Origin of the sequence: Ectothiorhodospira magna, assembly GCF_900110965.1 — a bacterium.
In the GTDB taxonomy this organism is placed as follows: domain Bacteria; phylum Pseudomonadota; class Gammaproteobacteria; order Ectothiorhodospirales; family Ectothiorhodospiraceae; genus Ectothiorhodospira; species Ectothiorhodospira magna.
Window position 1 is genome coordinate 57,672 of sequence record NZ_FOFO01000001.1, and the last position, 115,343, is coordinate 173,014.

At 61.8% G+C, this 115,343-nt stretch carries 93 protein-coding genes, 2 tRNA genes and 1 CRISPR repeat array (2 of these 96 cut by a window edge); of the genes, 50 read left to right on the plus strand and 45 right to left on the minus strand.

The genetic code is table 11. From position 1 onward, the window contains the following. From BMX62_RS00255 to cas2e, 14 genes are all read left to right on the plus strand, one after another. On the plus strand, nucleotides 1-1,881 hold the 3' portion of the coding sequence (locus BMX62_RS00255; protein ID WP_090202287.1) for a transglutaminase TgpA family protein. 108 nt of this gene lie to the left of the window's left edge; only the last 1,881 of its 1,989 coding nucleotides appear in the window; its start codon lies off the left edge, out of view; its stop codon occupies nucleotides 1,879-1,881. Continuing rightward, a complete protein-coding gene (locus BMX62_RS00260) occupies nucleotides 1,881-2,336 on the plus strand; it encodes a fluoride efflux transporter FluC (protein WP_090202289.1) in 456 nt (151 codons plus the stop codon). The genes BMX62_RS00255 and BMX62_RS00260 overlap by 1 nt, the downstream gene beginning before the upstream one ends. Nucleotides 2,337-2,367: 31 nt before the next feature. Then, nucleotides 2,368-2,443 (plus strand) — tRNA-Gly (locus tag BMX62_RS00265). Nucleotides 2,444-2,582: 139 nt separating this feature from the next. After that, nucleotides 2,583-2,656, plus strand: a tRNA-Cys gene (locus BMX62_RS00270). 166 nt (nucleotides 2,657-2,822) lie between these two features. Continuing rightward, nucleotides 2,823-4,061 (plus strand): HD-GYP domain-containing protein, encoded by a 1,239-nt coding sequence (locus BMX62_RS00275; protein ID WP_202906162.1) that lies wholly within the window; start codon nucleotides 2,823-2,825, stop codon nucleotides 4,059-4,061. A gap of 99 nt (nucleotides 4,062-4,160) precedes the next feature. Beyond that, nucleotides 4,161-6,647: a sensor domain-containing protein gene (locus BMX62_RS00280; RefSeq protein ID WP_090202292.1), complete on the plus strand. Its 2,487-nt coding sequence runs from the start codon at nucleotides 4,161-4,163 to the stop codon at nucleotides 6,645-6,647. Between the two features lie 65 nt (nucleotides 6,648-6,712). Then, the gene (gene cas3, locus BMX62_RS00285) at nucleotides 6,713-9,289 is read left to right on the plus strand and encodes a CRISPR-associated helicase/endonuclease Cas3 (RefSeq protein ID WP_090202294.1); all 2,577 of its coding nucleotides are present in this window, start codon (nucleotides 6,713-6,715) and stop codon (nucleotides 9,287-9,289) included. Nucleotides 9,290-9,527: 238 nt separating this feature from the next. Then, entirely contained in the window at nucleotides 9,528-11,024 is a 1,497-nt protein-coding gene (casA, locus tag BMX62_RS00290) for a type I-E CRISPR-associated protein Cse1/CasA (protein WP_090202297.1), read from the plus strand. Continuing rightward, nucleotides 11,021-11,521, plus strand: coding sequence for a type I-E CRISPR-associated protein Cse2/CasB (gene casB / locus BMX62_RS00295; protein WP_090202299.1), 501 nt, complete (start codon nucleotides 11,021-11,023; stop codon nucleotides 11,519-11,521). Before casA ends, casB begins: the two co-directional genes overlap by 4 nt. Nucleotides 11,522-11,525: 4 nt before the next feature. Further along, nucleotides 11,526-12,635 carry a type I-E CRISPR-associated protein Cas7/Cse4/CasC gene (gene cas7e, locus BMX62_RS00300; RefSeq protein WP_238375778.1) on the plus strand — a complete coding sequence of 370 codons (1,110 nt, stop codon included), beginning with the start codon at nucleotides 11,526-11,528 and terminating at the stop codon, nucleotides 12,633-12,635. 2 nt (nucleotides 12,636-12,637) lie between these two features. Then, a complete protein-coding gene (gene cas5e / locus BMX62_RS00305; protein WP_090202303.1) occupies nucleotides 12,638-13,297 on the plus strand; it encodes a type I-E CRISPR-associated protein Cas5/CasD in 660 nt (219 codons plus the stop codon). Next, nucleotides 13,278-13,877, plus strand: coding sequence for a type I-E CRISPR-associated protein Cas6/Cse3/CasE (gene cas6e, locus BMX62_RS00310; RefSeq protein ID WP_202906163.1), 600 nt, complete (start codon nucleotides 13,278-13,280; stop codon nucleotides 13,875-13,877). Before cas5e ends, cas6e begins: the two co-directional genes overlap by 20 nt. A gap of 3 nt (nucleotides 13,878-13,880) precedes the next feature. Beyond that, nucleotides 13,881-14,792: a type I-E CRISPR-associated endonuclease Cas1e gene (cas1e, locus tag BMX62_RS00315; protein WP_090202307.1), complete on the plus strand. Its 912-nt coding sequence runs from the start codon at nucleotides 13,881-13,883 to the stop codon at nucleotides 14,790-14,792. Then, nucleotides 14,773-15,075, plus strand: a complete 303-nt coding sequence (cas2e, locus tag BMX62_RS00320; protein WP_090202309.1) for a type I-E CRISPR-associated endoribonuclease Cas2e — start codon at nucleotides 14,773-14,775, stop codon at nucleotides 15,073-15,075. Before cas1e ends, cas2e begins: the two co-directional genes overlap by 20 nt. A 162-nt stretch (nucleotides 15,076-15,237) precedes the next feature. Continuing rightward, a CRISPR array of direct repeats spans nucleotides 15,238-21,432; the repeat unit is 29 nt; unit sequence GCGTTCCCCGCAGGTGCGGGGATGAACCG. A gap of 214 nt (nucleotides 21,433-21,646) precedes the next feature. Here cas2e and BMX62_RS00325 read toward each other — a convergent pair. Continuing rightward, nucleotides 21,647-22,600, minus strand: a complete 954-nt coding sequence (locus BMX62_RS00325; protein ID WP_090202311.1) for a transposase — start codon at nucleotides 22,598-22,600, stop codon at nucleotides 21,647-21,649. Between the two features lie 116 nt (nucleotides 22,601-22,716). Between BMX62_RS00325 and BMX62_RS12535 the strand changes: the two genes are divergently transcribed. The 4 genes from BMX62_RS12535 (at nucleotide 22,717) to BMX62_RS00345 (ending at nucleotide 30,025) form a co-directional block, all read left to right on the plus strand. Further along, a complete protein-coding gene (locus BMX62_RS12535; protein WP_143339626.1) occupies nucleotides 22,717-23,220 on the plus strand; it encodes a DUF4351 domain-containing protein in 504 nt (167 codons plus the stop codon). Nucleotides 23,221-23,589: 369 nt separating this feature from the next. Beyond that, on the plus strand, nucleotides 23,590-25,104 hold the full coding sequence (locus tag BMX62_RS00335) for a response regulator (protein WP_090202313.1): 1,515 nt from the start codon (nucleotides 23,590-23,592) through the stop codon (nucleotides 25,102-25,104). Then, the gene (locus BMX62_RS00340) at nucleotides 25,101-28,622 is read left to right on the plus strand and encodes a transporter substrate-binding domain-containing protein (protein ID WP_143339627.1); all 3,522 of its coding nucleotides are present in this window, start codon (nucleotides 25,101-25,103) and stop codon (nucleotides 28,620-28,622) included. The genes BMX62_RS00335 and BMX62_RS00340 overlap by 4 nt, the downstream gene beginning before the upstream one ends. A 197-nt stretch (nucleotides 28,623-28,819) precedes the next feature. Continuing rightward, a complete protein-coding gene (locus BMX62_RS00345; protein ID WP_090202316.1) occupies nucleotides 28,820-30,025 on the plus strand; it encodes a TMEM43 family protein in 1,206 nt (401 codons plus the stop codon). 9 nt (nucleotides 30,026-30,034) lie between these two features. On the opposite strand, the gene BMX62_RS00350 is transcribed toward BMX62_RS00345, so the two are convergent. From BMX62_RS00350 to BMX62_RS00400, 11 genes are all read right to left on the minus strand, one after another. Further along, complete coding sequence (locus BMX62_RS00350) at nucleotides 30,035-31,672, minus strand: electron transfer flavoprotein-ubiquinone oxidoreductase (protein WP_090202318.1); 1,638 nt, start codon at nucleotides 31,670-31,672, stop codon at nucleotides 30,035-30,037. A 29-nt stretch (nucleotides 31,673-31,701) separates the two neighbouring features. Then, nucleotides 31,702-32,643, minus strand: a complete 942-nt coding sequence (locus tag BMX62_RS00355) for an electron transfer flavoprotein subunit alpha/FixB family protein (protein WP_090202319.1) — start codon at nucleotides 32,641-32,643, stop codon at nucleotides 31,702-31,704. A gap of 14 nt (nucleotides 32,644-32,657) precedes the next feature. Beyond that, a complete protein-coding gene (locus tag BMX62_RS00360) occupies nucleotides 32,658-33,410 on the minus strand; it encodes an electron transfer flavoprotein subunit beta/FixA family protein (RefSeq protein WP_090202321.1) in 753 nt (250 codons plus the stop codon). 12 nt (nucleotides 33,411-33,422) lie between these two features. Beyond that, the gene (locus tag BMX62_RS00365) at nucleotides 33,423-34,235 is read right to left on the minus strand and encodes a universal stress protein (protein WP_090202323.1); all 813 of its coding nucleotides are present in this window, start codon (nucleotides 34,233-34,235) and stop codon (nucleotides 33,423-33,425) included. A 32-nt stretch (nucleotides 34,236-34,267) separates the two neighbouring features. Further along, entirely contained in the window at nucleotides 34,268-35,104 is an 837-nt protein-coding gene (locus BMX62_RS00370) for an ABC transporter ATP-binding protein (protein ID WP_090202325.1), read from the minus strand. 77 nt (nucleotides 35,105-35,181) lie between these two features. After that, nucleotides 35,182-36,429 (minus strand): ABC transporter substrate-binding protein, encoded by a 1,248-nt coding sequence (locus BMX62_RS00375; protein WP_090202327.1) that lies wholly within the window; start codon nucleotides 36,427-36,429, stop codon nucleotides 35,182-35,184. A gap of 46 nt (nucleotides 36,430-36,475) precedes the next feature. Continuing rightward, nucleotides 36,476-37,549 (minus strand): branched-chain amino acid ABC transporter permease, encoded by a 1,074-nt coding sequence (locus BMX62_RS00380; protein ID WP_090202329.1) that lies wholly within the window; start codon nucleotides 37,547-37,549, stop codon nucleotides 36,476-36,478. Nucleotides 37,550-37,554: 5 nt separating this feature from the next. After that, nucleotides 37,555-38,442 carry a branched-chain amino acid ABC transporter permease gene (locus BMX62_RS00385; protein ID WP_090202332.1) on the minus strand — a complete coding sequence of 296 codons (888 nt, stop codon included), beginning with the start codon at nucleotides 38,440-38,442 and terminating at the stop codon, nucleotides 37,555-37,557. 3 nt (nucleotides 38,443-38,445) lie between these two features. Next, complete coding sequence (locus BMX62_RS00390) at nucleotides 38,446-40,425, minus strand: AMP-dependent synthetase/ligase (RefSeq protein ID WP_090202334.1); 1,980 nt, start codon at nucleotides 40,423-40,425, stop codon at nucleotides 38,446-38,448. Continuing rightward, on the minus strand, nucleotides 40,415-41,218 hold the full coding sequence (locus BMX62_RS00395; protein ID WP_238375779.1) for an ABC transporter ATP-binding protein: 804 nt from the start codon (nucleotides 41,216-41,218) through the stop codon (nucleotides 40,415-40,417). Before BMX62_RS00395 ends, BMX62_RS00390 begins: the two co-directional genes overlap by 11 nt. 169 nt (nucleotides 41,219-41,387) lie before the next feature. Continuing rightward, nucleotides 41,388-43,082, minus strand: a complete 1,695-nt coding sequence (locus tag BMX62_RS00400; RefSeq protein WP_090202337.1) for an AMP-binding protein — start codon at nucleotides 43,080-43,082, stop codon at nucleotides 41,388-41,390. A 283-nt stretch (nucleotides 43,083-43,365) separates the two neighbouring features. Between BMX62_RS00400 and BMX62_RS00405 the strand changes: the two genes are divergently transcribed. The 7 genes from BMX62_RS00405 to BMX62_RS00435 all read left to right on the plus strand — a co-directional run bounded on the left by BMX62_RS00405 (nucleotide 43,366) and on the right by BMX62_RS00435 (nucleotide 51,111). Beyond that, on the plus strand, nucleotides 43,366-43,872 hold the full coding sequence (locus tag BMX62_RS00405) for a MerR family transcriptional regulator (protein ID WP_090202339.1): 507 nt from the start codon (nucleotides 43,366-43,368) through the stop codon (nucleotides 43,870-43,872). Nucleotides 43,873-44,047: 175 nt separating this feature from the next. Next, entirely contained in the window at nucleotides 44,048-45,214 is a 1,167-nt protein-coding gene (locus BMX62_RS00410) for an isovaleryl-CoA dehydrogenase (RefSeq protein ID WP_090202340.1), read from the plus strand. A gap of 53 nt (nucleotides 45,215-45,267) precedes the next feature. Continuing rightward, entirely contained in the window at nucleotides 45,268-46,875 is a 1,608-nt protein-coding gene (locus tag BMX62_RS00415; protein ID WP_090202342.1) for a carboxyl transferase domain-containing protein, read from the plus strand. A gap of 17 nt (nucleotides 46,876-46,892) precedes the next feature. Next, nucleotides 46,893-47,696: an enoyl-CoA hydratase/isomerase family protein gene (locus tag BMX62_RS00420; RefSeq protein WP_090202344.1), complete on the plus strand. Its 804-nt coding sequence runs from the start codon at nucleotides 46,893-46,895 to the stop codon at nucleotides 47,694-47,696. 26 nt (nucleotides 47,697-47,722) lie between these two features. Continuing rightward, nucleotides 47,723-49,729 carry an acetyl/propionyl/methylcrotonyl-CoA carboxylase subunit alpha gene (locus BMX62_RS00425; RefSeq protein ID WP_090202581.1) on the plus strand — a complete coding sequence of 669 codons (2,007 nt, stop codon included), beginning with the start codon at nucleotides 47,723-47,725 and terminating at the stop codon, nucleotides 49,727-49,729. Between the two features lie 3 nt (nucleotides 49,730-49,732). Next, entirely contained in the window at nucleotides 49,733-50,206 is a 474-nt protein-coding gene (locus BMX62_RS00430; RefSeq protein WP_090202346.1) for a MaoC family dehydratase, read from the plus strand. After that, nucleotides 50,203-51,111 (plus strand): hydroxymethylglutaryl-CoA lyase, encoded by a 909-nt coding sequence (locus BMX62_RS00435; RefSeq protein ID WP_090202348.1) that lies wholly within the window; start codon nucleotides 50,203-50,205, stop codon nucleotides 51,109-51,111. The genes BMX62_RS00430 and BMX62_RS00435 overlap by 4 nt, the downstream gene beginning before the upstream one ends. Nucleotides 51,112-51,117: 6 nt before the next feature. On the opposite strand, the gene BMX62_RS00440 is transcribed toward BMX62_RS00435, so the two are convergent. Together BMX62_RS00440 and BMX62_RS00445 are read right to left on the minus strand one after the other, a co-directional pair. Next, on the minus strand, nucleotides 51,118-51,966 hold the full coding sequence (locus BMX62_RS00440; protein ID WP_090202349.1) for a class I SAM-dependent methyltransferase: 849 nt from the start codon (nucleotides 51,964-51,966) through the stop codon (nucleotides 51,118-51,120). A 70-nt stretch (nucleotides 51,967-52,036) separates the two neighbouring features. Continuing rightward, nucleotides 52,037-53,293: a hypothetical protein gene (locus tag BMX62_RS00445; RefSeq protein ID WP_090202351.1), complete on the minus strand. Its 1,257-nt coding sequence runs from the start codon at nucleotides 53,291-53,293 to the stop codon at nucleotides 52,037-52,039. Nucleotides 53,294-53,479: 186 nt separating this feature from the next. Between BMX62_RS00445 and BMX62_RS00450 the strand changes: the two genes are divergently transcribed. Together BMX62_RS00450 and BMX62_RS00455 are read left to right on the plus strand one after the other, a co-directional pair. Next, complete coding sequence (locus BMX62_RS00450) at nucleotides 53,480-55,462, plus strand: acetoacetate--CoA ligase (protein WP_090202353.1); 1,983 nt, start codon at nucleotides 53,480-53,482, stop codon at nucleotides 55,460-55,462. Between the two features lie 185 nt (nucleotides 55,463-55,647). Then, nucleotides 55,648-56,043, plus strand: coding sequence for a hypothetical protein (locus BMX62_RS00455; RefSeq protein WP_143339628.1), 396 nt, complete (start codon nucleotides 55,648-55,650; stop codon nucleotides 56,041-56,043). Between the two features lie 65 nt (nucleotides 56,044-56,108). Here BMX62_RS00455 and putA read toward each other — a convergent pair whose 3' ends face one another. Then, entirely contained in the window at nucleotides 56,109-59,309 is a 3,201-nt protein-coding gene (putA, locus tag BMX62_RS00460; protein ID WP_090202357.1) for a bifunctional proline dehydrogenase/L-glutamate gamma-semialdehyde dehydrogenase PutA, read from the minus strand. A 119-nt stretch (nucleotides 59,310-59,428) separates the two neighbouring features. Here putA and BMX62_RS00465 point away from each other — a divergent pair, with 119 nt between their 5' ends. Both BMX62_RS00465 and BMX62_RS00470 read left to right on the plus strand, forming a co-directional pair. Beyond that, nucleotides 59,429-61,003, plus strand: a complete 1,575-nt coding sequence (locus BMX62_RS00465; RefSeq protein ID WP_090202585.1) for an alpha/beta hydrolase family protein — start codon at nucleotides 59,429-59,431, stop codon at nucleotides 61,001-61,003. 30 nt (nucleotides 61,004-61,033) lie between these two features. Continuing rightward, on the plus strand, nucleotides 61,034-61,972 hold the full coding sequence (locus tag BMX62_RS00470) for a 1-phosphofructokinase family hexose kinase (RefSeq protein ID WP_090202358.1): 939 nt from the start codon (nucleotides 61,034-61,036) through the stop codon (nucleotides 61,970-61,972). 16 nt (nucleotides 61,973-61,988) lie between these two features. On the opposite strand, the gene BMX62_RS00475 is transcribed toward BMX62_RS00470, so the two are convergent. Next, nucleotides 61,989-62,822 (minus strand): HDOD domain-containing protein, encoded by an 834-nt coding sequence (locus tag BMX62_RS00475; protein WP_162273477.1) that lies wholly within the window; start codon nucleotides 62,820-62,822, stop codon nucleotides 61,989-61,991. A 232-nt stretch (nucleotides 62,823-63,054) separates the two neighbouring features. Between BMX62_RS00475 and BMX62_RS00480 the strand changes: the two genes are divergently transcribed. From BMX62_RS00480 to nspC, 3 genes are all read left to right on the plus strand, one after another. Continuing rightward, nucleotides 63,055-63,741 (plus strand): hypothetical protein, encoded by a 687-nt coding sequence (locus BMX62_RS00480; RefSeq protein ID WP_090202362.1) that lies wholly within the window; start codon nucleotides 63,055-63,057, stop codon nucleotides 63,739-63,741. 162 nt (nucleotides 63,742-63,903) lie between these two features. Then, nucleotides 63,904-65,103: a saccharopine dehydrogenase family protein gene (locus BMX62_RS00485; RefSeq protein ID WP_090202364.1), complete on the plus strand. Its 1,200-nt coding sequence runs from the start codon at nucleotides 63,904-63,906 to the stop codon at nucleotides 65,101-65,103. 6 nt (nucleotides 65,104-65,109) lie between these two features. After that, on the plus strand, nucleotides 65,110-66,270 hold the full coding sequence (gene nspC, locus BMX62_RS00490; RefSeq protein ID WP_090202366.1) for a carboxynorspermidine decarboxylase: 1,161 nt from the start codon (nucleotides 65,110-65,112) through the stop codon (nucleotides 66,268-66,270). Here the strand turns inward: nspC and BMX62_RS00495 are convergent. Both BMX62_RS00495 and hslO read right to left on the minus strand, forming a co-directional pair. After that, nucleotides 66,267-66,791: a retropepsin-like aspartic protease family protein gene (locus tag BMX62_RS00495; protein ID WP_090202368.1), complete on the minus strand. Its 525-nt coding sequence runs from the start codon at nucleotides 66,789-66,791 to the stop codon at nucleotides 66,267-66,269. The genes nspC and BMX62_RS00495 overlap by 4 nt on opposite strands. A gap of 5 nt (nucleotides 66,792-66,796) precedes the next feature. After that, complete coding sequence (hslO, locus tag BMX62_RS00500; protein ID WP_090202370.1) at nucleotides 66,797-67,654, minus strand: Hsp33 family molecular chaperone HslO; 858 nt, start codon at nucleotides 67,652-67,654, stop codon at nucleotides 66,797-66,799. 180 nt (nucleotides 67,655-67,834) lie between these two features. Here hslO and BMX62_RS00505 point away from each other — a divergent pair, with 180 nt between their 5' ends. The 4 genes from BMX62_RS00505 to ppk1 all read left to right on the plus strand — a co-directional run bounded on the left by BMX62_RS00505 (nucleotide 67,835) and on the right by ppk1 (nucleotide 72,812). After that, nucleotides 67,835-68,419: a superoxide dismutase gene (locus BMX62_RS00505; protein WP_090202372.1), complete on the plus strand. Its 585-nt coding sequence runs from the start codon at nucleotides 67,835-67,837 to the stop codon at nucleotides 68,417-68,419. Nucleotides 68,420-68,555: 136 nt separating this feature from the next. Then, nucleotides 68,556-69,734: an acetylornithine transaminase gene (locus BMX62_RS00510; RefSeq protein WP_090202375.1), complete on the plus strand. Its 1,179-nt coding sequence runs from the start codon at nucleotides 68,556-68,558 to the stop codon at nucleotides 69,732-69,734. An 11-nt stretch (nucleotides 69,735-69,745) separates the two neighbouring features. Further along, nucleotides 69,746-70,681 (plus strand): ornithine carbamoyltransferase, encoded by a 936-nt coding sequence (argF, locus tag BMX62_RS00515; RefSeq protein WP_090202378.1) that lies wholly within the window; start codon nucleotides 69,746-69,748, stop codon nucleotides 70,679-70,681. Nucleotides 70,682-70,739: 58 nt separating this feature from the next. Then, entirely contained in the window at nucleotides 70,740-72,812 is a 2,073-nt protein-coding gene (gene ppk1 / locus BMX62_RS00520) for a polyphosphate kinase 1 (RefSeq protein WP_090202381.1), read from the plus strand. A gap of 3 nt (nucleotides 72,813-72,815) precedes the next feature. Here the strand turns inward: ppk1 and ppx are convergent, their stop codons facing one another. The 6 genes from ppx to phoB all read right to left on the minus strand — a co-directional run bounded on the left by ppx (nucleotide 72,816) and on the right by phoB (nucleotide 79,093). Beyond that, nucleotides 72,816-74,315, minus strand: a complete 1,500-nt coding sequence (gene ppx / locus BMX62_RS00525; RefSeq protein WP_090202383.1) for an exopolyphosphatase — start codon at nucleotides 74,313-74,315, stop codon at nucleotides 72,816-72,818. A gap of 96 nt (nucleotides 74,316-74,411) precedes the next feature. Continuing rightward, nucleotides 74,412-74,942, minus strand: coding sequence for a SixA phosphatase family protein (locus BMX62_RS00530; RefSeq protein ID WP_143339629.1), 531 nt, complete (start codon nucleotides 74,940-74,942; stop codon nucleotides 74,412-74,414). Between the two features lie 34 nt (nucleotides 74,943-74,976). After that, entirely contained in the window at nucleotides 74,977-76,227 is a 1,251-nt protein-coding gene (locus tag BMX62_RS00535) for an inorganic phosphate transporter (RefSeq protein ID WP_090202390.1), read from the minus strand. A gap of 25 nt (nucleotides 76,228-76,252) precedes the next feature. Continuing rightward, nucleotides 76,253-76,933 (minus strand): TIGR00153 family protein, encoded by a 681-nt coding sequence (locus tag BMX62_RS00540; protein WP_090202393.1) that lies wholly within the window; start codon nucleotides 76,931-76,933, stop codon nucleotides 76,253-76,255. Between the two features lie 94 nt (nucleotides 76,934-77,027). Continuing rightward, nucleotides 77,028-78,395, minus strand: coding sequence for a phosphate regulon sensor histidine kinase PhoR (phoR, locus tag BMX62_RS00545; RefSeq protein WP_090202395.1), 1,368 nt, complete (start codon nucleotides 78,393-78,395; stop codon nucleotides 77,028-77,030). 5 nt (nucleotides 78,396-78,400) lie between these two features. Continuing rightward, on the minus strand, nucleotides 78,401-79,093 hold the full coding sequence (gene phoB, locus BMX62_RS00550; protein ID WP_090202398.1) for a phosphate regulon transcriptional regulator PhoB: 693 nt from the start codon (nucleotides 79,091-79,093) through the stop codon (nucleotides 78,401-78,403). A 194-nt stretch (nucleotides 79,094-79,287) separates the two neighbouring features. Here phoB and BMX62_RS00555 point away from each other — a divergent pair, with 194 nt between their 5' ends. Continuing rightward, a complete protein-coding gene (locus BMX62_RS00555; protein ID WP_090202401.1) occupies nucleotides 79,288-80,118 on the plus strand; it encodes a tetratricopeptide repeat protein in 831 nt (276 codons plus the stop codon). Between the two features lie 95 nt (nucleotides 80,119-80,213). Continuing rightward, entirely contained in the window at nucleotides 80,214-80,996 is a 783-nt protein-coding gene (locus tag BMX62_RS00560) for a ParA family protein (protein ID WP_090202404.1), read from the plus strand. A 13-nt stretch (nucleotides 80,997-81,009) separates the two neighbouring features. Here the strand turns inward: BMX62_RS00560 and BMX62_RS00565 are convergent, their stop codons facing one another. Together BMX62_RS00565 and BMX62_RS00570 are read right to left on the minus strand one after the other, a co-directional pair. Then, nucleotides 81,010-81,258 (minus strand): hypothetical protein, encoded by a 249-nt coding sequence (locus tag BMX62_RS00565; RefSeq protein ID WP_238375780.1) that lies wholly within the window; start codon nucleotides 81,256-81,258, stop codon nucleotides 81,010-81,012. A gap of 7 nt (nucleotides 81,259-81,265) precedes the next feature. Then, complete coding sequence (locus tag BMX62_RS00570; protein WP_090202413.1) at nucleotides 81,266-81,466, minus strand: tautomerase family protein; 201 nt, start codon at nucleotides 81,464-81,466, stop codon at nucleotides 81,266-81,268. 159 nt (nucleotides 81,467-81,625) lie between these two features. Here BMX62_RS00570 and BMX62_RS00575 point away from each other — a divergent pair, with 159 nt between their 5' ends. After that, complete coding sequence (locus tag BMX62_RS00575; RefSeq protein WP_090202415.1) at nucleotides 81,626-81,811, plus strand: PLDc N-terminal domain-containing protein; 186 nt, start codon at nucleotides 81,626-81,628, stop codon at nucleotides 81,809-81,811. Here BMX62_RS00575 and BMX62_RS00580 read toward each other — a convergent pair. Both BMX62_RS00580 and BMX62_RS00585 read right to left on the minus strand, forming a co-directional pair. After that, nucleotides 81,808-83,961, minus strand: coding sequence for a YgiQ family radical SAM protein (locus BMX62_RS00580; protein WP_090202418.1), 2,154 nt, complete (start codon nucleotides 83,959-83,961; stop codon nucleotides 81,808-81,810). The two genes, BMX62_RS00575 and BMX62_RS00580, sit on opposite strands and share 4 nt — an antisense overlap. 56 nt (nucleotides 83,962-84,017) lie before the next feature. Further along, nucleotides 84,018-86,333, minus strand: coding sequence for a Tex family protein (locus BMX62_RS00585; protein WP_090202422.1), 2,316 nt, complete (start codon nucleotides 86,331-86,333; stop codon nucleotides 84,018-84,020). Between the two features lie 483 nt (nucleotides 86,334-86,816). On the opposite strand from BMX62_RS00585, the gene BMX62_RS00590 reads away from it, so the two are divergent. Next, nucleotides 86,817-87,011, plus strand: a complete 195-nt coding sequence (locus tag BMX62_RS00590; protein ID WP_090202425.1) for a hypothetical protein — start codon at nucleotides 86,817-86,819, stop codon at nucleotides 87,009-87,011. A 46-nt stretch (nucleotides 87,012-87,057) separates the two neighbouring features. On the opposite strand, the gene BMX62_RS00595 is transcribed toward BMX62_RS00590, so the two are convergent. Then, a complete protein-coding gene (locus tag BMX62_RS00595; RefSeq protein WP_090202429.1) occupies nucleotides 87,058-88,005 on the minus strand; it encodes a hydrolase in 948 nt (315 codons plus the stop codon). Nucleotides 88,006-88,201: 196 nt separating this feature from the next. On the opposite strand from BMX62_RS00595, the gene BMX62_RS00600 reads away from it, so the two are divergent. Genes BMX62_RS00600 through BMX62_RS00620 form a run of 5 tightly spaced genes read left to right on the plus strand, consistent with a single transcriptional unit; the run spans nucleotide 88,202 to nucleotide 94,833 of the window. Next, nucleotides 88,202-88,891 (plus strand): class I SAM-dependent methyltransferase, encoded by a 690-nt coding sequence (locus tag BMX62_RS00600; protein ID WP_090202432.1) that lies wholly within the window; start codon nucleotides 88,202-88,204, stop codon nucleotides 88,889-88,891. Nucleotides 88,892-88,939: 48 nt separating this feature from the next. After that, entirely contained in the window at nucleotides 88,940-90,391 is a 1,452-nt protein-coding gene (locus BMX62_RS00605) for a circularly permuted type 2 ATP-grasp protein (protein WP_090202436.1), read from the plus strand. Between the two features lie 33 nt (nucleotides 90,392-90,424). Continuing rightward, nucleotides 90,425-91,375 carry an alpha-E domain-containing protein gene (locus BMX62_RS00610; protein WP_090202439.1) on the plus strand — a complete coding sequence of 317 codons (951 nt, stop codon included), beginning with the start codon at nucleotides 90,425-90,427 and terminating at the stop codon, nucleotides 91,373-91,375. A gap of 24 nt (nucleotides 91,376-91,399) precedes the next feature. Continuing rightward, nucleotides 91,400-93,958, plus strand: a complete 2,559-nt coding sequence (locus BMX62_RS00615) for a circularly permuted type 2 ATP-grasp protein (protein WP_090202443.1) — start codon at nucleotides 91,400-91,402, stop codon at nucleotides 93,956-93,958. Further along, nucleotides 93,958-94,833 carry a transglutaminase family protein gene (locus BMX62_RS00620; RefSeq protein ID WP_090202447.1) on the plus strand — a complete coding sequence of 292 codons (876 nt, stop codon included), beginning with the start codon at nucleotides 93,958-93,960 and terminating at the stop codon, nucleotides 94,831-94,833. The genes BMX62_RS00615 and BMX62_RS00620 overlap by 1 nt, the downstream gene beginning before the upstream one ends. A gap of 56 nt (nucleotides 94,834-94,889) precedes the next feature. Here the strand turns inward: BMX62_RS00620 and BMX62_RS00625 are convergent, their stop codons facing one another. The 9 genes from BMX62_RS00625 to BMX62_RS00665 form a co-directional block, all read right to left on the minus strand. Beyond that, on the minus strand, nucleotides 94,890-96,521 hold the full coding sequence (locus BMX62_RS00625) for a cation acetate symporter (protein WP_090202451.1): 1,632 nt from the start codon (nucleotides 96,519-96,521) through the stop codon (nucleotides 94,890-94,892). Beyond that, nucleotides 96,518-96,826, minus strand: a complete 309-nt coding sequence (locus tag BMX62_RS00630; RefSeq protein WP_090202455.1) for a DUF485 domain-containing protein — start codon at nucleotides 96,824-96,826, stop codon at nucleotides 96,518-96,520. The genes BMX62_RS00625 and BMX62_RS00630 overlap by 4 nt, the downstream gene beginning before the upstream one ends. Nucleotides 96,827-96,988: 162 nt before the next feature. Further along, nucleotides 96,989-97,795, minus strand: coding sequence for a proteasome-type protease (locus tag BMX62_RS00635; protein WP_090202458.1), 807 nt, complete (start codon nucleotides 97,793-97,795; stop codon nucleotides 96,989-96,991). 71 nt (nucleotides 97,796-97,866) lie between these two features. Continuing rightward, nucleotides 97,867-98,640 carry a secretin N-terminal domain-containing protein gene (locus BMX62_RS00640; RefSeq protein ID WP_090202461.1) on the minus strand — a complete coding sequence of 258 codons (774 nt, stop codon included), beginning with the start codon at nucleotides 98,638-98,640 and terminating at the stop codon, nucleotides 97,867-97,869. A 108-nt stretch (nucleotides 98,641-98,748) separates the two neighbouring features. Next, entirely contained in the window at nucleotides 98,749-99,069 is a 321-nt protein-coding gene (locus BMX62_RS00645) for a high-potential iron-sulfur protein (RefSeq protein WP_090202464.1), read from the minus strand. Between the two features lie 275 nt (nucleotides 99,070-99,344). Next, nucleotides 99,345-99,827: a DUF3833 domain-containing protein gene (locus tag BMX62_RS00650; protein WP_090202467.1), complete on the minus strand. Its 483-nt coding sequence runs from the start codon at nucleotides 99,825-99,827 to the stop codon at nucleotides 99,345-99,347. Next, complete coding sequence (locus BMX62_RS00655; RefSeq protein ID WP_090202470.1) at nucleotides 99,824-101,059, minus strand: SAM-dependent methyltransferase; 1,236 nt, start codon at nucleotides 101,057-101,059, stop codon at nucleotides 99,824-99,826. Before BMX62_RS00655 ends, BMX62_RS00650 begins: the two co-directional genes overlap by 4 nt. Nucleotides 101,060-101,075: 16 nt before the next feature. After that, complete coding sequence (locus BMX62_RS00660; protein WP_090202473.1) at nucleotides 101,076-101,825, minus strand: DUF1365 domain-containing protein; 750 nt, start codon at nucleotides 101,823-101,825, stop codon at nucleotides 101,076-101,078. Then, nucleotides 101,825-103,111: an NAD(P)/FAD-dependent oxidoreductase gene (locus tag BMX62_RS00665; protein ID WP_090202475.1), complete on the minus strand. Its 1,287-nt coding sequence runs from the start codon at nucleotides 103,109-103,111 to the stop codon at nucleotides 101,825-101,827. The genes BMX62_RS00660 and BMX62_RS00665 overlap by 1 nt, the downstream gene beginning before the upstream one ends. 215 nt (nucleotides 103,112-103,326) lie before the next feature. On the opposite strand from BMX62_RS00665, the gene folE reads away from it, so the two are divergent. Continuing rightward, on the plus strand, nucleotides 103,327-103,944 hold the full coding sequence (gene folE, locus BMX62_RS00670) for a GTP cyclohydrolase I FolE (protein WP_090202478.1): 618 nt from the start codon (nucleotides 103,327-103,329) through the stop codon (nucleotides 103,942-103,944). Here the strand turns inward: folE and BMX62_RS00675 are convergent. Beyond that, nucleotides 103,919-105,379 carry a cryptochrome/photolyase family protein gene (locus BMX62_RS00675; protein ID WP_090202481.1) on the minus strand — a complete coding sequence of 487 codons (1,461 nt, stop codon included), beginning with the start codon at nucleotides 105,377-105,379 and terminating at the stop codon, nucleotides 103,919-103,921. The genes folE and BMX62_RS00675 overlap by 26 nt on opposite strands. Before the next feature lie 75 nt (nucleotides 105,380-105,454). Between BMX62_RS00675 and BMX62_RS00680 the strand changes: the two genes are divergently transcribed. The 3 genes from BMX62_RS00680 to BMX62_RS00690 all read left to right on the plus strand — a co-directional run bounded on the left by BMX62_RS00680 (nucleotide 105,455) and on the right by BMX62_RS00690 (nucleotide 107,064). Beyond that, nucleotides 105,455-106,240 carry an SDR family NAD(P)-dependent oxidoreductase gene (locus BMX62_RS00680; protein WP_238375781.1) on the plus strand — a complete coding sequence of 262 codons (786 nt, stop codon included), beginning with the start codon at nucleotides 105,455-105,457 and terminating at the stop codon, nucleotides 106,238-106,240. Beyond that, nucleotides 106,233-106,673, plus strand: coding sequence for a nuclear transport factor 2 family protein (locus tag BMX62_RS00685; RefSeq protein ID WP_090202484.1), 441 nt, complete (start codon nucleotides 106,233-106,235; stop codon nucleotides 106,671-106,673). Before BMX62_RS00680 ends, BMX62_RS00685 begins: the two co-directional genes overlap by 8 nt. 79 nt (nucleotides 106,674-106,752) lie before the next feature. Next, nucleotides 106,753-107,064: a hypothetical protein gene (locus BMX62_RS00690; RefSeq protein ID WP_143339630.1), complete on the plus strand. Its 312-nt coding sequence runs from the start codon at nucleotides 106,753-106,755 to the stop codon at nucleotides 107,062-107,064. Nucleotides 107,065-107,091: 27 nt separating this feature from the next. Here the strand turns inward: BMX62_RS00690 and BMX62_RS00695 are convergent, their stop codons facing one another. Next, nucleotides 107,092-107,610, minus strand: a complete 519-nt coding sequence (locus tag BMX62_RS00695; protein WP_090202594.1) for a C40 family peptidase — start codon at nucleotides 107,608-107,610, stop codon at nucleotides 107,092-107,094. A 2-nt stretch (nucleotides 107,611-107,612) separates the two neighbouring features. Then, a complete protein-coding gene (locus BMX62_RS00700) occupies nucleotides 107,613-109,202 on the minus strand; it encodes a bifunctional aminoglycoside phosphotransferase/ATP-binding protein (RefSeq protein WP_090202489.1) in 1,590 nt (529 codons plus the stop codon). Nucleotides 109,203-109,267: 65 nt separating this feature from the next. On the opposite strand from BMX62_RS00700, the gene mrcB reads away from it, so the two are divergent. Then, entirely contained in the window at nucleotides 109,268-111,589 is a 2,322-nt protein-coding gene (mrcB, locus tag BMX62_RS00705) for a penicillin-binding protein 1B (RefSeq protein ID WP_090202492.1), read from the plus strand. Here mrcB and BMX62_RS00710 read toward each other — a convergent pair. The 4 genes in view from BMX62_RS00710 to BMX62_RS00725 are tightly spaced (at most 37 nt apart) and all read right to left on the minus strand, a layout consistent with a single transcriptional unit that may run on beyond the window. Further along, a complete protein-coding gene (locus BMX62_RS00710) occupies nucleotides 111,586-113,142 on the minus strand; it encodes a GTPase family protein (RefSeq protein ID WP_090202495.1) in 1,557 nt (518 codons plus the stop codon). The two genes, mrcB and BMX62_RS00710, sit on opposite strands and share 4 nt — an antisense overlap. Next, nucleotides 113,139-114,350 (minus strand): YcjF family protein, encoded by a 1,212-nt coding sequence (locus BMX62_RS00715; RefSeq protein WP_090202498.1) that lies wholly within the window; start codon nucleotides 114,348-114,350, stop codon nucleotides 113,139-113,141. The genes BMX62_RS00710 and BMX62_RS00715 overlap by 4 nt, the downstream gene beginning before the upstream one ends. Next, on the minus strand, nucleotides 114,347-115,147 hold the full coding sequence (locus BMX62_RS00720; protein WP_238375782.1) for an alpha/beta fold hydrolase: 801 nt from the start codon (nucleotides 115,145-115,147) through the stop codon (nucleotides 114,347-114,349). Before BMX62_RS00720 ends, BMX62_RS00715 begins: the two co-directional genes overlap by 4 nt. 37 nt (nucleotides 115,148-115,184) lie before the next feature. Then, nucleotides 115,185-115,343 carry the final stretch of a flagellar assembly protein T N-terminal domain-containing protein gene (locus tag BMX62_RS00725; RefSeq protein ID WP_090202501.1) on the minus strand. It continues 732 nt past the right edge of the window, so only the last 159 of its 891 coding nucleotides appear in the window; its start codon lies off the right edge, out of view; the stop codon is at nucleotides 115,185-115,187.

The window sequence follows — 115,343 nt, forward strand, 5'->3', positions numbered from 1 at the left end:
CAGCCCCTGTGGGTGGTGCTGATCACGGCCCTGGCCCTGATCTGGCGCGGTGGAGTGCATCTGGGCCGATTGCCCATGCCCTCCCGCTGGATCCTGGTGCTGCTCACCGTGCTGATGACGGGCCTGGTTCTGGGACGCTACGGCACCCTGTTTGGCCGGGATGCCGGCGTGGCCCTGCTGGTGCTGATGACCGGCCTGAAACTGCTGGAAACCCGCACTTACCGGGATGCCATGGTCGGGGTGTTTTTGGGGTATTTCGTCATCATCACCAACTTCTTCTACTCCCAGGAGATCCCGGTGGCCCTCTACATGCTGGTGGCAGTCTTTGCCACCACTGCCGCCCTGGTCAGGCTCAACGCCGGGGAAGGGGTGCAACCGGCCAGGGAGTCCTTTGGCCTGGCGGGTCTGATGCTGGGCCAGGCGGTACCGGTGATGATCATCCTGTTTTTGCTTTTTCCCCGGCTGCCCGGACCCCTTTGGGGCGCACCCCAGGACAGCACCGCCGGGGTCACGGGCCTGTCCGACAGCATGTCCCCAGGCGCCATCAGTGAACTGCTGCAATCCGACGCGCCCGCTTTTCGGGTCTCATTTGTCCATGATCCCCCACCGCCGGCGGAGCGCTACTGGCGCGGGCCGGTATTCTGGCAGTTTGACGGGAGTACCTGGCGAAGAGGTCGGGACATGGGCACCACCGCCCCGCCCCTGATCCTGGAGCCGACCAACCTGGTGACCCATACCATCAATCTGGAACCCCACCAGCAGCGCTGGCTATTGGCCCTGGACGTGCCCGTTTCCGTGCCACCGGACGCCCGCATGACCGAAGATCAGTACCTGGTCGCCGGGCAACCGGTAAGACGGCTGATCCAGTACACCGTGGACGCCCTCCCGGATGGGGTGCTGGAACCGGAACTGACGCCAGAGCGTCGTCAACAGGCCCTGGCATTACCCGATCAGGCCGCACCCAGGACACAGGCCATGGCGCGAAAATGGCGCGACCAAAAGGATGATGATGATGTCCTGATCCAGGCTGTACTGGATCATTTTCATCAGGAAGCCTTTTTTTATACCCTCTCGCCACCCCCCATGAGCCGGGAACCGGTGGATCAGTTCCTGTTCGAGGCCCGGGCTGGTTTCTGCGAGCACTATGCCAGCGCCTTCGTGGTGCTGATGCGGGCCGCCGGCATCCCGGCACGGGTGGTCACCGGCTACCAGGGCGGCGAATACAACCGCCTGGGCAATTACCTGCTGGTGCGCCAGTCCGATGCCCATGCCTGGGCCGAGGTCTGGCTGGAAGGCCGGGGCTGGGTGCGGGTGGACCCCACGGCGGCGGTGGCCCCGGAGCGTATCGAATCGGGCATCCGCACCGCCCTGGCCGGAGATCAGGCGGCGCCGGACTTCATCCGCCGCGGTCCAGGCTGGGGCATGGCGCGGCTGCAGTGGGCCTTATGGCGCGACAGCATCGACTACTACTGGAGCGGCTGGGTGCTGGCTTTTGGTCCCGAGCGACAGGAGGAACTGCTGGAACGGCTGGGGCTGGGGCGGCTGGACTGGCGTGGAATGGTAACCCTGATGGTGGTGCTTGTGGGCACGGTGGTGCTGGTCTTCACGGCGGCGTTCCTGTGGCGCAATCGCCCGCCGAAAGCAGATCCCCTGGCGGCGATCTATGGACATTTCTGCCGGCGGCTGGCCCGGGTCGGACTGATCCGCGCCCCCCATGAACCGCCCCTGGACTTTGGCCGCCGTATCGCCCGGGAACGCCCGGACCTGGCAGAACCGGTACTGGATTTCATCCAGGCCTATGTGGCCCTGCGCTACGGGCCTGCCCCGGACCTGACGCAGTATCGGCAATTGCAAGGGCGGCTGCGCCGGATAAAACCCTGATGTCAAAACAGCAGGCCATCATACTGGCAGTGGCCTTGGGCAGTGGTCTGGGCGCGGTGCTGCGATATACGCTATCCATCACGATACTGACCCTGATGGGCCCGGGTCTGATCTGGGGTGCTTTGGCCACCCTGCTGGTGAATATGCTGGGTTCCTGGCTCATGGGCCTGTATGCCGCCCTCACCGGCCCGGATGGCCTGTTACCGACTGGTCCGGTCATGAGTCAGTTCGTACTCACCGGGTTTTGTGGTGGTTTCACCACCTTTTCCCTGTTCAGTCTTGAGGCTTTGCTCTGGTGGGAACAGGGATATCCAGCCATGGCCGTGGGTCAGGTGATGGGGTCGGTGGCCCTGTGGATGCTGGCGGTGTGGCTGGGCTACACCCAGGGCATGGCCATCAATCAACGCCGCCGGGCCGCCAAAGCCGAGTCGAAAAAAAAGGTTGACACCGATTAACAGGACTGTAGAATACGCGCCATCAAGTGACGCGGGAATAGCTCAGTTGGTAGAGCACAACCTTGCCAAGGTTGGGGTCGCGAGTTCGAGTCTCGTTTCCCGCTCCAGATTCACGAATTAAAGAACCGCCTTCAGGCGGTTTTTTAATGCCTTCAGGATCGCCATCCCTGCCCAGAGCGTCATCCTCCGGGGTTGCCAATTTGAGGGCATTAAGGCTACAATTCTTTTTTGACTGCCAATTTCCCAGGCTGGGTGGCAGAGTGGTTATGCAGCGGCCTGCAAAGCCGTGGACGCCGGTTCGATTCCGACCCCAGCCTCCAGTACCGTCAAAAACGCCCGAGTGTCGCCGCGACACTTGGGCGTTTTTTTTGGGCATGTCCCATCTGGATAATCTTCCGCTCCAATACTAGAATCATTTTACGATCAATCACGGTTCGGCGAGCCTGATCCAGGGACGCCTACAACGATATGCGGGAGACGGACGGCTTGCTTAAAAAGATCGGCGTCGAAGACTTGAAGCTGGGAATGTATATTGCGGAGTTTTGTGGCTCATGGATGGAGCACCCTTTCTGGCGTACCAGCTTTCTGCTGTCCAATCCCAAGGATCTGGAAAGGATCCAGTCCAGCAGTATTCAGGCGCTTTGGATCGACTGCAGCAAAGGTCTGGATGTAGACCATTCTGTAAAAGCGGTGACCCAGGCAGACGAACATGCCCGGGTCTCATCCCAACTCAGGGCAGTGGCCGAAACCGATCCCCACCCCCATCAGCAGCAGGTATCCATGGAAGAGGAACTGCTTCTGGCCAAGAAGACTCTGGTCCTGTCCCGCTCCGCGATGGCTGAAATGTTTGCCGAAGCCCGCATGGGCAATGCGGTGAATATGACCGTGGCAGACAACATTGTCGAACAAATCTCCCGCTCCATCGACCGCAACCCCCATGCCTTGATCAGCCTGTGTCGCCTCAAGAAGGTCGACGAATACACCTACATGCATTCCCTGGCTGTCTCAGGAATGATGATGGCCCTGGCCAGGGAACTGGCCTTTGATGAGGGGCAGATCAGGGAGGCGGGGTTGGCAGGATTGCTCCATGACCTGGGCAAAGCATTCATTCCCCTGGATATTCTTAACAAACCCGGCAAGCTGACGGACCAGGAATTTACCATCATAAAATCCCATCCAGAGCAAGGAACCGCAGTGCTGCACGCTCAGGGGATGAAGGATGACAGTGCCATTGTGGATGTTTGCCTGCATCACCATGAAAAGATGGACGGTTCCGGTTACCCCGCCAACCTGAACGGCGATCAGATCAGCACACTGGCGCGGATGGGAGCGGTTTGCGATGTCTATGATGCCATCACCTCCAACCGCCCCTACAAGGCAGGTTGGGACCCGGCCATTTCTCTGCACAAGATGATGAGTTGGACCGGGCATCATTTCGATCCAGTCATTTTCCAGGCTTTCGTCAAAACCCTGGGCATCTATCCGATAGGCTCTTTGGTCCGGCTCAGTTCCGAGCGGCTGGCCATCGTGGAGGAACAGTCCCAGGCCTCCTTGCTCAAGCCGATCGTCAAAGCGTTTTATTCAATCAGGCAGTCCTGCGCCATCACACCGATAGTCATTGATCTGTCCCGCCCTGGCTATGAGGAATCCATTATCCAAAGAGAAGATCCCGGAGACTGGGATCTGGAACGGATTAAAATGCCCTGGCAATCGCCGCCGGTATAATCCTCCCCGTCCTGTCCACCGACTTGTGCAGGTCATGGTCGGTCATCTGCTATAACAGGCAGACGGCTGTGGCTGAAGAAGCGGGGTTTCTCGCACAAAATGATGAAACGTCTACAAGAGATGGCCCTGGCCATGCTACGGGGTAAGACCGTTGCCAAAAAAAGCAGCGAATCCATCCTGTCCCAACTGCTGAACAACATCCCGGACGTTGCCGTCCAGGGATATCAACTGGACGGGACGACATTTTACTGGAACGAAGCCAGTGAGCGGCTGTATGGCTATCCGGCCAGCGAGGCGCTGGGCGCCAATCTGGCGGATCTGATCATCCCCCAGCGTGATCGGGAAGCTTTTTCCCGACGCATGGCCCAACTACGTGACGGCATCAGGCTGCCACCTTCCGAGATTCTCAATTTGCGCCATCGGCAGGGGCACCTGATCACCGTGCATTCCTCTCATGTCATGGTGCGGCATGGTGAAAATGACCTGCGACTGTATTGCATGGATGTGGATATCACGGCGCGCAGCCGGGACCAGGAACGGTTATGGGAAGCCGTGCGTGGTGGCAATGTGGGCCTGTTTGAGTGGCGACCCAACGGAGAGGTCTACCTGACCCCCGAACTCAAGGCACAGATGGGGTATCGGGATGATGAAATGGATAATGACCTGGAAGTCTGGCGTTCCCTGATCCATCCCGATGAACGGGACACCGGGATTCAGCAGTTCGAGCAGTACACACGTCAGCCCGAAGGCCGATTTCGGGTGGAAATACGGATGCGCCACAAAACCGACGGCTGGCGCTGGATCCTTTACCAAGCCTCTCCCGTGTACGGCCCGGATGGGCGGCTCATCAAGATCCTGGGCTCCAGTCTGGACATCAACGACCGCAAGCAGGCAGAGGAAAAGAGCGAACGACTGGCCTACGCAGTAGAACAAAGTCCCAGCGTGGTGGTCATCACCAACACTGATGGGGTTATTGAGTACGTCAATCAGCATTTCTGCAACGTCACCGGTTTTTCCAGAGAGGATGTGCTGGGGCAACGCACGGGCATGCTGAGTTTTGAGGGAAAGAACGCTGACAAATACGCCAGCATCCGGGAGACCCTCAGCAAAGGGGGAACCTGGGAGGGAGAATTCAACAATCGCAAACAATCCGGGGAACCCTACTGGGAGATGGCGAGAATCGCGCCCATCCGCAACAGCCGGGGTGACGTGACCCACTATATCAAGCTGGCGGAGGACATTTCCGACAAGCGGGCCTTGACTGAACGCCTGGAATATCTTGCCTTCCACGACCCGCTAACTGGCCTGCCCAATCGCACCCTCATGCTGGACCGCATTGGTCAGGCCATCGTCCAGGCACGGCGGGATCGCCATATCCTGGCAGTGGTGTTCATCGACCTGGATGATTTCAAGGTGGTCAACGACTCACTGGGCCATGCCCAGGGTGATCAGTTATTGATACAGGTGGGGCAGCGGTTGCGCGCCCTGTTGCGCGAAGGGGACACGATTGCACGGTTTGGTGGGGATGAATTCATCCTGTTGCTATCCAGACTCAAACATGTGGATGGTGTCATCCCCGTCATTGAAAAACTCCAGGACATACTGAGCAGTCCGGTGACCCTCGCTTCTCATCAGGTGCGCGTCACCGCGAGTATCGGAATTGCTCTGTGTCCCGCGGACAGTGACCGTCCCGACGAGTTGGTGCGCCATGCCGATGCCGCCATGTACCGCGCCAAGTCCGAGGGACGCCGCTGCTATCATTTTTATACCCAGGAACTGGACGCCGCCCTGCAGGAGCGAATGGAACTGGATCAAGCCATGCGTCATGCCTTGGAACGGGGCGAGTTCCACCTTGTTTACCAGCCCCGGGTGGATCTGATCAGTGGTCGGGTGCTCAGTCTTGAAGCGCTGGTGCGCTGGCGGCATCCCGTGTGGGGGATGGTATCGCCAGGTCGCTTTATTCCCCTGGCGGAGCAGACCGGATTCATATTGACGCTGGGGCCGGAGATCCTGCGGCAGGCCTGTGAACAGATTCATATCTGGAAGGCCCGTGGCATTCCCACCGTGCCTGTGGCGGTCAACCTGTCGGCCCGTGAGTTCCGGCAGCCGGATGTTTTCGAACGCATCATGGGTGCGTTATCCACTGCGGGACTTGAAGCCAGTGACCTGGAAATCGAGATCACCGAAAGTGCGGCCATGAGTTCCGTGGATCAGACCATCCGCACCCTCACCCAGCTCAATGATCGGGGCGTGTGCGTCTCCATAGATGATTTTGGTACCGCCTATTCATCCCTGAACTATCTCAAGCGCCTGCCGGTGCATGCCATCAAGATCGATCAATCCTTTGTTTCCGACATGCGGGAAGATCCTGCCGCCCATCCGGAAGATGCCGCCATCATCCGGGCCATCATAGGATTGGGCCAGACATTGGGCATGACCGTCATCGCGGAGGGCATTGAAAATCAGGTGCAGCGGGATTTTCTGATCGAGCATGGTTGCCCGCAGGGGCAGGGGTATCTGTTCAGTCGTCCGGTGCCGGCTGGGGAGGTGGAGCGGTTGTTGGGGGTGGGGGGTGTGGGTGGGTGAGGCAGGTATGCTGTCATGAGCCTGGATTTTCAGGCGATACATTTTCAGGGGATACATAAAGAGCGATGGAAGCCATTTACAAATATTGGGGCAAGGCCCGCGCGGAAGCAGATGCACAGGATTTCTGCCATCTTCTTCCCTATCATTGCCTGGACGTTACCGCAGTCGCTGATGCATGGTGGCAGTCCAGTCCTGTCATTCAGCGGCTCATGGTGGTGCATGGCGATGCAGATCCGGTAAAGATTCACGCTTGGGTGCTGTTTTTTGTTGCCCTGCACGATCTGGGCAAGTTCGATATCCGCTTCCAGCTCAAGTCCATTCCCGCATTGCTGCATCTGCGCCCGGACTTTGATCTCGACAGCGTGGAGCCGGAACCTTACGCCCATGGTCCAGCAGGTTGTGGCTGGCTTGAGCATGCCGTGCCCCTGCACAGTGATGATCGTTATGACTGCTGGCAGCCCTGGATGCAGGCCGTGGCCGGGCATCACGGCGATCTTTCCAGTCCGAAGATACCTGCTGACCCGGATGCCGACGAAGAGGTTTGCCGCTTTGACAAGGAGGCCAGGAGAGCCTGGCTGCAATCTCTGGCCCGGCTGTTTCTGGAGCCTGCCGGGCTTTCCCTCCTGGATGACCCGCCGACCTGTCCACAGATCATGGCCGGATTTTGTTCGATTGCTGACTGGATCGGATCCAACACCGACTGGTTTGAGTATCGGGATATAGTGCAACCGCTTCAGGAATATTGGGAAGCTGAGGCAAAAAAGCGAGCTCTATTCGCATTGGAAAGCACGGGCATGTTGGGTAAAGGGCCAGCCCAGGGGGGAATGGCCGCCATTTTTCCTGATTGCTCACCTCGTCAGATTCAATGCTTGGTCGATGATCTACCCCGGGAGGCTGGATTGCTGCTGGTGGAGGGGCCGACAGGCTGTGGCAAAACAGAGTTCAGTCTGGCCTATGCCGCCCATCTTCTGGCTACCGGGGTGGCGGAGGCGATCATCTTCGCCTTGCCGACTCAGGCCACGGCCAATGCCATGCTAAACCGGCTGGAAAAGGTGGCGCCAAATCTCTTTCCCGGCCAGAAAAACGTGGTACTGGCTCATGGGCGTGCTTCACGCCATGAAGGATATATGGCGCTTAAGGAAGCCGGTCGTCGCCTGACCGCTCAGGGCGAGGAAGATGCTGCCGTACAGTGTGCCGATTGGCTTGCCCAGAGTCGAAAGCGGGTCTTTCTCGGGCAGATTGGCGTTTGCACCATCGACCAGGTATTGATTTCCGTGCTGGCGATCCGTCATCACTTCGTCCGTGCCTTCGGTGTGCGTCGTGCCGTACTGATTGTAGATGAGGTGCATGCCTATGATGCCTATATGTATGGCCTGTTGACCCGTGTCCTTCATGCTCAGGCCACTGCCGGGGGTAGCGCCATACTCATGTCTGCCACTTTGCCGGCCTACCAGCGGGATCTGCTGTTGGACGCTTGGGGTGGCGAAGTACCGGAACAACAATCCAGTGCCTATCCATTGATTTCCTGGGCAGGGCGCGGCACGCCCGTCAGGTACTGGGATCTGAAAGGGGAACCTGCGCATTTGCCGGAATCCAGGACCGTTTTCCTGGAACGTCGGGAACGGGTTGATCTTCGTCTGTCGGATCAAGATATCGATCAGGTCATTCAGGCTGCCAATGAAGGCGCATGCGTGGCCGTGATCTGCAATCTGGTGAGCGAAGCGCAGGGTCTTTGGCGACGATTGCGTGAGAGGTCATCCCAAGTGCCGGTGGATCTGTTCCATGCCCGGTATCTGTTTGCAGATCGGCAGGTCATCGAGCAGCGGGTAATGGAATATTATGGTCGTGACAGGATGGCCACCGGCCGCATTCTGGTTGCAACCCAAGTGGTGGAGCAGAGCCTGGACCTGGACTTTGACTGGTTGATCACTCAGCTCTGCCCCGTGGATTTGCTGTTCCAGCGTATGGGGCGGCTGCATCGTCACCCACGCACTGATCGGCCGGCCGGATTTGAAGACCCCCGCTGCACGGTGCTGTTGCCGCCGGATGAGCAATATGGTCTGCACGAAGTCATCTACCAGTGTCGTCGGGTGTTGTGGCGAACTCACCGCCGGTTGCAGGAAACGGACAGGATTACGTTCCCTGATGTTTACCGCCCTTGGATCGAGTCCGTGTACGCGGAAGAAGCCTGGCTGGATGAGCCGGAAGCCGTTCTCCAGAACTGGGAAACTTTCCAGAATTCAGCATTGGGCAAATTTTTCGGTGCTCGCCAGCTTGCCGAAGCCGACATGATGCCCTTGCAAGATACCGATGCCAACGCGGCGGCCATGACGCGTGATGGGGATAATGGACTTAAGGTGCTGCTGCTGCAAAGCATGCCGCAGGGTCCTGCCTACCTGAATGGTCGTCAGGAATCTGCCCTTGATGATTTTGAACGCCGCGAAGCCGAGGATCTCAACGCCGTCAATGCGCCCAAAGGCTGGAAGGCGGCCTTGGGTAATCCGGATGAACATGGGCGTTACCGGTTGATCCTGGAACCACAGGCTGATGGCAGTTGGTCTGTCGGTGCGATGAGGTATTCCAGGGAGATCGGGCTGGAATGGCGGGAGGGCGATTCCTCCCTCCCGTCACAGCCCCAGTGATCTGGGGAACAGGGAAAATACTCCAAACCGGAGACAAGAAAATACCGGTGCATCCCCAAGAAGGGGCGGACCTGATTCATGTGAGGGATACTATCTGTCTGAATCAGGCCGTCACCATTGTCTCAAAGGTGGGTTTTTTTCCTCAAGATAATACCTTGTGTTTTTGTTTTTAAGTGCTAGAGTCAAGGTGTGTCCTTCCTGCGAAGGGCTTCACCATCGACTTCAAAGGAGGTTTGCCATGGAGTGCCTGCTGGAGTCCGACTGGATTCCTGTTCGTAGTCGGGATGGGGTGACTGTCCGGCGTATTGGGTTACGCCAGTTGTTGACCGAGGATCACCCATGGTCGGTGAGCCTGTCTCGGGATGACATGGAAGTGGCAGCCATACAGTTGCTGATCTGCCTGGTGCAGACCATTCTTCTCCCCGAGAACCGAAAAGTCTTACGTGAGCGCGTCGCCTCACCCATTACCCCGGAATCCTTTGATTCAGCCGCCGCTTCTTACCGGGATTGGTTCCGCTTGGACCATCCTGCGACCCCCTTCATGCAGAGCCGCGGGGTGTCAGCCAAGGATCCGACTCCTATCCAGAAACTGTTTGTGGGATTGCCCGAGGGCAACAATCACGCCTTTTTTAATGATGCCGGAGAGATTCATGCCGTCTGTCCCGGCTGTGCTGCGATTGCCCTGTTCAATCAAGCCTCCAACTGCCCAAGTTTTGGCGGGGGGTTTAAGGGGGGATTGCGGGGCGGGGCGCCGGTTACCACGCTGGTGGCCGGCACTGATCTGCGGGAAACCGTCTGGCTGAATGTCCTGTCCGCCGAGGAGCGTGATCGCATTTACCGGGATGCAACGCAGTGTATCCCCAACTGGGTGGAGCCGTTGGTGGCCGGTAAAACGATACCTGCCGCCGACATCGGTCTGGAAAGGGGACTGCTGTGGCAACCCGCCCGTCTGGAGCTTGTGGAATCGGAAGTGGGCCAGTCTTGTGATGCCTGTGGCCTGCCGACCAGCCGGGTTTACACCGCCTTTAACAAGGAGAAGTTCAATTACACCGTGGAGGGGCTGTGGCATCACCCGCATAGTCCCAGGCTATGGGATCTGAAGAAGGGTGAACGCGCCCGTGACCGCTATCTGTCGTTCACCACCATGGCGCCGGCCTGGACCTGGATGAATCATTATCTGCTTCAACGAGAGCAGCATGCAGGCGGGGGGCGTCAGCCTGCTCAGGTGGTTACCCAGTTCCTCGACGTGTTTGAACGTGCTCTGAGCGCCCGTGAAAGACGTTTTGCCATGATTGTCGCCGGTTATCGGGTCAATCAGGCGGCAGTGCTTGAGCGTCGACACGAACTCTACAGCCTCCCCATGGACTGGCGTATCAGCGAGAGGCAGGTTCAACGCGCCATTAATGAAGCCCTGCGGGTGAAGGATGAGCTTCGCCGCAAAACCTATGGATTTGCCAAGGAATGCGGCGCTGCTGTCTACCCGTTGGCTGAACAACACTTTTACCAGGCGACGGGACACAGACTTCATGAACTGTTGCGCCAGATGGATCGACGTGAAGCCCGAATGGCGGTGGACGAATTCATTTGCGCTCTACATCGGATCGCTCGTCGGCTGTTCGATGAATTGACAGCACCTTATCGGCACTCAGTTGACGGTATGACTGCCTATGCAAAGTTCAGGCGCGCACTGGATGTGGCTCTACGAGAGTCTGAATCGAAGGAGAAAGTGGCATGACAGCACAGAACAATCAAGCGGAGAAAATGGATTTTTTCATACCACTGGTTGATGCCTACCAGCGGCTCGGCACTGGTGGCCAGGCTGACCTGCGCCGGGTGAAAAACCTAGATGCCGTGGCCGACCTACCCGCCTATTACCGTTGGCTGGGCAATCGAAAACCCAGCCTCGCACTCCAACGCTTTGCCTTTTTGCTCCCATATTTGGGACGCCATATCCCGGGCCTTGCCCCCGGGCGGGCATTACGCAAGGGGCGCATCAATGAAATGCGCATGTTTCAGGTCCTGCGCAGCCATTCTCCCCGCGATCTTGAGCAATTACGCCGACTGTTCCAGCAAGCCGGCTCACCGGGGATGGATGCCAATAAATTGGGCCGCAGCCTTCATTTCTGGGGACGGTCCGCCAAGCAGGACCTTCTGCGGGACTTTCTGGTAACCGAAATCGACGTGCCCTCCAATGCTTCCGAAGCCGCTGATCTATCCGATGACCAAGGATGAAGCCATGACTGAAAAAAACTTCCTCAATATCCATGTTCTGATTTCTCACAGCCCGTCCTGTCTCAACCGGGATGACATGAATATGCAGAAGTCCGCAGTGTTTGGGGGAGTGCGCCGGGTGCGTATCTCCAGCCAGAGCCTCAAGCGGGCCATGCGGACCAGTGAGTATTACCGTGAACATTTGGGGCAACCATCCATGCGTACTCGCCATCTGGACCGTCTTCGCAAGCGCATGCATGCTGCCCTGGAAGAGCGCTATCCATCGGACCTGATCGACACAGCCATTGAATGGCTGGGTTTTGATGAAGGCAAGGCGGCGGCCAACGATGATTTTAAGCACCGGGCAGTCGCACCGTGGGTGGCGGAAGAAATTGCCAGTTACTGTGAACAGATCAAGGCAGCACGGGACGCCGGCGAAGATGAGCAAAAACTGCGCAAGGAAATGAAAAAACAGGGTAAACGCTTTGATGAGGCTCTGCGCCGCGGCCTGGATGTGGCCTTATCCGGGCGCATGGCAACTTCCGGTGTCATGACCTCCGTGGACGGCGCCATGTCGGTGGCCCATGCACTGACCACCCATGCCGTGGACGCCGACATTGACTGGTTTACCGCAGTGGATGATCTGGTGGATGCGGATGAGGAAACCGGAGCGGGCCACCTGAATACTCAGGAATTCAGTGCTGGAGTATTTTACCGCTACGCCAGTCTGAATTTGAGACAGTTGCAACGGAATCTGGGTGGTGCAGACCGCCGGGAAGTGCTTGAAATTGCCTCGCACCTGATTCATTTGATGGCAACCGTGGTGCCGTCTGCAAAGCAGCAGGCATTTGCAGCGCATAACCTGGCCGATGTGGTCATGGTCAGTTTCAGCGACTTGCCCGTTTCCCTTGCCAATGCATTTGAAACGCCGGTTCACTCCAATGGCAGAAAGGGTTTCCTTGAGCCTTCCACGGAAAAGCTGATGGAATATTCTCAGCGTCTCCGGGAAGGCTACGGCTTGGAGGACGAGACCGGCGTCTTCAGCACCACGATAAAGATGTCCGAAAAATCGGTATGTCACCAACATCCGACCTTGAAAGCACTCAAGGATTGGGTGGCACATGCCGGAGTCTGAACATGGACTATCTGATTCTCAAATTGGAAGGCCCCATGCAGGCATGGGGTACCCATACATTTGAAGACTATCGCCCAACACAGCCGTTTCCTACCTTGAGTGCTATTATCGGCCTGCTGGGTGCCTGTCTGGGCATACATCGCCATGAGCGAGACAGGTTGATTGATCTTGGTGATAGTCTGGAGGTGACCATCCGGGCAGATCAAAGACCTCGCAGGGATCCGATGACCATCACCGACTTTCACACTGTGCTGGACGCCAGAAAGGTAGGTGGTGGTGTGAATCCTCATCCCGTGGTGTCGCGCCGGGAGTATCTTTGTGATGCTGGCTTTACCTTGGTATTGGCGCAACGGGATGCGGCGGTCTTCGATCTGGAAACCATTGCGGAGGCAGTAAAAAAACCATTTTACACCCCTTTTCTCGGTCGGCGCTCCTGCCCATTGACCCGCCCACTGTTTGAGCGATGGTGCCAGGCGGACTGTGCGCTATCCGCTTTAGCGGAGATATCGCCGGGTCGCGGCCTTGTGTATAGCTGCAATGCAGACTTGGGGAATAGTCGACGCATGGTCAGAGATGTACCCTTGCCGGGGCACCGGCAGTTTGGTACCAGGCAGCTTGGGGTTATCGTCAGCAAGGAGCAGCATGGTGATGTATCTAAGTAAAGTCCTGCTACAGGATGCGACGCAGCCCTATCAATGGCATCGCAACTTATGGGCACTTTTTCCTGATCAACCGGATGCCTCTCGTCCATTTCTTTTCCGCTTGGAACGTCAGGTACGTGGTGGGGCCGAGGTGCTGATGCAGTCCTCACTGGAGCCTGTTGCCTCGGGAGGCTGTTCCACCGTTATTGCCACTCGACCGTTTCAGCCGCAGGTAGCTGAAGGGCAGCCCCTGCGGTTTCGTCTGGTGGCCAATCCAGTCAAGACGATTCAGGATGAGTCTGGCCGCATGAATGGAAAAGGGCGGATTAAAAGCTGCCGTGTCCCTCTGATTGACGAGCAGCAACAGTCTCTGTGGTTGCAAAAGAAACTGGATGGTGTGGCTTCGCTACAGGAAACGATGGTCATGAGTCGAAAGGTGCTTCACTTCCGTAAAGGCGGTAAGGCCGGGAAGATTGTGCAGACTACCTTCGAGGGCGTATTGCGAGTGGAATCACCCGAACGGTTCTGGAACCTGCAGTCACATGGTATTGGCCCGGCCAAGGCATTCGGCTGCGGGCTGTTGACCCTGGCGAGGCTGTAGACCGTGCTGCCACCGCTGAGGCCAATCCCGATGAAAGACCGTATTTCCATGGTGTTCATTGAAAAGGGCCGGATTGATGTGCTTGATGGCGCCTTCGTCGTGGTGGACAAGACCGGTACACGCATGCATATCCCTGTGGGAAGCGTTGCGTGCATCATGCTGGAGCCAGGCACCAGGGTCTCTCATGCTGCGGCAGCGCTAGCGGCACGTGTGGGAACTTTACTGGTATGGGTGGGGGAGGCCGGTGTTCGCCTTTATGCCTCCGGGCAACCTGGGGGCGCCCGCTCGGATCGTCTGCTGTATCAGGCCAAGCTTGCACTGGATCCCGATGCCCGTTTGAAAGTCGTGCGCAAGATGTATGAGCTTCGATTTGGGGAGAAGGCGCCTGCTAAACGTAGCGTGGAGCAGCTTCGTGGTATCGAAGGCGCGCGCGTCCGGGAAATTTACAAAATGCTTGCTCGCAAACATGGTGTCAAATGGGACCGTCGCCATTATGATCCGGGAGAATGGGATTCCGCAGATCCTATCAACAGAGCTGTCAGCGCGGCGACAGCCTGCCTATATGGCGTGACTGAAGCCGCTGTGCTTGCTGCTGGTTATGCTCCGGCCGTGGGCTTCATTCATACCGGAAAGCCACTGTCGTTCGTCTACGATATCGCTGACCTGTTCAAGTTTGATACTGTGGTTCCGATTGCTTTCAAAATCGCTTCGAAGCCTCAGCGTCAGATTGAAAGGCAGGTGAGGCAGGGCTGCCGGGATATGTTTCGTGAGAAGCGCGTGCTCGCGCGCATCATCCCCACCATCGAACAGGTGCTTGCCGCCGGTGAACTTGCAGTGCCGGAACCGGCGCCCGAATCTGTGGCGCCGGCCATTCCTCTTGCGGAGCCTTTGGGTGATGCTGGTCATCGTGGTTGAAAATGTGCCGCCGCGCTTGCGTGGGCGTCTGGCTATCTGGCTATTGGAGACGCGAGCCGGGGTTTACGTTGGGAAGGTCAGTCGCCGGATTCGTGAGATGATCTGGGAACAGGTGGTAGCCGGTATAGAGGATGGCAATGCAGTGATGGCTTGGTCCACCAATACGGAGGCTGGCTTTGATTTTCAGACTTGCGGCAAAAACAGACGCCTTCCATTGGACCATGACGGGATGAAACTCGTGTCTTTTTTTCCCGATCCAGTGGGGGATGAAGGAGGAAACTGATGCGCATGTGCTGGTACAAATCCTGACTGCTTCTGTTTGGTATATATAACTGTTTGATTTTTAATGCTCTTTAAAAACTTGGGAAGTGTCATGAAAGGAATAAGTGTTGGTAGAGTTTTTTGTGCTTTAAAAATTTAATTTTTTCATGGGGTTAGAGGAAGTGCGTTCCCCGCAGGTGCGGGGATGAACCGAGTTTCACTGAATGTTCTTTTTTTGGCAACCAGCGTTCCCCGCAGGTGCGGGGATGAACCGCAGAACAAGACGGACTCCATCGGCCCCCTGCTGGCGTTCCCCGCAGGTGCGGGGATGAACCGGCCACTGGGCGTGGGGTGATCTGGTGTTTGATGCGTTCCCCGCAGGTGCGGGGATGAACCGCGTCACTGTCCAAACACTATATTTAGCCTCTGGCGTTCCCCGCAGGTGCGGGGATGAACCGATGGTTTCCAGGCGGCCCACGGGCAGGGCCAGGCGTTCCCCGCAGGTGCGGGGATGAACCGCAACCATGAAGCAGCTCACCCAGGACGGCCCGGCGTTCCCCGCAGGTGCGGGGATGAACCGTTGTCGATGTCGTGACGGCGGTGACTGGGCGGGCGTTCCCCGCAGGTGCGGGGATGAACCGGCGCTCTCCAGGGCGGCACGGGCGTAGCGGTCGCGTTCCCCGCAGGTGCGGGGATGAACCGTCCACCAGGGGCAACACCAGGCGTTCCCCGGAGCGTTCCCCGCAGGTGCGGGGATGAACCGAACCCTTGCCCGCTTCGCTGCGGCGCCGTAAGGCGTTCCCCGCAGGTGCGGGGATGAACCGGCTTGCGCCTTAGCCTCCAACTCCCTCACGCGGCGTTCCCCGCAGGTGCGGGGATGAACCGTTTGGGCACTTGGACGATGGCGCCAAGGACAAGCGTTCCCCGCAGGTGCGGGGATGAACCGTTCCGGGCCATGGTGGACCACACACTGGAACCGCGTTCCCCGCAGGTGCGGGGATGAACCGTGCGGCCCAGCGAAGCGGCTGCCTGGCGGATGGCGTTCCCCGCAGGTGCGGGGATGAACCGGTATGGCGAAACCGACGGGGGATGCAGGCTAAGCGTTCCCCGCAGGTGCGGGGATGAACCGGGATGATCCCCGAACCCGTTACCGCCGCCATTGCGTTCCCCGCAGGTGCGGGGATGAACCGGCGATCACGTCCAGCTCGATGGGCGTCCCGCTGCGTTCCCCGCAGGTGCGGGGATGAACCGGGCGAGAGGCCGTACCCCTCGCGCCATTCGTGGCGTTCCCCGCAGGTGCGGGGATGAACCGCCGGGGAAATGGTGGGTGGTACCTATCGTGGCGCGTTCCCCGCAGGTGCGGGGATGAACCGCCTCTCTCTCTCTTCTTGCCCAGCATTGCCCAGCGTTCCCCGCAGGTGCGGGGATGAACCGGCTTTTCCGTGGGATTGGGTCGTGTGTGATGAGCGTTCCCCGCAGGTGCGGGGATGAACCGCTCAGTACAACAGCATGGAACGCGAGATGGTGGGCGTTCCCCGCAGGTGCGGGGATGAACCGCCGGGTTCAGCCAATAAATTAGGCTCTCCAGCCGCGTTCCCCGCAGGTGCGGGGATGAACCGCCCGCCATACCTGCTCGGGGCTTGTACTCCATGCGTTCCCCGCAGGTGCGGGGATGAACCGTTCACCAAGGCGTCCACTGTGCCCTGCGGGTTGCGTTCCCCGCAGGTGCGGGGATGAACCGGTCACGCTTACCATCGCCCGAGCCTACTCGCAGCGTTCCCCGCAGGTGCGGGGATGAACCGCTTCGGCAAATTGGGCAGCAAATACAGCGCGTGCGTTCCCCGCAGGTGCGGGGATGAACCGCTCTTTTAAACCTGCTGTTCCAGCCAGTGCCAGCGTTCCCCGCAGGTGCGGGGATGAACCGTCGGTAACGTATCGTTGGCCGATGTACTCACGGCGTTCCCCGCAGGTGCGGGGATGAACCGTATTATCAAGTCCTACACCGGGAAAACCACCAGCGTTCCCCGCAGGTGCGGGGATGAACCGAGGGCAGCAGTGTGACCCCTGAAAAATCCAGCGCGTTCCCCGCAGGTGCGGGGATGAACCGCAGATCGCCTCGTTGTCCGCCAGGCGGTCCATGCGTTCCCCGCAGGTGCGGGGATGAACCGCTCCTGCCAGACCTCTAGCGGCACGCGATCCTGCGTTCCCCGCAGGTGCGGGGATGAACCGAGCATAACGCTGGGTTATGAAAATCAGATCATGCGTTCCCCGCAGGTGCGGGGATGAACCGTGATAATGCCGGAAATTGCGATGGCGGCATCTGCGTTCCCCGCAGGTGCGGGGATGAACCGCCGGGATTCCTGGGCCGGGGGCTGCTGGGCCGGCGTTCCCCGCAGGTGCGGGGATGAACCGCGCCTGGATGCGCGAGGCGGCGTGATGCCGTAGCGTTCCCCGCAGGTGCGGGGATGAACCGCGCTGAACGGGTTCATTCTCGGACTCCTTATAGCGTTCCCCGCAGGTGCGGGGATGAACCGGGGACCGTGATGCGAGACGATAAAGGACGATGGCGTTCCCCGCAGGTGCGGGGATGAACCGATCATCGCCTTCCTGTATCAGAAGTGGAGTGCGCGTTCCCCGCAGGTGCGGGGATGAACCGTTTGAACCTGGAGCGACCGGACCTGACGATAAGCGTTCCCCGCAGGTGCGGGGATGAACCGTTGATTACGCGCAGCAGGCGGTATCCAGGCTGGCGTTCCCCGCAGGTGCGGGGATGAACCGGCAGCAGCGACAGCAGACCGGGGACAGCGTGAGCGTTCCCCGCAGGTGCGGGGATGAACCCCGCGAATCATCCAGATGCGCGAACTCGGGCCGCGTTCCCCGCAGGTGCGGGGATGAACCGAGCTCACCCACGGTCACCACGTCCGGTGTCTCGCGTTCCCCGCAGGTGCGGGGATGAACCGTGGCTGCTCTGTCAGCCATTTCCGTCCCGGCCGCGTTCCCCGCAGGTGCGGGGATGAACCGCAGTGCCTCCAGTGTGGCCACGTCCGGGTGTAGCGTTCCCCGCAGGTGCGGGGATGAACCGCGCCCGATGATGTCCGATCTGCGGGACTCTGGGCGTTCCCCGCAGGTGCGGGGATGAACCGCGGTTGTACTCACCAAGGAACGCGAGCCGCACGCGTTCCCCGCAGGTGCGGGGATGAACCGCGGTTTTGATCGAGGGGAACTGGCTGATCCGATGCGTTCCCCGCAGGTGCGGGGATGAACCGCGTCTGCGCTCCGGCAAGGTGTGGGACAAGTTGCGTTCCCCGCAGGTGCGGGGATGAACCGGATCTGGCGGATATTCTTGGGAAGATCCGGGTGCGTTCCCCGCAGGTGCGGGGATGAACCGGATGTCGTGTGCGGGTAATGATGTACCTGCGCGCGTTCCCCGCAGGTGCGGGGATGAACCGACCTGGCCGGAGTTTTGTCAGTGGCTTGAGTCGCGTTCCCCGCAGGTGCGGGGATGAACCGCGTCCCCCTCGCCGTCCGAGTGCCAGTGGAAAGCGTTCCCCGCAGGTGCGGGGATGAACCTGACACCTACCCGGATCGTGATCACCTCGCCCGAGCGTTCCCCGCAGGTGCGGGGATGAACCGCCGACGCATTCATCCGTGAACTCGAACGCGCCGCGTTCCCCGCAGGTGCGGGGATGAACCGCTCCATCTGCATCATCGCCTGCTGCGCAGCCCGCGTTCCCCGCAGGTGCGGGGATGAACCGTGACCCTGAGCAGCGTGGAAACTATAATAAGGGCGTTCCCCGCAGGTGCGGGGATGAACCGTGGCCCGCCGATTGGCCGAGGTGGAATTGATCGCGTTCCCCGCAGGTGCGGGGATGAACCGGCTGATGAAGTGAAGCTGATTAAGCCGAAGAAGCGTTCCCCGCAGGTGCGGGGATGAACCGAATTTCTGTGCTTCATCATAAATAACAATAGAGCGTTCCCCGCAGGTGCGGGGATGAACCGCGATCGACAAGGAGGCCAAACGCCTAAAACTAGCGTTCCCCGCAGGTGCGGGGATGAACCGGTAATGTCTGGAGTCATCCTTGGAACACGCAAGCGTTCCCCGCAGGTGCGGGGATGAACCGGGCCGAGTATGTGACATTAAAAATGTATGACAGCGTTCCCCGCAGGTGCGGGGATGAACCGACCACATCGTTTTCATTCGTCCACAGCTTCAGGCGTTCCCCGCAGGTGCGGGGATGAACCGGCATCCAAGAAGCGGCTCAAGCCCGCCGCCTAGCGTTCCCCGCAGGTGCGGGGATGAACCGGTGATGATGAGGCTGGGCGGCTCGTAGAACGGGCGTTCCCCGCAGGTGCGGGGATGAACCGGAACTGTGAGTGCTGTCCAAGTTCCATGTGATGCGTTCCCCGCAGGTGCGGGGATGAACCGTGGACTTCGGGAAATAATTCCCGAAGTGCAAAGCGTTCCCCGCAGGTGCGGGGATGAACCGACCCGCCGCCGCACAGGCAACCACAATCATCAGCGTTCCCCGCAGGTGCGGGGATGAACCGCCCGGCTGGTGCCGGTCCCGGTGTCGCTCTCCGCGTTCCCCGCAGGTGCGGGGATGAACCGGGCCGGGCCGCCGCCGTGGCCGCTGGTGCCCTGCGTTCCCCGCAGGTGCGGGGATGAACCGTTTTGGCGAGGAACTTATAGCTGTCGTTAGACGCGTTCCCCGCAGGTGCGGGGATGAACCGATGGTTTGTTGATGCTCCACGACCCATGGGCCGCGTTCCCCGCAGGTGCGGGGATGAACCGTCCCTGGGCATGAGTCTAGCCCTTTTGAAAACGCGTTCCCCGCAGGTGCGGGGATGAACCGCCTTGTTGCCAACATCCAGCGCGTGGCAGATCGCGTTCCCCGCAGGTGCGGGGATGAACCGGTTAAAGAGGCCTACGCCAACTACCAGGAAGCGCGTTCCCCGCAGGTACGGGGATGAACCGACTGATATGGCAATCCAAGAACAAAACATCGTGCGTTCCCCGCAGGTGCGGGGATGAACCGGCCGTCCACCGGATCGTCTGGGAAGCCCACCAGCGTTCCCCGCAGGTGCGGGGATGAACCGGACTCCCGGCCGGCCCGGTTCGAATCGTGCTGGCGTTCCCCGCAGGTGCGGGGATGAACCGAAGGTGCAGGAGCTGACCGATACGGAAGTCATGCGTTCCCCGCAGGTGCGGGGATGAACCGCATCACGAAAAGAAGGGCTGGGATTCGACGCGAGCGTTCCCCGCAGGTGCGGGGATGAACCGATCATGCATATCACAATCAGAGACGAACACGGGCGTTCCCCGCAGGTGCGGGGATGAACCGAACGACCAGATTGTCCGCGCCATTGTTCGTGCGCGTTCCCCGCAGGTGCGGGGATGAACCGCTCGTGGACGCCCACAACCACGCCATCGATGCGCGTTCCCCGCAGGTGCGGGGATGAACCGACCCGCACCTTCGCATTGATGACCGCCGTTTAGCGTTCCCCGCAGGTGCGGGGATGAACCGTATTCAGGCGTGAAGTGCGCGATGCCTGCTCGGCGTTCCCCGCAGGTGCGGGGATGAACCGCGACGAGTTCAGCCATGACACCGAAACCCGTTGCGTTCCCCGCAGGTGCGGGGATGAACCGGCGTCAACGATCAGGCTGGCCCTGCGGACCTGGCGTTCCCCGCAGGTGCGGGGATGAACCGGATCTTTCCCCAGACGAACTGGATCACCTCAGGCGTTCCCCGCAGGTGCGGGGATGAACCGAACGTGATCACCCGCCTGCCCACGGACGACGCGCGTTCCCCGCAGGTGCGGGGATGAACCGTGGGACGAGATCGCCACCGACTTCATGCGCGAGCGTTCCCCGCAGGTGCGGGGATGAACCGCCGGTCGCAGAAGGCTGATAGGGGCGCGGGTTGCGTTCCCCGCAGGTGCGGGGATGAACCGGGTCAGTTCCACGTCAGTCATGCTTGTGCCTCGCGTTCCCCGCAGGTGCGGGGATGAACCGCTGGGGGGCTGGATGCTGGATGCCGCCGATGGGCGTTCCCCGCAGGTGCGGGGATGAACCGCTCATGCCAGCCAGGTCACGGGCCGCCGGGTGGCGTTCCCCGCAGGTGCGGGGATGAACCGCCGTACAGATCCCGGTCCCGGGCGCTGGTCTGGCGTTCCCCGCAGGTGCGGGGATGAACCGTGCTGAACATGCGCAACCCGGGTGCCTTTGCTGCGTTCCCCGCAGGTGCGGGGATGAACCGACATACCATGTCCCCCTTTTTGTCCGTACAAAGCGTTCCCCGCAGGTGCGGGGATGAACCGCATGTTATTGTCGCTGGTGAGGCACAGCTCACGCGTTCCCCGCAGGTGCGGGGATGAACAGGGAGAAGAGGGACAGGCGCTCTTGACTGTTTAGGTCGGGTATTGGCGGTGGCTTGCATAATGCGCATTATGGGAAGCGTGTTTTCCCCTGTTTTCGCGGCGATCCGAGCCGTCAATCCGGCATTTTCCCCTGATATTGGCCCTGGCAAACAAACCGCAGACAGAGTTCATCCTCGGCATATCACCGCAGCGAGGAACCGCCGTGAGGGAAGGGGTCAGGCTGCTGATCGTCGTCGCCGTGGCCGGTAAAGGGCCTCGAACTGCGTGCTCTGTGCCAGCCATTGATCCGGGGTGAGTCCCAGCCGTTCCAGGATCGGAGGCAGGGTATTGGCGATGGCGCCTTTCTTTCTCGGGTCGATGGCCCGACCTGTATAGTCCACCAGGGCGAGATAATCCTCGAAGCCAAACGGAATGCCGGGCTGTTCCCGTTCGGCGCATGCGCCTTCAAACGGCAGCAGCGGCTTCACCGGTCCGTCGAACCGCATCAGGGCCTCCATCCGCATCTGTTCCCGCACAGCCTGGGCCAGGTCGAACCTCGGCGTGATCCGTTCCCGGATACTGGTGTGTTCCGAAGCCTCCGGGGTGGCGGCCATCCCGGCCCGCACCGGATTGAGATCCACATAGGCCATGCAACTGAGCAGGGCCGCTTCGGTGCGCAGGGCCTGGGATTTGAACCGGGCCTCCCAGAAGTGTCCGGTACAGCCGTCCTCCTGATTGGCCTGCCGGGCGATGGGTTCATTGAGGCACTTCATGAACCAGCTCAAGCTGGCCAGCCGTTGTCGGTAGCACCGGGCGAACTCCCCCACCTGATTCAGCGCGTAGCTTTCCTGCGGGTCTCCGGCCAGATACCGCTGGACCAATAGCGGCCCCTTGAACAGACAACTCCAGCGCCGCAGCACTTCGTCATCGGACCAGGACTCGGCCTGGGTCGGGTCCAGCTTGATGACCAGGTGGTAATGGTTGGACATCACCGCATAGGCGGCGATATCCACGGCGAACAAAGACGCCAGCAGCCGGATACGATCCTCGATCCACTGCCGCCGATGTTCAAAGCTCCTGCCGGTGGCCTGATCCTGCCCACACAGGAAGGTGCGCCGCACACAGCGCGAGATGATGTGGTAGTAGGGGGTGTCGGTGAGCGAAATCTGTTGGCTGCGGGGGCGTGTCATGGTTCCTTCCAGGGCTTCCCGGCCAGATCCGTGGCCGGGGTGTGGATAGCATACGTACAGGTTACTGCAGGAAAGAATCGTTCGGGAAGAGGTCTTCGAGGTTTTCAGCGGTGAGGATGGAGACCAGCGACAATGTCTTTGCCCTGGTGGTGATGGCACAGATCAAGGCCAAGCGGGTCAATGACGGTGCCACGCGCAAGGATGTCAAAATCGCCCTGATCCGGCGACTGTACGAACGGGGCTACAGTCGGGAGCAGATCGTGCGGCTGTTCAGGATCATCGACTGGATGATCCAACTGCCCAGAGGGCTGGAAGCGGGATTTGTGCAGGCGGTCTATGCCATACAGGAGGAGAAGAAGATGCCTTATGTGAACACCATTGAGCGCGTTGAGCGCGAGAAAGCGCTTCAGCAGGGCTTGGAGCAGGGCTTGGAGCGTGGGGTTGGTCAGGGTCGTCAGCTGGAGGCCCGGCGTATTCTGCAGCGGCAGCTGAGCAAGCGCTTTGGGGAGTTGCCCGATTGGGTTTCAGAGCGGCTGGAGGCTGCGGATGTTGACCAACTGGAAGTTTGGTCGGATGAGATCCTGTTTGCTGACAGCCTGGACACGTTGTTCAAGCACTGATCCTGGCTTCTCTCCCCCATATTCGCCTTCATCCTCTTGGAGAGAGGGACAGGCGCTCTTGACTGTACTTCGTCATCGGACCAGAACTCGGCCTGGGTCGGGGCCAGCTTGATGACCAGGTGGCAATTAATCCGGTCACTGTGGGTGCCGCGCAGGTTCTCGTCGATGAAGGAGCCATTGACCTTCTTGCCACCTTATAATGAGTGGCACCATAGGGTGCCCGATCACGAGCTGCTACACTCAGGCAGAATAATTTATACGTCACGCCAGAATCGTGCCCGGCTCAAACAGTGGCCCTTTGACCCATGTTGCGCGAGAAACCCCCGGCTTCAGCCGTGGGGAGGGTATCGAATTAATTTGAGGTTTTTTATGCTGAACGGCCAGTCCATTTTGATTGTTGATGACCAGCTAGAAAATCTCAAGCTGTTGTCTGATGTACTCAAGCCGCTGTATCGGGTGCAGGCGGTGACCAACGGTGCGCAGGCGCTGGATTTGCTGGCACAGGGTACCCCGCCGGACTTGCTGTTGCTGGACATCATGATGCCGGAGATGGATGGCTATACGCTGTGCCAGCGGATCAAGACATGTTCTGCAACGGCAGATATCCCGATCATTTTTCTCACGGCCAAGACCGACAGCGACAGCGAAGCCAGAGGGTTTGCGGTGGGAGCGGTGGATTATGTGACCAAGCCAATCCATCCCCCAGCCTTGCTCGCCCGCGTGGCGGCGCATCTGGCCTTGGCGGCGCAACGCAAAAAACTTTCCGCAGAGCGCGATGAAATCCAGCGCCTGGTACAAAAACTCACCCATGAGATTGCCGAACGTGAGCGCGCAGAGGCGCAGTTGCGTATCCTGGCCAAGGCAGTTGAAAAGGCCCCGGCTTCGATTTTGATTACAGATCGTGATGGCACAATCACCTATGTCAATCCCTATTTTTCACAGATTACCGGCTACACACAGGAAGAAGCCATTGGCCAGAATCCTCGGATATTGAAATCCGACCAACAGGATAAAGCGCTATACCAATATCTGTGGGAGACCATTACCCAGGGCCAGATCTGGCGCGGGGAGCTGGCTAATCAAAACAAAGCTGGTCAGCTATTTTATGAATCGGTGGCGATTTCGCCCATTCTCGATGATCAGGGCCAGATCACCCATTATGTTGCCGTCAAGGAAGATATCGGTGATCGCAAAGAGCTGGAACGAATCAAGGAAGACGTTGAGCACATCATGCGTCATGATCTCAAATCATTACTCAATCCGGTGATTGGCTTCCCGGATTTGTTGTTGCTGGATGATAATCTAAGCGCTGAACAGCGCGAGGCACTCACCCTGATTCGAGAATCCGGGCAAAAGATGCATGATATGATCAATCTGTCGCTGGATCTGTTCAAAATGGAAACGGGCCAATATCACTACGAGTCTCAGACGGTCAATTTAATCGTGATATTACATGAGTTGCAAGGCATTGCAACGACTCAGATGCAAAGCAAAAACCTGCAGCTGCAGATGTGCTTGAATGGCGAGGTGCTGGCCCCCGAAACCATGCTGTTGGTTCGTGCGGATGCGCGTTTGCTGTTTTCGCTATTGGCAAACCTGCTGACAAATGCGGTAGAGGCCTCGCCACATGGCGCAAACATTGTCATTGAGTTGACCACCCCCGGCCCGGTGGTGCTGGCATTACGTAATCAAGGCACTGTGCCTGAGCGCATACGCCAGCATTTTTTTGCAAAATACTGCACCTACGGTAAACGCAGTGGCACCGGTCTTGGGACCTATTCTGCCAAACTGCTGGCCGACACCATGGGCATGGATTTGCGCATGGAAACCTCCGATACAGAGAACACCACCTGCATCTATCTGACCCTGTCGGTGGCGCAGTGAATCTGCAGGCGGTACGAGCGACGCCCCAATGCTGGGCGCTTTTTTGGCTGATGCTGATACTGCTCATTCCGCTAAACGGTGCTGCCTCCAGCATTGCCCTCACGCCCGAGGAACAGGCTTGGCTGAAGGCCAATCCCGAGATCCGCTTAGGTATCGGGAATTGGTTTCCTTCGGTGATTGTGCTCGATAACGGTCATGTCGTTGGTATTGAACCGGACATCATGGCGCGTATTCAGGCACTGACCGGGGCAAAAATTCAACTTGAAGTTGGCGATTGGGCAGAGATGGTCCAGCGTGCCGAGCGCGGGGAATTGCACGGTTTGGCGAATTCGATTGCCCATCCCGAACGTGCCCAACGCTTTTTATTTACCCGTAGCCTGTATTCCGCTTGGTATTATCTGTTTGTACGCAGCGCTGATACCGCACAGATCCAGCGCATGGAGGATTTGGCCGGTCAATCCGTGGGATTTTTGGCCGGTAATCTCGGTGAGCAAAAAACCCTTCAACGCTGGCCGCAGATTCATGCAACCCCCCTCGCTTCGTCTACGGAGATGCTTGCCCAATTGCTCGATGGGCAGATTGATGCCTTTGTCAGTCCTTTGAATATCTTGCAGTTGTTGCGTGAACAAACCTTGATGAATGACATCAAAACCGCTTTTGCAATTCCGGAGACGGAATCACCATTGGTGTATTCCATTGGGCGTGAACATCCTGAATTACACAGCATTATTAACAAAGCCCTGGCGGCAATTGATTTTTCCGAAGTGCAGGCAATCATGCAAGGCTGGGGGATCATCATTCAATCCGACAGCAAAATTGCCACCGGCCTGGTATTGAGCGAGGAAGAACGGCGCTGGCTGGCCGAGCATCCTGTCATTCGCGTAGGCATTGATCCACACTGGTATCCCTTGGAATTTGTCGATGATCAGGGTCGCCATGCGGGAATTTCTGCAGATTATCTGGCGCTGCTTGAGCCGCTGTTAGGGGTTCGATTTGAGGTCACGACGGATCTCTCATGGACCGAGGTGATGCGCAAAATCAAGGCGCGTGAACTTGATATGCTGGCGATGGCAGCACAAACCCCTGAGCGGGATCAGTATCTCAATTTTACCCGCCCCTATATTCGTTCGCCGATGGTCATCGTCACTCAACTTGATGTGGATTATTTGCCCGATCCTTCATGGCTGCGCGGTCAAACAGTCGCTGTTGTTGGCGGTTATGCCTCCTATGAATGGCTTAAGCATTCCTATCCTGAACTGGATTTGCAGGTGGTGGATACCACAAGCGAAGGGCTGGAGCAGGTTGCCACCGGGCATGCTTTTGCGCTGGTGGACAATCTGGCCTCGGTGAGTTTTTTGATCCGGGAGCTTGGCCTGTCAAATCTCAAGGTATCCGGTCAATTACCGATGGCCTTTGATCTGGCGTTGGCATCGCGCAATGATTGGCCATTGTTGCAGGGTATTTTTGAAAAAGCCCTGGACGCCATTCCGCAGACTGAAAAAGACACGATTTATCATCGCTGGATTCACTTGCGCTATGACATAAAAATTGATTATCAATGGCTGTGGAAGGTCTTGGTGGGCGTAGGGATTTTGTTGTTTGCCATTTTGCTGTGGAATTACAGTCTTCAGCGCCAGATCAGCAAGCGGCGACGCGCTGAAGGACAGTTACAGGAAACCAGTGAACGCCTGCGCTCGGTGCTGGCCTCCATTGATGATCTGGTCTTTGTGCTGGATACCAAACAACGCTTTATTGATTGCTATTACTCGGATGAAAGCCGTTTGCTGATGCCACCGGCGCAGTTTCTCGGCAAACATCATGAAGAAATGTTTCCAGCAGAGATTTCGGCACAATTCAAGCAAGCCATTGAGTTTGCCACCCACAACGGCACCCAGCAGTGCGAATATCCGTTGGTATTGGCCCAGGAAACACGCTGGTGGAATGCCAGTGTTTCGGCACGCTATGATGCCGAAAATCACGTGGTTGGCAGTACGGTCGTGGTGCGCGACATCACCGCCCGTAAACAGGCAGAGATAGCCCTGCAACAAACAAAAGAAGCGGCTGAGACCGCCAATCATGCCAAGAGTGCCTTTCTTGCCAACATGAGCCATGAAATCCGCACTCCGATGAATGCCGTACTGGGCATGCTCTATCTGACACTGAAAACCCATTTAAATCCGCGCCAGCGCGGCTATCTTGAACAGGCGCAGCGCTCCGCCAATGCCCTGCTGGGCCTGCTCAATGATATTCTGGATTTCTCCAAGGTCGAGGCCGGGCAGCTCAAACTTGAACACATCCCCTTCACACTTTCTGTGGTGCTCAGTGATGTGGATACCATGGTGGGCAATCAGGCACGAGACAAAGGGCTTGACTTTCATGTGCAGCGTGATGCCCAAGTCCCGGATGTCTTGCTGGGCGACCCCTTGCGGCTGGGGCAAATTCTCATCAATCTGACCAATAACGCCGTCAAATTCACCGAACAGGGACGCATCGACCTCACTGTCCACCTGGAGGGGTTTACCCATTGTGGCACGGTGGTGCAGGTGCATTTTGTGGTACGCGATACCGGGATTGGTATGGAAAAGTCGCAGCTTGCCCAACTGTTTACGCCGTTTCATCAGGCGGATAGCTCAATGACCCGCCGTTATGGAGGCACCGGGCTGGGGCTGTCGATTTGCAAGCGCCTGGTTGAGCTGATGCAGGGCAGCATTGAGGTCAGCAGTCAACCACAACAGGGCAGTGCTTTTTTCCTGACGCTCCCCTTTGTCGTGGCAACAGAGGCGCATTCCCCAGACATGCGCGCACTGTCCAGCGCACCACATCCCAGTGCGCTCAGTGGGCGACGGGTCTTGCTTGTCGAGGATAATGAGGTTAATCAAATTGTTATCCTTCGCATCCTTGAGCAAGCGGGGATGGTGGTGAGCATCGCTGAACATGGCATGGCGGCTCTGGCACATATTGAGGCCTGTGGTGTACAGTGTTGGGACTTAATCCTGATGGACATCCAGATGCCTGATCTGGATGGCCTGGAAACCACCCGACGCATCCGGGCCCGATCAGACGGGGCCGGGATTCCAATCATCGGCCTGAGCGCTCATGCCCGCGAAGACAATATCCATGACGCCCTGCTGGCCGGCATGAATAGGTACCTGGCCAAGCCCATTAACCCGCCTTTATTACTGGCGGAAATAGCCCGCTGGTTGACCCCGACCACCATGCCGCCCCAACCGCCAAAAGCGGCACCGCTGGCCTCATCGACAAACACCCCGACCGTCCTTGACCCGGCCATGGGCCCCTGGCTGTATGCACAACTGGATACCCTGTATACCCTCGCCAGCACCTGCGACACCGCACTGGAAGACCACTTCACCGCCCACCGTGCAAACCTTGAAACCCAGCTCCCCAGCGAGGACATCGCTACCCTGGCACGCCACATCGACCGCTACCAATTCACACAGGCTGCTGCTTTATTGGATCAATGGCGCACCCGCCCGCATATCTCCACCAACCGCGATTAATGCAGGAGGGGCAGGCCCTCTTGACAAACCACCCGATTCCAACATCATCCGGATCACTGCATTAAAATCATTGCCTTCGGCGGGGCGCTATTCCCACGGCCAAATCCCAGGCCAAGGACTTCCCGCGCCAATTTGGTGACTGCTGCCAGTGCTTCACATCTGGCGCCATATTGCCCTGGTACCGGGAGGTGACCGCCATGAGTAGTAACGTCGTTGTGACCCGACACAATGTATTTCAACGGCTCGGGGACTCGATCAAGGGGATCCTCCTCGGACTCTTGCTGATCGTGATCTCTTTCCCCGTCCTCTTCCTCAACGAAGGCCGTGCGGTCAAGACCGCCAAGTCGCTACAGGAAGGCGCGTCTGCCGTGGTATCGGTGAGTGCGGATATCGTGGACCCCGCCAACGAGGGTGCGCTTGTGCATGTGATCGCAACCGTGAAAGTGGAGGAGGCGCTGACGGATGGCGCCTTTGGCATCACCGCACACTCGGCGACCGGCCTTAAACGCACGGTGGAGATGTTCCAGTGGCGTGAGGAGAGCAGCACGCAGACCCATACGACCCTGGGCGGCACCGAGGAACGAGTGACCACCTACACCTACCGGCAGGAATGGTCGTCGAACCTGATCCGGTCATCCAGCTTCAACGATCCAAGCCACCGTAACCCGCCGGAGATGCCCTATCCTGACATGACCCTGCACCCCTCATCGGCGGACTTTGGTGCCTTCCAGTTGACGAGGGCGCACCTTGGCCGGTTCACGAGCTTTCAGCCGATCCATCTGACCGACGAGCACTTGAGCACATTGTCTGCGGACGTGTCTGGGAATTTCCGGGTTTACAATGGTGCTCTCTTCCGTGGCGCCGATCCGGCGAATCCCGCAATCGGCGATGTCCGCGTCAGCTTCTCGCAGGTGCCTGCTGGCGTCGCCACCGTGGTTGGGCGCCAGACCGCGGATAGCTTCACCGAATACCCCACCCAGGCCGGTCGGCAACTCCTTTTTGTGCGCAGCGGTGTTGCTACCGCAGACAAGGTCTTTAGTGATGCCATGGCCGCGAATACGTTTCTGACCTGGGTCTTGCGCTTCGCTGGGGGGTTCCTGATGTTCCTGGGCCTCACCATGATCTTCAAGCCACTCTCTGTGGTCGCAAGCGTGCTGCCCATCGCCGGCAGCATCGTGGCCACAGGTGCCGGCATCGTCGCCTTCCTCGTCTCGACTTCCGTCTCTTTGGTGGTGATCGCCACGGCATGGATCTTCTATCAGCCGCTCCTGGGCATTGCCCTGCTTGTCGTTGCGGTCGGGGTCACCCTTGGACTCAGGAAAGCCTGGAAAAAGGCGCCCGAGACCACCGCGCAAAATCCTGTGCCCCCATCAAGAGGTCCGGAGTCTCCGCCATCGGCGTAATGACCAACCCTACATGGCGGGATAGTTGGGGCCATCCCCCCCTTGGGGCACCACCCAGTCGATGTTCTGACCCGGGTCCTTGATGTCGCAGGTCTTGCAGTGCACGCAGTTCTGGGCATTGATCCGCAGTCGCGGCCCGGCACCGTTCTCCTCCACATATTCATAGACGCCCGCCGGACAGTAGCGGGTCTCGGGACCGGCAAAGCGGGCATGATTCAGTGACAGGGGCAGCGCCGGGTCCCGCAGTCGCAGGTGGACCGGCTGGCCTTCCTCGTGATGGGTGTTGGACAGAAACACCGAAGAAAGCCGGTCGAAGGTGAGCGTGCCGTCGGGCTTGGGATAGTCGATGGGGGTCGAGGATGCCGCCGGCCGCAGGGCGGCATGGTCCGGATGATGGTGCAGGGTCCAGGGCGCCCGGCCCTTGAACACATAGGTTTCCAGGGCGGCATGGGCCAGACCGCCCCACAGGCCCCAGCGGAAACCGGGACGGATGTTGCGGGCCGCATGCAGTTCCCGCATCACCCAGGTCTGATCCAGACGCTGCCGGTAATCGGTGGCCTCGCCCCGCTGCCCGGCCCCATCGGCCAGCAGATCGAATACCGCCTCGGCCGCCGTCATGCCGCTCTTCATGGCGTTGTGGCTGCCCTTGATGCGGGGCACATCCAGAAAACCGGCGGCGTCTCCGGCCAGCAGGCCGCCCGGGAAACCGAGACGGGGAATGCTCTGCCAACCGCCCTCCACCAGGGCCCTGGCCCCGTAGGCAATGCGGCGCCCGCCCTCCAGCACCTCGCGGATGGCCGGATGGGTCTTGAACCGCTGCATTTCCTCGAAGGGGCTCAGATAGGGGTTGCGATAATCCAGTCCGACGATGAAACCCACCGCCACCTGATGGTCTTCCAGGTGATAGAGGAATCCACCGCCATAGGTGCCTCGATCCAGTGGCCAGCCGATGGTGTGACGGACGGTGCCGGGACGGTGCCTTGCCGGGTCCACTTCCCAGAGTTCCTTGACCCCCAGGCCGTAGGTCTGGGGGTCGACGCCGTCCCGTAGCGCAAAACGGGCCATCAACTGCTTGGTCAGTGAACCGTGACAGCCCTCGGTGAACAGGGTCTGGCGGGCGTGGAGTTCCACCCCCGGCTCAAACTGGGGGCCTTCGCTGCCATCGGCCAGACGACCCATGTCGGCGGTGGCCACGCCCATCACCGCACCCTGGTCATCGAACAGGATCTCTGCCGCCGGGAATCCGGGCAGGACCTCCACCCCCAGATCCTCGGCCTGCCGGGCCAGCCAGCGGCAGAGATTGCCCAGACTGATGATGTAATTGCCCTGGTTGTGCATCTGGGGCGGCAGGGGCAGTGTGAACGCCCGCTGCCGCCCCAGCCACAGGAAGGCATCTTCGGTGGCCGGCGTATGCAGGGGTGCCCCCCGGGCCTGCCAGTCGGGAATGAGTTCGTTCAGGGCCCGGGGGTCGAACACGGCCCCGGAAAGGATATGGGCACCCACCTCGGAACCCTTCTCCAGGACGCAGACCGACAGTTCCCGGCCGGCGGCCTCGGCCAGCTGCCGCAGACGAATCGCCGCCGCCAGGCCGGCCGGGCCGGCGCCGACGATGACCACATCAAATTCCATGCTTTCACGTTCCGACATGGCGGGTGTCTCCGTATCAGGGTGTCGGGTCAGGCCTTCATCTGTCTGAGTCCGTCCCGCAACGACGGCAGGATCTCGAACAGATCCCCCACCAGGGCGTAGTCGGCGGTCTGCACCATGGGGCACTCCTCATCCTTGTTGATGGCCACCACCACCTTGCTGTCCTTCATACCAGCCCAGTGCTGGATGGCGCCGGAGATGCCCACGGCGATGTACAGCTCCGGGGCGACGATCTTGCCGGTCTGGCCCACCTGGTAGTCGTTGGGCACAAATCCCGCGTCCACCGCCGCCCGGGAGGCACCGATGGCGGCACCCAGTTCATCGGCCACCGCCTCCAGCAACTCAAAGCCCTCCGCACTGCCGACGCCCCGCCCACCGGAGATCACCACCCGGGCGGCGCCCAGTTTGGGCCGTTCGCTGCGGGTCATGGCATCCTCCACAAACCGGGACAGGCCCGGATCGGGGCCGGCGGCGATGGCCGTGATCTCCGCCTGTCCGTCCTCGGGGGCCGGGGCAAAGGCCGTGGTGCGGATGGTCAGCACCCGGATGGGCTCCTCGCAACAGACCCGGGCCATGACATTGCCCGCATAGATGGGACGCTGGAAGACGGTGGGGCTCTCAATCGCGGTGATGTCCGATACCTGGCCCACGTCCAGCAGGCCCGCCACCCGGGGCATGACATCCTTGCCATGACTGGTGGCGGCGGCCACCACCGCCTGATGGTCGGCGGCCAGGGCGGCGATCAGTACCGCCAGGGGCTCCGCCAGCTGATGTGCGTACAGCGGGTCATCACACAGCAGCACCTGCGTCACGCCTCGCAACCGCGCCGCGGCCTCGGCCACGGCACCGCAATGATGACCGGCCACCAGAACCCGGACGTCGCCCCCCAGGGCCGTCGCCGCCGCCACCGCCCGGCGACCGGCATCGGAAAGGATTTTATGATCGTGTTCCGCCACTACCAGGACTGTCATGGTTGTTCTCCTGTTCAAATCACCTGGGCATCATGCTTGAGCCGATGGAGCAGGTCTTCCACGCTCTCCACCCGCACCCCGGGCTTGCGTGCCGGCGGTTCCGACACGCCCAGGCAGCGGATGCCGGTGGACGTATTCACGCCCAGGCTTTCAAGCGGCTTGATGTCCAGTGGTTTTTTCTTGGCCTTCATGATGTTGGGCAGTTTCAGGTAGCGGGGTTCGTTAAGCCGCAGGTCGGTGCTGACTACCGCCGGCAACGGTAGGGCCACGGTGCGGGTCCCGCCGTCCACCTCCCGGCTGACCCGGGCCTCGCCGTCCGCCAACGCCAGCCGACAGGCAAAGGTGCCCTGCCCCCAGCCCAGACGGGCCGCCAGCATCTGGGCGGTCTGGTTGCAGTCGTCATCGATGGCCTGCTTGCCCATGAGCACCAGCCGTGGCGCTTCTTCATCCACGATGGCCTTGAGGATGCGACTGATCACCACCGGCTCCAGAGCGGCTTCCGGAGTCTGTACCAGAACCGCCCGGTCGGCACCGAAGGCCAGGGCGGTGCGCAGCACATCCTGGCAGGCATCGGTGCCGATACTCACCGCCACCACCTCGCTCACCTGCCCCGCCTCCTTCAGGCGCACGGCCGCTTCCATGGCGATCTCGTCAAAGGGGTTCATGGACATCTTCAGATTGGCCAGGTCCACGCCGGAACCATCCGAGCGGGCGCGCACCCGTACGTTGTAATCCACGACCCGTTTCACCGGTACCAGTACCTTCATGGGCATTCTCCTTCAGGATTTGTCTTCGGGACGCATCACCAGCACCGGTGAGCGGGCGGCGCGGACCACCTCGCGGGCGAAGCTCCCCATGAGCGCCCGCTGCAGACCGGCACGACCATGGGTGGTCATGGCAATCACGGCCCCCTTGATGAGGGCGGAATACTCCACCACGGCCTGGGCCACGTCCTTGCCATGAAGCACATCCCAGTTGACGGACATGCCGTGCAACTCGGGCATGTGGTCCGCCACCCGGCGCAGATAGACCCATTCCCCGGAGTCGGCGCCACCGCCCACGCCGAAGGAGGGCTTGAGCACCTGGATCAGGCGAATATCGGCACCAATGGCCCGAGCAAAGGACACGGCCTCCGGCAACATGGCCTCGGACAGCGGCGAACCATCCAGACAGACCAGCACGGTGCGGATCGGGCCGGTCCACTCCTCGGCAAACTCCGGCCCGGTGAACAGCAGGGGCCGGTGCGTATTCCGCACCATGTGACTGGCCACACTGCCGGCCACGGCCTCCCCCACCAGGCCGCGGGCATGGGTGGACATGACCACCGGCGAGTCCGGGTCCTGATTGATGAGTTCCATCACCCCGTCGGTGACCGAGGCATGGGTGATCACTTCCACCAGGGCATCATTGAGTCCCCGGGCCGCCAGGATGCTCTGCAACAGCGCCTTGCGTTCGCCGGCATCCTGATCCCGGGACACCACGGAGGCCAGACGGACCCGCAGGCCCAGCTGACCCGCCAGTGACAGCCCCGGTCGCAGGGCCGCCTGGGAACGGATGCTTGAATCCAGCGGAATGGTGACGGCAGCAGACATGACATGACTCCTTGTTGAGGACGTTGCGCGACTCAGGCAAGCCAGCGCTTGCGGCGTCGATAATGTTTCACGTTGAGGTAATCCACCTTGCCCGCGCCGCCCAGATAGAACTCCTGGACATCCGGATTCTCCCGCAGCACGGCGGCCTCGCCGCTCATGACCACATGACCGTTTTCCAGCAGGTAGGCATAGTCCACCACGGCCAGGGCGGCGGTGGCGTTCTGTTCCACCAGCAGCACGCTCATGCCCTGTTCCTCGTTGATCTTGCGGATGATCTCGAAGATCTCCTGCACCAGCAACGGAGAAAGGCCCAGGCTGGGCTCGTCCAGCATGATCAGTTCCGGCTCGGTCATCAGGGCCCGGCCGATGGCCAGCATCTGCTGTTCACCGCCGGAGAGGTAACCGGACTTGGTGCGGGCCCGCTCCTTGAGGCGGGGAAAATAGGTGAACACCTGTTCCCGCAGTTCCTGGTAGCGCTGTCGGCTGCCCCGCAGGGGGAAGGCCGCCAGCAGGTTGTCCTCCGGGGTCAGATGCTCGAAGATGCGCCGTCCCTCCAGCACGTGGACCAGACCGGCGGCCACCCGCGATGGTGGCGTCAGCGGCAGCATGTCCTGCCCCTTGAACCAGAGATTGCCACGGGTGACCAGACCCCGTTCCGGTGCCAGCAGACCGCTGATGGACTTGAGGGTGGTGCTCTTGCCGGCGCCATTGCCGCCCAGCAGGGCGATCATCTGCCCCTGCTCGATCTTCAGCGATACGCCCTTGATGGCAAGGAACACCCGGTCATACACCACTTCCACGTTGCTCAGTTCCAGCAGGGGACGGGCCGTGTCCTCCAGGGGGACGGCGGTGTTGGATGATGTCAGCATGGGAACACCGTTTTGAGTTGGGTGATGAAAGGCGTGGGTATGCCGTCCCGGCCAAGGCCGGGACGGCGGGCCGTCAATCAGCGGCCGTCACGGAAGCCCCGCGCATCCTTTTCGATCTCGTACCAGACAATATCCTGGAAGGCATTGGTCCAGTGGGTCAGCGGCTCCCAGGTCTGCCCGTTCCACTGGGACACCCGACCATAGCCACCACCCTGATGGTCGGTGGCGGTAATGGTCACCGGCGGCATCAGACCCCGGGCATCGAAGCCTTCGATCATTTCGAAGCCGCGCCGCAGCTTGTCACCGGTGAGGGGCGCACCGAACTCGCCGATGGCCAGCCGGGCTGCCTCCACCGCCACCGCCATGGTGGCCACGCCGATGTTGTAGTAGCTGGACCCCACGTTGGCGGCGGGACCGGCACCCAGGCCCGGCTCGATCACATGGGTGAGGATATCCTGGATCACCGCCGGCTCCTGGCCGAAGGCCACCGCCTCAAAACGCTTGACCCCGTTCATGTGGTTGCCGCCCACGTTGCGGGCATCGGTTTCCGACAGCCACACCACGGAGAGGATGTTCTCAGGCCGGATGCCGTTGCGGATGGCCTCGCGCACGGACACCTGCTGACCACCGCCGGCACCCCAGATGATCACGTGGTCGGGCCGGTAGCGGCGCACGTCGGACCAGGTGGCAGACTGTTCGGTGCCTGGGCTGGGATAACCGAAACTGCGCAACTGAAAGCCTTTCTGCTGGGCCAGCTCCTGCAGTACCGGCAACGGTTCACGACCAAAGGGTGAGTCGATATGGACCAGGGCGATGCGCTTGTTGGCCAGGCCGCCCTGATGACGGTCGATGTAGTCCGCCAGCAGCGTGGCCTGGGACCAGTAGGTGGCCATCATGGGAAACACAAAGGGGAAGGTCTCGCCGTGGGAGGCGTCGCCGCGCCCGTGCAGGGCGGTGATCATCACCACTTCATCCCGAAGTACCCGGTTCACCGCCGCCCGGGATACCGGCGTGCTGAAGAAGTCCACCAGCACGGCGCCCTCGCGCCGGGCCCGGTTGTAGGCCTCCAGACCCCGCTGGGGTTCGTTGGCGGTGTCGCGGATGATGGTCTCGATGGGATGCCACTCGACACCACCGGTCTCGTTAATCAGGCGCAGGTAGTCCTGCTGGCCCTGGTTGTACTCGCTGGTGACGAAGGTGTAGACGGCGGTGAAGTCCTGCAACAGTGCGAACTTGATCGGTTCCTTGTCGGCACTGGCGGTCCCTCCCACCGCCAGGGCCACGGCACCAGCCACTCCGGCCAGCCCTTTGAGCAATCTCTTCATGGCATACTCCTCATTATCGTCATCTGGCCCGGGGGCCTGGTGGGTATCAGCTCTGGGTATGACGGAACGGCCAGACCAGGAAATACTTGCGGATGTTGTCGTAGATCTTGGCCAGTCCCAGGGGCTCGAACAGAATCACACCGATGATCAGTGCCCCGTAGACCATCAATGGAATGTGCGACAGCAGATTGAAGGAAATGGGAATCAGGTCGAACTGGGCCACGAAGGCCAGCAGGTTGGTGAGCACAATGGGCAGCAGCAGGACAAATCCGGCCCCCAGATAGGCACCGATGACGCTGCCAAGCCCCCCCACCAGCACCATGGCCACCAGCTGAATGGAGACGTTGAACCCGAACTGTTCCGGGGTCACCGCCTGGTAGTAGCAGAACGCCAGCACCGCGCCGGTCACACCGCCCAGGAAGGAACTGGCGAAGAAGGCCAGCAACTTGTACTTGAGCGGGTTGACGCCGATCACCGAGGCGGCGAAATCCTTGTCCCGCACCGCCACCAGGGCACGCCCGAAGCTGCTGCGCTTGATGTTCATGATCAACAGCGTCACCACCACCGTCCACAGCAAGGCCGTGTAGTAGAGGGCGCCGTCACTCTGGAGCGGGACGAACAGGAAGGTCACGTCCGGGGTGCTCAGGGTGGCCTGGGCACCACCGGAGATGGCCGGCACGTTGATGATGGTCCACTCCACCAGGTACTGCATGGCCAGGGTGGCCATCACCAGGTAGAGCCCCTTCACCCGCAGGGCCGCCGCGCCGAACAGGCAACCGATCAGGGCCGCCATCAGGCCGGCCCCCAGCAGGGCCAGTTCGAAGGGCACCCCGGCCCGAGTCAGATGGATACTGGTATAGGCCCCGATGGCCATGACCGCGGCAAAGCCGAAGTGAAGCTGGCCGGCAATGCCCATCAGCAAGGTCAGGGACAGGGCCGCCGCGGTCCAGATCAGCCAGGGCAGCATGTAGCTGGTCAGATACAGGTCGGAGAGCAGGAACGGGGCCGCCAATGCCAGCAACAATAGTCCCAGGATGATCCGCCGGTCGGCGGTCACGGGCCAGAGGGCACGGGCCGACTCGTAACGGGTATGGTGAATGCCGGACAGTCGATAGAACATGACGTTTAGACCCTCTCGATGTCTTCACGGCCGAAGATGCCGTGGGGACGGAACATGATGGTGAGCAGGATGATCAGGGAAGTGACCACGTCGCGGGTGCCGCCACCCACCAGTGGGTCCACGTAACCGGGGATCACGCTGCCCAGGATGCCGACGATGAGACCGGCGATGAGAACGCCGTAGATGCTGTCCAGGCCGCCCAGGATGACCACGGCCACGGCCGGGAACAACAGGGCCGTCAGGGTCCAGTCCACCCCCTGTACCGAGCCCCACATGGCCCCCGCGGCCACCGCGGAGATCCCCGCCAGCCCCCAGGAGATGGCCACTGCCCGCTCCACGGAAATGCCCACGGACCAGCTGGAGATGTGGTTGTCGGACACCGCCCGCAACTTGGTGCCCAGGCGGGTGCGGAAGAACAGCAGGGACAGGCCCACCATGGCCGCGCCGATGAGGCCGCCCACCAGATATTCCCGGTTGATGAACACGTCACCGATGATGATGGGCATCATGTCCAGCCCCAGGTCCAGGCTCTTGGGGGCCGCCCCCAGCAGGCCGGGGCCGATGCCCCGCAACAGGCTCTCCAGGCCCAGGGTGAGCATGACCACCATGATGATGGGCTGCCCCACCATCTTGCGCAGCAGGAAGCGCTCGGTGAACATGCCGAACAGAAACATGCCCACCAGGGCCATGAAAACGGCCACCAGGATGGGCGTGCCCAGCAGGCCGGCGAAGATCCAGACGATGTAGGCGGCGAGCATCACCATCGCCCCCTGGGCCAGGTTGGGCACCCCCGAGGATTTGTAGATGAGCACGATGCCCAGGGCCACCAGGCTGTACATGAGCCCGGTCAGCGCCCCGTTGATGGTCAATTCGATCAGGAACTGGAAATCCATGGGTCATACCTCCTCTGCCAACTGGGCACCGGTCACGTCCGCCACCGCCAGGTGGCGCTTGAGGGTGCCGGACTCGCCGGTTTCGTAACTGATTTTTGCCTCGAACTCGATGCTGCCGCGGCCGTCGTAAAGGGACTCGATGATGGGAGCGTAGTGGGCATCGATGACCTTGCGCCGCAGCTTGCGGGTGCGGGTCACCTCCCCATCATCCGGATCAAATTCCTTGTGCAGATTGACAAAGCGCTGGATTGCCAGGGCCTCGGGCAGCACACCGTTCACATGGGCCACCTCCTTGCGCACCAGTTCGTAGACCTGGGGCTTCTGGGACAGGTCGGCAAAGGAGGTGTAGGCCACCCCGTTTTCCTCCGCCCAGTGCCCCACCGCGTCGATGTCGATGACGATCAGGGCGGCCAGATAGTCCCGATCCTTGCCCAAGATGCAGGCATCCTTGATGTAGTGACTGAACTTGAGCCGGTTCTCCACGTAGGTGGGGATGAACCGCTCGCCACCCCGGGTGTATACCACCTCGGACACCCGGCCCAGTACCACCAGTTGGCCATCCTCCTCCAGATAGCCCGCGTCCCCGGTATGCATCCAGCCGTCCTGGAGGGTCTCGGCGGTGGCCTCGGGATTGTTGAAGTAACCGTCGAAGATGTTGTCGGAACGCACCAGGATCTCGCCATCGTCGCTGATCTTCAGTTCCACTCCGGGGAAGGGTCGCCCCGCGGTGTGCAGGCTGATGGAATCCGGGGGCTGGGCCACGCACAGGGCACAGTTCTCGGTCTGACCGTAGAACTGGCGCAGGTTGAGGCCCAGGGCGCGGAAGAACAGGAACACATCCTCCCCCATGGCCTCGCCGGCGGTATAGGGCCGCTCCACCCGGGCCAGTCCCAGCTGATCCTTGAGGGGGCCGAAGATCAGGATTTCTCCCACGGCGCGCCAGGCCCGTTCCACGGGGGTAGGTATCTGACCGGCCAGCCGCCGCCGTTCCAGTTCCACCGCAAAGGGCATGAAATGGTGATAGAGGCGGCGCTTGAAACCGGTGGATTCACTGATCCCCACCTGGATGCGGGTGAGCATGTTGGACCAGGCCCGGGGCGAACCGAAGTACAGGGTGGGGGCGATTTCCCGCAGATCATGCAGGGCGGTTTCCTGACGCTCGGGAATATTGACGCAGAAACGCAGTACCAGGGCGGCGCCGATGGTGAAGATGAAGTCACCCACCCAGGCCATGGGCAGGTAGGCCATGTGTACCTCGCCTTCGCGGAAATATCCGGCCTGGGAGGCATTGCGCACCCCCGAGAGGATGTGCCCATGCTTGAGGGGAATGCCCTTGGGGGCGCCGGTGGTTCCCGAGGAATGCAGCAGCACCGCCGTGTCATGGACCGAGGGTCGGGACTGCAGGTCCTGGGCCAGGTTCGGCTCCCGCTCCAGCCGGTCACGCCCCCGGGCCAGCAGGTCTTCCAGGGCCAGCGCCCCAGGGGGTTCCTTGCCCTTGAGACCCCGTGGGTCATCGAACAGGATGTGATCCAGATGGCCGTAGCCGGCGGCACGGATGCCCAGCAGCTTGTCCACCTGCTCCTGGTCTTCCACCAGGGCACAGCGGATGGACTCCGTCTCCATCTGGGACTGGATTTCCTGGGGATTGGTGTCCGGGTAGGCCGGGGACGGCACGGCCCGCAGGGTCACCGCCGCCAGCATGCCGAAATACAGTGCCGGCCGGTTGTCTCCCACCACCAGGACCCGGTCCCCCGGACCGATCCCCAATGTCTCCAGACCGGCTGCCAGGGCCATGACCCGTTCCAGGTAATCCTGCCAGGTATATTCCTGCCAGATGCCCCGGTCCCGCTCCCGCAGGGCGACCTGATCACCATGGTCACGGGCATTGTTCACCAGCTGCCGGATCAGATGGTCCTGATCCTGCCAGCCAGGGTGCATGGCCCTGGAGCTCTCCAGATTCTGATGTATCTTTTCAGGCAGCATCTTTGACCTTCCCGATATAGGCCGTGACGACGGCAGGATCATTGATGGCTTCGCGGGTGGGGCCTTCGGCGATCTTCTCACCGTTGTTGAGTACCACGGCCCGGTTGCAGATGGCGGTGACCACGTCCATGTGATGCTCGATCAGCAACATGGTGGTCCCCATGGCCTCCCTGGCATCCAGGATGAAGCGCACCATGTACTCCTTTTCTTCCTGGTTCATGCCGGCCATGGGTTCGTCCAGCACCAGGAAGCGGGGCTCGGCACAGAGGGCACGGGCCAGCTCCACCCGTTTCTGCATCCCCAGGGGGATCACATCCACGGGTTCATCCCGCACGCTTTCCAGCTGCAGCAGATCGATGATTTCCTCCACCTTGACCCGGTGCGCCACTTCCTCCTTCTGCGCCCACCACCAGTAGAACAGGGAGGCCATGATGCTGGGGCGCATGAAGATGTGACGGCCCAACAGGATGTTGTCCAGCACGCTCAGGCCCCGGAACAGGGCCACGTTCTGAAAGGTGCGGGCGATGCCCTTCTGGGCAATGCAATGGGGCTTCAAGCCATTGATGGGTTCGCCCATGAACCGGATCTGGCCCTGCTGGGGTGGATAGAAGCCGGTAATGGCATTGACCAGGGTGGTCTTGCCCGAGCCATTGGGGCCAACCAGTCCGAAGATCTCTCCCTTGCGTACCGACAGGGAGATGCCCTTGAGTGCCTGAAGACCGCCGAACCAGCGATTCACCTGGTCGCATTCCAGTACGATGTCCTGGTCGGCGTCATGCTGAGTCTGTGTCACGCCTTCACCCTCCCGATGCCTGGTGATCTTGACTGCCGGCGGCCAGGCTGCCGGCGGTGTGTGTTGTGTTGATGGGTCGCAGCTGGCCCGTGGCCGCCGGGGCGGCTGGGTACCGGTCACGGTTTTCGGATCAGCCCCCTTGCATGCTCGCGGCGGGGCCGGGCCGCCTTCAGGTCGCCGATGGCGCGGGGATGCCCAGCGCCGCCAGGGCCTCGTCACGCAGCATGAACTTGAGGGCGCGCCCCGTACTGCGGGGAAATGCCTCATAGAGACGTACATGCAGGGGAATCTTGAAATGGGCGATCTGCCCCTTGCAGAACGCCTTGACCTCCGCCTCCGTCAGCGACGCCTCGATCTCAAGCTCCACACAGGCACAGACCACCTCCCCCAGTCGGTCATCGGGAATGCCCACCACCACCGCATCCCGGATCCCAGGATGGGTGCGCAGGAAATCCTCGATCTCCCGGGGGTAGATGTTCTCGCCGCCGCGAATGATCATGTCCTTGACCCCGCCCACGATGCGGCAGTAACCCTCCCCATCGATCCGGGCCAGATCGCCCGTATGCAGCCAGCCGGCGGCATCCACCACCCGCCGGGTCAGCTCCGGATCGTCCCAGTACCCGCGCATCACGTTGTACCCCCGCACGCATAACTCTCCCGTTACGTCTCTGGGCACCATGCGACCCTCGCTGTCGATGACCTTGGCCTCCACGTGGGGGCGAATGGTGCCCACGGTGTTGAGGCGCCGCTCCACCGGGTCATTCACGTCGCTCATGAAGGAGATGGGAGAGGATTCGGTCATGCCGTAGCCGATGGTGACCTGATCCATGTGCATCAGGCGCATCACCTGATCCATGGTGTCCGGTGGACAGGGCGCCCCGGCCATGATCCCGGTGCGCAGGGAAGCCAGATCAAAATCGGCGAACCGTTCATGGTCGAGCATGGCCTTGAACATGGCGGGCACCCCGTAGAGGGCGGTGCATCCCTCGCCGGCCACGGCCTTGAGGGTGTCCAGCGGATCGAAGGCCTCGCCGGGATAAACCATGGTCGCGCCATGTCCCAGGCAGGCCATGTTGCCCATCACCATGCCGAAGCAGTGGAATAGGGGGACCGGGATGCAGACCCGGTCATCCGCCCCCAGGCGCAGGGTCTGCCCAACCATGTAGCCGTTATTGATGATGTTGTGGTGGGTCAGCGTGGTGCCGGCGGGCTCGCCGCCCATGGCGTTGCTGAACTGGATGTTCACCGGATCATCCATCTCCACCCGGGCGGCCAGAGCCGTCACTTCAGCCAGAACTTCCGGATCGGGGTCGGCCTCCATGAGCCTGGTGAAGTCGAGCATGCCGGGGGTACTCGCCTCCCCCACCCGGATCACGCGGCGCAGTGACGGAACGGCGACGGCGTTCAGGATGCCGCTTTCGGCCACGGTCAGTTCCGGCAGCAGAGCCTGGAGCATCTGGATGTAATCACTGGTCTTGAACGCGTCCTGAGTCACCAGTGCCCGCGCCTGCACTAGGTTCAGGAAACGCTGCAACTCCGCCTTGCGCACGCCGGGATTGATGTTCACCGAGATCATGCCCAGGCGCGCCGCGGCCAGTTGGGTCAGGGTCCATTCACTCCGGTTCATCATCCAGATGGCGATCCGGTCCCCCGGCTGCAGACCCAGCCCCAGAAAGGCGGCGGCCAGCCGGTCCACCGCCATGTCCAGCGTCTTCCAATTCAGGCGGACACCGTGGGCACAGTCCACCAGGGCCAGCCCCTCGGGATGATCCGTGGCCAGCAGGCGCAACCGTTCCCCCACGGTCACCTCCAGGAGCGGCGCCACTCCCGTGCCCTGCACATAACTGCGGTCAGGCTGAGTCATGATCTGTCCTTCCTCCGGAGTGCCGACGTTTCGGTTGACGTCGGTCTGGTTATGAAGTTATGGCTAATCTAATTTCCGTTTACGTCCACGTCAACCGTTTTTTCCCATGATTTCACCGGGGTTTCTATGTGCAGCGCACAAAACCCATGCAGCCAGGTTGGCAATTGCGTAAAATATTCCGTAAACGGAAACCTGATCGAGTCCAGCGGGTCCAAGATCAGGATCTACGGGACCATCCACAGGAAACCTCCATCACCCATGGGACAACATCGGGAAAACAGTTATGAGCGAACCTCTGCCGACCATCCGGGAACATGACCTCAATGGCACTACCTACACCATTGGTGAACTGGCAAAGGAATTCGGTATCACCACCCGCGCCATCCGCTTCTACGAGGACGAAGGTCTGCTCAGCCCGGTTCGCATCGGCTCCAAGCGCCTCTACCGTCGCCGGGACCGGGCCCGACTCAAGCTCATCCTCCGCGGCAAACGCCTGGGCTTCACCCTGGCGGAGATCCGCGAGACCTTCAATCTCTATGACGAAGCCCATGGTGAATCCCATCAATTGCGCTATTACCTCTCGGTACTGGAAGAAAAGCGCCAACACCTGATCCGTCAACGGGAAGACCTGGAAGAGACCTTGCGGGAACTGGATCAGTCCTACGCCCATTGCGAGCAGTTGCTGGCACAGCAGGAGCAACGCAAGGCAAAGGACCAGAATATCGCCGCCCGCCGCCCGCCCCGTCGTGATCCGGTCATCGCCACCCCGCAAGACACCGTGGCAAACTGACGCCGGAAAGTCCTTCCCCGCCGGCAACGCACCTCGCCCGGCGCCGGCCCTTATTTCCCCTGCCCTCACCCCAGCACAAATTAACCTTTACGTAAAATACTTACAGCTAAATATTGACGTTTACGTCAACGGAATTTAATCTCCATCACAACCACCCAACACAGAGGGACTTTCCATGAGCCATTTCCCCACCCTGGACTTTGCCCTGGGCGACGAGATCAACATGCTACGGGATGCGGTGGCCGAGTTCGCCGCCGCCGAGATTGCCCCGCGGGCGGCGGATATCGACCGGGAGAACCAGTTCCCCCAGGATCTGTGGCCCAAGCTGGGTGAAATGGGTCTGCTGGGCATCACGGTGAGCGAGGAATACGGCGGCACCGGCATGGGGTATCTGGCCCACATGGTGGCCATGGAGGAAATCTCCCGGGCCTCGGCCTCGGTGGCCCTGTCCTACGGCGCCCATTCCAACCTGTGCGTGAACCAGATCAAGCTCAACGGCACCGAGGCGCAAAAGCGCAAGTACCTGCCCAAACTGATGACCGGCGAGCATGTGGGCGCCCTGGCCATGTCCGAGCCGGGCGCCGGTTCCGACGTGGTCGGCATGCGCCTGCGGGCACGCAAGGAAGGCGACCGCTACATCCTCAACGGCAACAAGATGTGGATCACCAACGGCCCCGAGGCCAGCACCCTGGTGGTCTACGCCAAGACCGACCCCGATGCCGGCCCCCGGGGAATCACCGCCTTCATCGTGGAACGGGACATGAAGGGCTTTTCCACCGCGCAGAAACTGGACAAGCTGGGCATGCGCGGTTCCAACACCTGCGAACTGATCTTCGAGGACTGCGAGATCCCGGCGGACCACATCCTGGGCAAGGAAGGCGAAGGGGTGAAGGTACTGATGTCCGGCCTGGATTATGAACGGGCGGTGCTGGCCGCCGGCCCCCTGGGGATCATGGCCGCCTGCATGGACGTGGTCATCCCCTACGTGCACGAACGCAAGCAGTTCGGCCAGGCCATCGGCGAATTCCAGCTCATGCAGGCCAAGCTGGCGGACATGTACACCAACCTCAATGCCTCCCGGGCCTATGTCTACGCGGTGGGCCGGGCCTGCGACCGGGGCGAGACCACCCGCAAGGATGCCGCCGGCGCCATCCTCTTTGCCGCCGAAAAGGCCACCTGGATGGCCCTCGAGGCGATCCAGTGCCTGGGCGGCAACGGCTATATCAACGAATACCCCACCGGGCGCCTGCTGCGGGATGCCAAGCTCTACGAGATCGGCGCCGGCACCTCGGAGATCCGGCGCATGCTGATCGGCCGCGAACTGTTCAAGGAAACCCGCTGAACCTGCTTCAGCCCATCGTCGGGGACGCCAGCACAGGGGAGTCAGGGACCATCATGAACGTCATCAAGAGCAAGATCGACACCCGATCCGGGGAGTTTGCCGCCAACCAGGCCGCCATGGGCGCTCTGGTGGAAGATCTGCGATCCCGGGTGGCCCGCATCACCCAGGGGGGCAGCGAACGGGCCCGGGACCGGCATCTGTCCCGGGGCAAGCTGCTGCCTCGGGAACGCATCCAGGTCCTGCTGGACCCAGGCTCCCCATTCCTGGAACTATCCCAACTGGCGGCCCTGGGGATGTACGACGATGAAGTGCCGTCCGCCGGCATCATCGCCGGTATCGGCCGGGTCTGCGGCCAGGAGTGCATGATCGTGGCCAATGACGCCACGGTGAAGGGCGGCACCTACTACCCCATGACCCTCAAGAAGCATCTGCGGGCCCAGGAGATCGCCCGGCAGAACCGGTTGCCCTGCATCTATCTGGTGGACTCCGGCGGTGCCAACCTGCCCAGCCAGGACGAGGTCTTTCCGGACCGGGATCACTTCGGTCGCATCTTCTACAACCAGGCCGTGATGTCCTCCCAGGGCATTCCCCAGATCGCGGTGGTGATGGGTTCCTGTACCGCCGGCGGCGCCTACGTGCCCGCCATGGCCGAGGAAAGCATCATCGTCAAGGAACAGGGCACCATCTTCCTGGCCGGGCCACCGCTGGTGAAGGCGGCCACCGGGGAGGTGGTCAGCGCCGAGGAACTGGGCGGGGCCGATGTGCATTCCCGCGTCTCCGGGGTCACGGACCATTACGCCCTCAACGACGCCCATGCCCTGGGGCTGGCGCGCCGCGGCGTCGGTCGCCTCAATCGCTGCAAGCGGGTGGACCTGGACATTCGTCCCACCCGCCCCCCCCTGTACGATCCGGCCGAGATCGGCGGCATCATCCCCGCCGACAGCCGCAAGCCCTACGACGTGCGCGAGGTGATCGCCCGCATCGTCGACGGCTCCGAGCTGGACGAATTCAAGGCCCTCTACGGCACCACCCTGGTCTGCGGCTTTGCCCATATCCACGGTTACCCGGTGGGCATCATCGCCAACAACGGGGTGCTGTTTTCCGAATCGGCCCTCAAGGGCGCCCATTTCATCGAGCTGTGCAGCCAGCGGGGCATTCCCCTGGTATTTTTGCAGAACATCACCGGCTTCATGGTGGGACGCAAGTACGAGTCCGGCGGCATCGCCAAGGACGGCGCCAAGATGGTCACCGCCGTCGCCTGCGCCCAGGTGCCCAAGTTCACCGTCCTGATCGGCGGCAGTTTCGGCGCCGGCAACTACGGCATGTGCGGCCGCGCCTATTCGCCCCGCTTCCTGTGGATGTGGCCCAATGCCCGCATCTCCGTCATGGGCGGCGAACAGGCGGCCAACGTGATGGCCCAGGTGAAGCGGGATACCCTGGAACGTCGCGGCGAAACCTGGACCCGCGAAGAAGAGGAACGGTTCAAGACCCCCATCCGCGAGCAGTACGAACGCCAGGGCCACCCCTATTACGCCACCGCCCGGCTCTGGGATGACGGCGTCATTGATCCGGCGGATACCCGCATGGTGCTGGGACTGGGTATTTCCGCCAGCCTGAATGCCCCCATCCGCGAGACCCGCTTCGGCCTGTTCCGCATGTAGTCGCAAGGAGCCCTTTCATGCCCGACACCTCAGCCCTGACCTGCGAGATCCGGGACGACATCGCCTGGATCACCCTCAACCGTCCCGAGCGGCACAACGCCTTCGACGACGCCCTGATCCGGGACCTCACCGAGGCCCTGCGCCGGGTATCGGCGTCGCCGGCGGTACGCGCCGTGGTGCTGGCAGGCGCCGGCAAAAGTTTTTCCGCCGGCGCCGACATCGGCTGGATGAAGCGCATGGCCCACTACACCAAGGCGGAAAACCTGGCGGATGCCCAGGCCCTGGGGGATCTCATGGATACCCTCTATCGCATGGACCCGCCGACCATCGCCCGGGTCCATGGCGCCGCCCTGGGCGGCGGCGTGGGCCTGGTGGCCGCCTGCGATCTGGCCCTGGCCACGGAGCAGGCCCATTTCTGCCTCTCGGAGGTTCGCCTCGGCCTGATCCCGGCCACCATTTCCCCCTACGTGATCGAGGCCATGGGGGCACGCCAGGCCCGGCGCTACTTCACCACCGCGGAGCGCATCGATGCCCGGGAGGCCGCGCGCATCGGCCTGATCCATCAGGTGCTGGCGGACGAGGCCGCCCTGGATGCACAGATCCTCCAGACCCTGAACCAGATCCGTCGCAACGGCCCCGAGGCCATGGCCGCCGCCAAGGCCTTGGTCCGGGACGTGAGCCATCGCCCCATCGACGCCGCCCTGGTGAGCGAGACCGCCGGGCGCATCGCCCGCATCCGGGCCGGTCGGGAAGCCCAGGAGGGCCTGGGTGCCTTCCTGGAAAAACGGCAGCCCGCCTGGTGCCCCTCCGACCCGGCCTGATGGCCCCCAACCGCAGGGAATCGAGCATGTTCCACAAGATACTGATTGCCAACCGGGGCGAGATCGCCTGCCGCATTGCCCGTACCTGCCGCGAGCTGGGGATTCGTACCGTGGCCGTCTATTCCGAGGCGGACAGGGAGGCCATGCACGTCAAGGCCTGTGACGAGGCATGGCCCATCGGCCCGGCACCGGCCCGGGATAGCTACCTGAACATCCCCCGCATCCTGGAGGCGGCCCGACGCAGCGGCGCCCAGGCGATCCACCCCGGCTATGGGTTTTTGTCCGAGAACGCCGATTTTGCCCGCGCCTGCGACGAGGCCGGCATCGTTTTCATCGGTCCCCCGGTGGGGGCCATCGAGGCCATGGGCTCCAAGAGTGCCGCCAAGGCGATCATGGAAGCCGCCGGCGTGCCCCTGGTGCCGGGGTACCACGGCGACGATCAGTCCCCTGCCCTGCTGGCCGACGTGGCCGCCCGGATCGGCTATCCGGTCCTGATCAAGGCCTCCGCCGGCGGCGGCGGCAAGGGGATGCGACGGGTGGATGATCCGGACCGGTTTCGCGAGGCCCTGGAAGCGGCCCGGCGCGAAGCCCGCTCCGCCTTCGGCGATGACCGGGTGCTGGTGGAAAAATACCTGCTCCAACCCCGCCACGTGGAAGTCCAGGTCTTTGCGGACAGCCAGGGCCGGGTGGTCCACCTGTTCGAACGGGACTGCTCGGTGCAACGGCGACATCAGAAAGTCATCGAGGAAGCGCCCGCCCCCGGCCTGGATCAGGCGCGTCGGCACCAGCTGGGCGAAGCGGCCATTGCCGCCGCCCGCGCCATCGGCTACGTGGGCGCCGGCACCGTGGAATTCATCATGGACAGTCGCGGCGAATTCTATTTCATGGAAATGAACACCCGCCTGCAGGTGGAGCACCCGGTCACCGAGATGATCACCGGCCAGGACCTGGTGGCCTGGCAACTGCGGGTGGCCGCCGGTCACCCTCTGCCCTGCGAACAGGCCGACCTGGCCATCCGGGGACATGCCTTCGAGGCCCGCATCTATGCCGAGGACGCAGATCGGGATTTCCTGCCCGCCACCGGCACCATCGGCCACCTGCGCACCCCGCCGTCGAGCCGGCACGTGCGCATCGATACCGGCGTACAGGAAGGCGACGAGATCAGCGTTCACTACGACCCCATGATCGCCAAGCTGGTGGTCTGGGATCAGGACCGGGAGACCGCCCTGCGCCGCCTGGCCACGGCCCTGGAGTCCTTCATCGTCGTGGGCACCACCACCAATGTGGGTTTTTTGTCCCGCCTGGCCCGCCATCCGGCCTTTGCCGAGGCACGGATCGATACCGGCTTCATCGACACCCACCGGGCCGACCTGCTGCCGCCGGTACCACCGATCAATGACGGACAGCTCTGTGCCGCCACCCTGCATGAACTGCTTCGAGTGGAGCAGGCGGCCCGGGAGCGAGCGCGTCAGTCCGGCGACATCACCTCCCCATGGCATGCCACCACCGGCTGGCGCCTGAACACCGACAGCCACCGCACCCTGCACTTTTTCGACTCGGCCCGAGACCGGGATCTCAAGGTGGTGGCCCATTATCTGGACACGGGCTTTCGCCTGGACCTGGGACAGGGTGAACACTGGGTCCAGGGCAATCTGCAGCCCGATGGTCGCCTGCGCATGCAGGTGGACGGCGTGCATCAGGATGCCTGGGTGTTGCAGGAAGGACGCCGTCTGAGTGTCTGCATGGCGGGTCACACCCGTGACCTGGTGATCCATGATCCCCTGGCGGCGGGCATGGACGACGAGATCCAGGAAGGCAGCCTGATGGCCCCCATGCCGGGCCTGGTGGTTGCCGTCCATGTGAAGCCGGGTGACGTGGTGCAAGAAGGCGATCCCCTCATGGTGCTGGAGGCCATGAAGATGGAGTATCAGATCAGCGCCCTCACCGACGGCATCGTCGACAGCGTGAACTACAGCGAAGGCGAACAGGTGACCGAAGGCGCCCAGCTCCTGACCATTCGCCAGGGAGAATGACCCATGGCACCCGTCACGACCCCCTACTATCTGGAAGACCTGAGTCCCGGCATGTGCTTCGAGACCGAGGCCACCACCATGACCGAGGCGGACATCATCCGCTTCGGTCGGGAATTCGACCCCCAGCCCCACCACGTGGACCCGGAGGCCGCCCGTCACACCCTGTTCGGCGGTCTGGTGGCCAGTGGCTGGCACACCATCGGCGTGATGACCGCCCTGGCGGTGCGCTCCGGCATGCCCCTGGCGGAAGGCCAGATCGGCGTGGGGGTGGAAGGCATTCGCTTCGCCAAGCCGGTTCGCCCCGGTGATCGCATCCGACTGCATCTGAAGATCCTGGAGGCCCGCCCGCGGGAATCCCGGCCCGGCTGGGGGGTGGTGCGGGTGCAGTGGACCGGCATCAACCAGCATGACGAAGTGGTGGTGGAACTCCAGCCCAGCGTGCTGGTGCGCGCCCGCGACGGGGAGATCGCCCGATGAACCTGCCCGGATCGTCAGTGCGTCTGGTGGAGGTCGGTCCCCGGGACGGCCTGCAGAACGAACCGGGCACCATTCCCACGGCCGTCAAACTGAGCCTCATCGAGCGCCTGGCCGACGCGGGCCTGACCTGGATCGAGGCCACCGCCTTCGTTTCCCCAAAATGGGTGCCCCAGATGGCGGACCATGGAGAGATCATGACCGCCCTGGCACCCCGACCCGGGGTGCGCTATCCGGTCCTCGCGCCGAACCTCAAGGGTCTGGAGGCCGCCGTGGCCGCGGGCGCCAGGGACGTGGCGGTCTTTGCCGCGGCCTCGGAAAGTTTTTCCCGCAAGAACATCAACTGCGGCATCGACGACAGTCTGGACCGTTTTGCCCCGGTGATGGAACGGGCCAGGGCGCTGGACATCCCGGTACGGGGCTACGTCTCCTGCACCCTGGGCTGTCCCTATGAGGGCGAGATCCCGCCGGAGGCCGTGGCCCGGGTGGCGGCGCGCCTCCATGCCATGGGTTGCCATGAGATCTCTCTGGGAGACACCATCGGCACCGGCACCCCCCTCAAGGCCCGTCGCATGGTGGAGCGGGTGGCCGAGGTGGTGCCCATGGCGCAGCTGGCGGCCCATTTCCATGACACCTACGGCCAGGCCCTGGCCAATCTCTACGCCGTCATGGAACTGGGCATCCGCACCATCGACGCCTCGGTGGCGGGCCTGGGGGGCTGCCCCTATGCCCGGGGCGCCTCGGGCAATGTGGCCACCGAGGACGTGGTCTACATGCTGCACGGCATGGGTATCGACACCGGCGTGGACCTGGCGGCCCTGGTGGAAACAGCCCACTGGATCTGCGGACAGCTGGGACGGCCCGTGAACTCCCGGGTGGCCCGGGCCATGGCGCCTTGCGATGCCTGAAAACCGTCAGCCGGCGCGCTCCCACCCGCCCTGAATGATCCGGATCCGACCGGCCGCCAGGTTCTCCATCACGTTGCGACCCATCACGAAAAAGCGTTCGCCGAAGATCAATGACGGGTTCAGCGCCCCGGACTCGCCCCGGGCCTCACGGCCCGTGTGCTTGCGGCGCCATTGCAGCGCCTGCTCGCTGATATCCTCCATGAACAGGGGACGCAGTCCGATGGTCTCCAGCCGCGCTTTCAGGGTTGCCAGGTCCGGCAGATGGCTGTGCCGGGGCAGGTCCGCCCAGGGCACGGGTAACTGCAACGCCCCCTCCCCCGACCCTGCCACCACTTCATGGATCAGCAGTCGCCCGCCGGGACGCAGCACCCGGACGATCTCATCCAGTGCTTGCGGCAGGTCCGGCACGTTCAGGAACACATGCTGTGCCCAGACCGCATCAAAGGAGGCCATGGCAAAGGGCAGGCATTGGGCATCGCCGTGAACAAAATCAGTCCTGGCGGCCAGCCCGGTGGCGCGACTGAGCCACCGGCCGGTGGACACGAAATCCGGCGTGATATCCAGACCGGTGACCCGCAGACCATGGTCATGGGCCAGCAGACGGGTGGTGCCCCCGGTGCCGCAGCCCAGATCCAGCACCCGCTCAGCCTGGGAAAAATCCGCCCGGTCCGCCAGCCGACGGCTGGCCGCCCGTCCGCCCACATGAAGTTGATCGATGGCGGCGACATCATCGCAGGCGAGTCGATCCGGGTTCAGCCCAGCCTGGATCAGGGCTTGACGCAGGATCTGTTCAAGCCCCGACGGGGCGTAGCGTGAGGCAAGAGAGCCGGCGGAGTCCACGGGATTACCGTCCATCCTGATCAGGGTCGATGGTGCAAGGCGAAAAAAAGGGGAGCACTCCGGCTCCCCCAGGCACCGCACGCGATCAGAATCGCGTTTGCAGATTGAGACTCACCGCGTTGAGGCTATCCCGGTCGGGCAGCAGATCAGCAGTATCAGCAAAGCCATAGGTGGCCCAAAGACGGGTGGATTGGGTGACGTGGTAGTGGAACTGGATATCACCGAACGCCACATTCTCGGATTGACTCAGATCCCGCGCCAGACCGTCATACTGCACCCAGCCGGCGGCCAGCTTGAGCTGCCAGCTTTCGTCCGGGCTAAACGTGCCCCGCACCGCGATCAGATGACGGTCGAAATCCTGGCGAACCCCCTCGAACTCCCTGGCACCCTTGCCCAGTCCCGACATGCTCAGGGCATTCATCCGGGTGGCGGTGGCATCGTGGCGGGGGCTGCTGTGGATCAGGCTGGAAAAGCTGTCAAACCCCGGTTCGATCAAGGAGCCATTGAGGTTGAAGAAATATTGACCTTCCAGCTTGAAGCTGGGGGTGATGTCAAAACCGCCGCGCACAAACCCGGCATAGGTATCATTGGTGAACAGGGCATCCCCGCCACCCAGATAATGACCACCGGCCGTCAGTTGCACCTCGCCTACCTTGCCCTGAACCCAGGGGGAAATCAGGGTGCCGCCGCGCACGTTGTAAAAACGGTTTGATTCATAATCACCCACGGCGTCCTTCTCATCATCCCCCAGGTAATATCCCAGCAACGCCCCCCAGGCCCAGCCGCTGTTGCGTCCAGTCAGACCGGCATAGAGCAGGTAGCCATCGTCCTTGTTGTCATTCAAGGAAATCTTGCGGCGCTGATCCCCGCCCACCAGGAAGGTCACCCCGTCGGCCACCGGACCCATCAGGATGATGCGGTCACGGCGGTCGTCGGCCACCGTCATGCCGAAGTTCCAGTTGGCAATCTGCCGTCCCACCCGGAGCTGCCAGCCCTCACCCATGGGCACGCTGACATAGCCGTAATCCAGGGTGACGGTGCGGTGATCCCGGCCATCGGTAAAGGGCTGGTTCTGCTGCAGTCCGTTCAGATCACCCGAGGCATCCCCACGCCAGGTATCGTTGATCAGGTTGACGCCCGCATGGACGCTCACCCCGTCCTCGATGCGGATGTCCGTGCGCAGGCGCAGACGTTGTTCAAAGCCGTTTTCGCTACCGCCGGCAGCCATGCTGCGGTCAAAACCGCGCACATCAATATCGCCGCTGAACTTGTATTCCACGGCCTGGGCGCCGGGCACGGCAAGAAGGCCGGCCAACGCAAGGTGGCTGGGTCTGATACCCATATTGACTCCTCCCATCACTTAATCTGGTGGTGATTCTTGTCTTGGTGCGCCGCTGGGAATCATCCGGGCACTGGTTAAAATTAGATTACGTTTACGATAACGTCAATGTTTATTTTCCTTAACGTAAACGGTAACCTTGGCCTACGCTATCAATATATCATCCAACAAAGTCCGTGGAGAGACATCATGGCGACTCAGGCTCAAATGCTCTGGCAACCGGGAACACGGGAACTCAAAGAGAGTGGCATGGCCCGGTATCAGGCCTGGCTGGTGCAGTCGGGCCAGGGCCATTTCCCGGACTACCCGGCCTTGCATCGTTGGTCGGTGGAACACCCGGAGTCCTTCTGGGAGAGCATCTGGCATTTCACCCAGGTCCGCGCCAGCCGGTCTTATACCCATGTTCTTGAACATCCGGCCATGCCCGGTACCCGCTGGTTTCCGGGGGCACGACTGAATTTTGCCCAGAACCTGCTGCGCCATGTCATCGACCAGCCCGATGATCGGGAAGTGATCACGGAAGTCAGCGAATCCCGCCCGGCCCTGGGTCTGAGCCGGGCCGAATTGCTGGCACGGGTGGCCGCCCTGCAGGCCGCGCTCAAATCCCTGGGGGTGGAACCGGGGGACCGGGTGGCCGGCGTGGTGGCCAATACCCATGAGGCCCTGGTGGGGATGCTGGCCACCACCGGCATGGGGGCCATCTGGAGTTCCGCTTCTCCCGACTTCGGCACCGCGGCGATTCTGGATCGCTTCGGTCAGATCGAACCCAAGGTGCTCCTGGCCGCCAACGGCTACCGGTACAACGGCAAGTGCTTTGATCGCAGGCAGCAGAACCTGGAGCTGGCCGCGGGCCTGCCAACCCTGGCTGGGGTGATTTCCCTGCCCATCGTGCCGGAGCTGGGCCACCCGGAGGATGAGCGTTTCCTGAGCTGGGAGAAGATCATGACCGTCCATGCCGACGCCGAACCGGTGTTCGTGCAGGGGCCGCCGGATCAACCGGTCTATATCCTGTATTCATCCGGCACCACCGGCGTGCCCAAGTGCATCGTTCACGGCGCTGCCGGCATGCTGCTCAACCACAGCAAGGAACTGCTGCTGCACGGGGACATCGGTCCCGATGACTGCTTTTTCTACTTCACCACCACGGGCTGGATGATGTGGAACTGGCTCGCTTCCGGCCTGCTGACCGGCGCCAGGCTGGTGCTGTTCGACGGTTCCCCCGGCCACCCCGACATGAACCGGCTGTGGGATCTGGTGGCCGAGGAAGGCGTCACCCACTTCGGCACCAGCGCCCGGTTCCTGGGCAACTGCCGCAAGCTGGCACTCACCCCCGGCAAAAGCCATGACCTGTCCGCCCTGCGGGTGATCTTCTCCACCGGCTCGCCCCTGCTGGCGGAAGATTTCGATTGGGTCTATCAGCAGGTGAAACGGGATCTGATGCTGGCTTCCATCTCCGGTGGCACCGACATCTGCGGCTGCTTTGTTGGCGGCAGCCCCTTGCTGCCGGTCCATCGGGGGGAAATCCAGTGCGCCCAACTGGGAGTGGATGCCCGGGCCTTTCTCCCGGACGGCAGTGATGCCGGCCTGGAACGGGGGGAACTGGTCTGCCTCCAGCCCCTGCCCTGCATGCCGGTGGGATTCTGGAACGACCCCGACGGCAGTCGTTACCGGAGCGCCTATTTCGAGCAGTTCCCCGGCGTCTGGGCCCACGGGGACTTCATCCAGTTCACCGCCCACGGCGGCGCCATCATTCACGGCCGCTCCGATGCCACCCTCAACCCCGGCGGCGTCCGGATCGGCACTGCGGAGATCTACCGCCAGGTGGAGACCATTCCGGAGATCCTGGACAGCCTGGTGGTGGGGGCGCCGGACCAGGAGGGAGACGTGCAAGTCATCCTGTTCGTGGTCATGGCACCGGATCAGCCCCTGACAGCGGAGCTGGAACGGACCATCCGCACCCGCATCCGCACCAATGCCAGCCCTCGCCACGTCCCGGCACGGATTCTGGCGGTGCCCCAGATCCCCTACACACGCAGCGGCAAGAAGGTGGAACTGGCGGTGGCCAGGATGTTTCAGGGTGCCGGCGGGTCGGAAAACACCGGCGCCCTGGCCAACCCGGAGGCGCTGGAGCAGATGGCAGACGTGCTGCGGGAAGCCCGGTTACTGGCCTGACCCTCGAATCACATGGACTCACCCACCGATGAGGACGTTCAAATATGTACCGGACAACCCGCTGAAACTAGGAACCGGCCGGCAATTCATGCACACTTATGTCGTGTTATTGTGCCCAAGCATCTCCAACTGACGGGGATGTCCCGGGGCCAGTTCCGACTTATCCACCCATTCCCGGAGAGACCATGCCTGCCAGAACACGTATGATCCTGATCGCCGCGGCGGCCTTCGTGGCCATCGTTTTCTTCCAGCCCCTGCTCACCTTCCTCGGTGGGATACTTGTGATCGCGGTGGCGGCCACCTTGATCTTCCGTGATTTGCCCCAGGATACCCAGGACATGATCGAAGGCCATCTCAATGGCTGGATCCGTCGCGCCCGTAGTGGTTTCTGGCCTGCCGAAGACAGTGCTTCCGAGCACAGAGGCACTTCGGCCCGCGCCCGGGTGATCGAGGCTGAACTGGATGATGAGGAGGAGGACGACGAAGCCCCCGCACCCAAGCCCAAGCCGCGTACTCGTCGTCCCCGTACCAAGAAAACCACCTCGGCCTCCAGCGGCAGTAGCAGCAGTACATCGTCCTGATGCTGTCCATCCCCTGTGGAATCAGGTCGACCGGCGCCGGCAAAACCGGTTCCACAGGGGAGCGCTCAGACCGTACCTGACCGGCTTTTGGGTTGACTCTGTCGAGTATTGTGCGTTTCTTCCATCACCAGCAAACCGGTATTTCCCCCGGTGGCAGCCGTGTTGACGGTCAATACCCGCTCGGTGGCAAACCGTAGCAGATAATGGGGACCACCCGCCTTGAAACCGGTTCCCGACAGCCCCTCGCCACCAAAGGGCTGGCTGCCCACCATCGCGCCCACCATGTCCCGATTGACATAGGTATTCCCGACCCGCACCTGACGGGTCAGCCGATGGACAACGGCATCAATCCGGCTGTGAATCCCCAGCGTCAGGCCATAGCCAGAGGCATTGATCTGGCGGATCAATCGGTCCAGTTCACCAGTACGCCAGGGCAACAGATGCAGCATGGGGCCGAATACTTCTCCCGGCAACTCATCCAGCCGCTCCAGCCGATACAGGCTCGGAACCATAAAACTGCCCCGTTCACAGCCTCCCGACAGTGGGGCGCGATGGAGCACTCGATCCTTGCGCCTCATCTCCTCGTCATGGGCCTGCAGGGCCGCCAGAGCCCGGTCATTGATCACCGGACCCACATCGGTGGAGAGCCAGTGAGGGTCTCCCACCACCAGGGTGTCCATGGCCCCCTTGAGCATGTCCAGCAAGGGTTCGGCCACCGTATCCTGTACGCATAACACCCGTAACGCTGAGCAGCGCTGCCCGGCACTGAAAAATGCCGAATGTAGAATGTCCATCACGACCTGTTCGTGCAGGGCAGTGGCATCCACCACCATGACATTGACACCACCAGTTTCCGCGATCAGGGGAATGAGGGGACCATGATCCCGGGCGGCCAGTCCCCGCTGAATCAGACGGGCGGTTTCGGTGGCGCCGGTGAAGGCCACCCCGACAATGCGTGGATCAGCCACCAGACGGGGACCGATATCCTCACCCCGGCCAGGCAGGCAGTGCAGCACGTCCACCGGTACACCGGCCTGATGCATGAGCTGGGTGGCTCGAATCGCCACCAAACTGGTCTGCTCTGCCGGTTTTGCGATCACTCCGTTCCCTGCCGCCAGGGCGGCAGCCACCTGACCGACGAAGATGGCCAGGGGAGCATTCCAGGGGCTGATACACAAAAATAATCCCCGGCCTCCCAGGGTGAGCGTGTTGCGTTCTCCCGTCACCCCAGGCAGGGTCAAAGGCTGGACGAACTGCGTCCGGACCTGGGCGGCATAATAACGGCAGAAATCCACCGCTTCCCGCACCTCGGCCTGGGCATCCCGCAGGGTTTTGCCCGCCTCCTCCACACATAGGGCCATGAGTGCTGCCCTGTGTTGCTCCAGCAGATCGGCCACCTGATCCAGAATTGCCGCCCGCTGGGCCGGTGGACGTTCATCCCAGGCGACCCAGGACCGGTCAGCGGCGGCCAGGGCTGTTTCCAGATCTTCTTCACGGGTCCAGGTCATGCGACCAATCTCCCGTCCACGATCTGAAGGGGCATAAACCCCCTGGCCGCCATCGGTCCTGAGTTGACCACAACACAAGGGGCCTCCCTGCCAGGGGATATGGGTCTTGCTGCGATTCATCTCCGCGGCCAGGGTTTGCAGGGCTTTGCGGTCGGCAAAGTCCAGACCCTGGCTGTTACGCCTGAAGGGGGCGTAGAGGTCGGCAGGCCGTGGAATGCCTGGGTGGCGCCAGGTATCGTAACCTTTGAGGGTGGTCACAGGATCGGTAACCAGTTGTTCCAGATGTTCCTCGTGCAGGCGATGTACAAAGGAGGCGTTGGCACCGTTTTCCAGGATGCGCCGCACCAGGTAGGGCAACAGGGTTTGATAACGCCCCACCGGGGCATAGATTCGGCATTGGCGACGAAGCGGGTCGGCACGTTCTACCAGTTGCCCATAGAGTCCTTCCCCCATACCGTGAAGACGCTGGAATTCGTATGCCCTGTCGCCGGCCATCTCCATGACCGCCGCCACGGTCTGGGCATTGTGGGTGGCAAACTGGGGATAAAGATGGGGACTGTCCTGGAGCAGACGGCGGGCGCAGGCCAGATAGGACACGTCCGTGGCCGCCTTGCGGGTAAAGACCGGATAATCCGACAGTCCCTGCTGCTGGGCATCCTTGATCTCGGTGTCCCAGTAGGCTCCCTTCACCAGACGCACCATGACGGTACGACGATATCGGGCGGCCTGTCGCTCCAGCCACCCCAGTACGGCCCAGGCCCGTTTCTGATAAGCCTGCACCGCCATGCCCAGACCTTCCCAGGTATTGAGGTCCACATCGGCAATCAGCACTTCCATCACATCCAGGGAGAGATCCAGACGCCAGGATTCTTCGGCATCAATGCACAGGGGGATACCCTGATCCCGGGCCAGCCGGCAAAGTTCCAGGATGCGAGGCAAAAGCCGGCATTGCAGACGGCTTTCCTGACCGGGTTCGTAGCGGGCATCCAGGGCGGAGAGTTTTACCGAAATACCTGACCGATCCCGCAGAGGGAGGCGTGGGTCCACCGCTTCACCAATACGCTCAATAGCCTGCCGGTAGGCTTCAAAATAGCGTTGGGCATCGGCCTCGGTGCGGGCTGACTCTCCCAGCATGTCGTAGGAATAGCAGTACCCGGCCTGTTCTATGGGACGGCCCCGTTTTATCGCCTGCTCGATGGTGCGCCCCAGCAGAAAGGTGTCCCCCAGCAGGGTCATCATCCGGCGCACGGCGGCCCGGACCAACGGGGCGCCCGCCCGGGCCAGCACATGCTGGACTGTCCTCCCCAGCCAGTGACGACGATCCTCGGTATCGAGGATGCGCTCGCTGATCCACAGCCCCCAGGTGGCTGCATTGACGAAAAAGGGCCGATCCCGGCCCAGGTGAGCATCCCACTGGGCAACGGTAAGCTTGTCATGAATCAACTGGTTTGCAGTGGCCTTGTCCGGCACCCGCAACAGGGCCTCGGCCAGACACATCAGGGCTATACCCTCTTCCGAGGAAAGGTCGTATTCATGCAACAGTGCTCCGATGCCGGACTGCTGTTCCTGGGCCTTGATCATGCCCCGCACCAGCCCCCGGGCCAGGAAACGTACCCGGGTGGCGGTTTCCTCATCGTGAGCGGCATGGGGTAACAGGAGTTTGATCGCTTCTGCTTCATCCATGCGACAGGCCCGCACGATGGGGTCACGGTCCTGGAGAAAAACCATGGCAAGGTCCGGGTACACATATTGGCTCATAAGTATTTTATCCTGTGGCAAATGCATGCTAGACCCGCAGGGTGTCCATCGCTGGCCCCAACGACCTGTCCTGCTTAGAATATCCGGAACTGGGCACATCCAGCACCATGGAGCAGGATATGGCAAAAACATTCCTTTTTTCAGATAACGGACGGACCCTGATCCGCTGGGGCGTGGCGTGGCTGTCCCTGGTGGCCATAGTAACCGCCCTTTGGCAACTCCATGGTGGAACCCAGGGGATCGAGATACGCCAGACCCAGGTGGATGGCGTACCCATGACCCTGTACCTGCCGGCTCAGGAGACTCCGGCTCCGGTGGCGGTCATTGCCCACGGCTTTGCCGGCTCACGGCAGATGATGCAACCCCTGGCCATCACCCTGGCCCGTAACGGATACATCGCCCTGACCTTCGACTTCCCCGGTCACGGGGCCAATCGCCAACCCTTTGTTGCCAACCTGATGGATGAGGACCGGCGGCGCGCTCTGCTGGGTGGGGCACTGGAGACTGCGGTCACCACGGGCCTGGCCCTGCCCGGCGCCGATGGGCGTTTGGCGCTGCTGGGGCATTCCATGGCCGGGGATATCCTGTTGATGCACATGCATGAACATCCCCGGCAGGTCCAGGCCGCGGTACTGCTCTCTCCCTATATTTCCGGTGCCTTTTCCCTGGAGACGCTCAATAATCTGCTGTTTGTGTTCGGCAGCCTGGAACCGACGGAGCTGCATGATCCGGCCCTGAATGCCTTTGGCCCGTTGACCCCCACTCCTGAGGTGGGCATCACCTACGGGCACCCCGCCGATGGCTCGGCCCGGCGTCTGGCCCTGGCGGGTGGTGTGGAACATATCGGCGTACTTTACGCCCAGGATGCGCTGCGGGAATCCCTGGCCTGGCTGGATGCCAGTATCGGGCCGCCAGGGGCAGGCCATGACGGAGATGTGGAGCGGCGTGGTCCCTGGCTGGGTCTATTGTTTTTGGGCATCATCACCCTGGCCTGGCCCCTCTCCCGTCTGCTGCCCCGGCTGGCAGTCCCGCCACTGGGTCTGGGGTTGTCCCGATGGTCATTGCTAAAAATGCTCTGGATACCCGCCCTGCTCACGCCATTGCTGCTCTGGGCCGTCCCCGTGGGGCTGCTGCCCCTGTTGCTGGTGGATTATCTGGCCCTGCACTTTGCCGTTTATGGTCTGCTCTGCTGGGTCTTGCTGAGCTGGTGGGGTCGACGTCACCGGCATGATCAATCCCCGTTGGCCACCATCCGCTGGCAGGCCCTGGGACCGGTTACGGTACTGGTAGCCGGCTACCTCACCCTGGCCATTGGCATTCCGGTGCACCTGTATGTCACTGGCTATCTGCCCGGAGTGGAACGGGCGCTGATCCTGCCGCTGGTATTTTTGGGTATGCTCCTGTTTTTCTCTGCCGATGAGTGGATGACCCGGGGGGCTGAGGCCGCTGGTGGCGCCTATGCCCTGACCAAGGTTTTTTTATTCCTGTCCCTGATCCTGGCCGTGACCCTGCGACTGGAGACCCTGTTCTTTTTGATCATCATCCTGCCGGCAATTCTGGTCTGTCTTACCGTCTACGGCCTGCTCAGCGGCTGGATATACCGGGCCACCGGGCATCCCTGGGTGGGCACGGTGGCGGTGGCCCTGGCCCTGGCCTGGGGCATGAGCGTAACCTTCCCCCTGGTGAGAGCATAAGATGGGCGGGACAACCACGAGGATAACTGAATGACCAAGAGAATCGTCACCCTGACCCTGAATCCCGCGGTGGATGCCTCCTGTGCTGCCTACAAGGTCAAACCGGTCCATAAAATCCGCACCAGCAACGAGCGTATGGACCCCGGCGGTGGCGGCATCAATGTGGCACGGGTGATCAACGAACTGGGGGGGCAGAGCTTTGCCGTCTACCTGGCCGGTGGCCGATCCGGTGATGTCCTCGACGAACTGGTGACCGATGCCGGTGTCATGGCCCATCGGGTCCATACCCGGGAAAACACCCGGGTGAGCCATGTGGTCTACGAACACAGTTCAGGGCAGGAATTTCGCTTTACCCCGGAAGGCCCCACGGTACAAGCAGCGGAATGGAAGGCCGCCCTGGATTTCATTGAACTGCTGGATTTTGACTATGTCATTGCCAGTGGCAGCATCCCCAGGGGAGTGCCCGAGGATGTCTATGCCCGTTTGTCGGTCATGACCAAGCGACGAGGTGCCCGGATGGTGCTGGACACCTCTGGACCGGCGCTGGCCGCGGCCCTTGATGAAGGGGTCTATCTGGCCAAACCCAGCCGGGGGGAATTTGCTGCCCTGATGGGACGGGATCTGGAAGACCCCCAGGCATTGGAGGCGGCGGCTTTGGAGATGGTGGCCGCTGGCAATGTGGATATTCTGGCAGTCACATTGGGCCATGACGGCGCCCTGCTGGCCACCCGGGATGGCATCAGCGCATTGCAGACCCCCAAGGTCACCGCCAAAAGTGCCGTCGGGGCTGGCGATAGCTTCGTGGCGGGTATCACCTATGGCCTGTCCACCGGAGAATCCATCCAGCGGGCCTTTGCCCTGGGTGTGGCGGCAGGTACCGCCACGGTGCTGACATCGGGTACGGAACTGTGTCACAAGTCTGACGTGATGCATTTCTGGGGGCCACTGGTGCAACAGTTGCAGTCGTGAAAGTCGCCCGGATGGCTTAGTCCTGCATCAGCACCGCATCCACCAGCGCTTCCAGGGCTGAAGGGTCCGGTAATGCCAGATAGTCCAACAGTCGCTCGTTGCAGGCATTCCATTCAGCAAAGGTCATAAGGGAAGCATCCACCGCTGCGGTGGCCCTCAGGGCCAGTTTGAGGATCACCACCAGATCAGGGGTATCGACATGCAGGGCATCCAGTCGGGAGAGATGCTCTACTGCATATTGCTGATCAATGGCATGGACCACTGCCGGGTGGACATGCCAGCGCTGGGTGATCAACGCCCCGACCCGTGGGTGGGTGATGCCAAACAGCCGCGCTTCCTGGGGCGGCAACATGGACCAGCCCGTGGTCAACACCCGATCGAGCAGGGGGTCGTAGGCTTCCCCCACCACACTACGCAGGGCAGGAATACCCACCATATGAAACAGACCGATGAGATGGGCCTCGTCCAATAAATCTGGCCGCTTGATGAGTTTGGCGGCCCGGGCAGTGGCTTCGGCCACATGGACCCCCCGCTTCCAGAATTCATCCACGCCAGGATAGTCAGCCATGGCATTACGCAGGGCAACGGTACGAACAAGGGCATATACCCGCTTGAACCCCAACAGGTTGACCGCATGGGGGATGGAACTGATCTCCCGGCGACACCGGAACAAAGGAGAATTGATGACCTGCAACACCCCCCCGGCAACACTGGCATCCCGGGCAATATGCCGGGCCACCCGACTCAAGTCCGGCTCCGGTTTCCGGGATTCCTCCACAACAACCCGCAACACCTCCGGTTGTGGAGGTATCACCAGCTGATTGATAATCTCATGTTCTTCTATCTGCACGTGTTGTCCGCCGGGATATAGATCAATCGCTGATAGCCGATACAGCGCAAGAGGATATTTTCCTGGGTGCGATTGGGATACTTGGTGAGGTTAATCCATTCACGGCCATTTGCGTACCCTTGGAGCGCCGCAGGTGCCGATTGCAGGCCTTGGATCCACATCTGGCGCTATTGTTTCATCCAAACCGACACAGGAGGGCGCGAGTCAGAACGGGGTAACTCGCGTAAGCATCATGCTCAATGAAGGCCATCATCAGGACAATTCATCCGACAATACTCCCAGTCTGATCCGGGACCAACGGATCATCACGGCCTGTGCCCTGGAGGTCATCGATACCATTCATATCCAGCGGGGCCGCCCCCTGCAGCCCCGGGACCGGATGGCCTTGAAACTGTTGACGCCCCGCAACGCGGCCCTGATGATGAAGGAAAATCGCCGGCACCTGGGATGCCGGCAGGTGAGCTTCGAAATTCTTACCGACGACGTGGGACTGGGCAGCTATCGCCTGCTCCCGGTGGGCGTGCATGTACTCAATCCTCACCGGGGTTGGTGGCATGATGACTACGGGATTCGCCGTTTTCTGTGGAACCTGTATCTGGGAGAAGAACCCATCGAAGGGATGCAGCGCATCCTGGAGCGGCTGTTCAAGGTATCCCCCAAAGATTTGCGGGCCGTTTCCGACGGTCTGGACATGAAACAGGCAGCCCATGATATCCAGGCCAACGTCAGTGCGGATCTGAGCCTCTACATCCGCCGGCACAAGGGCAGTGTGGAAACCTCCCTGCGCCGGCTCAATCAAGCCAAGGCCCTCTACCGGACCAAGGATCTGGGTATCGATACCGGCGAAGATGGCCGCATGGCCCTGGTGTTCGGCAGCAACCGGCGCTATGCGGTGAGTTTTGCGGTGGAGAGGGCTTGATACCGGCGCCCATCAAGGGGCATCATCCCCGGTCAAACGGGTTCGTGACACCGGAGTGTCATGGACCCGGTGCACAATTCATCCACTGCAACATGATCCTGTCTCGGACCCCGGTCCGATCCGCCTTTTTTCTCACATCTTTCCCAGTTTGATTCGAGGCCTATGAGCAAAGTCCTGATTATCGGCGCCGGCGGCGTTGGCGGAGTTGTCACCCACAAATGCGCGCAGTATCCAGAGGTCTTCACGGAGATCTGTCTGGCCAGCCGCAACGAGGCCAAGTGCCGCGCCATCGCGGCCCAGCTGGACCGTCCCATCCAGACCGCCCAGGTGGACGCGGACGACGTGGAGGCCCTGGTGGCCCTGATCGAGTCCTTCAAGCCGGATGTCCTCATCCATGTGGCCCTGCCCTACCAGGACCTGACCATCATGGAAGCCTGCCTGCGCACCGGCACCCCCTACCTGGATACCGCCAACTACGAACACCCGGACGAGGCCAAGTTCGAGTACAAGGAACAATGGGCATTCCAGAACGACTACGCCCAGGCCAACCTCATGGCGACCCTGGGCTGTGGCTTCGATCCGGGGATGACCAACATCTATTGCGCCTGGGGCCAGAAGAACCTGTTTGACGAAATCCACCGCATCGACATCCTGGATGCCAACGGCGGCGACCACGGCTACCCGTTCGCCACCAACTTCAATCCCGAAATCAACATCCGCGAGATCACCGCCAATGGCCGCTACTGGGAAGAAGGCCAGTGGAAGGAAACCGCGCCCCTGGCGGAAAAGCGGGTGTTCGACTTCGACGGCATCGGTCCCAAGGATATCTACCTGCTCTACCATGAGGAGCTGGAGTCCCTGTGCCGCAACATCAAGGGTCTCAAGCGCATCCGTTTCTGGATGACCTTCTCCGAAAAGTACATCACCCACCTGAAAGTGCTGGAGAACGTGGGCATGACCTCCATCGAGCCCATCCGCTTCGAGGGCAAGGAGATCATCCCCCTGCAGTTCCTCAAGGCCATCCTGCCGGACCCGGCTTCCCTGGGACCGCGCACCAAGGGCAAGACCAACATCGGCGTGATCCTGGATGGCATCAAGGACGGCAAGCGGCGCAAAGTCTACATCTACAACATCTGCGACCACGAGGCCTGCTACCGGGAAGTGCAATCCCAGGCCATTTCCTACACCACCGGCGTGCCCGCCGTCACCGGCGCCATGCTCATGGTACAGGGCATCTGGCAGGGTGCCGGCGTGTTCAACGTGGAGCAGCTGGACCCGGATCCGTTCATGGAGCGCATCGGCGACATGGGCCTGCCCTGGCAGATGGTGGAACTGGATCCCGACAGCGATCCTTTGGCCTGATCGCCCATGGACAAGACGACCCCTCCCTTTTTTGACATCCATGCCTGCCCGTCGCCCGCCTTCGTGGTGGACGACGCCCTGCTGCGCAAGAACCTGGCCCTGCTCAAGCAGGTCCAGGCCGATAGCGGCTGTCGCATCCTGCTGGCCCTGAAGGGCTTCGCCATGTGGGACACCTTCCCCATGGTCCGGGAATACCTGGTGGGCACCACCGCCAGCGGCCAGGACGAGGCCCGCCTGGGGGCGGAGAAGTTCGGTGGGGAGGTGCATGTGTACTCCCCCGCCTTCACCGACGAGGAGATGAAGGTGGTGGTGCAATATGCCGACCACATCAGCTTCAACTCCCCCACCCAGTGGCAGCGTTTTCGCAAGCAGGTGGCCGGGGCTGGCCGGCACATCTCCTGCGGCATCCGGGTGAATCCGGAGTATTCCGAAGGCCGGGTGGCCCTCTACGACCCCTGCGCCCCCGGCTCCCGCCTGGGGACCCGGTCGGTGGATCTGGCCGGGGTGGACCTGACGGGCCTGGAAGGCCTGCATTTCCACACCCTGTGCGAGCAGAACAGTGATGCCCTGGAGCACACCCTGGAGGCTTTCGAGGCCCGGTTCGGGCCATACATCCCGGGCCGACGGTGGATCAACTTCGGCGGCGGTCATCACATCACCCGGGACGACTATGACGTGGAACGGCTGATCCACCTGATCCGGGATTTCCGTGCCCGTCATCCGGGGGTGACGGTCTACCTAGAGCCGGGCGAGGCCATCGCCCTGGGCACCGGCTACCTGGTGTGCACGGTGCTGGACATCGTGCAGAACGCCGGTCCCATTGCCATCCTGGACACCTCCGCCACCGCCCACATGCCGGACGTGCTGGAGATGCCCTATCGACCGGAGATCATCGGCGCGGGCATGCCGGGGGAGAAGACCTTCACCTATCGCCTGGGTGGCTCCACCTGTCTGGCCGGCGACATCGTCGGGGAGTATTCCTTCGACCGTCCCCTAACGATCGGACAACGCCTGGTGTTCACCGACATGGCCCACTACACCATGGTCAAGACCACCACCTTCAACGGCATCCGCCTGCCCGCCATCTGCCGGGTGGACGAAGAAAGCCGGGCAGTGACAACGGTCAAAACCTTCGGCTACGAGGATTACATGGGCCGCCTGAGCTAACGGGCTTCGGGCACCATGAGTACCATCTGCCCGTCACGGACACGGATGTCAAAATGATTCAGGAAACTCATGCCCAAAAGCGCCCGGTCGCCACCGATCTCTGGCAGGATAACCGCCCGCACCGAGCCTATCCCCAGGTGCCCCAGACGAACCTCATCCAGCACAGTGAGTTCACCCCGGACCCGGCCATTGGCGGTTTCAAACCAGGCCTGCCCGGTGGCTTCCAGGCCAAGCCGGGCGGCCAATGAGGCGGAGATGGCCACATGGGTGGCGCCGGTATCCACCAGAAAATCCACCGGCTCGCCATTGATACGACCTGCAGCCATATAATGGCCGGCGCGATTGCGCTGGAGTACGACACTGGCACCAGGTTCGGCGGCATCATCCAGCAGATGCCGGTTGGGATGGTCCCGGCGCTCCAGCACACCCTGATAGAACCAGGTTCCAGTGGCCAGGGCCAGCATCCAGAACAAGGCCAGCATGATCCAGCCGGCACGACGGGCAGACGGATCGTGGCCCATGGCATCTAATGCAAGGTTGGCGGGGAACGATCAAAGATCGCGGCCACCCCATCCCGGTCCAGCCGGTATTCCCGATTGGCCAGATCGTCACGGACAATCACTGCCCCCTGTTCCTGCAACACCGCCTCCACTTCTTCCCGTCCCAAAGACCGCAGCATGGCCCGTACCTTGTCCCAGTCTTCGGGAGTATCGTGAATCACTGCTCGACTATCGAAAACCCGAACGGTCTCTTCAGGAAACAGACGGGACAGCAAGGCCGTGGGCGTCAGGTTAATGAGTTCATCGTCGGTCACCGTGGCGGCCAGTTGCTCGATACGGTTCCAGCCATCGGGGTCACGGCTGTCCGCCGCCGGCAGTTTTTGCAGGAACAGCCCTGCCGCCCCGGTATCGCTGGCGGCCAGAAACAGCCGGGAAGGCAACTGCTCCGACAGGCTCAAATAATGCTCGAAAATCTCACCGATACCCTCCCCCTCCAGAGGCACCACACTCTGCCAGGGTGCGCGGGAGCCAGATAAATCCAGGGACAGCACCAGCCGGCCATCCCCCAGCAAGGTGCGGGCCGTGCCTGAATCCAGGTCGTCACCATACTGAGCCAGAGCGCGCAGATTGAGCCGCTGGTCACAATCCACCACCAGCAGGGAAACAGGGCCGCTCCCCCGCAGCTGAAAGGTGACCCGACCGGATTGTTTCAGGGCTTCGGTGATGAACAAGGTGGTGACACACATCTCTCCCAGCAGTCCGTTCACCGGCTCGGGATAATGGCGATCGGCAATGATCTGTTGCCATACCGGTCCCAGGCGGACCACGGCCCCGCGAATATCCAGATCATCCAGCAAAAAACGCTGCAACACGTCAGAACTCATCAAATTTCTCCAGGAGACATCCTGCCCTGTATTCTAACGGGACCAGGATCGTCTGTGGTGGCACTGGACACTTGCATGAACCATCGCAAACGATCAAGGTTTGCATTGTACCCTGATCCTGCCCTATCTTTTAGACTCTTTCCAAAAAAATACCCCAAATACAGCCACACGGAGAAATTCATGACACACCAACTGCCCGAACTGCCTTACGCCAAGAACGCCCTGGAACCCCATGTCTCCGCCGAAACCCTGGAGTTCCACCATGACAAGCATCATGCGACCTATGTCACCAACCTGAACAAGCTGATCAGCGGCACCGAGTTCGAAAACCTGTCCCTGGAAGAGATCATCCAAAAGGCCCCCGCCGGTGGCATCTTCAACAATGCCGCCCAGGTGTGGAACCACACGTTCTACTTCAATGGCCTAAGCCCCCAGGGTGGCGGCGAACCCACCGGCGCCCTGGCCGAAGCCATCAATGCAGCCTTTGGCTCCTTTGCCCAATTCAAGGAAAAGTTTGCCGCTGCAGGGGCAGGCAATTTTGGTTCCGGCTGGACCTGGCTGGTGAAAAATGCCGACGGCAGTCTGGAGATCGTCAACACCAGCAATGCCGCCACTCCGATCACCGAAGCCGGCAAGACCCCGCTGCTGACCATGGATGTCTGGGAACACGCCTATTACATCGACTATCGCAATGCCCGCCCCAAATACATCGAGGGCTTTTTCAATGTAGTGAACTGGGATTTTGTAGCGAAAAACTTCGGCTGAATCCCCAACGGCCCCCGGATAAAGACCTTGATCCCGGCAGGGCTTTGCGCCCTGCCTCGGGTCATCGTATGATGTCCGTTTTTGACAGCCGGCAGCCTCGGGCTGCCTTTTTTCGTTTTTGGAGGGAAACCGCCGCATGTCAGATGCCCTCATGCAGAACTACAAGCGCCAACCCGTCAGTTTTGTGCGGGGAGAGGGCCCCTGGTTGTGGGACCATCAGGGCCGCCGCTATCTGGATGCCCTGTCCGGCATCGCTGTCTGTGGCCTGGGCCATGCCCATCCGGCGGTAACCCAGGCCCTGTGCCAACAGGCCGGGCAACTTATTCATACCTCCAATCTCTACGAGATTCCCCAGCAGACCCAACTGGCCGAGCGTCTGACCGGGCTGGCCGGCATGGATCGGGCCTTCTTTTGCAATTCCGGCGCCGAGGCCAACGAGGCCGCCATCAAGCTGGCCCGGCTGCATGGCCATCACAAGGGTATCGCCCGCCCCACAGTGATTGTCATGGAAGGCAGTTTTCATGGCCGCACCCTGGCCACCCTGACCGCCACCGGCAATGCCCGCATCCAGGCCGGTTTTGCCCCCTTGGTGGAAGGTTTCATCCGTGTGCCCCACGGTGATCTGGCGGCGGTGGACGCCCTGGCGGATCACCCGGACGTGGTGGCCATCCTGGTGGAGCCGATCACCGGGGAAGGGGGGATCTGCATTCCCCCAAAAGGATATCTCAAGGGGCTGCGGACCCTCTGCGACCGGGCCGGCTGGCTGTTGATGCTGGACGAGATCCAGGCCGGCATTGGCCGTACCGGAACCTGGTTTGCCTTCCAGCACGAAGGCATCACCCCGGATGTGCTGAGTCTGGCCAAGGGTCTGGGCAACGGTGTCCCCATCGGCGCCACCCTGGCGGCGGGGGAGGCTGCCAATCTGTTCACCCCCGGCACCCACGGCACCACCTTTGGCGGCAATCCCCTGGTCTGTCGTGCGGCCCTGGCGGTGCTGGACACCCTGGCCCAGGATGACCTGCCGGCCCACGCCGACACCATGGGGCAGTATCTGATGGCTGCCTTCCAGGATCGCCTTGGCCAGCATCCCGCCGTGGAGGATATTCGGGGCAGGGGCCTGATGCTGGGCATCGAACTGGATCGGCCCTGTGCCGAACTGGTGGGCCTGGCCCTGGAAGCCGGCCTGCTCATCAATGTCACCGCGGAGCGGGTCATTCGTCTGCTGCCGCCCCTGATCATCCACCGGACCGAGGCGGACCAGATCGTGGCGATCGTCTCCGATCTGGTGGAACGGTTCGCGGCTCAAACCGCTTGAGGAAATACCCCATGGCTGTGCGTCATTTTCTGTCCCTGCTGGACCTGTCCACCGAGGAACTGCGTCACCTGATCCACCGCGCCATGCAGATGAAGGCGCAACTGCGGCAGGGGGACATTCACGAACCCCTCCGGGGCAAGACCCTGGCGATGATTTTCGAAAAATCATCCACCCGCACCCGGGTCTCCTTCGAGGTGGGCATGCAACAACTGGGCGGCCATGCCATCTTCCTGTCCCCCAAGGATACCCAGCTGGGTCGGGGCGAACCCATCGAGGACTCGGCCCGGGTGCTGTCTCGCATGGTGGACATGGTCATGATCCGCACTTTCGAGCATGAAAAAGTGGAGCGGTTCGCTGCCAATGCCAGGGTACCCGTGATCAATGGTCTCACCGACCTGGAACATCCCTGTCAATTGCTGGCGGATCTGCAGACCTGGTTCGAACTGCGGGGTGACATTGCCGGGCGCACGGTGGTCTGGGTAGGAGACGGCAACAACATGTGCCATAGCTACATCCATGCTGCTGAACGTCTGGGCTTTGAACTGCGCATTGCCTGTCCGGAAGGCTACGACCCGGACCCCTTGATCCTGGCTGCCGCCGGTCGCAGCGCTGCCATCGTTCGAGACCCCATGGCAGCGGCCCAAGGGGCCGATCTGATCGTCACGGATGTCTGGGCCAGTATGGGACAGGAACAGGAACAGGCCGCCCGCCGCCGGGCCTTTGGGGATTATCAGGTCAATGCCGCCCTGATGGCCCAGGCGGCGCCGGATGCCCTGTTCATGCACTGCCTGCCTGCCCATCGGGAAGAGGAAGTCTCCACCGAGGTGCTGGAAGGCCCGCAAAGCGTGGTCTGGGACGAGGCGGAAAACCGCCTGCACGCCCAGAAAGCCCTGATGGAATTCCTGCTGGTGGGCCATGGCCGGCAACAGGGGCCGTCACCGGAGTGACATGCCGGTCCCGTAGACTGCCCTATCCGAATCTCTTTTCCTCAACCCTAGGGATGCCATGACCGAGATCGACCTGACCAACCCAGAACTCTATCTCAACCGCGAACTGAGCCTGCTGGCCTTCAACCAGCGGGTGCTGGAACTGGCCAGGCAGGACACCATCCCGCTGCTGGAGCGGCTGCGCTTTTTGTGCATCTCCTCCACCAACCTGGATGAGTTCTTCGAGGTCCGGGTGGCAGGGCTCAAGCAACAGTTGCAACTGGGGGTGAACACGCCAGGACCGGACGGGCTCAGCGCCGCCGAGCAACTGGCCCGGGTGGGACAACTGGCCCATGCCCTGGTGGATGATCAGTACACCACCCTTAACGACATCCTGATCCCGGCCCTGGCGGAGCAGAACATCCATTTCGTGCGCCGCACCCACTGGAGCGACGAGCAGGCAGCATGGGTCAAGGACTTTTTTGATCGGGAACTGCTGCCGGTACTGTCCCCCCTGGGACTGGACCCGGCCCATCCATTCCCCCGCATCCTCAACAAGAGCCTCAACTTCATCGTCACCCTGGAGGGCAAGGATGCCTTCGGTCGGGAAAGCCGCATGGCCGTGGTCCAGGCCCCGCGCTCCCTGCCCCGCCTGGCCCGCCTGCCCCGGGAAATCGCCAAGGGGGACTATGATTTCGTCTTTTTGTCCTCCATCCTCCACGCCCACGTGGGCGAGCTGTTCCAGGGCATGACGGTCACCGGCTGCTACCAGTTCCGGCTCACCCGCAACTCGGATCTGTTTGTCCACGAGGAGGAGATCGACGACCTGCTGATGGCCCTGGAAGGGGAACTGCCCCAGCGTAATTACGGCGAAGCGGTACGGCTGGAAGTGGCGGACAACTGTCCGACCAAGGTGGCGGAGTTCCTGCTGCGCCAGTTCAAGCTGGGGCAGGATGACCTGTACCAGGTCAATGGCCTGGTAAACCTGAACCGGCTCATGGCCGTGCATGAACTGGTGGAACGCCCGGATCTGAAATTCCCCCCCTTCGTGCCCGCCCTGCCCCCGGCCCTGACCGGGGCCTCGGATCTCTTTCACACCATCCGGCGCGGCGATGTGCTGCTGCACCATCCCTATCAGTCCTTCGTGCCGGTGGTGGAATTCATGCGCCAGGCCGCCCGGGACCCGGATGTGCTGGCCATCAAGCAGACCCTGTACCGCACCGGCGTGCGCTCCCAGTTGGTGGACATCCTGGTGCAGGCGGCCCAGGCGGGCAAGGAGGTCACGGTGGTGATCGAGCTGCGTGCCCGGTTCGACGAGGAGGCCAACATCCAGCTGGCCAATCGACTGCAGGATGCCGGCGCCCACGTGACCTACGGGGTGGTGGGCTACAAGACCCACGCCAAGCTGGCCATGGTGGTACGCCGGGAAAAGGACCGGATCCGGCGCTATGTGCATCTGGGCACCGGCAACTATCACGCGGGGACCGCCCGGGCCTACACGGACTTTGGCCTGCTCACCGTCAACAAGGTGATCGGCGAGGACGTACACAAGGTCTTCCAGCAGCTGACAGGGCTGGGCAAGGTATCCAAGCTGAAAAAACTCCTGCAGGCCCCGTTCACCCTGCATTCGGGGATGCTGGAACGGATCGAGCGGGAGATCGAGCATGTGCGCTCGGGCAAGCCGGGGCAGGTGCTGGCGCGGATGAATTCCCTGATCGAACCCAAACTGATCCAGGCCATGTACCGGGCCTCCCAGGCGGGGGTGCGGATTGACCTGGTGGTGCGAGGGGTCTGCTGCCTGCGGCCCGGAGTCCCGGGGATTTCGGACAATATCCGGGTACGCTCGGTGATGGGGCGGTTTCTGGAACATTCCCGGGTGTTCTATTTCCAGAACGGCGGTGAACCGGAGATCTTCCTGTCCAGCGCCGACTGGATGCCCCGCAATTTCTTCCGCCGGGTGGAGGTGGCCTTTCCGGTGGAGGTGCCGGAATTGCGGGATCGGGTGCTGCAGGAATCCCTGCTGGCCTATACCTCGGACAACACCCAGGCCTGGGCGCTGCAACAGGATGGCAGTTACCGGCGTCTCAAGGCGGCCTCCAACCATAAGCGCCGCTCGGCCCAGGATGAACTGCTGGGCAAGCTCACCAGCTGAGTTTTACTCCACCTTGAGTTTGAAATGGGCCGCCTTGAGGTGGCCTGACTCCCGCTCCAGATCCGCCCGGGTCAGGGGGTTGGCCTCCAGCCAACCGGGGGCAAACCGCAGCTTGAGGCCCTGATCCTTCGCCTTGAGTCCCTCCAGGGCCGGTACCGTGTCCGTGCGGGATCGGTGCAGCAATACCGCCAGACGCAGCAACACCGCCAGGCGCAGCAGGGGACGACGCTCCAGGATGGGCAGATCATCAAACAGCTTGACGGGAAACTTGCGCCGGTGGGCACGCACCAGCAGGGCGATCCGCCGCTGCCCCTCCAGGGTGAAGCCGGACAAGTCCGCATTCTCCACCATATAGGCCCCATGCTTGTGAAACTGGCTGTGGGAGATGGACAGTCCCAGTTCATGCAGGCGGGCTGCCCAGCCCAGGGTATCCCCGTGATCCTGGTCCAGTTGCCAGCTGTCTCCCACCTGCTCCAGCAGCTGCAGGGCCGTCTGCTCCACCCGCCGGGCATGATCCGGCTCCACCTGAAACCGTTTCATGAGGCCATCAATGGTGCGGGTGCGTACATCCTCGTGGCTGATGCGCCCCAGCAGGTCATAGACCAGCCCTTCCCGCAGGGCGCCATCGGACACCCGCATCTGCCCGATGCCCAGGGCCTCGAAGACCGAGATCAGCACCACCACCCCGCCGGGCAGCACCGGGCGACGCTCATCGCTCAGCCCCTTGAGTTCCACCTTGGCCATGTCCCCGGCCTTGATCAGGGTCTGACGCAGCAAATGCAGCCCTTCCAGGGTGATACCTTCCCGGGTCCACCCCTGCTCCCGCATGATCCGGTCCACCGCCAGCAGGGTGCCCGAAGCCCCCAGGGCCTCCTGCCAGCCCACCCGCCGGTAGGTTTCCTCAATGGGCTGCAACTCCAGCCGGGCACCGATCTCGGCCGCGCGCCAGGCGGTCTCGGTGATGATGCCCTTGGGAAAATAGAGCCGCCCCATGCTCACACACCCCATGTGCAGGCTTTCGGTATGACTGGGTTCAAAGCGCTCCCCCAGGATCAGTTCCGTGCTGCCACCGCCGATGTCCACCACCAACCGCCGGCCACCGTCATCCGCCAGGCTGTGGGCCACCCCCAGATAGATCAGACGGGCCTCTTCGCGGCCACCGATCACTTCAATGGGATGCCCCAGGGCCCGGGTGGCCAGTTCCAGAAACTCCTCGGCGTTGCGGGCCTTGCGCAGGGTATTGGTGCCCACGGCGCGCACGCTGCCCAGAGGCAGATCCCGGACCCGCTGGCCAAACTGCTGCAGACAGCCCAAGGCCCGGGTCACCGCTTCGGGACTGATAAAGCCCCGGTTATCCAGACCGCTGGCCAGACGCACGGACTCCCGCAGGCGGTCGAGCATGTGCACGTCGCCGTCCCGTACCCGGGCCACGATCATGTGAAAGCTGTTGGAACCCAGATCGACGGCGGCGACGGTCTCGGGGGGCTTGCGGCGTCGGAACATGACAATCTCCCTTATTCTGCAGGGTCTTGATGACGACCCTCAGGGGACGAGTCTAGCAGGGGAACATGTCGGGAGGATAACAGCCGGGCGAGCCGGTCAGGCCAGCTTGCGCAACTGCCCCTGGGTCAGCAGCCAATGGACTCTGGCCTGACCCGGCCCCAGACCACCGGCCAGGCTCAGACAGCAGGCCCCGCCCTTTTTCATACGCACCAGGGATCGCCGTTCCCCGGTCAATAGCCAACCGGCCAACAGGGACAGATGGGGTTCGTGTCCCACCGCCAGCAGGGTCGGCGGCCAGGATAATTCCTGCAGCCATTGGGTGAACAACGCCGGATCCGCCTCTGGAACCAGGGTGGGTGTGGACAGCATCTCCACGCCGGAAAACACTTCCGTCAGAATGTGGGCGGTCTGGGTGGCCCGGACATAGGGGCTGGTGACGATGGCCAACGGGCCTTCCAGCAAACGATCCAGTCCGCTGGCGGCCTTCATCATCCGGGTGATGCCCTCCGGCGTCAGGGGGCGCAGATGGTCCTCCTGGCCGGTGACGGCAAATTCACCCGCATCCCCGGCATGGCCGTGGCGCACCAGCACCAGATGGCGCAGTGCATGGTCTGTTTTCAGCGGCATGACCTGATCCCTTTGGCAGATATGGGCCACACGCCTAGCTCAGGGCGGCCCGGATGATGAAGAAGAAAATGATGGACAACAAGGCGCCCGCCGGCAGGGTGATGACCCAGGACATGAAAATGGCCCGCACCACGCCCAGGTTAATGGCGGCGATGCCCCGGGCCAGACCCACCCCCAGGATTGCCCCCACCAGGGTGTGGGTGGTGGAGATGGGCAGTCCGGTGCCGGAGGCCAGCACCACGGTCATGGCCGCCGCCAGGGTGGCGGCAAAGCCACGGCTGGGGGTGAGCTGGGTGATGCCCGTACCCACGGTGGCAATCACCCGATGGCCATACGTCACCAGCCCCAGCACAATACCAAACCCACCCAGCAGAAGAATCCATACCGGCATGGCCGTCTGTACCGATACCTCGCCGGTCTGCACCACGCTGATCACCGCCGCCAGCGGCCCCACCGCGTTGGCCACATCATTGGAACCATGGGCAAAGGCCATGGCGCAGGCGGTCACCAGCATCAGGACACCGAAGACCTTTTCCACGTTGCTGAAATGAAAATCCCGATCATCGGCAGGATCGAACCGCAAGCGCCGGATGGCCACCACCCCCAAGGCGGACACCATCAGGCCAATAATAGCGGCAATGCCATAGCTCTGGGCCGTGGAAAGATCCATGCCCAGATGGGTCAGCCCCTTGAGCAGGGTGATAAGGGCGGTGAAGAAGGCGGCAAGGAAAATGTAGTAGGGAACGTAGCGCTTGGCATTCTCCAGAGGATTGGGGGTGTCCAGAATCAGCACCTGAACACTGCGGAAGAGGACGAAGGCCACCACCCCCGATAAGGCCGGTGACAGCACCCAGCTGATGGCGATGGCCCCCACCTTGCCCCATTGTACTGCTTCCATGCCGATGGCCACGATGGCAAAACCGATGATGGCACCGACGATGGAATGGGTGGTGGATACTGGCCAGCCGAAGATGGAAGCCACCAGCAGCCAGGTGCCCGCCGCCAGCAAGGACGCCAGCATGCCAAACACCAGGATTTCCGGAGTCCCCGAGAGCAGGTTGGCATCCAGCATCCCCGAGCGGATGGTCTGGGTCACCGCCCCACCTGCCAGCCAGGCACCGGCAAACTCAAAGATGGCGGCAATAATCACCGCCTGTTTGATGGTCAAGGCCCGGGACCCCACTGAGGTACCCATGGCATTGGCTACGTCGTTTGCACCGATGCCCCAGGCCATAAAAAAGCCAAACAGGCACGCCAGGACGATAAGCAGCGTCGCGTATTCCATAGGATTGTCAGTTCAGGTCTGTGGATCAGTGGGCCAGCATGAGTCGCAAACGACTGCCAACCCGTTGGGACAGATTGGCCAGGTCGCCGATTTCGTCAATGATCCGGTACATGAAGATCACATCCACCGGCGGCAATGTTCGTTCCATGGCAAAGAGTTCGGCACGCACCTTCACCTGAATCCGGTCGGTATCGTGCTCGATGGCATCCAGTTCGTTGAGCAGGGATTCCATGACATCCACTTCATGGCCCCGAAATCCGGTTTCCACCAGATCTTCCAGTTCATGCACTGCCCGCGAGGCCTGAGTGGTGGCCTCGGTGCAGCGGGTGATGAAGTCATGCAGCAGGGGATGCAGCACATCGGGAAAAAGCATGCGCCGCCCCAGGATCAGGCCGGCGATATCCTTGGTGGTATTGGCAATGCCGTCCTGGATGGTGAGGGCTTCCAGCACATCCCGACGGGACATGGCCAGCATCATGCCCTTGGGCAGATGTCGGCGCAGATCCTTTTTGAGCAGGTCCGCCTCGTGCTCCAGTTCGGCGATACGATTGCGCCGGGCTTCGGCCTGCGCCCAGTCCTGGGCAAACACTGCCGCCATGAAACCGGGCAGCTCCGCCACGCAGGTCTGCACCTTTTCCGCGTGCAGTTGCAGGGGGCGGACCGGCGACTTTCCGAACAGATCGAAGAAATAGCTTTTTGGAGGCATGGGGTGACCAGACCTGGAAAACAGCGATTGTAACGGAATTATGACGCCGGACGGGAGCTTCAGATCCCGCATTCACATCGCTGTCATGAAATATTCACATTGATTCGTACGATACCTCCTTGGCCCCCTCTGCCCGGGCGGCCTCACTGCCGCGCCGCACGATCCGATCAGGCCCGAAATGACAGCTGAAGGTGCTTCCCTCCCCCGGCGTGCTCTCGATCTGCAACCGGGCGCCGTGACGCTGCAGCACATGCTTGACGATGGCCAGACCCAGCCCGGTGCCGCCACTGTTGCGGCTGCGGTCCGAATCCACCCGGTAGAAACGCTCCGTCAGACGATGGACATGCTGGGGTGGGATGCCAATACCCGTATCCCGAACCTGGAAGTGAGCACCCTGATCGTCTTCGTGCCAGTGCACGGTAATGGTGCCACCATCGGGCGTATAGTGGATGGCATTGGTCACCAAATTGGAAAAGGCACTGTGCAACTCCGTATTGGCCCCCCGCAACCAGAGCCCCTCGTCCAACGCCAGGGTCAGATGCTGCCCCCGCTCCCCGATGAGCATGCGCGCCTCTTCCTCGATGCCGTGAATCAGGGCGGGCACGCTCACCGGTGACTGCCCCATGGCCGCGGTGTCACGGGTCTCCAGTCGGGACAGGGTCAGCAAATCCTCGATGATGCGCCGCATGCGAACCGACTGGGACTCCATGGATCGCAGGGAGCGCCGGATCTCCGGCTCCAGTGTATCCTCATCCGCCAGCGCTTCCAGATAACCGGCGATGACCGTCAGGGGCGTGCGCAATTCATGGGAGACGTTGGCGACAAAATCACGCCGCATGGATTCGAGCATGTGCAGACGGGTGACATCCCGCACCGACAGCAGGAACTGCTTGTCGCCGTAGGGCACGATGCGGGCGGAGAGCATGACCCGCTCGTCGGGGCCACGGGGAAACTCCACCGCGTCGCTGTAATCGCCGGAGTACATGTAGCGGACAAACTCGGGATGACGCAGCAAATTCGTGACACGCCGCCCGATGTCCCTGGGGGACTCCAGTTCCAGCAAGCTGATGGCGGCGCCGTTGAACCATTCAATGTCAAAGCGGCTACCCAGGATCACCGTGGCATCCGGCATGGCGGCACTGGATTCGTGAAAGCGGTTGAGCAGCTTGGCGATTTTTTTCTTGCGCCGCCGGTTGCGCTGGTAAAGCCGGTACTGCTCGTAAATCAGATCCCCCCAGACCCCGCTGGCATGGGGCGGCTCGGATCGCTTGCCCACCTGGATCCAGCGATGAAAACGGTATAACTGACGCAACTGCCAGCCCGTATAGGCGGACAAGGCGAGCACCAGCATCCAGGCCAGATGACCGAACAGGGCACCCAGCACCAGGCCGGCAAGGATGAAACCGGACAGGCGCCAGAATTCCACCTTCCAGGGACTGCCTGAACGGGAATCCAGGAGCATGGGGCCTACGCCTGCAGGGAAAAACGGTAGCCGGCGCCGCGCACCGTCTGCACGAAACGGTCGCAGCCGGACGGGGCCAGCACCTTGCGCAGGCGCAGGATATGCACATCCACAGTGCGCTCCTCCACATAGGTGTTCCGTCCCCAGACCCGGTCCAGCAACTGGGAACGGGAATAGACCCGCTCGGGATGGGTCATGAAGAAATGCAGCAGGCGAAATTCCGTCGGTCCCATCTCCAGAGCCGCGCCGTCCACGGTCACCCGGTGACTGGACGGGTCCAGGGTCAGGGTGTCCACGGTGATGGGTCTGGACTGTTCCTCCGGGATACTGCGCCGCAATACCGCCTTGATCCGGGCCACCAGTTCCCTGGGGGAAAAGGGCTTGGTGATGTAGTCGTCCACGCCGGCCTCCAGGGCACCCACCTTGTCATCCTCCTCGCCCCGGGCGGTGAGCATGATGATGGGCAACTCGGCGGTGTATTCTTCCCGCTTGAGACGTCGAGCCAGATCAATGCCGCTGGTGCCGGGCAGCATCCAGTCCACCACCACCAGATCTGGCAACCGCTCCGCCAACCGGGTATGGGCTTCGTTGGCATCACCGGCCTCCACCATGCAAAATCCGGCCCGTGACAGGGCAAAACCCACCATCTCGCGAATGGCCGGCTCATCCTCGACCAGCAATATGGTCTTTTCGGTCATATCTTTTCCTTCAGCCTGTCTTTGACGCGGCTATTACAACGAGAAATTATGACATGGCGGTGACATTGCAATCACCGCGGCCATCGTCCGCCTTTTCGGGATGTCATGCCACAGACACATTGCAGGATTAAAGTAAAGCGGGAGCCTGGGGTTTTCATTCCGGCACAAAAAGACCAGACCCTCAAGAGAACGCCATGCGTATCCTGCTTTTGACCCTGTTGCTGCTGTCGATCAGCGCCACTTCGGCAAATCCGGCACCAGCGGACCCCGAGACACAGGCCCATCAGTACCTGTCACAGAACCCGCCGGCTTATGACCAGGCCAAAATCCTGTTCATGCAGGCCGCCAAGCAGGGTTCATCCACCGCCATGGCCTACCTGGGATGGCTGTTCGAACACGGTCACGGAACCACAGCCGACGGTGAGCAGGCGGTGTACTGGTATGACCAGGCCGCCCAGGCCGGCGCCCTGCCCTATGCCATGCATCTGGGCTGGCTCTATCTCAGGGGGGAAGTGGTGCCAAGGGATCGGGAGACCTCGGAACACTGGTTCTGGTATGCCATCGACCGGGGACATGCACCCGCCCGGGTGGCGCTGGCCTCCATCTGGATTGCCGATGCCCTCGGAGGACGGGATCCGGACCTGGCCCTGGCGGCAGAGGCCCTGCTGTTACCGGCCATGGAGGCCGGTGAAGTGCTGGCCCTGTATTTCCTGGCCCGACTCTATATCGAGGGCATCGGCAGCGTGACGGCGGATGACGACAAGGCCCTCCACTACACCCGCGAGGGTGCCCAACAGGGACATCCCCGCATGCAGGCCTGGCTGGCCATGATGCATGCACAGGGTCGGGGCGTGAGGGTCGATCCCGTGGCGGCCATCCAGTGGTCCAATCTGGCGGCGGCCGGGGGGGATGAACTGGGGCTGGAATTGCGCCGGGCGCTGGAATCCCAGGCCACGCCGGAACAGATCCAGGAGGGCCGGGGCCGGGCGGTGACCTGGGCCCTGTCCCAGGAACAGCCGGATTGACGGTCCTCGACCCAAGAGGCACCTTTGTCTAAACTGCCCCACCAACTGAGGCATGGACACCCTGTCCGTGCGCCATTTTGGTTGGGAGCAGTCAGATGAGACGCGTGATCTTCAATCAGAAAGGGGGTGTGGGCAAGTCCACCATCACCTGCAACCTGGCGGCCATCAGCGCCAGTCACGGCCTGCGGACCCTGGTCATCGACCTGGACCCCCAGGGCAATTCCAGCCACTACCTGATGGGACAGGCCGCCGATACCTGCCAGCACACCATGGCGGACTTCTTTGCCTCCACCCTGGGCCTGATGCGGCTCACCGGACGCACCGCCTCCCTGGCCTCGTTCGTCAGCCCCACCCCGTTTGAGCACCTGAGCATCCTGCCCGCCAACCGGGAACTGGAAAACCTGCAAACCAAGCTGGAGTCCCGCTACAAGATCTACAAGCTGCGCGATGCCCTGGACGCCATCGCCGGGGACTATGACTGTGTTTACATGGATACCCCGCCGGCACTGAACTTCTTTACCCGTTCCGCCCTGATCGCCTCGGAACGCTGCCTGATTCCCTTCGACTGCGACGATTTTTCCCGTCGCGCCCTGTACGAGCTACTGGACAATGTGCGGGAAATCCAGGAGGACCACAACCAGAAGCTGCAGGTGGAGGGCATCATTGTCAATCAGTTTCAGGCGGGGGCCAAATTGCCCCGCACCCTGGTGAATGAATTGATCCGGGAACATCTGCCGGTACTGGCTACCCATCTGTCAACCTCGGTGAAAATCCGCGAATCCCACCAGCATGCCTGTCCCCTGATCCATCTGGCGCCCAATCACAAGCTGACCGCCGAGTATCAGGCCCTGTACCGACTGCTCAACGGCCATACCTGAACACGGGTGTGGATTATTTGCGGGATTCCTTCAGGAAGAAGGCCCCCAGGCCAATGAAGATGCCGCCCACCACCAGGGCGGCGGTTCCACCGATACCCTGACCTTCCCCAACGGTCAGGCGGCTGACCCAGATTTCGCCACCCACCAGACTGAACACACCCACGGCTATGAGCAGCAAACCCACCAGAACCAGCCCCATGTCGGTCTTTTTCCGGTGACCCGGCTGTGATGCCCCACGGCGGCGTTTGAAAGAAGAGGGCATAATCCGTTCAACCCTGCTGTCGGAGCACGGTCACGGTCTCGCCGCCGATGCCCCAGTTGTCGGTATCCACTTCATCGATGACCACCACCGTGGTCCTGGGGTTCTTGCCCAGCACATCCACCAGCAATTGGGTGGTGCCGCGGATCAACTCGGCCTTTTGCTCCGGGGTGGCCCCTTCACGGGTAATCTTGATATTGACGTAGGGCATGGGCTGGACTCCGCTGTGTGATGAACCAAACGCCGGTCACCGGCGAGGATACCGGCATCAAGGCCATGATGCCAACGGCGGACTGCTCTGGCCAGCGCCACCGGGTCCGGGTATGGTGACAGGAAGACCCCTTTTTTCATTCAGACGGAGGACGTCATTGTGGGTATTGAAGTGTCTGGTCTTTTGAGTCTGATCCTGCTGATCGCCATCATCTGGGCCATCGTGAGCACCATTCAGAGCCGGGCGGACACCGGAGCCAAGGTGCTCTGGATCGTCCTGTTGCTGCTGTTGCCGGTGCTCGGCTTTATCTTGTGGCTGCTGCTGGGACCCAAAGCAGGGCGCTAACGACGCTTGCGGGTACGGGATCCGGCCACCGTGCCACGATGGGGCGCCGGACCGCGGGGATGTTTGCGCCGATGCCCCTCTCCCGTGGTGCCGGTGCCCGCCGGCTGGAACCGGGGCACCAGATGGCGCTTGCCATTGCCAATCAGATCGGCCCGCCCCATGCGCTGCAGGGCCTCCCGCAACAGCGGCCAGTTTTCAGGGTCGTGGTAGCGCAAAAATGCCTTGTGCAACCGACGCTGACGCAATCCCTTGGCGGTAAACACCCGTTCGGTGCTCCGGGTTACCGGCTTGAGCGGGTCTCGCTCGGCGTGATACATGGCGGTGGCCAGAGCCATGGGGCCAGGCAGAAACGCCTGGACCTGATCCAGACGAAAACCGTTATGCTTGAGCCACAGGGCCAGATGCACCATGTCCTCATCGGTGGTGCCCGGATGGGCGGCGATGAAATACGGCACCAGATACTGTTCCTTGCCCGCCTCCCGGCTAAAACGCTCGAACAGTTCCCGAAACCGCTCGTAGACCTCGATGCCCGGCTTCATCATCCGTGACAGGGGGCCGGGCTGGGTATGCTCCGGGGCGATCTTCAGATACCCGCCCACATGGTGGGTGACCAGTTCGCGGATGTATTCCTTCGATGCCAGGGCCAGGTCGTAACGCAACCCCGAGGCGATCAGCACCTTCTTCACGCCAGGACGCTGGCGGATACGGCGATACAGCCGGATCAGCGGCCCGTGGTCCGTATTCAGATTGCGGCAGATGCGGGGATGCACGCAGGACAGACGGCGGCAATGGGCTTCGATGGCCTTGTCCTTGCATCCGAGCTGGTACATGTTGGCCGTCGGCCCGCCCAGATCCGAGATGATCCCGGTGAATCCCTCCACCTTGTCCCGGATCTCGTCCACTTCCCGTTCGATGGAGTCCTCGGAACGGGACTGGATGATGCGCCCCTCATGTTCGGTGATGGAACAGAAGGTACAGCCGCCGAAGCAGCCACGCATGATGTTCACCGAGAACCGGATCATTTCCCAGGCCGGGATGCGCGCCCTCCCATAGGCGGGATGGGGGGCGCGGGCAAAGGGCAGGTCAAACAGCTGATCCAGCTCAATGGTGCTCAGGGGAATCGGCGGCGGATTGATCCACAGGTCCTTGTCCCCATGTCCCTGCACCAAGGCACGGGCATTGCCCGGATTGGTTTCCAGATGGATCAGGCGCGAGGCGTGGGCATAGAGCACCGGGTCATCCTGCACCGTGTCGCAGTCGGGCAGGCGGATGACGGTCCGTTCCCGGGGGTGGGCCGTCAGGGCACGCCGCTGGACCCGAATCACCTGGGCACCCGCGGCCTTGCCCCAGGCCACGGCCTGCCCTGGGCCGCACTGCTCCGGAATCTCCTCGCAGTAAGGGTCCCGATGTCGCTGCACCGGCCCGGGCCGGTCCACCAGGGTGGAGTCCAGCACATGCCAGTCTCCCGGTGGAGTATCCAGCAAGAAGGCGGTACCGCGCAGATCCTTCATGTCCCTGGGGTGTTCCCCCCTGGCGATACGATGGGCCGCCTCCACCAGGGCACGCTCCCCGTTGCCGTAGATGAGCAGATCGGCCCGGGAGTCCAGCAATACGGAGCGGCGGACCTTGTCGGACCAGTAATCATAATGGGCCACCCGTCGCAGACTGGCCTCGATCCCGCCAATGATCACGGGCACATCCCGAAAAGCCTCCCGCACCCGCTGGCTGTAAACGATCACCGCCCGGTCTGGCCGTCGGCCACCCTCATCGTCGGGGCTGTAGGCATCGTTGCTGCGCAGGCGGCGGTCGGCGGTATAGCGGTTCACCATGGAATCCATGTTGCCCGCGGTCACGCCGAAGAACAGATTGGGCCGGCCCAGGGCCTGAAAAGGCTCAGAGGAACGCCAATCAGGCTGGGCAATCACCCCCACCCGGAAACCCTGGGCCTCCAGCAGGCGACCGATGATGGCCACCCCGAAACTGGGATGATCGATATAGGCATCACCGGTCACCAGAATCACATCACAGCTGTCCCAGCCCAGCTGATCCATCTCGTGCCGGGACATGGGCAGGAAGGGCGCCACGCCAAAGCGAACCGCCCAATAGGGGCGGTAGGAAAAAAGAGGCCTGAAGATGGCGCTGGAATTCATGGAACATCCGCAAGGAAACCCGCGATTTCAATCGCGGGCAGTGTTGGGGCAGCGGCTCACCGCCGTTCTGTAGCTGCCTTGAGTGCCGCTGCCAGCGCCCCTTCAGGCTGAGGTTCGGCACGGGCCGCGCCCTTGGCCCCGGAACGATGCCTGGGGCCATGATGTCCCGGTGCTGGACGGCGAGGGGCCTCCCGACCCGGATCATCATCCAGACGCATGGTCAGCGCAATCCGTTTGCGTTCCAGATCCACTTCCATCACCTTCACCTTGACCACATCACCGGCCCGCACCACATCCCGAGGATCTTTGATGAAACGATCCGACAGGGCGGAAATATGCACCAGCCCGTCCTGATGCACGCCAATATCCACGAAAGCACCAAAGTTGGCCACGTTGGTCACCGTACCCTCCAGCACCATGCCCGGCTGCAGATCCTGCAGACGCTCCACCCCTTCCTTGAAGGCGGCAGTACGAAACTCCGGGCGCGGGTCCCGTCCAGGCTTGGCCAACTCGGTGAGGATATCCCGCACCGTAGGCTCACCAAAGGTCTCATCGGTGAACCGGGCCGGGTCCAGTCGCTGGAGAAAGGCCTCGTCGCCGATCAGTTCGCGTACATCCCGGCCAGTATCAGCCACAATCCGCCGAACGACGGGATAAGCCTCGGGATGTACTGCCGAGGCATCCAGTGGATCCTTCCCCTGGGGGATACGCAAAAAGCCTGCGGCCTGCTCAAAGGCCTTGGGCCCCAGACGAGGCACCTGCTTGAGGGCAGCACGGCTGGCAAAAGGCCCCTGTTCAGTACGAAAGGCGACGATATTTTCCGCCAGGGTGGTGCCCAGCCCCGACACCCTGGCCAACAGAGGCGCCGAGGCAGTGTTCACATCCACCCCCACCGCGTTTACGCAATCTTCCACCACGGCGTCCAGCTTACGGGCCAGTTGGGTCTGATTGACATCATGCTGGTACTGACCCACACCAATGGCCTTGGGTTCGATTTTCACCAGTTCAGCCAGGGGGTCTTGTAGACGGCGGGCGATGGACACCGCCCCACGCAGGGACACATCCAGCTCCGGCAACTCCGCCGACGCCAGGGCCGAGGCGGAATAGACCGAAGCACCAGCCTCGGAAATCACCACCTTGGTCAGTCCCAGTTGGGGGTTGAGCCTCATCAACTCCCCCACCAGGGCATCTGTCTCCCGGGAATAGGTGCCGTTGCCAATGGCCACCAGGTCCACCTGATGTTTGCGGGCCAGGGCAGAGAGGGTTTCCAGGGTATCCTGCACCCGTTTTTGCGGGGGGAACGGATATACCGTGGCGGTATCCACCACCGCCCCCTGACCATTGATCACCGCCACCTTCACTCCGGTACGCACTCCGGGGTCCAGCCCCATGGTGGTACGGGAACCCGCCGGAGCAGCCAGCAGCACATCCTGCAGATTGGCGCCAAACACCCGGATGGCCTCCGCATCCGCCAGATCCCGCAACTGGCGCTTGAGGGCCACATCCAGATGAATGGACAGCTTGGCCCGCCAGGCCAGACGGGCGTACCGGGCCAACCAGGCATCCGCTGGCCGCCCCTGATCTGACAGTTGAAAATGGCGGGCAATGGCCGCCTCTCCGGGGGAGGTGGTGGTGTCCTCCTCACCCCGGGCCTGGGCCTGGGTCCAGGCCACTTCCAGTCGCAGACATTCTTCCGCCTGTCCCCGAAACATGGCCAAGGCCCGATGGGAAGGCACCTTGCTCAAAGGTTCCACATGATCAAAATAATCCCGGAATCGGGCGCCTTCCTGGGCCTTTTCCGGTATTACCTTGCTGACCAGAAACCCCTGCTCCCAGCCATAATTACGTAACGCCTCGATCAGGTCCGCTTCCTCGGCGATGCGCTCCATGAAGATGTGCCCCGCCCCTTCCAGAGCGGCCTCCACGGTGATTTCCTCGGTGGTGTAACCGGCGGCCACCGCCTCCGGTATCTGACCGGGGTCGGCCAGCAGGGTATCCAGCAAGGGTTCCAGGCCATTTTCCCGGGCGATCTGGGCCTTGGTACGGCGTTTTTTCACGTAGGGGCGGTACAGATCCTCCAGACGCGTCTTGGTATCTGCCTCGAAAATGGCTGCCGCCAGGGCATCGGTCAGTTTGCCTTGCGCCTCGATGGCCTTGAGCACCACATCCCTGCGGGCGTCCAGCTCCCGCAGATAGCCCAGACGTTCCTCCAGACTGCGCAGTTGCGCGTCATCCAGGCCACCGGTGGCCTCTTTGCGGTAACGGGCTACAAATGGCACGGTAGCGCCGCTATCCAGCAGTGCCACAGTGGCCTTGACCTGTTCGGGATGGATGCCCAGTTCCTGGGCGATACGGCGAGGAATATCGGTCATCAATGTTGCGCGAAAAACCCCGTTTTTGGGTTCGGGGAGGTGCAACGCATCGTGCCCGGCACGATCAGGCGCTCCTGTTTCGCGCCCTCCTGTATGGATGTGGGCTGACGTTTGCAAAAAAATACAGTATATGCCATGACTTCACCGGTGCAAATACTCAAACCGGCCGGCTCACCCGCAGTGAAGCAAGGGGCATGTGTTCGCCCTGGCGAAAGCCTGCGTGGGGGTTTCTCGCGGAGGAACTGATGAACCGGTGTTTAGCCCATCGAGGCCCAGGCGGCACCCTTCCGGGCATTCTGTCAGCGCTCGTACCAGGCGACACGGCACTTGGTCGAGCAGGCGAGCGAGCACCAGGCGAGGCGCAATCGCAGACACAATGGTGGGGATGGGGCTTGACCGCACCGGACCCTGCGTCAGCGCAAGGATGGCCGGGGCCGGATCTGCTAGGGTGGCGGGCGCCATTGGAACAAGAGGGTCTGTGTCGTGCGTATCGGTATTGGAATCCTGGTCTTTCTCGCCGGCCTGGCCGGCATCTTCTACGCCCTGCCCAGGGTACCCCCGGAGCTGGGCATGTTCGGGGTGCTGTGGCAGCTGTCTCCCTACCTGGGGGTGATGATCGTGGGCCTGGGCATCTTTGCCTATGGCCGCGGCGACGACGCGCCCATCGAGCGGCAGTAACCATCGCTGAACGGCTCCCCTTTCCCGGAGAGAGGGGGGCATCGGCTCAAAGGATCTCGCCAAGCCAGTCTCCAATCCGCCGCTCCGGCCAGTAACGGCCCACACCTTCAACGAAACCCACATGCCCGCCGGCCCGGCTCAGTTCCAGGCGGATGCTCGGGGACAGTTCATCGGGGGTGGGCACCGTCTCCGGCGTCATGAACGGGTCATCACGGGCATGCAGGATCAGGGTCGGGCGCTGGATGCGCCGCAGATAGGGTCGGCAACTGCAGCGGCTGTAGTAATCATCCACTCCGGCAAAGCCGTGCAGGGGGGCGGTGACGGCATCGTCGAACTCCCGGAAGGTCCGCAGTCGGGGCAGGGCGGCGCAGTCCAGGGGCATGGGCATGAGCCGGCACTTTCTCAGGGCCGAGCGCTTCAGGCGCCCCACCAGATACCATTGATAAAATCGGGACAGGCCCTGCTCCATGCGTCGCGCCGAGCGGTCAAGATCGAAGGGAACGGAGATGGCGACGGCGGCGGCCAGCGGGTTGTCCGGGCCGGTTTCCCCCAGCCATTTGAGCAGGGCATTGCCGCCCAGGGAGACGCCGATGGCGGCGACGGGCCGTGTCGGTTCCTGCCGCAGCAGATGATCCACCAGCCAGGCCATGTCTCCGGTGTCGCCGGCAAAATAGCTACGGGGCAGGCGATTGGGTTCGCCGCTGCAGCCCCGAAAGTGCATGGTCAGGGCCTGAAATCCCTGGTCGTGCAGCCGTCGCATGAGTCCGCCGGCATAAGGGGAGCGGCTTGAGCCTTCCAGTCCGTGGAACAGGATCACCCGGGGGCCGGGCTGGGGCGGCGCCCAGTCAAGGTCTATAAAATCCCCGTCGGGCAGTTCCAGCCGCTGCCGTCCCAGGGGGATCGGCGGCCGGCGCCGCATCAGGGTGGGGGCCAGGGTCTGCAGGTGGGCACCCGGCAACCACCAGGCGGGGCGAAAGTCACCGTCGATCAGCATCGGTCCGGAATCCTTGGCAGGTGTCACATGGGATCAACAGCGCCATGTTACTTCTTTGCATTGTCTTCTCTTGCATCGTCTTCTCCCATCTTCGGGCTTCCCAACACCAACCGGGAACGGATACATAGTATCCTGACTTGAATCCATCGCCCTGACTCGTTAAAACAGGCCCACACTCCAAAAGTGATCAGACCCCATGGACCTTTCCTCGATCCGCAGTGCCTATCGCCGCTATGCTCGCTACTATGATCGAATGTTCGGGCCGATCTTTGCCGGAGGCCGGCGCATGGCCGTGCATCTGGTGAACAACGGCCCCGGTCAACGCATTCTGGAAGTGGGCGTCGGCACCGGTCTGTCGTTGCCGGAATATCGCCAGGATGCCCGCGTGGTCGGCATCGACATCAGCCCCGACATGCTGCAGCTGGCCCGGGAACGGGCCCGGGACGGGGCGCTGCCCCAGGTGGAGGCCCTGCTGGAGATGGACGCGGAGGCGCTGGCGTTTCCGGACAACAGCTTTGACGGGGTGGTGGCCATGTACGTGGCCTCGGTGGTGCCCAATCCGGACAAGCTGATGGCGGAGATGCGGCGGGTCTGCGTGCCCGGCGGGGATGTGGTGGTGATCAACCATTTCGCCTCCCGCCATCCCTTCCTGCGGCGGCTGGAGCAGATGTTGCGTCCTCTGTCCCGCCTCATGGGGTTTCGTCCCGACATGGAACTGGACAGCCTGCCGGAGTGGCCGGACCTGCGTCGCGTGGCGGTCCACAAGACCAATCTGTTCGGTTACTGGAAGCTGGTCCATTACCGCTGCAGCGATGCGCCGGTGCCGCTGGAGGGCGGCAGCGGAGAGACGGTCGCGGTCAAGGCAACCGCCGATCAGCCCGGCTGAGGCGCGCCCGTTACCAGCGGGTCCCACCCTGGAACCACGGAACACTTCATGACCATCGACTGGAAATCCTACGACCCGGCCGAATTCTATGATGAACTCATCGCCGCCCCTGGGCAGGCTCGCGAGACCGCGCTCACCCTGACCAATTATCTGCGCTCCCTGAGCGATGAAGAGCTGCACGAACGCAAGGCGGCGGCCGAGCACGCCATTGTGGAAATGGGGATTACCTTCACGGTCTACACCGAAGGCGGCAATATCGACCGGGCCTGGCCCTTTGACATCATTCCCCGCATCATCCCCCGCCACGAATGGGCAAAAGTGGAAGCGGGACTGACTCAGCGCCTCACCGCCCTGAACCTGTTCATCAACGATCTCTACAACGAACAGCGCATCATCAAGGACAAGGTTTTCCCCAAGTCGATCCTGGCCAAATCCAAGAACTTTCGCGAGCAGTGCATGGGCATCCAGCCCACCCATGGGGTCTGGGCCCATATCTGTGGTTCCGACCTGGTGCGGGATGCCGACGGCACCTTCTACGTGCTGGAGGACAACCTGCGGGTACCATCGGGGGTGTCCTACATGCTGGAAAACCGGCAGGTCACCAAGCGGGTCTTTCCCGAGCTGTTCGACAACTACAGCATCCGCCCGGTGGATGAGTACCCCTCCCAGCTCTTTGACATGCTGGCAGCCCTCTCCCCGCGCCCGCTGGATTATCCTGAGGTGGTGGTGCTGACGCCGGGTATCTACAACTCCGCCTATTTCGAGCATGCCTATCTGGCCCAGCGCATGGGGGCGGAACTGGTGGAGGGGGCCGACCTGATGGTGGGGGATGATGACTGTGTCTACATGCGCACGGTGGCGGGCCTGGAGCGGGTGGACGTGATCTATCGGCGGATTGATGATCTGTTTCTGGATCCGGAGGCCTTCAATCCCGATTCCCTGCTGGGGGTGAGGGGGCTGATGCGGGCCTGGCGCAAGGGCAACGTGGCCCTGGTGAACGCCCCCGGTGCCGGCGTGGCGGACGACAAGGTGGTCTATGCCTTCGTGCCGAAGATGATCCGTTACTATCTGGACCAGGACCCGATCATTCCCAACGTGCCCACCCATCTGTGCATGGACCCCAAGGAACGGGAGTACGTGCTGGCCAACCTGGAGCATCTGGTGGTCAAGCCCGCCAACGAGTCCGGTGGCTACGGCATGATCGTCGGTCCCCATGCCACCCGCAAGCACCGCCAGGAGTTCGCCGAGCTGATCCGCAAGGATCCGCGCAACTACATTGCCCAACCCACCCTGAAGCTGTCCACCTCGCCCACCCTGTGCGATGGCCGGCTCGAACCCCGGCATCTGGACCTTCGTCCCTTCATCCTGCAGGGGGTGCGCACCGATGTGACTGCCGGTGGGCTGACCCGGGTGGCCCTGCGTAAGGGTTCTCTGGTGGTCAACTCCTCCCAGGGCGGGGGGAGCAAGGACACCTGGATCGTGGATACGGACACGGATTGAACCCGCTTCTTATCAACCTACAGGGCTGACACCATGCTTTCACGTGTTGCCGAACGTCTTTACTGGATGGCCCGTTACATCGAGCGGGCGGAGAATGCCGCGCGCATGGTCACGGCCTTCAATCACCTGGCCCTGGACATGCCCCGTAGCGTGCGCCTGTCCTGGCGGGGCATGGTGTCCATCACCGGCAATGAATCGATCTACGAAAAGAATTACCGCAAGTACGACGAGCGTAACGTGGTGAAGTTCCTGCTGGCGGACAACGATAATCCCGGGGCCATCCTCAATGCCCTGCGGGCGGCCCGGGAAAACGTGCGCACCACCCGGGATCTGGTCCCCAGCGAGATCTGGGAGGCGGTGAACGAGTTGTATCACTATGCCAACGCCAATGTGGATACAGGACTGGGCAAACGGGGACGTTATCAGTATCTGGCCAGAATCATCAGCCATTGCCAGCAGCTGACCGGCATGCTGGCGGGCACCATGAGCCATGACGCCGCCTATGACTTCATCCGCGCTGGACGTAATCTGGAGCGGGCGGACATGACCACCCGCCTGCTGGATGTGGGCGCCCTGGGGCTGTTGAGCAACGATCCCCAGGACGAGGCCGCCACGGCCCAGTTCGAGGGTCTGTTGTGGGTGAATATCCTCAAGTCCCTCAGCGCCTTCCAGATGTATCGCCAGCATGTGCGGCGTCGGGTCAGTGCCCAGGATGTGGTCAAATACATTTTCCAGGACCGTGAGTTTCCCAGGGCCGTGGTCCATGCCCTGGGCGAGGTGGAACTGAGCCTGACCAACCTGCCCCGCAACGAGACACCCTTGCGACTGGCGATTCAGGTCCGGCGTCATGTGATGGAGGCCAATGTGGACAAGCTCCTGGAGACGGACGAGCTGCACCATTTCATCGACCAGCTACAGCAGGAGATGAATGCATTGCACAACATGATCGCCGACACCTGGTTCAGTCTGGACAGGGCTGCCTGACCGGGCCTGCGCCCGGCCTGTCTCATGTCCACCCCCGCGCCCCTGTCGCTGCTGGCCCCGGAATATGCCCTGTCCGGGGACCATTTTGACGAACTGCTCACCTCCGAGGGTATCCTGCGTCCGCAATGGGAGCCGATCATGGGGGCGCTGGCCCAGTTGGGGCCGGAGGGGCTGGCGGAACGGGCCGCGGATATTGGCCGCCTGCTGCGGGAAAGCGGGGTCACCTACAACGTGTATTCCGATCCCCGGGGGGCGGAGCGGCCCTGGCCCCTGGACCCGGTGCCCATGGTGCTGGAGAGCAAGGAATGGGCCGTCATCGAGACCGGCCTGATCCAGCGGGCGGAACTGCTGAACCTGATTTTCAAGGATCTCTATGGTCCCAGGGAACTGATCCGCAAGGGGCTGCTGCCCCTGGACCTGATCTACGGTTATCCGGGTTTTTTGCGGCCCTGTGTCGGCAGCCTGCCCACCATCCCCAACCCCCTGGCCCTGTATGCCGCCGATCTGGTACGCCGTCCCGATGGGCATGTCGTGGTCCTGGCAGATCGCACCCAGGCCCCTTCCGGGGCAGGGTACGCCCTGGAGAACCGGGTGATTCTGTCCCGGGTATTCCCCAGTCTGTACCGGGATGCCCAGGCCCATCGGCTCACCCGATTTTTCCAGACCCTGCGCCGCACCCTGGGTACCCAGGGCGCCCCTGGCGCCGGACGGGATGCGCCCAGGGTGGTGTTGCTCTCCCCAGGGCCCCTTAACGAGACCTGGTTCGAGCATGTGTACCTGGCCGGCTACCTGGGGTACACCCTGGTACAGGGTCAGGATCTGATGGTTTCCGAGGGGCGGGTCTGGTTGCGTTCCCTCAATGGCCCCGAGCCGGTGGATGTGATCCTGCGCCGGGTGGATGACAGCTTCTGTGACCCGCTGGAACTGCGCCAGGATTCCTGGCTGGGGGTGGCGGGCCTGCTGGACGTGGCACGCCGGGGTCGGGTGGCCATCGTCAATCCCCTGGGCAGCGGGGTGCTGGAATGTCCTGCCCTGGCCGCCTATCTGCCCGCCATCGCCCGCCACCTGCTGGGGCAGGATCTGATTCTGCCCACGGTGGAGACCTGGTGGTGTGGTGACCCCCGGCAACGGGATCATGTCCTGTCCCGGCTGGAACAGCTGGTGATCCGTGATCTGGCGCCGGGGCAAGGGGGTGCCCTCTTCGGTGATGCCCTGTCCCGCCCGGAATTGGCGTCCCTGAAGGATCGCATCCGTGCCAACCCCGGCGGCTTTGTGGCTCAGGAGCGTCTGGCACTGTCCACCCTGCCGGCCTTCGGTCCTGGGGGCGGCCTGGAGCCTCGTCGGGGCTGGTTGCGGACTTATCTGTGCGCCCGGGACGGGGATTATGGGGTGATGCCCGGCGGTCTGTCCCGGGTGGCCGGCGCCAGGGATGCCGCCTGGGTCTCGAATCAGGCGGGCGGGGTGAGCAAGGATACCTGGGTGCTGGCCTCCGAGGCCGAGCCGTCGCCGGCCCTGGTGGGGGCCATGCCCATGGTGGGGGGACTGGGTACCCCGGTCTCGTTGTCGGGACGGGTGGCGGAAAACCTGTTCTGGATGGGGCGCTATGCGGAGCGGGCGGAGGGTACCCTGCGACTGATGCTGGTGGTGCTGATGCGCCGTCGCCTGGTCCGGGAATCCACTGGCGACAGTAGCGGGGATGCCACCCTGCGTACCCTGCTGCGGGCACTGACCCACCTGACGGCCACCTATCCCGGCTTTGTTCTGGAAGGGGCGGAGACCGCCCTGACCGATCCGGCGCCGGAGTTACTGACATTGATCCTGGACCGTGAACGCATCGGGAGCCTGAGCTTCACCCTGCAGGCCTTGCTGCGGGCCGGACATGAACTCAGGGACCGCATCTCCGGGGACAGCTGGCGGGTCATCTCGGCCCTGCGGGAGCGCAGCAATGCCCTGGGACAGCGGCAGCCCCAGGACCCGGAACATCTGGTGCATCATCTGGATGAACTCATCACCCACCTGCTGGCCATGTCCGGTCTGGCCCAGGAAAGCACGCCCCGGCATCTGAACTGGGTATTTCTGGACGCTGGCCGCCGCCTGGAACGGGGGGTGATGCTGGCCGACCTGCTACGGGCCACCCTGGTACATCCCTGCGCCCCGGATGACGAGCCGGCCTTGCTGGAAGCCATCCTCAACTATGCCGAGAACACCGCCGCCGATCCCCACGCCCTGCGTCCCGAGGCCCTGCTGGACAGTCTGCTGCTGGACGAGCGCAATCCCCGTTCCCTGGGGTTCCAGCTGGCCGCCCTGGAGAGCCATGGTGCCGCCATGCCCCGAACCGGGCGGGATGAGCGCCTGACCCCGGCGGAACGTCTGATTCTGGAGGCGCGCAATGAGCTGCGTCGCCTGCAGTTGCGGGATCTGGCCTTGCCCGATGGGTCAGATCATCGCCTGGCCCTGGATCAATGTCTGGCGCGCCAGCAGCACCTGCTCGGCAGCGCCTCCGAGGCCCTGGGCCGATCCTATTTTGATTTCACCCGCAGCCAGCATCTGCTGGCGTCCAACCTGCCTCAGCCGGGGATTTGATGAATTACTGTATCCGGCACGTCACCCGCTATCGCTATCCCAGTCCCGTGAGCCTGTGCCATAACGAGCTTCACCTGGCGCCGCGGGATACCCCGACCCAATCCCTGCGATCCCTGACCCTGCAGGTGAGTCCATGGCCGGGCTACCAGGGGGAACGGGTGGATTTCTTCGGCAACCGGGTCCATCACTTCAGTATCCAGCAGAGCCATCGGGAGCTGGAAATCACCGCCTGCAGTCAGGTGACCTTGCAGCCGTCCGGGGTGGAGCCCCTTGGTCTGCAGTCCTGGGAAACGGTGCGAGACCGGCTGGAACGGGAGGTGACGCCGGAGATCCTGGATGCCCGTCAGTATGTCCTGCCGTCGCCCCAGGTGCCCCTGTTGCCGGAGTTGCGGGACTATGGTGCGGCCTCTCTATTGCCGGGACGGCCCCTGGGGGAAGCGGTGGCGGATCTGATGGGACGAATTTTTCAGGAGTTCGAGTATCGGCCGGGATTCACTTCCGTGAGTACGGAACTGCCGGTGGTCATGGATCATCGCTGCGGTGTCTGCCAGGATTTTGCCCATCTGGCCCTGGGCTGTTTGCGTAGCCATGGGCTGGCGGCCCGCTATGTCAGCGGCTATCTGGAAACCCTGCCGCCGCCGGGACAGGACAAGCTGGAAGGGGCTGATGCCTCCCATGCCTGGTTTTCCGTCTACATACCGGGCGAGGGCTGGCTGGACCTGGACCCCACCAATAACCTGATTCCCATGGACCGGCACATCACCCTGGCCTGGGGACGGGACTACACGGATGTGACCCCGGTCAAGGGGGTGCTGTTCGGGGGCGGAGACTCCCACGACCTGGAGGTTCAGGTGGACGTGGTGCGGGAAGGATAAACGGGCACAAAAAAAGGCCCTTCTCCCGAAGGAGAAGGGCCTTGAAGGGAACGACCTTAGTGCTGCGAGGCCTTGTCGATGCCGATGCCCGTCTGGGCACGGATGTACTGGGCTTCGAACAGCTGCTTGTCCACCGCCGCCCGCTTGGACTTGTCCATCAGGGAGAAGACCCAGATGCCGACGAAGGCAATGGTCACGGTGAACAGGGCCGGGTTGCTGTAGGGCACGATGGCCTGTTCATTACCCAATACCTGCACCCACACGTTCGGGCCCAGGACCACCATCACCACCGCCGAGATCAGGCCCAGGGTACCGCCCAGGACCGCGCCCAGGGTGGTCATGCCGCCCCAGTACATGGACATGATCAGCACCGGGAAGGTGGTGGAGGCGGCAATGGTGAAGGCCAGACCCACCAGGAAGGCGATGTTCTGACTCTGGAAGGCGATCCCCAGCAGCACCGCGATCACACCCAGCACCAGGGTGGCCACGCGGGATACCCGCATTTCCTGCTGGCTGGTGGCGTTCTTGTTGATCACGTTGGCGTACAGGTCATGGGAGATGGCCGAGGCACCCGCCAGGGTCAGGCCGGCCACCACCGCCAGGATGGTGGCGAAGGCCACGGCGGAGATGAAGCCCAGGAACAGGTCGCCGCCCAGGGCATGGGACAGGTGGACCGCCGGCATGTTGGAACCGCCCAGCATGTTGCCGGCTTCATCAAAGTAGGCCGGGTTACCCATCACAAAAGCGATGGCGCCCATGCCGATGATGAAGGTCAGCACATAGAAGTAGCCGATGAAGCCGGTGGCATAGAACACGGACTTGCGGGCTTCCTTGGCGCTGGGCACGGTGAAGAAGCGCATCAGGATGTGGGGCAGGCCGGCGGTACCGAACATCAGGGCGATCCCCAGGGAGATGGCGGAGATGGGGTCATTCACCAGACCACCCACATCAAAAATGCTTTCTCCCTTCTGATGGGTTTCAGCTGCGGTGCGGAACAGGGTTTCCAGGCTGAAGTCGGACAGGTACAGGGCCATCACCGCGATGAAGGTGGCACCGGAGAGCAGCAGCACCGCCTTGATGATCTGCACCCAGGTGGTGGCCAGCATGCCGCCGAAGGTCACATAGGCGATGATCAGCATGCCCACGAGGATCACGGCCACTTCAAAGCGCAGGCCGAACAGGGTCTGGATCAGGGCGCCCGCGCCCACCATCTGGGCGATCAGGTAGAGCAGGACGATGGTGATGCCGGCAAAGGCCGAGAACACCCGGATGGGGGTGCGCTGGAAGCGGAAGGACACCACGTCGGAGAAGGTGAACTTGCCCAGATTACGCAGGCGTTCGGACATGATGAACATGATCACCGGCCAGCCCACCAAAAAGCCGATGGAATAGATCAGGCCATCGAAGCCGGAGGTGTAGACCAGCGCGGTGATCCCCAGGAAGGAGGCCGCGGACATGTAGTCACCGGCGATGGCCAGGCCGTTCTGGAAGCCAGTGATGCCGCCCCCGGCGGTGTAGAAGTCGGAGGCGGTCTTGGTGCGCTGAGCCGCCCAGTAGGTGACCCCCATGGTACCGACCACGAACACCAGGAACATGATGGTGGAGGCGTAGCTGATGCCTTCACCCGCATAGGCGTTGGCCGAGGCCATCAGCAGGGCGGCTGCTGTAAGAGCAATAAGGATCTTCATCGTGCCATCTCCCGCACCTTGTCACTGAGCTTGTCGAACTCGGTGTTGGCCTTGTAGACGTAGATGCCGGTGAGCATGAAGGCAAACACGATGATGCCCACGCCCATGGGCACCCCCAGGGTCACGATGCTGTCGCCGAAGGGGCGGATGGACAGCACGGAGGGGGCGAAGGCCACCAGCATGATGAAGGCGTAGTACACCAGCAGCATGAGTGCGCTCAGTCCCCAGGCCAGTCTTGCCCGCTTTTTGACAAGCGTCTGGAAATCGGGATCCGCCTTGATACGATCAATCGTACTTTGGTCCATGGACCTCCCCTTTATCAGGTTGATTTTGGTTATGATCAAATAACTTTTTGCTGCAACGCAAAAAGTCTGTTGCGCAGTTTACCCAGATGCGGCTGAACATGGAAAAAATGCGGAAAACAAGAATGCCGGTGGCATACCCGGAAGCATACAGGGGGAGCTGAATCAGCCCTTTTTGGTCATTTTTTGGGTGGCCTTGCGCAAAGCGGCCATTTGTGTGCCACGGCGTTTTTGACCCCGGGTGCCTTCCCAGTCGAACCGGGGCAAATCCTGAAAGGCCCGCCGGATATTGTCGTCCCAAGTCCGTTTGAGGTCGATCAGATACTCATCATCTGCATCCAGGCAAAGGTAGTGTTCAAAGGCCAGGGTGTCCTTTTCATAGACGATGACTTCGATGGGCGGACCCACGGTGACGTTGGAGCGCATGGTGGAATCGATGGACACCAGAGCGCAGCGGGCTGCATCTCCCAGCGAGGTTTCCCCGGCAATGATGCGATCCAGAATGGGTTTGCCGTACTTGCTCTCGCCGATCTGCAGGAAGCGGGTGTGGCTTGAAGTCGTGATGAAATTACCCTGGGGATAGATGAGATAAATTTCCGGGGGCTGCTGTTCAATTTGCCCGCCCAGAATGAAGGAAGCATCGACACTGAAACCGGCCTTGGTCAGGGTATCCTCGTGCTTTTCCCGCTCCTCCCGATTGATCCGTCCCAGGTAGGCAGCGGCATCGGACAGCCCCCGTACCGAGTACAGGCTTTCCTCCACCTCGTCCTCGATATCCCGCTTGATCCGGGCCAGAACCGCTTGGGAAGTGGCCAGATTACCTGCGGTCAGCAGTACAAAGACCCGTTCCTTTTCCAGTTCAAAGGTGTGGGTTTTGCTGTACATGGCCACCTGATCCGCGCCCGCATTGGTGCGCGAATCGGAAGCAAAGACCAGTCCGTCGTCAAGGGTCATGGCAAGGCAGTAGGTCATAAAGGCAGGTCATCCGGCTCGGTCATGGCAGGCATGGTAGGCCCGGTGCAGGCAGGCGTCAATGATGCCAGTTATGGTGAGTCGTGGATCACGTCTACCCGCACAAATAGTGGCATGTCCTGCCAGTCCTGTCGTCGTTGCGTGCCGCTGACGCGGGCGGCGTCTTCGCGACGGCTGGTGCCGGTCTGGGTCAGGGGAATCCATTCACCCAGCGGGCCGGACAAGGTACTTTCGGTAGCCTGCAGATCCAGGCGTCCTCCACCAGCAGGACTTTCCCGCTCATACACGGCGCGGATATCCAGATGTACCCGATCGCCGGAAAGCAGCCGGGGACGGACTAAAAATCCACGCCCCAGGTCCCGATAGGCCAAGGTGGGTTCCAGGGCCATCCCCCCTGGAACCGGCACCAGACGTGCGCTGCCCATGGGGACGGATTCGCCGCTGCGAATAAAAGCCACATGGCCTTCCAGTACCCTTAGCGCTTGATGTGCCACCTCTCGATGGGTGCTGGTGGTACGGCGAACAATGGGTGCGGCCTCATCACCGGCATCTCCCCGGCGCACGCTGATGTACAGATTACGCGGTGGGGTATCCAGATCGGCGATGACCTGACGAATCTCTGTCAGGGTCTGGGGGCGGGCGCGGAGGATGAGTGTAAAGCCGCTGCCGGTAATCACATCCTGTGGCCCCAAAAAGGGCTTGATCAGGGGCACGATCTCCTCGGCGGAACGGTGTTCCAACGGGATGACCTGGGCAGTGGGCACGGTGGCCCCGGCGATTGCGGGCAGGAGCAGGGCCAGTGTCAGGATCAGAGCTTGGTACAGTCCGGCACGGGGCAAGGTCACGGGCGGATCTCCCGAAGGGTCATGAAGCGGGAAGACCCGCACAAGGCGGGTCTTCTCCGGATGGCGGTCCGAAAGGACCGCCGACAACCGTCAGCGGTCGTGGCAGGCTCAGCCGCGAGCCACGTAGGCGGTGCACCAGCCATTGGCGGCTACCAGCTTGTTGGGGAATACGGCGCAAGCACCCCACTCGGTGGCACTGGGATCGGTGTACAGCAGGCAATTGATGCACTTCTGATCCGGGCTGTGGGCCGGGTGATCCACCTGGGTGGTGTCATGCTTGTAGTTCAAAGCCTGGGCTTCGGGGGCACTCTCGTCCAGGCGCTCGGCGGCAGCAGCGGTGCTGATACCCATGCTCACGACGGGGATGGCGGCCAGGCCGGCGGCGCCGAATTTCAGGAAGCTTCTGCGGCTGAGGTCTTGCTTCTTCATTACGGTCTTCTCCTAACGTCTCGCGATGGTTACATCATGGGGCGCAGCCGCGGGTACATGGCCCGATCCTGGTCTGTGCCTTGGGAGGTGGCGGAAATCGATCCGCCACTGAAGATCCCGACAAGAATGTGTGTCGTCATTCCTGATGGGTTTAAAAATATAACGAAATTTTAACAGCAACAGTATCCGCCATTATAGCGGGAAGAACCTGTCCAGAAGCCGACTTCCGTCAATAAAATTCCGGACGGTCATCCCCGTGGCGGTTCCGCCGTGGATCAGACCGGGTCGTGATCCCGCTTCTGGAAGAACAGGGTCACTTCCCCCAGACGGATGCCGAACTTGCTCATCACGGCCCGGTTCACCAGCACCCCGTCCTCGTGCATGAACATCCAGTCATCGAAATTGACCTTCACCACCCGGGTACCGATGGGCAGGTTGAGCACATAACGGAAATTGAACGCCTGACCATAAAGCTTGCCCACGGCCACCCCGTCCACATCGGCGGCCCGGCCTTCGTAGGTGTGTTCGTCGAGGCGTTTCAGGCGCCAGACCCGTCGGTCCTGTTCACCGTCCAGGTAGACGAAATCCTCTTCCAGCACCTGTTCACCGTCTTCTGCGTAGCCCCGGATATCCACCGTGAACTGGCGCCGAACCTTGCCAAAGCGATCCTGAAACAGTCCCCAGGCCCGCACGTTGCCGGTGAAATAGGCCTCCAGATCCAGGGCCGGTGTGGTATTTGCGTAGTCTTCGGGTTTCATGAAGCCTCCAGGACAGCGTGCATCAGGTCCGTGTTGCGGGAGCGGAATCCCGCTTCGCAATAGGCCAGGTAGAAACGCCAGGTGCGCAGGAATCGCTGGTCATAGCCGCCCAGACTCAGGATGGCCGGTGCCTGCTCGCATACCCGCTGGTACCAGTGGTGTAGGGTGTCTGCATAGTCCTGGCCGAAAAAAGCGGTTTCCCTGATGGTCAACCCCGCCTCGGTGGCATGCTGTTCAAAGGCCGGTACCGAGGGCAGCATGCCACCGGGGAAAATATAGAGCTGAATGAAATCTGCATGGGTGCGGTAGTAGTCAAAAGCCTTGACGTCGATGGTGATGACCTGAACAGCGGCCCGGCCACCGGGTCGCAGGCATTGTCGCACGGTCTGGAACCAGGTGGGCCACCAGGGTTCCCCCACCGCCTCGAACATCTCGATGGACACCACATGGTCGAACGTCTCGTTCAGGTCCCGGTAGTCCTGCAGACGCAGTTCCACCCGGTCCGACAGTCCGGCGGCCTCGATGCGTCGGCGGGCGTAGTCCAGTTGTTCCCTGGACAGGGTGATGCCGGTCACCCGGTAACCCTGGCGGGCCGCATGTTCGGCAAAGCCGCCCCAGCCGCAGCCGATCTCCAGGATATGGGCACCGGGCGCGGCCTCCAGGCGTTCCAGCAACCGGGCATACTTGCGGGTCTGGGCCGTCTCCAGGGAGGCCTCCGGCGGCTCGAACACCGCCGCGGAATAGGTCATGGTGGGGTCCAGCCACAGCTGGTAGAAGTCGTTGCCCAGATCATAGTGGAAGGCGATGTTGCGGCGACTGCCGGGACGGCTGTTGCCCCGCAGGCGATGACGCAGGTTGTCCCACAGGTGGGCCGGTCTTGAACCGTTCACCAGTTGGGGAATGTGGGGCTGGTTCACCGCGCCCATGTTGAGCAGGGCCGGCAGGTCGGGGGTGTCCCAGTCCCCCACCATGTAGCCTTCACCCAATCCCACCAGCCCCCGGGTGAGCAGGCGCCGTACCAGGGCGAAGGGGCGGTGGATGCGGATTTCTCCGCTGCCGCCGGGATGCTGGCCCTCGATGGTCCAGCGATGGCCGTCAGGTGTCTCGATGGTGAGATCCCCCTGATGCAGGTGCCGAAGATGGCGCAGCAGCAGCCGCAGGGCCAGGGACGGAGCGCGGGAGGCGAGGGTGCTGGGGCTGCCGCCTTGGGTGGGAGTCTGTTCCAGGGACATGGGGGCTTCTCCTCTATCAGGATGGCGTCGACTTGCTGTAATACTGTCCACCCTTCCACCAGATTTTCAGGGCGTGCCAGTGAATGGCGGCAATGACCTTGAGGGTCATGAAGGGAACGGCGGCCGTTGCCCTGAGCAGTTCACCGTCGGTGAGGGGACGGGCCTGACCGATCTGGGCCGCGGACAGCATCAGGCGGGCATCCTGGTATTCATGAATCAGGACATTGAGGGCCTCATCAGGCTCCGACAGCCGGAACTGATAGCGGGCATTCATCTCGATAAAGGGAGAGACATAAAACAGCTTGTCCTGGGAAGCACGCACCGGCCAGGTCATGGCGTTGCCCTGGGCATGCAGAAGGTAGTGGTGGCAGTCTCCCAGGGTATTGCTCACCTCACAGATCACGGCCCGCAGGCTGCCATCCCGGTGCCGACAGTACCACAGGCTCAGGGGATTAAAGGTATATCCCAGCACCCTGGGAAAACACAGAAGCTGTACCTGCCCCCCTTCCAGGTCAATGCCGGCCTGGGCCAGCTGATGATCCACCCAGGGACGCCAAGGGGAACCGTCCCTGGGGCCATGATCCCGAAAATTCAGGCTGAGCAGGTTGAAGCGGTTCAATGAAAACAGACGCAGGGATCGGTCCAGTGGGTCCAGCTGGTCCACGTCCACCAGCAGGCTAAACACCTTGTGGATGAAACGGTATTGCACCGGAAACAACCGACGGTGCATCACCTGGGTGCGGTAGAGGCGATGGGGCTGGGTCATCAAACGGTCCCGGTCCAGGGTGGGGTCACCCCCAGTCGCGCTGCCACCTCCAGGGCGGAACGCAGGCCATCTTCATGAAAGCCGTAGCCGGTCCAGGCACCACAGAACCACAGCCGATCGTTGCCCTGGATCGTGGGCAGCACCTGCTGGGCTTTCATGGCCTCCTGATCAAAGACCGGGTGGTGATAGGTCATTTCCCGAATGACCTTCTCCGGCAACGGTTCTTCCAGGGGATTGAGGCTGACCAGATAGTTTTCGGGTTCATCCAGAGCCTGTAGCCGGTTCATCCAGTAGGTGACGGAAACCTCATTGGCCGGGGCATCGGTGAGCCGGTGGCGGGCCATATAGTTCCAGGAGGACCAGACCTTGCGCAGCCGGGGCATCAGGCGGGTGTCCGTATGCAGGATGACCCGGTTGGGTTGATAACTGAAGGCACCCAGGATGCGGGCCTCGTCCTTGTCCGGATTATCCAGCATGGCCAGGATCTCGTCAGCATGGCAGGCCAGTACCCCCTGATCAAAGTCGGTTTCGGTGCCATCGTCGGTGATCACCCGGATATGGTCTGGCCGGCGTTGAATGGCCTTTACCCGGCGGGATGCATGGACCTGATCGGGCAGGTCCTGGAGGATTTTTTTCACATATTCCCGGCTGCCGCCAGTGACGGTATGCCATTGGGGACGATCCCGCAGATCCAGCAATCCGTGGTTGGCAAAGAAGTTCAGGAACGAACGCAGGGGAAAGTCCAGCATTTTATGGGTGGGACAGGACCAGATGGCCGCAGCCATGGGCAGCAGATAGTCATCCCGGAATCCGGGACCGTAGCCTTCCTTGAGCAGATAGCCTCCCAGGGTCATGTCCAGTTCGGGGGCGGCCTGCAACAGGCGCTTGCCGGCCCGATTAAAGCGGATGATATCCGCCAGCATGCGTAAAAATCGGGGATTGGTGAGGTTACGCCGTTGGGCAAAGAGGGTATCCAGGTCCGAGCCGGCATATTCCAGGCGGCCATGACCTACCGAGGCAGAAAAGGACATGTCGGTGGGTTGACTGGTGATGCCCAGATGGTCAAACAGGGCGGTAAGATGAGGGTAATTGCGGTGATTGAACACCATAAACCCTGTATCCACCCCTCTTTGGCCCTGGCTGCCCTGAACATCCACCGTGTGGGTATGTCCACCGATGTAATCGTTACCTTCAAACAGGGTCACGTCGTATCGACGGGACAAGAGCCAGGCGGTAGCCAGTCCGGCAATGCCGGCACCCACAATGGCGATAGATTCACGGGCCATGGATAAGCGTCCTCTGATTTGGAATTATTCTTATACCTTGTCTATGCAAGGCTTGCAAAATGCTGTACAAACGCGGCAAAGGGTTTCGACAGCCGGTATCTGCAGATCGTTCCGGTGTCTTGCGGCCTCTTGAGGCTGGGCCTGTATTGTCCTGGGTTGCACATTGCAGCCGTTATCCCTCTCCGACCTGAAGGATGGGGTTTTTTGGAGGAACGATGAAACCATTGGGACAGATTACCAGAGACGGCGCTGCAAACGCTTCACCCCGACTGATGTCAGTGGAGGCGCTGGCGGAACATTACCGCGCCATGCTGACGGGCCTGGGTGAAAATCCGGAGCGCGAAGGACTCAAGGGTACCCCCCTGCGGGCTGCCAAGGCCATGCAGTACCTGACCCAGGGATATCATCAGTCCCTGGATGAACTGGTCAACGGCGCCCTGTTTGCTTCCAGCAGTGACGAGATGGTACTGGTAAAGGACATTGAACTGTATTCCCTGTGTGAACATCATCTGCTGCCCATCATCGGCAAGTGCCATGTGGCCTATCTGCCCAATGGCAAGGTGCTGGGGTTGTCCAAGGTGGCCCGCATTGTGGACATGTTCGCCCGTCGGTTGCAGATTCAGGAAAGCATGACCCGGGAGATTGCCCAGGCCATCATGGATGTCACCCAGGCCAGGGGCGTAGCCGTGGTGGCAGAGGCCCGTCACATGTGCATGATGATGCGGGGGGTGGAGAAGCAGAACTCCAGCATGGTGACCTCGGTGATGCTGGGCGCCTTCCGTGAGGATGCCCGTACCCGTTCTGAATTCATGGAACTGATCCGCCGGGGCTGAGCCGGCTGTGTTCCTTGAGTTGCTCCCAGGCCGCCAGTGCCGTCTTGCGGCTTGCCCCCAGGTCCACTCGTGGGCGCGGATACGCTGGGGGTATCAGGCTGGCAGGGGCGGTCCAGGGGGCATGCAGGTATCGATCCGGCAGATGTTCAAGTTCTGGCACCCAGTGCCGGATGTATGCTCCCTGGCCATCAAAGCGCTCCCCCTGCAACACCGGATTGAACACCCGGAAATAGGGGGCGGCATCGGCTCCGCAACCCGCGGTCCATTGCCAGCCCAGAGTATTGGAGGCCAGATCCGCGTCGACCAGGGTGTCCCAGAACCAGCGGGCGCCCTCCTGCCAGGGGATACCGAGGTTTTTGACCAGTAGTGAGGCCGTGATCATCCGCACCCGGTTATGCATCCATCCTGTGTGCCAAAGTTCCCGCATCCCGGCATCCACCAGGGGGATGCCGGTCAGACCATGCTGCCAGGCCGCCAGATCGTCAGCATAGTCTTCCGGCTTGCGCCAGGGAAAGTGCTCAAAGCGCTGATCCAGGGGATGCTCCGGCGTTTGGGGAAAATGAAACAGCAAATGAAAAGCGAATTCCCGCCAGCCGATTTCCCGGATGAAAGCCGCCACCGAGGTGCTACCCTCAGTCCCGATACCCTGCTGTTGCAGCCGTTGGCAAGCCCGGATCAGCTGCCTTGGGCCAATTTCACCAAAATGCAGATGGGGCGACAGGCGCGAGGTGCCCGGTTGTCCTGGTAGATCCCGCCCGGTCTTATAGGTCAAAACCCCATGGGCCAAAAAGCGTTCCAGGGCATGATGGGCGCCGGCCTCTCCCGGCTGCCACCGCTGGGCCAGACCCTGATCCCAGGAAATGCGGGGCAGCAGCGCCCACTGTTTCAAATCATCACTGACGGGCCAATGTGCCGGGGCCGTGATGGATTCCGGCAAGGTGGCCACATCATCGGGCAGACCCTTGGCACAGCAGGCTTTCCAGAACGGGGTGAACACCCGGTAAGGTTCGCCGCTCTTGTTGCTGACCGTCCAGGGTTCGAACAACAGAGCGCTGTTGCAGCTTTCCACCCTCACCCCCCGATCCTTGAGGGCCGCCTTGATGCGGCGATCCCGCTGGATCAGGGCAGGTTCATAGGTCCGGTTCCAGATCACCTGCCCTGCCCCGGTCTCGTCAAGCAGTTGCAACAGGCACTCCAGGCTGCCGCCCTGACGCAGGATCAGGCGTGACCCTGCCGCCGTCAGGGCACAGGACAAGGCATTCAGGCTATGGTGCAGCCACCATCGGGAAGCCGCACCAGGAAACCAGGGGGCTTCTTCCTCCGGGGCATGAAGATACACCGGGATCACCGGTTGCCCCGTATCCAGGGCACGGGTAAGGGCCGGATTATCTGCCAGACGCAGATCCCGGCGTAGCCATAGCAGAACAGGTTGCATGGTTCGATTATACAATAGCGCCCCAGTATAATGGGCACCATAACCCTGGCTGGCAGCGACAGGTGCGGAGGCGCCATGACCCAACAGAGACAATCCCCCGAATCCATGTCGGTCGTCTGGCTGGTGGGAGCCAGCACCGGTATTGGTCAGACACTGGCCCTGCGTCTGGCCGGCAGTGGCCGGCAGGTGGCGGTGACAGCCCGCAGCAATGATCGCCTGCAGGCGCTGGCGGAGCAGTCGCCAGTGCCCGGAGCCATCCAGGTGTTTCCCGGCGATGTGACCGATGGGCCGGGTATGGCCGACGTGGCTGCCCGGATCGAATCCCGGATGGGTCCCATTGATACGGCGATCTTCAATGCCGGTGACTACGAACCCATGGGACTGGAGGACTTTGATCCGGCCCTGTTCCAACGTCTTATGGCAGTCAACTATCAGGGAGTGGTCAACGGGCTGGCGGCGGTAATGCCCGCCATGATCTCCCGGGCGGAAGGACAGATCCTGGTGACCGCCAGTCTGGCCGGATACCGAGGGCTGCCCCGGGCAGCGCCCTATGGTGCCTCCAAGGCGGCGGTGATCAATCTGGCCGAATCCCTGCAGCCGGAACTGGCCCTCAAGGGGGTGAGCCTGCGGGTCATCAACCCCGGTTTCGTCAAGACCCCCATGACCGATAAAAATCGCTTCTCCATGCCATTCCTGATGACTCCGGAGGCGGCGGTGGATGCCATCATGAAGGGGCTGGAAAGACGGGGATTTGAAATCACTTTTCCTCGCCCCTTTGCCTGGATCATGAAAACCCTCAGACTGATGCCCCATCGCCTGTTTCTGGCGTTGACCCGACGTATGGTGAATCGTGATGCCTGAAACCGTTGAACTCTGGGTGCGGCGCTATGTGGAGTTTTTCACCCGGCTCCAGGAACCGGATCTGGAACGCCTGGATACGCTGTTCACCCCCGATGCCCGGTTCAAGGATCCGTTTAATGATGTCATGGGGGTAGAGCAGATTGCTGCCGTGTTTCATCATATGTTCCAGCAATGTCCAGCGCCGCGTTTTCATGTGCATGGCTGGGCCATTCAGGGCAATACGGTCTTTTTGCACTGGCGCTTTCTGGATCGGGAAGACGATGCCGCCGGTCGCTGGCGACTGGACGTGGATGGTGTCAGCCGGGTGCTGTTCAATGAAGAAGGCAAGGTATTCAGTCACATCGACTACTGGGATCCGGCAGAACATCTCTATGAACAATTGCCCCTGGTGGGCAGTCTGCTGCGTTTTATCCGTCGCCGGATCGCCATTTAATCAGGAACATCCTGCTTGAACCCCGGTCCCAGGACATCATATCCTGCACATTGCCATGTCCCAACCCGAGGCCGGTACCATGTCCGATTCCATCCGCTTTCATGCTGCTGTTGGTGAGCGTCCATTCTGGCTCAGCAGTCTGGTACTGCTGACTGGATTGACACTGACGCTGCAGACGCCCTTGTCCCAGGATGCCACTGTGGATCTGTTCGCCGGCATGGAGCGCCCCACCCTGGCCCATACCCTGGAACTGTGGCCGGGCAATCCGCCACCCTGGATGGAAGGTGATCAGATGATGACCGAAGAAATGGAAGAACTGCCGTTGCCGGTCAGTGCTGACCGCGATGCCGCCCAGAGTGCCATGGCGTTGCGGGAGCGGATGGCCAGATAAGCATCCATGCCCTGAGTCACAACCCCGTCAAGGGGCATAAAAATGCCCGGCATGGAGCAACCGTGGCCCCCAGTAGGGATGGTCCAGTCTTTCAGTGGTCACGGGTCGGCCACTGGAAGGGGCATGGACAAAACGGCCATGGCCAATATAAATGCTCACATGACTGGGGCCTGGGCGGGTGGTGCGAAAGAACAGCAGATCCCCTGGGGTGAGCGCCCCTTGAGTCACCGGGCGTGCGCCCCGGCTTTGGGTTGCGGTGGTCCGGGGTACCGGAATACCGGCATGATGGTGTGTAAACCAGACCAGTCCACTGCAATCAAATCCCTCCTCGGGTGAAGTGCCCCCGTAACGGTAGGGTCTGCCCACCATGGACAGGGCATGAAACACCACCTGGGACCGCAGGGGGTCCAGGGCTGTGGTGTCGATGGTGCCCGTGGTATCCGTGGCGTCTGTGGTATCCGTGATCTCAGTGGTCGGTTTGGGCGGCGCAGTGCTGCAGGCGGCCAACAATATGGCCATCAGCATTGGCAGATAAATTTTCCCCATGATCAAGCCCCACTCCTCTCTGGATTGTGTGCTGTGTCTTGCAACGGCGGCATATCCAGCAGTTGTCGCATGGTATTGATGGGAAGTGGCTGCTCTGAACGGATCAGGATCGCCGGTTCATCCGGCTCCAGGGGATCATGTTGTTGCTGTTGTTTCTGGAGTACCGCCAGGTCCGCATCGGATGCATCTTCCCCCATCGCCCTGCGCTGCTGGATTCGTTGCTGCAAGCGGGCCGGGTCGGCCTGGTAATCCAGTATCCAAAATCCCACCCCCAGGGTCCTGGCCAGGATGGCAAACTGATGCCGGGCATCCCGCCGCAGGAAGGTGGCATCGACAATCACCGGATATCCAGCCTGGATCAGCCATCGGGCCAGTTCCGCCAGTCGGTCATAGGTCCGCCGGGTCAGGGTCTGCCCATACAGTTCATCCCCGCCCCGATCCGTGGCAGCCAGACCCGCCAGCCGTTTGCGTTCCACATCGGAGCGGATGCGAATGGCGCCCGTGGCTTCTATCAAGGGACGACTCAGGGTGGTTTTGCCGCTACCGGAAAAACCATGATTGATGAACAGGGCCGCCACCTCTGATCTGGTGAATCGGGTTGCCAACTGCATATAGGCCTGACAGGTGACCAAAGCCCTGTCCGCCTCCGCCGGGGGCAGTCCTGGCTGTTCCCGGCGAATGGCCGCCACCTTGGCGCGTACCATGGCCCGATATACCTGGTAAAAACGCAGCAGGGGAACCCCCTCGTAATCTCCGGAGGCTTCCAGCCAGGCATTGAGGAACCGGTGGGCATGGGCCTGTGCCCCCCGCGCCATCAGGTCCATGGTGAGAAAAGCCACTTCACTGATCATATCGATCCAGCGCAAGGCCGGATTGAATTCGATCCCATCGAACAGGGTGGGTTCTCCGGCAATCAGGGCGATGTTGCCCAGATGCAGGTCGCCATGACATTCCCGGATGTACCCCCCCTGATGTCGCTGGGCCAGCAAGGGGACAAGCTGTTGATGCTGGTTGCAAGTCCATGCCTCCAAAGCGTCCAGCATGGCAAAATCCACACCCGATGGGGCCAGTCGGCGGATATGGGCAAAATTCTCCAACATGGGTTTGACCACCTGTGCCGGATGACCATGATCGGTGGTGGCGGGAATTTGGGCATGAAAACGGGCCAGCCGGGTGGCGATGGTATCCATCAGTTCCAGGGAAAGATGCCCCCGGTCATGGAGATGATCCAGGGTATGATCAGGATCGAAACGGCGCATACGGACTGCATATTCAAAGGCAGGGCCGGGGCCGTTGAAGACGGGATGCGCCGGACTGCCGGAAAAGCTGACCACGGCATCATAAATGTCAGGGGCCAGACGCCGGTTCAGGCGCAGTTCTTCGGCACAAAAATGCTGTCTTTGTGCCAGAGTGGAAAAATCCAGAAATCCCAGGTTCACCGGTTTTTTGATCTTGTAGGCAAATTCCCCCGCCAGCAACACCGTGGAAATATGGGTCTCGATGCGTTGCACCTGGGTCACCGGATGGGGATAGGCCGCCGGATGTGTCAGGCGCTGAATGAGGGTCTGCTGCAGGGTCTGATCGCGGTGCATGCTGCCTGTCCTGCGTTGGGCGAAAGGAATGCGTGGGGCTGCAATTGGAGGTTATAGTGTAGGCCATGACTCCCAAACCCCCCAAGTCTTCATCCGCCCCTCGTCGGCCCCCCGCCGGCCCCTCCAGCCCCCGTGATCCCCGCCCCCCCCGGCGTCGGTGGCTCTGGCTGCTGGTGCTGATGGTGCTGCTGTCCCTGATCGGTACCCTGATGCTGGGCGCCCATGCGATACAACTGGATCGGCAGATTCAGGCCCAGTTCGAGGGTAAGCGCTGGGCGCTGCCGGCCCGGGTGTTTGCCCGGCCTCTGGAGTTGTATGTGGGGCTGCCTCTGGATGCAGATACCCTGGTGCAGGAATTGACCCTGCTGCACTATCGGGAAGGAGATCGGGAGGGGGAATACCAGCGCCAGGGTCATCATCTGATCCTCCGCACCCGGGGCTTTCCCTTTGCCGACGGCCATGAACCACCCCGCCAGGTTCGGGTGAGCTTTTCCGGCGGCCAGATTTCGGCCCTGGAGACGCTGGATACCGGTGAGTCCGTGTCCCTGTTGCGTCTGGAGCCGGCGCTGATTGCCAACATCTATCCTTCCCACGGTGAGGACCGGGTTTTGGTGCGCCTGGAAGATGTGCCACCGGCGTTGATCCAGGCCCTGCTGGTGGTGGAAGACCGCAAGTTCTATCAACATTTCGGCATCGACCCCATGGGCATCACCCGGGCTGCCCTGGCCAACCTGCGGGCGGGGCGCACTGTTCAGGGGGGCAGCACCCTGACCCAGCAGTTGGTGAAGAATTATTTTCTTACCCAGGATCGCACATTGGCCCGCAAGTTTGACGAGGCAATCATGGCCCTGTTGCTGGAGCGGCGCTACGACAAGGATGAGATTCTGGAAGCCTATCTCAATGAAGTCTATCTGGGACAGGATGGCGCCCGGGCTATCCATGGTTTTGGACTGGCCAGTCAGTTTTACTTCCAGCGGCGTCTCAATGAACTGGATCTGTCGGAGATGGCCCTGCTGGTGGGGATCATCCGTGGCCCCAACTTCTACGAACCACGACGCCGGGCAGAGCGGGCCATACAGCGCCGTAACCTGGTCCTGAGCCTGATGGCCCAGGCCGGCCATCTGAGTGCAGAGGACCTGGCCCAGGCCCAGGCTCAACCCCTCAATGTCAGTGCCCAGGCGCCCTCCGGTGTCAGCCCCTTCCCGGCTTATGTCCAACTGGTACGGGAGCAGTTGCGGCGGGATTATCGGGACGAAGACCTGCGGGAGGAGGGACTACTGATCTTTACCACTTTGGACCCCATGGCCCAGTTGGCGGCAGAGCGGGCCTTGACCCAGGAACTGGACCGGCTGGAACGGGAACGGCGATTGACAGGGAACAGCCTGCAGGGTGCAGTGGTGGTGACCAGTGCAGACAATGGGGAAGTGCTGGCCCTGGTGGGAGATCGGCAAATGCGTCAGGCGGCCTTCAACCGGGCCTTGCAGGCCCGGCGTCCGGTGGGGTCGGTCATCAAGCCCATGGTCTATCTGGCCGCCCTGTCCCAGCCGCAGGATTTTACCCTGGCTACCCTGCTTGATGATGACCCATTGACCGTCACGCTGGCCCACGGAGATACCTGGTCTCCACGCAATGCCAACCGACAGCATCACGGCTGGGTCACTGTTCAGGAATCCCTGGTGCATTCCTACAATGTATCTACCGTCCGGCTGGGGCTGGACCTGGGGCTTCCCGTGGTGGTGGATCAACTCCAGGCCCTGGGGCTGGAGCGGCGGGTGCCTCCATTTCCTTCACTGGTGCTAGGGGCGGTGGAGATGACTCCCCTGGAAGTCACCCGCCTGTATCAGGGGCTGGCCTCCGGTGGTTATCAGGTGCCCCTGCGGGCCATTCGGGAAGTGATGGACCGGGAGGGCCAGTTACTCCAGCGCTATCCCCTGTCCCTGCGCAGGGTTGCGGACCCAGATGGGGTTTATCTGGTGACGGCCACCCTGCATGAAGTCACGCGCAGCGGTACGGGCCGTGCCCTGCAGGGGCGGTTACCGGAAACCTTGCCGGTGGCAGGCAAAACGGGGACTACGGATGAACTGCGGGACGCCTGGTTTGCCGGCTACAGTGGCGATGTGCTGACGGTGGTATGGGTGGGACGGGATGACAATCAGCCCACCGGATTGTCCGGTGCCAGTGGGGCGCTGCCGGTTTGGGCCGAGGTGATGTCACGGGTGGCCCGTCGGGGGCTGTCCCAGGTGCCGCCAGAGAACATTGAATGGCATCTGGTGGACCCGGCCCTGGGATTACCAGCCCTGGAGCACTGTGACACCGCCCGCTGGATGCCCTTTATCCGGGGATCGGTACCCCAGGAATTTTCACCCTGCGGCATGACACTGGATTAAGGCGGGCGCCGGAACAGCTGTTGTGTCACCCCCATGCCTGCCCGCCGGGCCTGTCGCCAGACCCGCCGCCAGTCACTGCCCTGAGCGGCCTGGGCGATGCGCAGGGCTCTGGCCCGGTGGGAGCGATCCAGTTGGCTGAGCAACACCGTCCAGATGCGTTCCACCTGCCACACCTGATCCAGGCGATCCAGTCGTGCCGGTACGATCAGCGCCAGAGGAATCCCCAGATCCTGGGACACCGCCATCATCGCCCGCTTGATGGCCACGGCCTTGGGGCGATCCGGCTGTTCCAGATCATAGGGCGGCGCCCATTCCCGAGCCGGTGAAAGCCGGTCCACATGGCTAAGCACCACCAGCACCGGGGGCAGGATACGGCCCGGCATCCCCTCCAGGGTCTGACGCAGGGCAGTGAGTGCTTCCAGGTCCAGGGCCCGGTCTGCCCGGTGTGCCGGAATCACCCAGAGTATGCCATCGCTCTCTGTCAGGGTATTGGCCAGGGCATGGATCTGCGAACGGTTTTCCAGTCCAGGGGTATCGATGAGCACCAGCTCTTCTGCACCATCCCGTTGCAGCACGTAGCTACCCGGAGTGCGGGTCAGGGGCAGGGCATCCACCCCGGAAGCCCGGCTGCCCAGCAGGGCATTGACCAGACTGGACTTACCCCCATTGGTCTGGCCGGCCACCATGATGCGCACCGGCCCAAGGGATGGGGCCGGCGGCACGCCTGGTCCACGGGCCAGATCCGCTGCCTGAATATCCTCGGTGCGTTCGTCCACCCGCAGGCGCCCCGAATACAGTTCAATGGCCGCCCGTCCCACTTCCTCTACCCAGATGCGCGCCCCGCGTCGTTGCAGATAGTCACCGGCCTCGCCCAACATGGCGGCGATCATTTTTTCCCGGGCGGCGGCCAGGGCTGCAGTGGCCGGGTTGACCCAGCGCACTGTACGGTAAACCCGGCTGAGATGACCAAACCAGCGGGCGCTGGTGCGCACCGCAGGCTGTAGTTCCCACAGGCGCATCACCTGACTGGCCCGGATCATGTGGGCGCCAGGCACATGGTCCAGCATCACCCGTCGCAGCCGGGCACTGACTCGCTCTGTCAGTAGCAGGGCCTCGGGCATGGTGAACCCCCAGACGGCATGTTTTTCCTCGGGATGGTAATGCCGGGCCACCTGTTCGATGGTGTTTCGGGCCGTGGCCAGCATCTGTTGCTGATCGGAGAGGATGGCCGGTGCCGCTTCGGCAGCCAGACGCTGGACCGTTGCCCAGGCGGCCAGATCCCGGCCCGACCAGTCCTCATCGGGGGCCGATACCGGAGCCTCATCGGTGGTGCCCGCTTCTCGGCCCTGCCGGATACGCCATTGCAGCCACCAGCCGACACCGTAGACCAGCCCCCCCAGTACGGCAGCAATCCCCAGCCAGTACAGTAGCCAGCCTTGCTGCCAGAGCCACAGGGCACCAAAGGGAATCAAAGCCAGCACGGGCACCAGGGCCAACCCGAGGGCAGAGACCAGCGCACCCCAGCGTTCCCAGAGGGGGTCTTTGGGTTTCACGGTCTGGATTCCGCCTGAGATTGACCGGCGGCCTCTGCTTGTCCAGACGCTCTGAACAGGACATAGGCCTGTTTGAGTGCGCCACGGAAAGTCTCCGCCACCCCCTCGGGGGTATCGATGCCTTGTCGCCGCTGTTCCAGATAATGACAGGCCGCCCGACCCAGGGCATAGGTGACTGCGCCGCTGGCCACGCCGGCTGCCGCTGCTCCGGCCACCTGTCCATAAACCGGAATCAGCTTACCCAATTGACGGGCGGCAAATCCGGCACCGATCCCCAGGGTTGTCCCGGTTCCCAGGGAAGCAAGAAAGGTCTTGAGGGTCCGGCGGTCCCAGGGCAGGGCATAGACACGGGCAATGCTGTGGAGCATCTTGCCCTGCAGGGCCGGAACGGTGACCACCCCCATGATGGGCACCAGATCACAGACCCCGGCGGCGGTGGCATACCCCATAATATGGGGATGGATTCGGGCCTGACGACTGTCCCGGCCCTGCCGGGCCAGATCGGCAAGCAGTCCGGTGCGACCCTGGATACAGGCGGCATCCAGCGCCTCCAGCAGTTCTGGTAGCCCATAGTCCTGGTTGGAAAATCCCTCCTCCGGCAGGGTGAAGTCCACCGGTATCGCCTGAAACAGACCATCCCCAGGTAACCGGGCAAAGCACTCAGCCTGGGTCTTGAGGGCGCGATTCAGGTCCATGAGTGCCGGATCATGGCGCCAGCGCCCCCAAGGGGGATGATCCCGGTCATCCGGGTAGGCGTCATGGAGTCGGGTTTGTACCAGAATCACGGCCCAGTCGGGATGCCGTCGGCGGATCTGGGTCAGGGCGTTCAACAGGGCATCCTGCTGCGGGTCCATGGCACGGGCCACCGCAATCACCCCGTGGGCATGACCCTCCACTTCTGCCAGATCCGTTGCCGGATCATAATTGACCTCCTCCAGACCTCGGGTATCGAGAAATCGTACCACCGGCACATCCGGGGGAAAATCGTAGCGGCGGGCGCTGGGGGTACAAGGCTCAAAGGCATTGCCAACGAGGGCTGCCGGATCGCCGGTAATGGCCCGCACAATGGAGGTTTTGCCCGACTGCACCTTGCCCAAAAGCCATAGCACCGGCGCCTGGGCCCGTGCACCTGCGGCAATATCCTGTTCCAGGTCCGGTGCCGGATCGGGTCTGAGGACTGCATCCGTCAATCGACGCCAGAGGATCATGGTGCCTCACTGAGGCAACGGTGCAAAAATCCCTTCAAAATCTGGCCAAAGGGTCCAGGCGCCTGAATATGGAGCCAGTGGTCCGTATCTTTCAGGGTCATCAGTCGGGCGCGGGGAAAATGGCTGTTGATCCGGGGGCGATGGGCCTCCTGGATGTAACGGGAATGTTCGCCACGAATGAACAAGGTCGGGCCTGTGTAAGAGGACGCGGTTTCCGGGTAATCTGCCAGGGCAGGCAGGGCCTGCCGCAGAATATCCAGAGGTATCCGCCAACGCAATCCTGTTGCTCCCCGCTCCAGATTCATCAGCAAAAACCGGCGCACCGAAGCCTCGGGAATGGCCTGGGCCAGGGCGGTGTCGGCGTCTTTACGGCGGGATAACCGGGCCACGGGCAACTGTTGCAGACTGTTGAGAAGATGGGCATGGGTCCGGTCATCGAGGCTATAACTGACAGGGGCGATATCTGCCACCACCAGTGCCCGGACCCGCTCCGGGTGCTGCTGGGCCAGGGTCATGGCCACCTTGCCACCCATGCTGTGACCCACCAGCAGGGGCTGTTGCAGATTTTCCTGGTCCAACAAGGCCAGTATGTCGGCGGCCATGGAGGGATAGTCCATGGGGCTGGCATGGGGCGATTGACCATGATTGCGCAGATCCGGCAACAATACCCGGTAATGGGGGGCCAGGGATCGGGCCTGACCCTGCCAGTTGGTGCCGGAACCATACAGGCCGTGGAGCAACACCAGGGGAGGACCTTCCCCCAGGCACTTATGATGCAGTTGCAATGACATGGACATGCAAGTACCCGGATATCAGTGCCAGACCGGGCGGGCGCTAATCAATGTATGGCCACGCAACGGGAGGGCAGGACACCAGGCCGGTGATCTCCTGGCTGAGATAATCCAGAACCCAGCGAAAGGCCGCCCCATATTCGGACTCGTAAAACCGCTGGCTGCCAAACGTGACCGGAATCGGGTAAAGCACATCCCCCTT

Bases quoted from the DNA above. Each gene is read 5' to 3' on its own strand.
- BMX62_RS00260 (WP_090202289.1), top strand. From the start codon at position 1,881: ATGTCAAAACAGCAGGCCATCATACTGGCAGTGGCCTTGGGCAGTGGT.
- BMX62_RS00280 (WP_090202292.1), top strand. From the start codon at position 4,161: ATGATGAAACGTCTACAAGAGATGGCCCTGGCCATGCTACGGGGTAAG.
- cas3 (WP_090202294.1), top strand. From the start codon at position 6,713: ATGGAAGCCATTTACAAATATTGGGGCAAGGCCCGCGCGGAAGCAGAT.
- casA (WP_090202297.1), top strand. From the start codon at position 9,528: ATGGAGTGCCTGCTGGAGTCCGACTGGATTCCTGTTCGTAGTCGGGAT.
- casB (WP_090202299.1), top strand. From the start codon at position 11,021: ATGACAGCACAGAACAATCAAGCGGAGAAAATGGATTTTTTCATACCA.
- cas7e (WP_238375778.1), top strand. From the start codon at position 11,526: ATGACTGAAAAAAACTTCCTCAATATCCATGTTCTGATTTCTCACAGC.
- cas5e (WP_090202303.1), top strand. From the start codon at position 12,638: ATGGACTATCTGATTCTCAAATTGGAAGGCCCCATGCAGGCATGGGGT.
- cas6e (WP_202906163.1), top strand. From the start codon at position 13,278: ATGGTGATGTATCTAAGTAAAGTCCTGCTACAGGATGCGACGCAGCCC.
- cas2e (WP_090202309.1), top strand. From the start codon at position 14,773: ATGCTGGTCATCGTGGTTGAAAATGTGCCGCCGCGCTTGCGTGGGCGT.
- BMX62_RS00325 (WP_090202311.1), bottom strand. From the start codon at position 22,600: ATGACACGCCCCCGCAGCCAACAGATTTCGCTCACCGACACCCCCTAC.
- BMX62_RS12535 (WP_143339626.1), top strand. From the start codon at position 22,717: ATGGAGACCAGCGACAATGTCTTTGCCCTGGTGGTGATGGCACAGATC.
- BMX62_RS00335 (WP_090202313.1), top strand. From the start codon at position 23,590: ATGCTGAACGGCCAGTCCATTTTGATTGTTGATGACCAGCTAGAAAAT.
- BMX62_RS00345 (WP_090202316.1), top strand. From the start codon at position 28,820: ATGAGTAGTAACGTCGTTGTGACCCGACACAATGTATTTCAACGGCTC.
- BMX62_RS00350 (WP_090202318.1), bottom strand. From the start codon at position 31,672: ATGTCGGAACGTGAAAGCATGGAATTTGATGTGGTCATCGTCGGCGCC.
- BMX62_RS00355 (WP_090202319.1), bottom strand. From the start codon at position 32,643: ATGACAGTCCTGGTAGTGGCGGAACACGATCATAAAATCCTTTCCGAT.
- BMX62_RS00360 (WP_090202321.1), bottom strand. From the start codon at position 33,410: ATGAAGGTACTGGTACCGGTGAAACGGGTCGTGGATTACAACGTACGG.
- BMX62_RS00365 (WP_090202323.1), bottom strand. From the start codon at position 34,235: ATGTCTGCTGCCGTCACCATTCCGCTGGATTCAAGCATCCGTTCCCAG.
- BMX62_RS00370 (WP_090202325.1), bottom strand. From the start codon at position 35,104: ATGCTGACATCATCCAACACCGCCGTCCCCCTGGAGGACACGGCCCGT.
- BMX62_RS00375 (WP_090202327.1), bottom strand. From the start codon at position 36,429: ATGAAGAGATTGCTCAAAGGGCTGGCCGGAGTGGCTGGTGCCGTGGCC.
- BMX62_RS00380 (WP_090202329.1), bottom strand. From the start codon at position 37,549: ATGTTCTATCGACTGTCCGGCATTCACCATACCCGTTACGAGTCGGCC.
- BMX62_RS00385 (WP_090202332.1), bottom strand. From the start codon at position 38,442: ATGGATTTCCAGTTCCTGATCGAATTGACCATCAACGGGGCGCTGACC.
- BMX62_RS00390 (WP_090202334.1), bottom strand. From the start codon at position 40,425: ATGCTGCCTGAAAAGATACATCAGAATCTGGAGAGCTCCAGGGCCATG.
- BMX62_RS00400 (WP_090202337.1), bottom strand. From the start codon at position 43,082: ATGACTCAGCCTGACCGCAGTTATGTGCAGGGCACGGGAGTGGCGCCG.
- BMX62_RS00405 (WP_090202339.1), top strand. From the start codon at position 43,366: ATGAGCGAACCTCTGCCGACCATCCGGGAACATGACCTCAATGGCACT.
- BMX62_RS00410 (WP_090202340.1), top strand. From the start codon at position 44,048: ATGAGCCATTTCCCCACCCTGGACTTTGCCCTGGGCGACGAGATCAAC.
- BMX62_RS00415 (WP_090202342.1), top strand. From the start codon at position 45,268: ATGAACGTCATCAAGAGCAAGATCGACACCCGATCCGGGGAGTTTGCC.
- BMX62_RS00420 (WP_090202344.1), top strand. From the start codon at position 46,893: ATGCCCGACACCTCAGCCCTGACCTGCGAGATCCGGGACGACATCGCC.
- BMX62_RS00425 (WP_090202581.1), top strand. From the start codon at position 47,723: ATGTTCCACAAGATACTGATTGCCAACCGGGGCGAGATCGCCTGCCGC.
- BMX62_RS00430 (WP_090202346.1), top strand. From the start codon at position 49,733: ATGGCACCCGTCACGACCCCCTACTATCTGGAAGACCTGAGTCCCGGC.
- BMX62_RS00435 (WP_090202348.1), top strand. From the start codon at position 50,203: ATGAACCTGCCCGGATCGTCAGTGCGTCTGGTGGAGGTCGGTCCCCGG.
- BMX62_RS00440 (WP_090202349.1), bottom strand. From the start codon at position 51,966: ATGGACGGTAATCCCGTGGACTCCGCCGGCTCTCTTGCCTCACGCTAC.
- BMX62_RS00445 (WP_090202351.1), bottom strand. From the start codon at position 53,293: ATGGGTATCAGACCCAGCCACCTTGCGTTGGCCGGCCTTCTTGCCGTG.
- BMX62_RS00450 (WP_090202353.1), top strand. From the start codon at position 53,480: ATGGCGACTCAGGCTCAAATGCTCTGGCAACCGGGAACACGGGAACTC.
- BMX62_RS00455 (WP_143339628.1), top strand. From the start codon at position 55,648: ATGCCTGCCAGAACACGTATGATCCTGATCGCCGCGGCGGCCTTCGTG.
- putA (WP_090202357.1), bottom strand. From the start codon at position 59,309: ATGAGCCAATATGTGTACCCGGACCTTGCCATGGTTTTTCTCCAGGAC.
- BMX62_RS00465 (WP_090202585.1), top strand. From the start codon at position 59,429: ATGGCAAAAACATTCCTTTTTTCAGATAACGGACGGACCCTGATCCGC.
- BMX62_RS00470 (WP_090202358.1), top strand. From the start codon at position 61,034: ATGACCAAGAGAATCGTCACCCTGACCCTGAATCCCGCGGTGGATGCC.
- BMX62_RS00480 (WP_090202362.1), top strand. From the start codon at position 63,055: ATGCTCAATGAAGGCCATCATCAGGACAATTCATCCGACAATACTCCC.
- BMX62_RS00485 (WP_090202364.1), top strand. From the start codon at position 63,904: ATGAGCAAAGTCCTGATTATCGGCGCCGGCGGCGTTGGCGGAGTTGTC.
- nspC (WP_090202366.1), top strand. From the start codon at position 65,110: ATGGACAAGACGACCCCTCCCTTTTTTGACATCCATGCCTGCCCGTCG.
- BMX62_RS00495 (WP_090202368.1), bottom strand. From the start codon at position 66,791: ATGGGCCACGATCCGTCTGCCCGTCGTGCCGGCTGGATCATGCTGGCC.
- hslO (WP_090202370.1), bottom strand. From the start codon at position 67,654: ATGAGTTCTGACGTGTTGCAGCGTTTTTTGCTGGATGATCTGGATATT.
- BMX62_RS00505 (WP_090202372.1), top strand. From the start codon at position 67,835: ATGACACACCAACTGCCCGAACTGCCTTACGCCAAGAACGCCCTGGAA.
- BMX62_RS00510 (WP_090202375.1), top strand. From the start codon at position 68,556: ATGTCAGATGCCCTCATGCAGAACTACAAGCGCCAACCCGTCAGTTTT.
- argF (WP_090202378.1), top strand. From the start codon at position 69,746: ATGGCTGTGCGTCATTTTCTGTCCCTGCTGGACCTGTCCACCGAGGAA.
- ppk1 (WP_090202381.1), top strand. From the start codon at position 70,740: ATGACCGAGATCGACCTGACCAACCCAGAACTCTATCTCAACCGCGAA.
- ppx (WP_090202383.1), bottom strand. From the start codon at position 74,315: ATGTTCCGACGCCGCAAGCCCCCCGAGACCGTCGCCGCCGTCGATCTG.
- BMX62_RS00530 (WP_143339629.1), bottom strand. From the start codon at position 74,942: ATGCCGCTGAAAACAGACCATGCACTGCGCCATCTGGTGCTGGTGCGC.
- BMX62_RS00535 (WP_090202390.1), bottom strand. From the start codon at position 76,227: ATGGAATACGCGACGCTGCTTATCGTCCTGGCGTGCCTGTTTGGCTTT.
- BMX62_RS00540 (WP_090202393.1), bottom strand. From the start codon at position 76,933: ATGCCTCCAAAAAGCTATTTCTTCGATCTGTTCGGAAAGTCGCCGGTC.
- phoR (WP_090202395.1), bottom strand. From the start codon at position 78,395: ATGCTCCTGGATTCCCGTTCAGGCAGTCCCTGGAAGGTGGAATTCTGG.
- phoB (WP_090202398.1), bottom strand. From the start codon at position 79,093: ATGACCGAAAAGACCATATTGCTGGTCGAGGATGAGCCGGCCATTCGC.
- BMX62_RS00555 (WP_090202401.1), top strand. From the start codon at position 79,288: ATGCGTATCCTGCTTTTGACCCTGTTGCTGCTGTCGATCAGCGCCACT.
- BMX62_RS00560 (WP_090202404.1), top strand. From the start codon at position 80,214: ATGAGACGCGTGATCTTCAATCAGAAAGGGGGTGTGGGCAAGTCCACC.
- BMX62_RS00565 (WP_238375780.1), bottom strand. From the start codon at position 81,258: ATGCCCTCTTCTTTCAAACGCCGCCGTGGGGCATCACAGCCGGGTCAC.
- BMX62_RS00570 (WP_090202413.1), bottom strand. From the start codon at position 81,466: ATGCCCTACGTCAATATCAAGATTACCCGTGAAGGGGCCACCCCGGAG.
- BMX62_RS00580 (WP_090202418.1), bottom strand. From the start codon at position 83,961: ATGAATTCCAGCGCCATCTTCAGGCCTCTTTTTTCCTACCGCCCCTAT.
- BMX62_RS00585 (WP_090202422.1), bottom strand. From the start codon at position 86,333: ATGACCGATATTCCTCGCCGTATCGCCCAGGAACTGGGCATCCATCCC.
- BMX62_RS00595 (WP_090202429.1), bottom strand. From the start codon at position 88,005: ATGCTGATCGACGGTGACTTTCGCCCCGCCTGGTGGTTGCCGGGTGCC.
- BMX62_RS00600 (WP_090202432.1), top strand. From the start codon at position 88,202: ATGGACCTTTCCTCGATCCGCAGTGCCTATCGCCGCTATGCTCGCTAC.
- BMX62_RS00605 (WP_090202436.1), top strand. From the start codon at position 88,940: ATGACCATCGACTGGAAATCCTACGACCCGGCCGAATTCTATGATGAA.
- BMX62_RS00610 (WP_090202439.1), top strand. From the start codon at position 90,425: ATGCTTTCACGTGTTGCCGAACGTCTTTACTGGATGGCCCGTTACATC.
- BMX62_RS00615 (WP_090202443.1), top strand. From the start codon at position 91,400: ATGTCCACCCCCGCGCCCCTGTCGCTGCTGGCCCCGGAATATGCCCTG.
- BMX62_RS00620 (WP_090202447.1), top strand. From the start codon at position 93,958: ATGAATTACTGTATCCGGCACGTCACCCGCTATCGCTATCCCAGTCCC.
- BMX62_RS00625 (WP_090202451.1), bottom strand. From the start codon at position 96,521: ATGAAGATCCTTATTGCTCTTACAGCAGCCGCCCTGCTGATGGCCTCG.
- BMX62_RS00630 (WP_090202455.1), bottom strand. From the start codon at position 96,826: ATGGACCAAAGTACGATTGATCGTATCAAGGCGGATCCCGATTTCCAG.
- BMX62_RS00635 (WP_090202458.1), bottom strand. From the start codon at position 97,795: ATGACCTACTGCCTTGCCATGACCCTTGACGACGGACTGGTCTTTGCT.
- BMX62_RS00645 (WP_090202464.1), bottom strand. From the start codon at position 99,069: ATGAAGAAGCAAGACCTCAGCCGCAGAAGCTTCCTGAAATTCGGCGCC.
- BMX62_RS00650 (WP_090202467.1), bottom strand. From the start codon at position 99,827: ATGAAACCCGAAGACTACGCAAATACCACACCGGCCCTGGATCTGGAG.
- BMX62_RS00655 (WP_090202470.1), bottom strand. From the start codon at position 101,059: ATGTCCCTGGAACAGACTCCCACCCAAGGCGGCAGCCCCAGCACCCTC.
- BMX62_RS00660 (WP_090202473.1), bottom strand. From the start codon at position 101,825: ATGACCCAGCCCCATCGCCTCTACCGCACCCAGGTGATGCACCGTCGG.
- BMX62_RS00665 (WP_090202475.1), bottom strand. From the start codon at position 103,111: ATGGCCCGTGAATCTATCGCCATTGTGGGTGCCGGCATTGCCGGACTG.
- folE (WP_090202478.1), top strand. From the start codon at position 103,327: ATGAAACCATTGGGACAGATTACCAGAGACGGCGCTGCAAACGCTTCA.
- BMX62_RS00675 (WP_090202481.1), bottom strand. From the start codon at position 105,379: ATGCAACCTGTTCTGCTATGGCTACGCCGGGATCTGCGTCTGGCAGAT.
- BMX62_RS00680 (WP_238375781.1), top strand. From the start codon at position 105,455: ATGACCCAACAGAGACAATCCCCCGAATCCATGTCGGTCGTCTGGCTG.
- BMX62_RS00685 (WP_090202484.1), top strand. From the start codon at position 106,233: ATGCCTGAAACCGTTGAACTCTGGGTGCGGCGCTATGTGGAGTTTTTC.
- BMX62_RS00690 (WP_143339630.1), top strand. From the start codon at position 106,753: ATGTCCGATTCCATCCGCTTTCATGCTGCTGTTGGTGAGCGTCCATTC.
- BMX62_RS00695 (WP_090202594.1), bottom strand. From the start codon at position 107,610: ATGGGGAAAATTTATCTGCCAATGCTGATGGCCATATTGTTGGCCGCC.
- BMX62_RS00700 (WP_090202489.1), bottom strand. From the start codon at position 109,202: ATGCACCGCGATCAGACCCTGCAGCAGACCCTCATTCAGCGCCTGACA.
- mrcB (WP_090202492.1), top strand. From the start codon at position 109,268: ATGACTCCCAAACCCCCCAAGTCTTCATCCGCCCCTCGTCGGCCCCCC.
- BMX62_RS00715 (WP_090202498.1), bottom strand. From the start codon at position 114,350: ATGATCCTCTGGCGTCGATTGACGGATGCAGTCCTCAGACCCGATCCG.
- BMX62_RS00720 (WP_238375782.1), bottom strand. From the start codon at position 115,147: ATGTCCATGTCATTGCAACTGCATCATAAGTGCCTGGGGGAAGGTCCT.